The organism is Modestobacter sp. VKM Ac-2986 (assembly GCF_026967795.1).
Taxonomy (GTDB): Bacteria; Actinomycetota; Actinomycetes; order Mycobacteriales; family Geodermatophilaceae; genus Modestobacter.
This window is the reverse complement of the sequence record NZ_JAPVBH010000004.1, coordinates 398,999-498,516: the sequence shown is the minus strand read 5'-3', so window position 1 is coordinate 498,516 and position 99,518 is coordinate 398,999. Positions and strand designations below refer to the sequence as shown.

The following is a 99,518-nucleotide window of genomic DNA, read 5'->3' as shown; positions in this document are numbered from 1 at the left end:
CCCGGGGCCTGGCCGCCGGCGCCGACGCCTACCTCCCCAAGCCGTTCACCGTCGCCGGCCTCGTCGCCCAGGTGCGGGTCGGGCCGGCCCTCTCGTGTGTCTGCGGCGGGGGAGTGTCCCGCCGGGTGAGCTCAGACCCCGGCGGCGATGGGAGCGGGCTCGGCGGCGATCAGCCGGGTGCGCTCCTCCTCGCTCATGCCGCCCCACACCCCGTAGGGCTCGCGGACGGAGAGGGCGTGCTTGAGGCAGGACTCCAGCACCGGGCACCGGCCACAGACGGCCTTGGCGGCGGCCTGGCGACGCGCACGGGCAGGGCCACGCTCACCGTCGGGGTGGAAGAACAGGGACGTGCTCTCGCCCCGGCAGGCGCCGTGGAGCTGCCAGTCCCACACCTCGGCGACGGGGTTGGGCAGGCGACGGATGTCGGCCATCGGTTCTCCTCGGCTCGTGGCGCACCGGGGGGTCGGCCCGGTCACTTCCACGCCGATGCCCGCCGCCGATCGGCCCCAAACACCTCTGTCCGCGTTCGTCGTGCGGGATCGGCCGACCTGTGCTTCCCGGTCACCCCGCTGCCGTAGGTGAGCGACCGGGTGCTCCTCGGCCCTCACCCGCGGGGGTGATCGCGCCTGTTGTCCGGGGACTCTGCGGATCAAGGTGGTCACAGGGAGTGCCGACCACCGGTGTGGGGGACACCCCGACACCCGTCCGGGAGACCGGCGGTGCCGGCACCCCGGAGCGGGGTCCACCCGTTCCAGGCACCCGCCCGGGCACGTCCCGGTCGGTAGGCCGCCGGCCTCCGGGACGGCGCAGACGGGAGCATCCGGTGATCGAGGACAGGGCGCGTGGCAACGGCAGCAGTGGGGCCGTGGTCTGGGTGTTCGACGAGCGCCGCCGGGTCCGTGACGAGGTCGCGGGCCGGCTGCTCGCGCTGCCGTTCGTCGCCCGGGTCGAGGCCGTGGGCGACCCGGCCTCGCTGATGGCGCGGCTGGACAACCGGCTGCCCGACGTCCTGCTCGTGGGCACCCAGCGGGCCACCGACAGCGGCCTGTCGGTCGCCACCCAGGTGCTGCGCACGCACCCCCGGCTGTCGGTCCTCATGCTCGGCGCCCCCGACGACGCCGACACCGTCCGGGCCGCGGTGTCCCTCGGTGCCCGCGGCTTCCTGCGCTGGGACGCCAGTCCGCTCGAGCTGGGTCTGGGCATGTCCCGCACCGGCCTGCGTCCCGAGGCCCCGCGTCCGGCCGGGCAGCTCGCCCCGGCGCCGCGCAACCCGCAGCACGCGGTCGCCATGCCCGGCGCCCCGGCGGGCGGTCCTTCGGGCCCGGCGCCGTGGGGTGGGGCGAGCCCGCTCGCCGGCCTGGCGCCGACCACCGTCCGCTCCACCGTGCCGGCCGCGCCGCAGGTCGCGCTGTCGATGCGGGAGATGCAGGTGCTCACCGGCATGAGCCAGGGCAAGAGCAACGCCCAGATCGGCCGGGAGCTCTACCTCTCCGAGGACACCATCAAGACCCACGCCCGCCGGCTGTTCCGCAAGCTCGCGGTCAAGGACCGTGCCGAGGCCGTGGCCACCGGCTTTCGCCGCGGCATGATGACCTGACCCCCAGCACCTGACACACGACAGCGCGGTGACCGGTCCAGGTCACCGCGCTGTCGTCGTCCTCGGCCCCCTCGCAGGTCCCACGCCGAGCGTGCGAGGCGTGGGGAGCGAGGGGTACTCCCTCAGTCCTCGCGGGCGTGCCGGCCGCCGGTGCCGTGGCGGCCCGTCGGCTCCTCGCGCTCGGCCAGGGCGGCCACCCCGTCGGCGTAACCGCTGGCGTAGTCCCAGCTGACGTAGTCGTCGGGGTCGGGGTCGAAGGGCGGCTCGTGCCGGCCGGTCTGCCCCTCGTCGAGCAGCTGGCGCAGATTGGCCTGCATCAGCGCCCAGTCGACGTGGTGCTCCTCCTCGCAGTCCGGGCAGTCCACGACGATGCCCTTGACCCCGGTGGGCTCCAGCAGTGTGCGGAACACCTCGAGCTCGGCGAGGTCGTCGAGGACCCCGGCGCGCTCCTCGATCGTCAGCGGGGGCTGACCGGAGTGGTCGCCCGGGCCCAGGTCGCCCCCGAACTCCGGGTCGCGATCCGAGGATGCGCCGAATGCGTCGTCCCACGCGTCCACGTGTCCTCCTCGCCGGCACCGGGCCGGCCTGTCAGGGCGCTGCCGGCGGACCGGCAGGTGGTCGGGCTGGCCCGTCCACCGGACCACGGTAACGGGGGGAGGGGCCCCTGGTGGCCTCCGCCTAGCATGGAGTGGGTTCCCGTGCGCCCCGGAGGCGCTCCCACCAACCACACACGAGAGGTGGCGGCACGTGCAGCCCGACGAGCGCACCCCCGAACTGCCGGCGAAGTTCGCCCCCCTGGGGCTGACCTACGACGACGTCCTGCTCATCCCCGGCGCGTCGGACATCGTCCCCACCGAGGTCGACACCAGCACCCGGCTGACCCGGGAGATCCGGCTGGCCATCCCGCTGCTGTCCTCGGCGATGGACACCGTCACCGAGGCGCGGATGGCGATCGCCATGGCCCGCGCCGGTGGCGTGGGCGTGCTGCACCGCAACCTCGCCGCCGAGGACCAGGCCGGCCAGGTCGACCTCGTGAAGCGCTCCGAGTCCGGCATGGTCACCAACCCGGTCACCTGCTCCCCGGACAACACCCTGGCCGAGGTCGACGCGCTCAGCGCTCGCTACCGCATCTCCGGGGCCCCCGTGGTCGACGCCGACGGCGTGCTCGTCGGCATCATCACCAACCGCGACATGCGGTTCGAGACCGACCAGGACCGCCTGGTCCGCGACGTCATGACGCCGATGCCGCTGGTCACCGCCCCGGTCGGGGTCGACCCGGACACCGCGCTCTCCCTGCTGCGCGCCCGCAAGATCGAGAAGCTGCCGCTGGTCGACGAGGCCGGCCGGCTGCGCGGGCTGATCACCGTCAAGGACTACGTCAAGCGCGACCAGTACCCCCACGCCACCAAGGACGCCGACGGCCGGCTGCTCGTGGCCGCCGCCCTCGGGGTCGGCGAGGACGCCTACAAGCGCGCCGGGCTGCTCGTGGACGCCGGTGTCGACGTGCTCGTCGTCGACACCGCCCACGGTCACCAGCGCGCGGTGCTGGACATGGTCGGCCGGGTCAAGGCCGACTTCCCCGTCCAGGTCATCGGCGGGAACGTCGCCACCCGCGCCGGCGCCCAGGCCCTGGTCGACGCCGGTGCCGACGCGGTCAAGGTCGGTGTCGGACCGGGCTCGATCTGCACCACCCGCGTGGTCGCCGGGGTCGGCGTCCCGCAGGTCACCGCCATCTACGAGGCGAGCCTGGCCTGCCGCCCGGCCGGCGTGCCGGTCATCGGCGACGGCGGGCTGCAGTACTCCGGCGACATCGCCAAGGCCATCGTCGCGGGTGCGGACAGCGTGATGCTGGGCAGCCTGTTCGCCGGCGTCGACGAGTCGCCGGGCGAGCTGGTCTTCACCAACGGCAAGCAGTACAAGTCCTACCGCGGCATGGGCTCCCTCGGCGCGATGCAGAAGCGCGGGGGCAGCCAGTCCTTCAGCCGCGACCGCTACTTCGCCGACGACGTCCTGTCCGACGACAAGCTCGTGCCCGAGGGCATCGAGGGCCAGGTGCCCTACCGGGGCCCGCTGGCCGGGGTCGCCCACCAGCTCGTCGGCGGCCTGCGCGCCGGCATGGGCTACGCAGGAGCGGCGACGATCGCCGACCTGCAGGAGCGCGGCCAGCTGACCCGGATCACCTCCGCCGGGCTCACCGAGAGCCACCCGCACGACGTCCAGGTGACCACCGAAGCCCCCAACTACCGAGGCCGCTGACCCATGCCAGTTCGTGACAACGTCGAGATCGGTCTCAACCGGTTCGCCCGCCGGGGCTACGACCTCGACGAGGTGTCGATCGTCCCCTCCCGCCGCACCCGTGACCACGACGACGTCTCCACCGCCTGGCAGATCGACGCCTTCCGGTTCGACATCCCGCTGGTCACCAGCCCCAGCGACGCCGTGGTCAGCCCGGCCACCGCGGTCGCCGTCGGGCAGGCCGGTGGCCTGGGCGTGCTCAACGCCGAGGGCCTGTGGGCCCGCTACGACGACCCGACCGACGTGCTGCGCCGGCTGCGTGAGGCCGCCGGCCCCGACAGCGGTCCGCCGGTGGCGCTGCTGCAGGAGGTCTACGCCGAGCCGGTGAAGCCCGACCTGATCGCCGCCCGGATCAAGGAGATCAGCTCCGCCGGCGTGACGACGGCGGTGCGGATCTCCCCGCAGCACACCCTGGCGCTCGCGCCCACGGTGCTCGCGGCCGGGGTCGACCTGCTGGTCATCCAGGGCACGATCGTCTCCGCGGAGCACGTCTCCTCGGGCGAGGACGCGCTGAACCTCAAGGAGTTCATCGCCGACCTCGACGTGCCGGTGATCGTCGGCGGGGCGGCGGACTACCAGACCGCGCTGCACCTGATGCGCACCGGCGCGGCCGGCGTGATCGTGGGCGTGGGCGCCGACAGCTGGTCCACCGCCGACGCCGTCATGGGCATCCGGGTGCCGCTGGCCAGCGCCATCGCCGACGCCGCCGCCGCGCGCCGCGACTACCTGGACGAGACCGGTGGCCGCTACGTGCACGTCATCGCCAACGGCCGCATCGAGACCAGCGGCGCCATCGCCCGGGCCCTGGCCTGCGGTGCCGACGCCGTCCAGCTCGGCGAGCCGCTGCGCGTGGCCGCCGAGGCCCCCGGCGGCGGGGTGTGGTGGGACTCCGTGGCCGCCCACCCGCGGCTGCCCCGGGGCGGGACGTCGGCCCCGGTCGCGCCGCGCGGGTCGCTCGCCGACGTGCTCAACGGCTCGGCCGAGTCCGCCGACGGGCGCACCAACCTCTTCGGCGCCCTCCGCCGCACGATGGCCAAGACCGGCTACCAGAACCTCAAGGAGTTCCAGCGGGTCGACCTGGTCCTGGGCGGGAACGGCGCAGCCGTCGCCGGCCCGGGCCACCTGGTGGGCTGAGCACCATGACCGAGGCGACCACGAGCAGCCCCGCGCACATGGACTTCCCGACCGTGCTGGTCGTCGACTTCGGCGCCCAGTACGCGCAGCTGATCGCCCGGCGGATCCGGGAGGCCGGCGTCTACTCCGAGCTCGTCGGCTCCGACGTCCCGGTCGCGGAGCTGCTCGCCCGCAAGCCGGCGGCGATCGTGCTCTCCGGTGGTCCCTCCAGCGTCTACGCCGAGGGTGCGCCGCAGGTCGACCCGGCGGTGTTCGAGTCCGGCGTCCCGGCGTTCGGGATCTGCTACGGCTTCCAGGCCATGGCGCAGAGCCTCGGCGGCACCGTCGCGCACACCGGCGACCGCGAGTACGGCGGCACCCCGCTGACCGTCACCACGCAGTCGCGGATGTTCGGCGACCTGCCGGACGAGCAGTCGGTCTGGATGAGCCACGGGGACGCCGTCAGCGCGGCCCCGCCCGGGTTCACCGTCACCGCCACCTCGACGGGCGCCCCGGTCGCGGCCTTCGAGGACGTCGACCGGCGGCTGGCCGGTGTGCAGTTCCACCCCGAGGTGAAGAACACCCCGCACGGGCAGACGGTGCTCGAGCACTTCCTGTTCGACATCGCGGGCCTGCAGCCGACCTGGACGATGGCCGACGTGGTCACCGAGCAGGTCGTGCTCATCCGCGAGCAGATCGGCGACCGGCGGGCCATCTGCGGGCTGTCCGGTGGCGTCGACTCCGCGGTGGCCGCAGCACTCGTGCAGCAGGCCATCGGCGACAGGCTCACCTGCGTGTACGTCGACCACGGGCTGATGCGCGAGGGCGAGACCGAGCAGATCGAGCGGGACTTCGTCGCCGTCACCGGCGCCGACCTGCGGGTCGTCGACGCCAGCGAGCAGTTCCTCACCGCACTGGCCGGGGTCACCGACCCGGAGACCAAGCGGAAGATCATCGGCCGCGAGTTCATCCGGGTCTTCGAGCAGGCCGCCCTCGACGTGATCGCCGACGCCGCGGAGCACGGCGAGAGCGTCGACTTCCTCGTGCAGGGCACGCTCTACCCCGACGTCGTCGAGTCCGGCGGCGGCACCGGGACGGCGAACATCAAGAGCCACCACAACGTCGGCGGGCTGCCCGAGGACCTGACCTTCACCCTGGTCGAGCCGCTGCGCACCCTGTTCAAGGACGAGGTGCGCGAGGTGGGCCGCCAGCTCGGCCTGCCCGACACCCTCGTGCAGCGCCAGCCCTTCCCCGGCCCGGGCCTGGGCATCCGGATCATCGGCGAGGTGACCCGCGAGCGGCTCGACGTCCTCCGCCAGGCCGACGCGATCGCCCGCGAGGAGCTCACGCTCGCGAAGCTGGACACCGAAATCTGGCAGTGCCCGGTCGTGCTGCTGGCCGACGTCCGCTCCGTCGGCGTCCAGGGCGACGGCCGCACCTACGGCCACCCGGTCGTGCTGCGCCCGGTGTCGAGTGAGGACGCGATGACCGCGGACTGGACCCGGCTGCCCTACGACGTGCTGGCGAAGATCTCGACCCGGATCACCAACGAGGTGGCCGAGGTCAACCGGGTCGTCCTCGACGTCACCAGCAAGCCGCCGGGCACCATCGAGTGGGAGTGAGGACCCCGTCCTCCCCACCACGAGCAAGCTCGCGGCGGGGCCCGGAAGAGGGCCCGACCGCTCCTCGCTGGCGCTCGTCACGGGCACGAGTGCCGGGTACGGCTGCGGGACGACGTCGCGTCTCCTCCTGTCGTCCCGCAGCGGTCCTGGTCAACGGCGGCGGCGGTACTTCCTGAGCTCGTTGACCAGGAGGGCCACGCCGGCGGCGACCAGGACGAGCCAGCCCAGGTCGTGGTCGAACCAGTCGGCGGGCAGGTCGACGCCGGCCATCAGCAGGACGGCGAGCACGATGAACACGGTGCCGGCGACCAGGGCGCCGACGTCGAGGCGGCGGCGGGGCGGCGGGGGTTCCTTGGTGAACAGGTCGTCGGGGAGGACCTCGGTCTCCTGACGGCCGGTGGGCTCAGCCACGGGACACCTCCACGTCACCCAGGCCGGACTCGATGGTGAGGACGAACTCGGGCTGGTCGTCGCCGGACCACGCCGCCCGGCCGCTGCCCGGGAAGAAGCCGCCGTCGGAGCGGTCCTGGCCGAACAGCTCGGCCTCGCCGATGCCGTTGTCGACGGTCACCTCGACGTCGGCGGAGATGGGCACGAGCACGTCCACGTCGCCCACGCCGGACTCGATCGCGATGGCGACCGGGCCGGACAGGTCGGACAGGTCGACGTCGGTCAGGTCCAGGGTGAGGTCGCCGAGCCCGATCTCGTACCGCGGCTGCACGGTGTCGGCGGTGAGCGGGCGGTAGGTGCGGTCGCCGACGTCCCCGGAGGGCACCTGGACGGTGGAGGCCAGCGCCAGCGCCGCCGTCAGCAGCACGCCCAGCGTGACCAGGCCGATCTTCGCGCCGCGGCCGACGCCGGTCAGCGCACCGACCACCAGGCCGATGCCGACGACCAGCAGCGCGCTGCCGAGGTAGCCGCGCGGGCCGAGGTCGGCGCCGGTCAGCTGGTCGACGAGCACCACGACGCCGAGCACGATCAGCAGGACGGCGAGGGTCACCCCGGGCACCGGTGAGCGCGGTCCGCGGGGCTCCTTCTCGACCACGGCGCCGGGCGGGCCGGCCGGGGCGCTGGGCATCAGCAGCCACAGCAGCGCGTAGACGACGACGCCGCTGCCGGCGACCACGGTCAGCGCGATCGCGCCGACCCGCCACAGCAGGGCGTCGACCCCGGTGTACTCGGCGAGCCCGCCGGCCACGCCGCCGATCACCCGGTCGTCGCGGCTGCGCCGCAGCTGCCCGCGTGGGGCCGGGGCGGTCGGCGGCGGGGGCGGCCACGAGCTCGGCGGGGACTGGGCGCCCGGGGGCTCGGCGGCCGGGGGAGGGGCGGACGGTGGGAACGCTGTGGTCATGCCCCGAGCCTGCCGAGCGCCGGCCGTCGGCGGTATCGGGGAACCACCTGACCCGACCCTGATCCTCGGGGAGTCCCAGCGCGTCACTGCCGGGCGTCGGGACACCATGCGGACGCCGAACGGGGACGGACGCCGTCGTGGCGTCCGTCCCCGGGGGTGGTCGAGGGTCAGCGGGCCGGTGCGTCCTCGGCGGGCATCAGCACCCAGAGCAGGCCGTAGAGCAGGGCCCCGGTGCCGGCGCCGAGCACGGTCAGGGTGAGGAACAGCAGCCGCCACAAGACCGGGTCGATGCCGGTGTGCGCGCCGAGCCCGCCGGAGACGCCGGAGACCATCCTCTCGGTGCGGCTGCGGACCAGCCGCGGACGGGCCGGGACGCCCCAGGTGGGGCCGGTGGAGGAGGTGGTCGCGTACTCGGTCGAGGTCATGCCACCACGCTGCCCCGCCGACCGGCGTCCGGGCATCGGGGGACCACCGGAACCGACCCTGGACCCCGACGGCGTCCGCACTCGGGGTGATCACCGATGTGCCGGTGCCCCGCGCGGTGACACCATCGTCCGGTGACCACCAGCACCGCGCCGGCCCCGGGACCCCCGGCGGCGCCCGCCCCGCGGCGCCCGGCCCGGCCGCCGCTGGCTCGACCGCGCGGCGGCCGCCTCCTCGCCGGGGTCGCCAGCGGGACGGCGGCGCACCTGCGGGTCGACCCGGTCGTGGTGCGGGTCGTCTTTCTGGCGCTGTCGGTCACCGGCGTCGGCGTGGTGGCCTACGCCCTGCTGTGGCTGACCATGCCGGTGGCCGCCGCCGACGGCGAGCCCCACGACCCGGCCCAGGTGCCCGCCCGGCCCAGCCGGCGGCAGCTGCTCGGCCTCGGCCTGCTGGCGGTGGTGTCGGCTGCCGCGGTGTCGGAGCTGGCGAGCTCCGGCGGGTTCTCCGTGATCCTGCCGCTGGTGCTGGCCGGGGCCGGGCTCGCGGTGATCTGGCGCCAGCTGGACGCCGGTGGCGACCTCGACCGCGGCACCGCCCGCTGGGGGCTGGTCGGCGGCGCCGTGCTCGGCGCGGCCGGGCTGGTGCTGCTGCTGGCGACCACCGGCCAGCTGGCCAACGCCCGCAACGGCTTCACCGGCACCGTCGTCATCCTGGTCGGCCTGACGCTGGCCACCGCGCCGCTGTGGCGCCGGCTGCTGGACTCCCGGGCCGCCGAGCGCGCCGCCCGGATCCGGTCGGAGGAGCGCGCCGCGGTCGCCGCCCACCTGCACGACTCGGTGCTGCAGACCCTGGCGCTGATCCAGCGGCACGCCGCCGACCCCACCGTCGTCGGGCGGCTGGCGCGCAGCCAGGAACGGGAGCTGCGCGCCTGGCTCTACGAGCCGACCATCGTCACCGGTGGCACCTGGGCCGGTCTGGTCGCCCGGCTGGTCGCCGAGGTCGAGGCCGACCACGCCGTCACCGTCGACCCGGTCGTCGTCGGCGACCTGCCGGTGGACGAGGCCGTGGCCACCCTCGGGCAGGCGGCCAAGGAGGCGGTGGTCAACGCCGCCAAGCACTCCGGCGCGCCCAGCGTCTCCCTCTACAGCGAGATCGGCCCGGCGACGGTCACCGTGTACGTGCGCGACCGGGGCACCGGCTTCGACCCGGCCTCGGTCCCCGGTGACCGCCGCGGCCTGCGTGACTCCGTCGTCGGCCGGCTCACCCGGATCGGCGGCACGGCGACGGTGCGTTCGGCACCAGGAGAGGGGACCGAGGTGGAGCTGTGCCTCCCACGGGACGCGGAGGTGCCGGCGTGAGCGGGCCCCGGGTGTACCTGGTGGACGACCACGCGATGGTGCGGGCCGGCGTCCGCGCCGAGCTCGGGGACGACGTCCAGGTGGTGGGCGAGGCCGCGGACGTCGCAGGGGCGGTGGCCGGCATCCGGGCCACCACGCCGGACGTCGTGCTGCTCGACGTGCACCTGCCCGACGGCGGCGGCCGCGCCGTCCTGGAGACGCTGCGCGCCGAGCTGCCCGCGACCCGCTGGCTGGCGCTCTCGGTCTCCGACGCCGCGGAGGACGTCATCGCCGTCATCCGGGCCGGGGCGCGCGGCTACGTCACCAAGACCATCTCCGGGGCCGACCTGCGGGACGCCGTCCGGCGGGTGGCCGAGGGCGACGTCGTGTTCAGCCCGCGGCTGGCCGGCTTCGTGCTCGACGCGTTCGCCGCGACTGCTGCCCCCGCCGCACCGGCGGAGGACCCCGCCGTGGACCCAGGCCTGGACCTGCTGTCGGCCCGTGAGCGGGAGGTGATGCAGTTGCTGGCCCGCGGCTACACCTACCGCGAGATCGGCGGCCGGCTGTTCATCTCGGTCAAGACCGTGGAGTCCCACGCCTCGAACGTGCTGCGCAAGCTGCAGCTGTCCAACCGCAACGAGCTCACCCGCTGGGCGGCGACCAACCGCCTGCTGTGAGCCCTCCTCCCCGGCACGTGCGTGCCGGGGAGGAGGGCTCACCTCAGCTGAAGTGGCTCTTGGGGATGACCCCGTGGACGCCGACCGTGCGGTCGACGACCTGGGAGACCTCGAAGTCCGCCGCCGCCGAGAGGTAGGCATAGGCCACCTGCCGGTCCATGCCGAGGTCGGTCTCCAGGAAGTCCAGCGCGTTGACCACGGCCCGCCGGCTGGCGGTGTCCAGGTCGCTGCCCTGCCCGTTGCGCGACCCGTCGGGGTCCGAGAGCCCGATCGGCACCCACGCGTCCGGCGTCTCCCCGAACGGGTACCGGAAGGCCACCGACGGTGCGTCGCCCGACCCCGGACGGCAGACGGTGAGCCGGTAGGTGATCCGCAGCGACCCCTCCATCGCGGTCAGGGCCACCTCGCCGTTGCCCATCGACATGTGCGGGTCACCGGTGGAGAACAGCGCCCCCTCGGCGACCACCGGCACGTAGAAGGCCGAGCCGACGTTGAGGTGCTTCACGTCGATGTTGCCGCCGCCGAGCGTCGGCGGGATCGAGTTGACCAGCGGGTCGTTCAGCTTCGTCGCGTCGCCCACGGTGGCGACCGCCATCAGACCGGCGAAGGGGTCCAGCGGCCAGGCGACCTCACCGCTGGTGCCCACGGGCAGGTGCGCGGTGGGCACCCCGCCCCGGGCACGCCGGACGGGGGTGAAGACGGAGACGTTGCCGTACCGCAGCGGGTCCTTGGTGCCCCGGCCGTCCGGCGTCCGCGGCATCGCCTCGGCCTTGCTGATGCCGGCGTCGGGGGAGAACTGGACGGCCAGCGCCCCCTTGCCGTGCCGGCTGGAGATGACCCCGTAGGGGACCCGGGGCATCGCCGACAGCGGCTCGATCTTCAGCACGTCACCGGGGCGGGCGCCCTCGACGTGCACCGGTCCGGTGATGACGTGCGGCCCGTCGGCGTCGAAGTCGCGCTGGTGCCGGGCGTACCCGGCGGCGATGGCGACGGCGTCGTCGAGCACCTGGTCGCGCGGCACGCCCTTGCCGGCGAACCACGCGGCGGGGTCCCGGCCCTGGTCCTCCAGCAGCCCCTCGTGGCTCACCGTGTCGATGGTGATGGTCTGCCCGGAGCGCATCCGGGCGACCGGTCTGTCCGTGGTGCGCGGCAGGTACCCCCACAGCACCTCCTCGGGCCGGGAGGGCAGGTAGACGTCGCCGTCGATCGGGCCGGTGCCCGGCTGGAGGACCTGCCCCGGCAGCCGGGTCCGGGGCCTGGGGGTGGCCGCGGCCGGTGACGCGGTGGCGACACCGGCCGCCACGACGGCGCCGGTGGCCAGGGCGGCCCGGACGAAGGCGCGCCGGCCCAGCCCCTGCTCGAGCACGCCGGCTGCGGTGGCCGGGTCGGGCTGGTCGGTGGACAGGTGGTGCGAGCGGTCGGTCAACGTCTCTCCCGGTGCCTGGTCCTGGCGGTCGGGACGATGTCTACGGATGCTCTGTTGCCGCTGTGCGTCGGTGACGATACGTTCCGTCACACGGACGTCGCGCTGTGTGTCAGCCGGTGTAGACGACCTGGAAGGCCTCGGCCAGGCGGCCCTCGGGCAGGCCGTGCTCCTTCGCGGTCTGCCGCATCCAGCCGCCGACGAACTCCTGCAGCTGGCCCTCGGGCAGGTGGCTGACCTGGGTGACGTGCGACATCAGCGCGGCCCACTTGCGCTCGACGACGTCGGTGACGTCGACGACGTGGTCCGGACGCGGGCCGCCACCGAGCCACACCTCGCTCACCGTCCACGCCTCCAGGCCCTCGTCGGCCAGCAGCTCGGGGTGGGCGAAGGGGTTGCGGGCGTCGGGGTAGACCGCGCGCAGCGTCGACTCACCGGCGGTCATGTGGTCGGGGTGGCTGGCGCCGATCCGCTCGTAGAACCGCTCCGGGGAGCTGGTGAGCACCCGCTGCGGGCGCACCTGCCGGATGACCCGGCTGATGTCGCGGCGCAGCTCGAGCGTGGGCTCCAGCCGGCCGTCGGGGTAGCCGAGCCAGTGCAGGTCGGTCACGCCCACGGCGGCGGCCGCGGCGGTCTGCTCGGCCCGGCGCAGCACCGGCATCTGGTCGCGCGGGGTCTCGTCGAACCCGCCGGCGTCCCCGTCGGTGACGATGCAGTAGCTGACCTGGGTGCCGGCCGCCGTCCACTGCGCGACGGTGCCGGCGCTGCCGAAGTCGACGTCGTCGGGGTGGGCGAGCACGCACAGCGCCCGCTCGACGTGTTCGGCAGGGGCGGTCGGCAGCGGCATCACGCCGGGCAGCTTATGGCCACCGCTCCGGGACCCGTGCCGAGCCTGCGAGGTGTGGTCCCTCGTCAGAGGCGGCCGCGGCCCAGGCGCAGCAGCATCATCCCCAGCGAGACGCCGTCCGGGCCCAGCGCGGTGCGGAAGCGGTCCAGCACCCGCTGCTCGCGCGAGAGCGACAGCCGGGTGCCGCCGCTGGCCGAGCGCAGGGCGCCGATCTGCTGGGAGACGGCCAGCCGGCGCTGCACGAGCTCGATGATCTGGGCGTCGCAGGTGTCGATCTCGCCGCGCAGCGCGTCGATCTGGGCGGCCGGGTCGGTGCTGGTGGTCATCAGGTCCTCCGGGGCGGTGGGTGGCCGTCGACCCCAGGAGACGAGGAACGCCCCGGGGCCGTCGGCCCGGGGCGTCGTGTGCGGTGGCTTCTCAGCCAGCGGGTACGGACACCGGGGACCGGTGGCCGTAGGAAAAGCTCCGCTGATCGAGCACGTCGGGAGTCTGGCACGGACGGCGTCCGGCGCGCCACCGGTCACGCCTGTCGCACCCGTTCCGCGGGGGCGGGGAACGTCGGCCCCGCGGCTTACAGTGGCGGTGTCATGAACTCACCCCACGAAGACGCTCCGCTGGCGCTCCACGTCCTCGCGGGGGCCCCGAGATGAGCAGCTCGCAGATCTCCCTCCCCGGCACCGAAGCGATCTCCCGCCAGGCGACCGGCCAGGTCGGCCGCGAGCTGGACCGGATGCTCGCCGGACTCAACGGCCCGCAGCGGCAGGCGACCGTGCACGAGGGCAGCCCGCTGCTCATCGTCGCCGGCGCCGGCTCGGGCAAGACCCGGGTGCTGACCCACCGGATCGCCTACCTGCTGGGCGCCCGCGGGGTGCAGCCCGGGGAGATCATGGCGATCACCTTCACCAACAAGGCCGCTGGTGAGATGAAGGAGCGCGTCGCCTCCCTCGTCGGCCCGCGCGCCCGGGCGATGTGGGTGTCGACGTTCCACTCGATGTGCGTGCGGATCCTGCGCGCCGAGGCCGCCAAGCTCGGCATGAAGACCTCGTTCACCATCTACGACCAGGGCGACTCGGTCCGGCTGATGACGATGGTGGCCCGCGACCTGGACCTGGACAGCAAGCGCTATCCCGGTCGCAGCCTGGCCAACCAGGTGTCGAACCTGAAGAACGAGCTGGTCGACGAGGAGTCCTACGCCCCGGAGACCGCGCCGGAGAAGGTGCTCAAGGAGGCGTACACCCTCTACCAGCGCCGTCTCCGCGAGGCCCACGCGATGGACTTCGACGACCTGATCATGACCACGGTCCACCTGCTGCAGGCCTTCCCCGACGTCGCCGAGCACTACCGGCGCCGGTTCCGGCACGTGCTGGTCGACGAGTACCAGGACACCAACCACGCCCAGTACGTGCTGGTCCGCGAGCTGGTCGGCACCGCCGGCGGCCCGGTGCCGCCGGCCGAGCTGTGCGTCGTCGGTGACGCCGACCAGTCGATCTACGCCTTCCGCGGCGCGACGATCCGCAACATCGACGAGTTCGAGCGCGACTACCCCGAGGCCACCACGATCGTGCTGGAGCAGAACTACCGCTCCACGCAGCGGATCCTGCGCGCGGCCAACCAGGTCATCGCCCGCAACACCGCCCGGCGGCCGAAGAACCTGTGGTCGGAGGCCGGTGACGGCGAGCTGATCGAGGGCTACGTCTCCGACAACGAGCACGACGAGGCCGCCTGGGTCGCCGAGCAGATCGACGCCCTCACCGACGAGGGCCTCGCGCAACCCAAGGACATCGCGGTCTTCTACCGCACCAACAACGCCTCCCGCGTCTTCGAGGAGGTGTTCATCCGGGTCGGCATGCCCTACAAGGTCGTCGGCGGGGTGCGCTTCTACGAGCGCCGCGAGGTCCGGGACGCCGTCGCCTACCTCAAGGTGGTCGCCAACCCGGCCGACGTCGTGAGCCTGCGCCGGGTGCTCAACACCCCCAAGCGCGGCATCGGTGAGCGGGCCGAGTCCGCCGTCGAGCGGTTCGCCGACCGCGAGCGCATCCCCTTCGCCTCCGCGTTGCGCCGGGTGTCGGAGATCGGCGAGCTGGCGACCCGCTCGTCCAAGGCGATCAGTGAGTTCGTGGCGCTGCTGGAGGAGTTCGAGCAGCTCGTCGAGACAGGCTCCGGGCCGGCCGCGCTGCTGGAGAGCATCCTCGACCGCACCGGCTACCTGACCGAGCTCTCGGCCAGCACCGACCCGCAGGACGAGGGGCGGGTCGACAACCTCAACGAGCTGGTCTCGGTGGCCGCGGAGTTCGAGGCGGCCAACCCCGACGGCACCGTCACCGACTTCCTCGAGCAGGTCTCCCTGGTGGCCGACGCCGACCAGATCCCGGTCACCGGCGACGAGGCCGGGGTCGTCACGCTGATGACGCTGCACACCGCCAAGGGCCTGGAGTTCCCGGTCGTCTTCCTCACCGGCCTCGAGGACGGCGTCTTCCCGCACCTGCGCGCGCTCGGTGACCCGCGGGAGCTGGAGGAGGAGCGCCGGCTGGCCTACGTGGGCATCACCCGCGCCCGCCAGCGGCTGTTCCTGTCCCGGGCCACGGTGCGCACCAACTGGGGGCAGCCGGCCTACAACCCGCCGTCCCGGTTCCTCGACGAGCTGCCCACCGACGCCGTCCACTGGTCGGGCTCGCAGCCGGTGAGCTCCTCGCCGATGAGCTCGGCGCAGTCCCGGGTGGCGGCGACCGGGCTGTCCACCGGCGGTCTGCGCGGCGGCGCGGGCAACCGCCCGGTGATCAACGTCGAGATCGGCGACCGGGTCAGCCACGACGCGTTCGGGCTGGGCACCGTGGTCGAGATCAACGGCGTCGGCGACAAGGCACAGGCCACGGTCGACTTCGGCTCCGGGGGCACCAAGCGGCTCGTGCTGCGCTACGCCCCGCTCGTCAAGCTGTAACCGGCCCCGCTGCAGGGCCCCGGGCCGCGCGGAGCGTGGCGTGGGGGGCAGCGGTGTCCTTCTTCACTCCTCGCCCTCGAAGCCGATGAGCCAGTGGACGCCGAAGCGGTCGACCACCTGGCCGTCGGAGGCGCCCCACGGGCGGCGCTCCAGGTCCGCCACGACCCGCCCGCCGGCCGCGAGGCCGGTGAACCAGCCGCGCAGGGTGGCCGGGTCCGCGGTGCCCAGCAGCGCCCACATCAGGCCCGCGGAGGTGAACACCGGTTCGTCACCGGCCACGTCGGCGGCGAACAGCGCGACCGGCCCGTCGACCAGGTACCCGTGGCCCACCGCGTCGGCCGGGCCGTCCGTGCGCCCGAGGTCGGCGAAGGTGTGCACCGTGGACCCGCAGCCGAAGACCTCCGCGTAGGAGGCCAGCGCTGCGCGCGCGGTGCCGGGCAGGTGCAGGTACGGCGTCGGGGCGCTCATGCACCCGCAGCGTAGGGGCGCGGGCGCCGCCTCAGCTGACGGTGAGGCCCCGCTCGCCCAGCCACTCCTGCGGGTCGATCGGCTTGCCGTTCATCCCGCCGCTGTGGATCTCGTAGTGCAGGTGCGGGCCGGTCGACTGGCCCTGGTTGCCGACCTTGGCGATCTGCTGCCCGGCGGAGACGACGTCCCCGGCCTCGACGCTGTAGTAGCGCATGTGGCCGTAGATGTGCACGTTGCCGTCGGCGTCCTGGACGTAGACGGCGTTGCCGTAGCCCGAGGCCGCACCGGCCCGCAGCACCACGCCGTCGGCGGCGGAGAAGATCGGCGTGCCCAGCGGGGCGGCGAGGTCCAGACCCCAGTGCATGGTGCCCCAGCGCTGGCAGAAGCAGGTGGTGAGCCGGCCGTCGGTGGGGACGACGAAGTCGGGCTCCCGGGCCGCACGGGAGGCGGCGATCTCGCTGAGCCGGGCCTGGGCCTCGGCCTGGCTGATCTCCCCGCGGGCGCCCTCGACGTCCACGCCACCGGCGAAGCTGGAGTCGGCCAGGCCCAGCCCGTAGTCCTGGCCGGAGGCCACCGACACCGGCGCCGCAGGACCACTGCCCAGCAGCGCCGCGGCTATGGCGCCCACGACGGCGGCGGCCAGCAGGAACGGGGCCCGGCGGGCCGGCGGGCGCCCTGCCCGGCGAGCGGTGGCGCCGGCGGCGACGGCTGCCATCGCGGCGGGGGCGGTGGCCGGGCCGGCGACCGGTGCGGGAGCCGGGGCCGGGACCGCCGCGGGGGCCGGGGGGAGCGGAGCGGGCGACTCGGTGGTCGCCGGTGCGGCGGTGGGAGCGGCCGCAGTGGCCGGACCTGCGGTGGCCGGGGCCTGGACGTCAGGGGCGTGGGTGGCGGGGGCCTGCGTGTCGTCGGGGGTCCCGGTGGCGCCCTGGGTCGCGGCCCACTCGCCGTCCCAGTCGACGTCGGCGACCAGGGCCTCGGCCCAGCCGGTGCCGGCCGGGTCGACGGGCAGGACGGCATCGAGGCCGTCCTCGGGCCGCGTGCGGCCGACGAGCTCACGGAGACGGGACAACAGGCACCTTCCCGGGGACGCCACGGGGGGAGCCGTGGGCCTGACGTGCACCAGACGGTCAAGTGATCGGCAGGTGCGCGGAGCAGTGGGACCACCTGGTGGCAGATCCCGCTGCTGACGTCCACGGACGCTACGGAGAGCGACGGAGGGCGACCACCACCTCACGGGGCGTGTCGCTGCTCTCAGCGCACAGTGACCACATCCGTCCCACCAGCCCCCTCGGCAGTCACACCGACCACAGCGGACGCAGGCTGCTCAGGCGGCGGGCAGCCGCTCCGCCGCCGCCCGGGGTGTGGCGAGGGTGGCGGCGATCTCGTCCAGCACGGAGCGGTGGATCGGCAGCGACATGTGCCCCACCCCGCGCACCAGCACGTTGCGCACCTCCAGGTCCGGGTGCTCGCACCGCCCGGACGCCGAGGGCACGACCATCTGGTCCAGGTCGCTGTAGACCGCGGTCACCCGGGTGCGGCAGCCCGGCGCCGGGGCCGCCAGCTCCTGCAGGAGCGGCGAGCCCGGCCGCAGCTGCCGGACCAGCGGGGTGGGCAGCACGTGCGCCCAGCGGCTGCCGCCGTGCGGCGTCCCCAGGGTGACCAGGGAATCGACCCGGGCGTCGCCGCCCAGCCGCTGCACCAGGTAGCGGGCCACCAGCCCACCCAGGCTGTGCCCGACCACGTGGACCCGCTCGTGCCCGGTGTCCTGGCAGACCCGCTCCAGGTGGCGGCCCAGCGCCACCGCGGCGGTCTCCACGTCGCGCAGCAGCGGGCTGTAGTTCCAGGAGCAGACCTGGGTGAACCCGCGGCGGCGCAGCGCGCGCCGGGTCACCGAGAACACCGACCGGTTGTCGACCAGCCCGTGCACCAGGACGACGGGGACGCGGGCGGCCAGCGGGTCGTCGGCGAACAGCGCGCGGACGGCCGGCGGCTGGTCGGCCGGGCGGTGGCCGGGATCGGGCCGCAGCCGTTCGGCCCGGGCGCCGAGCGGGTAGAGCAGTGCGTGCGCACCCATCCAGGCGAGCTCGGTGAGCGTGCCGGCGAGGGCCACCGGGGAGACCACCGCGCGCAGCCCGCCACGGGTCGGACCTCCCGGGGCTGCCGGGTCGCTCCCGGCTCCGGCGCCCGGGGCGTGCCACGCTGGGGAGGAGGGGTGGTCGGTCGAGTGCACGCCGGTCCCCCTCCCTGTCCGCTCCGGCACCGCGCCGGGCGGTGCCGCGCACGTGCTGCGTCGGCCTCGGGGGACCGTAGTGCCCCCTTGTGCCAGGCGTCACACACCGTCGTCCGACACGCGCCCGCGTCCTGACCGCCGACCCCGAGGAGCCGACCAGTGCCCGCCCGTGACCGCGTTCCCGCCCGCCCCGGCAAGGGGGGTGCGTCGGCGTCCGGCCGCTCCGGTGCCGCTCGCCGGACCACCTCGGGCCCGGGCGGCACCGGCGCGCCGGCGTCCGACTCGCTGGTCGTCGGCACCGTCCCGCTGCTCGCCCGGGTCGCCGGGGCGCTCCTGCTGCTCGCCGGCCTGGTCGGCGCCGTCGCCGTCTTCCCCACCTACCTCGTCGTCGGCGGGCAGGCCGTCGGCCCGGTCACCGGGCCGGTGTCCGCGCTCGTCGCGCTCGTGGCGCCGCTCGCCGCCGTCGTCGTGGGCGCCGGGCTGGCGCTCGGCCGGGTGCCGCGGCTGGGCCTGGCCTACGCCTCGGTCAGCGGCGCCCTGGCGGTGGGCCGGCTGCTCATCGAGGTCTACCAGGGCCGCGGGTCCACGACCCGCCCGGCCGTCGAGGTGCTGGCCGGCGAGCGGGTGGTCACCAGCTCCGTCGACCTCGGCGCCGGCTGGGTGCTCGGGGTGGTCGCCCTGGCGCTGACCGTCCTGTCCGGGCTGGTCGCGCTGGTCGCCTGGGGACGCACGGTCATGGAGGACGGCGGCTCGCTGGACCCGCTGCGGCCGGTGCTCGCCGGCGCCTCGGTGCTGCTGGGGGTCGGCGCGGTGCTGTGCCTGGCGCTGCCGGCCGCCGACGTCCCGGACCGGGTGGTGGTCGACCCGGCCACGGGCCTGGAGACGGTCGTCACCGCCCAGGGGCCGCCGGCGCTGCTGGAGCGTCCCGGCCTCGCCCTGCTCGGTGGGCTGCTGCTGGCCGGCGCGCTGCTGCTGTGCGCGGTCACCGCGCCGTCGCTGCGGCCGCGGCTGGGCGCCGTCGGCGGGCTGCTGGGGGTCGCCGTCTTCGTGCTGGCGGCCGGGCTCGGCGGCCTGCGGGACGCCCTGCACGGCCCGGACCTGGACTGGACGGTGACCGGGGCGGGGCTGCTGGTGCTCGGGCTGGGGCTGGTCGCGCTGACCGTGCTGGCCTGGCGCGCGCACACGGCCGCCGCGGTGACCGACGCCGAGCGGTTCGGCAGCACCTCCGAGGACTGACCCGCCGCGGCCACCCGGTGCCGTGGGAGCGCTGACACGGGCCGGTCCCGGAGCCGCGTGACGCGGACCGGCGCCGGGCGGGCTACGGTCCCTGTTCGTGGATCTCTTCGAGTACCAGGCCCGTGACCTGTTGGCCGCGCACGGTGTGCCCGTGCTGCCCGGCGGCGTAGCCGAGACACCCGAACAGGCGGAGGCGATCGCGCGCGAGATCGCCGCGCAGGTCGTGGTGAAGGCCCAGGTGAAGGTGGGTGGCCGGGGCAAGGCCGGCGGCGTCAAGCTCGCCGAGGACCCCGAGACCGCCCGCGCCCGCGCCGAGGACATCCTCGGCCTGGACATCAAGGGGCACGTGACCCGCAAGGTCATGGTCGCCCAGGCCAGCGACATCGCCGAGGAGTACTACTTCTCCTACCTGCTCGACCGGTCCAACCGCACCTTCCTGGCCATGGCCAGCAAGGAGGGCGGCATGGAGATCGAGCAGCTCGCCGTCGAGCGCCCCGAGGCCCTCGCCCGCATCCCCGTCGACGCCTCCGTCGGTGTGGACGCGGCCAAGGCCGCCGAGATCGTCGACGCGGCCGGTTTCCCCGCCGAGGTCCGCGACCAGGTCATCGCCATCGCCGTGCAGCTGTGGGACGTCTTCACCAAGGAGGACGCCACGCTGGTCGAGATCAACCCGCTGGCCAAGGACCCCTCCGGCAAGGTCCTCGCCCTGGACGCCAAGGTCACCCTCGACGAGAACGCCGGCTTCCGGCACGCCGAGCACGCCGCCCTCGAGGACGCCGACGCCGCCGACCCGCTCGAGGCCGCGGCCAAGGCCAAGGACCTCAACTACGTCAAGCTGCAGGGCCAGGTCGGGATCATCGGCAACGGTGCGGGCCTGGTCATGAGCACCCTGGACGTCGTCGCCTACGCCGGTGAGGAGTTCGGCGGCGTCCGCCCGGCCAACTTCCTCGACATCGGTGGCGGCGCCTCGGCCGAGGTCATGGCCAACGGCCTGGGCATCATCCTGTCCGACCCCGACGTGAAGAGCGTCTTCGTCAACGTCTTCGGTGGCATCACCGCCTGCGACGAGGTCGCCAAGGGCATCGTGGCCGCACTCGGCCAGCTCGGCGACGAGGCCACCAAGCCGCTGGTCGTCCGGCTTGACGGCAACAACGTGGAGGAGGGCCGGCGAATCCTCGCCGAGGCCGCCCACCCCCTGGTGACCGTGGTCGACACCATGGACGGCGCCGCCCGCCGCGCCGCCGAGCTCGCCTCCACCGCCGCCTGAACGCCCGAGCCGAGACAGGACTACTGAGATGTCGATCTTCCTCACCGAGAACAGCAAGGTCATCGTCCAGGGCATCACCGGTTCCGAGGGGCGCAAGCACACCGCGCGCATGCTCGCCTCCGGCACCGCCGTGGTCGGTGGCGTCAACCCGAGCAAGGCCGGCCAGACCGTGGACTTCGACGGCACGTCCGTCCCGGTCTACGGCTCGGTCGCCGAGGCGATGAAGGAGACCGGGGCCGACGTCACCGTCGTCTTCGTGCCGCCGAAGTTCGCCAAGGACGCCGTCATCGAGGCCGTCGACGCCCACATCGGGCTCGCCGTGGTCATCACCGAGGGCATCCCGGTGCACGACTCGACCTACTTCTGGGCCCACGCCCAGGGCGGCGCCACCCGGATCATCGGCCCGAACTGCCCCGGCCTGATCAGCCCCGGGCGCTCCAACGCCGGCATCATCCCGGCCAACATCACCCAGGCCGGCAAGATCGGGCTGGTCAGCAAGTCCGGCACGCTGACCTACCAGATGATGTACGAGCTGCGCGACATCGGCTTCTCCACCGCCGTCGGCATCGGCGGCGACCCGGTCATCGGGACGACGCACATCGACTGCCTCAAGGCCTTCCAGGACGACCCGGAGACCGAGGCCATCGTGATGATCGGTGAGATCGGCGGGGACGCCGAGGAGCGGGCCGCGGACTTCATCAAGGCCAACGTCACCAAGCCCGTCGTCGGCTACGTCGCCGGCTTCACCGCCCCCGAGGGCAAGACGATGGGCCACGCCGGCGCCATCGTCTCCGGCTCCGCCGGCACCGCCGCCGCCAAGCAGGAGGCCCTCGAGGCCGCCGGCGTGCGCGTGGGCAAGACCCCCTCGGAGGCCGCGCGCCTCATGCGGGAGATCGTCGGCGCCTGACGAAGGACCCCCTCGCCCCCCACCACTCGCGAGCTCGCGGCGGGACCCTGCGAGGGGGCCTGACCCTCGCCCCCCACCGCTCGTTCCTGGCGGCGGGGCCCTGCGAGGGGGCCTGACCCTCGCCCCCCACCGCTCGTTCCTAGCGGCGGGATCCTGCGAGGGGGCCTGACCCGGCACCACCGCTGCCCGGCACACTCCACGGAGGTGCCGGGCAGCGGCGTCCCGGGGGACGGGCGGGCGCGGGAGACTGTGCCCGGGAACCGCCAGCGGAGGGGAGCGCCCGATGACGTCCACGGCACCCGACCCGGCCGGGGTCGACCCCGGGCCGCGCCGGTCCGGGCAGTCCGGTCCCGGGCAGCCCGGTCAGGGACAGCAGGGGACCGGGCAGTCGGGTCCCGGCGTCCCCGGACGTCCCCGGCGGGTGCGGCCGGGCCGGCTGCACCTGGCCGACGTCCTGGTCACCGCCGGCACCGTGCTGTTCGCGCTCCTCCTGCTCGCCCCGTGGTTCCGCACCGAGGCCCACGACCTCGGCTTCGGCCACCGGGTCGAGGCCGCCACCGCCGACGGCCTGGACTCCGGCCTGCTCGTCACCGCGCTGGTGCTGCTCGTGCTGGCCAGCGCCTGGACGCTGCTCCCGGCGCTCGCCGACGTCCGCCCGCCGTTCCCGCGCGGGCTGGTCACCGCCGGGCTCACCGCCCTGGCGTTCCTGCTGACGCTGGTGGAGTGGCTCACCACCCTCGACATCGGCGTCAGCGTGCCCGGGCTGCTGGCCGTGCTGACCGCGGCCGCCGTGGCCGCCGTCGCCGTCCGGGCGCTGGTCCCGCAGGCGCGGGCGTGGGTCGAGGCCGAGCGCACCCCGGACGTGACGTGAACCGCCCCGGCGCGTGCACCGCGTCCTCGGCGGCGGGCCTTGGGACAGTGGGGGAGTGACCTCCCTGCTCGCCCGCCTGCCCTCGCTGGGGCCCGGCGACGGGGAGCCGCGCCGCTCCACCACCACGTGGCTGGCCGCCGGCGCTGCCCTCGCCGTCCAGGTGCTGGGCCTGCTCGGGGTGGGCCTGGCGCTCGTCGTCGTGCAGACCCTCGACCCCGACGGCGGCATGCCCGTGGGCTCCTCGGCCCGGCTGGCCACCCAGCTGTGGCTGCTCGCCCAGGGCGCGCAGCTCGAGCTGGCCTCCGGTCCGCTGCGGGTGGCGCCGCTGCTGCTCACCCTGCTCATCGCCTGGGGCCTGAGCCGCGCGGCCGGGTCGGTGGCCTCGGTGCGCGCCGTGCAGACGGCGGGCGGGGCGGCCCGGGTGCTCGCCGTGGTGGTGGTCGTCCACGTCGCCGCGACCGCCGGCCTGGCGCTGCTGGCCGACGGCCCGTCGGCGTCGGTCGACCCGCTCCGGCCGGTGCTGGGCAGCCTGGTGCTCGCCCTCGTCGCCGGTGGCCTCGGCGTGCTGCGCGACTCCGGCCTCAGCGCCGTGGTCGCCGACCGCTTCCCCGGCCCCGGCCGGGCGCTCTGGCAGGCTGTCGCCGCCGGCACGCTCGTCCTCGCCGCCTGCTGCACCGCCGTCGTCGCCGTCGCGCTGGTCGACGACGTCGCCGGGGTGGGCCGGCTGGCCACCGGCCTCGGCGGGGCCAGCGCCGGCGCCGCCGGTCAGGTCGGGCTCAGCGTGTTGCTGCTGCCCAACGCGACCGCCGCGGTGATGGGGCTGGCCGCGGGCCCGGGCTTCCTCGTCGGCGCGGGCACCCTCGTCTCCGCCGGCGGGGTCAGCCTGGCCGCGGTGCCGGCGCTGCCGCTGATGGCCGCGCTGCCCGACACCCAGGCCGTGCCGCTGCTGGCGTTCCTCTCCCAGGCGCTGCCCGCCGTCGCCGGGCTGGCTGCCGGGGTGGTGCTCGGCCGGCGGCTGGGCGACGACGACGGCGGCAGCGTCACCGCCGCGCTGTGGGGCGTGGTGGCCGGCGTGGGCGTCGGCGTCACCTCCGGGCTGGTCGTGCTCGTGGCCGGCGCTCAGCTGGGCGACGGCGCCCTGGCCCAGGTGGGTGCCCCAGCGCTGGCCACCGGCCTGGCGATCGCGGCCCAGGCAGGCATCGCCGCCACGCTGTCGGCGCCGGTGAGCCGCTGGCGCTCCCGGGGCTGACGGAGGACCCCTCACACCGGCCTCCCTGCGGGGGGCAGGGAGGTCCTCCTGCCACCCGGCTAGGGTCTGTCCGTGCCCGCCGCTGCGCCCGCTGCACCGCGGTCCCGGGTCGTCGTCCTCCTCTCGGGGGCCGGCACCCTGTGCGCCGCGCTGCTGGCCGCCACCGACGACGCCGGCTACCCGGCCGAGGTGGTCGCCGTCGGCTCCGACCGCCCGGACGCCGCCGGGCTGGCCGCTGCCCGTGACCGCGGGCTCGACACCTTCGTCACCCCGCTGCGCGACCACCCCGACCGGGCGGCCTGGGACCGGGCACTGACCGCGGAGCTCGCCGCCCGGCGTCCGGACTGGGTGGTCTGCGCGGGGTTCATGAAGCTGCTCGGCCCCGCCGTCCTGGACGCCTTCGGCGGCCGGGTCCTCAACACCCACCCGGCGCTGCTGCCGGCGTTCCCCGGCGCGCACGCCGTCCGGGACGCCCTGGCCGCCGGGGTGGCCACGACCGGTGCCACCGTCCACCTCGTCGACGCCGGCCTCGACACCGGACCGGTGCTCGCCCAGCGCGCCGTGCCGGTGCTGCCCGGGGACGACGAGGCGCGGCTGCACGAACGGATCAAGACCGTGGAGCGCGAGCTCCTGGTGCACACCCTGGCCGACCTGGTGACCCAGGTGCCGGCCGACACGACCCACGACCGACCTCAGGAGAGCACCCGATGAGCGACCGCATCCCCGTCCGCCGCGCACTGCTCGGGGTCTACGACAAGAACGGCGTCGAGGAGCTCGCCCGCGGGCTCGTCGCGGCCGGCGTCGAGCTGGTCAGCACCGGCGCGACCGCCGCCCGCATCGCCGACGCCGGCCTGCCGGTCACCCCCGTCGAGCAGGTCACCGGCTTCCCCGAGACCCTCGACGGGCGGGTCAAGACCCTGCACCCGGCCGTGCACGCCGGCATCCTGGCCGACCGCCGCAAGCCCGAGCACGTCGCGCAGCTCGAGGCGCTGGGCATCGCCGCCTTCGACCTGGTCGTGGTGAACCTCTACCCGTTCAGCGACACGGTGGCCTCCGGCGCGACCCCGGACGAGTGCATCGAGCAGATCGACATCGGCGGCCCGGCGATGGTGCGCGCGGCCGCGAAGAACCACCCCTCGGTCGCGGTGGTGGTCGACCCGGGCCGCTACGACGAGGTCGTCGAGGCCGTCACCGCCGGCGGCTTCACCCTCGCCCAGCGGCAGGGTCTGGCCGCCGAGGCGTTCCGGCACACCGCGGCCTACGACGTCGCCGTCGCCTCCTGGATGGGCAACGTGCTCGCCCCCGACGACGAGAGCGGCTTCCCGGCCTGGGTCGGTGGCAGCTGGGAGCGCGCCGACGTCCTGCGGTACGGGGAGAACCCGCACCAGGGCGCCGCGCTGTACCGCAGCGGCCAGCCCGGGCTCGCCGACGCCGAGCAGCTGCACGGCAAGCAGATGTCCTACAACAACTACGTCGACACCGACGCCGCCTGGCGGGCCGCCCACGACCACACCGACCCCTGCGTGGCGATCATCAAGCACGCCAACCCGTGCGGGATCGCCGTCGGCGCCGACATCGCCGCCGCGCACCGCAAGGCGCACGCCTGCGACCCGGTGTCGGCCTTCGGCGGGGTGATCGCCGCCAACCGCGAGGTCGACCTGACCCTGGCCGAGCAGATCTCCGAGGTGTTCACCGAGGTGGTCGTGGCCCCCTCGTACACCGAGGACGCCCTCGGCGTGCTGACCCAGAAGAAGAACATCCGGCTGCTGCAGATGCCCGAGGCGCCGCGGCTGTCGATCGAGCTGCGCCCGGTCAGCGGTGGGCTGCTGCTGCAGACCGCCGACCGGATCGACGCCCCCGGCGACGACCCGACCAGCTGGACCCTGGCCACCGGCACCCCGCTGGACGCCGCCGGGCTCGACGACCTGGTCTTCGCCTGGCGGGCGGTGCGCGCGGTCAAGAGCAACGCCATCCTGCTCGCCGCCGACAAGGCCACCGTCGGCGTCGGCATGGGCCAGGTCAACCGGGTCGACTCCGCCCGGCTCGCGGTCACCCGGGCCGGCGAGCGGGCCACCGGCTCGGTCGCGGCCTCCGACGCGTTCTTCCCCTTCGCCGACGGCCTGCAGGTGCTGCTCGACGCGGGCGTGAAGGCCGTCGTCCAGCCGGGCGGGTCGGTGCGCGACGCCGAGGTGGTCGCGGCGGCCGAGGCCGCGGGCGTGACGCTGTACCTGACCGGCACCCGCCACTTCGCCCACTGACAGGACCCTGCTGCCCCCCACGCCACGCTCCGCGCGGCGCGGGCCCCTGCAGCAGGGCCGAGGAGCTCACGATGAGACGCAGTGTCGAGCCGCCGGAGGCGGGGGCGGTCTGGGAGGACGAGGACCTCGCCCGGGTCGACTGGGACTCCGCCGTCCTGGAGCAGGTCACGTTCCTCGACTGCCGGTTCGACGACGCCCAGCTGGCCGAGCTGGTGACCCGGCGCTGCGTGTTCGAGCGCTGCGTGCTCACCGGGGTCAACCTGTCGGGCTCCCGGCACGAGGGGACGGCGTTCCTCTCCTGCCGGTTCGACCGGGCGAAGCTCTTCGACGTCTCCTGGACCGGCTGCAAGCTCACCGGTTCCTCGTTCCCCAACGTCACGATGCGGCCGATGACGACGGTCGAGTCCGACTGGTCCTACGCCTCGCTGCGGGGCGCGGACCTCTCGGGCACCGACTTCTCCGGGCAGCGGCTGACCGAGGCCGACCTCACCGACGCCGACCTGCGCGAGTCCGACCTGCGCCAGGCCGACCTGCGGCACGCCCGCGTGCAGACCACGCAGCTGCGCGGGGCGGACCTGCGCGGCGCCGTCACCGAGGGGGTCAACTGGCAGGCCCTGGACCTCACCGGGGTGCGGGTCGACCTGAGCCAGGCGGTGCAGTTCACCACCGCCCACGGCGCCCGCGTCGACTGACCGACGTCCGCGGGGTGCAGCCGCCGGGTCGGGCAGCGGCTCGGCGGTCGGCGGGGCGGCCGGAGCCCCGACCACGGCGGCGGGGGAGCGCACCGGGCGGACGTCGGTCGTCGGGCAGACTGCACCCGTGGCAGCGACGACTCTCGACGGCAAGGCGACCGCAGCGGCGATCCGGGGTGAGCTCACCGAGCGCGTGGCCGCCCTGGCCGCCCAGGGACGGCGCCCCGGGCTGGGCACCCTGCTGGTCGGTGACGACCCGGGCAGCCGCTGGTACGTCAACGCCAAGCACTCCGACTGCGCGCAGGTCGGCATCGCCAGCATCCAGCGCGAGCTGCCCGCCACGGCGAGCCTGGAGGAGGTGCTGGCCGTCGTCGACGAGCTCAACGCCGACCCGGCCTGCACCGGCTACATCGTGCAGCTGCCGCTGCCGAAGGGCGTCGACGAGAGCGCCGTCCTGGAGCGGATCGACCCGGCCAAGGACGCCGACGGGCTGCACCCGGTGAACCTGGGCCGGCTGGTGCTGGGCGTCCCCGGCGCCCTGCCCTGCACCCCGCTGGGCATCGTCGAGCTGCTGCGCCGGTACGACGTCCCGCTGGCCGGTTCCGAGGTCGTCGTCGTCGGCCGCGGCATCACCGTGGGCCGCCCGCTGGGCCTGCTGCTCACCCGGCGCACCGAGAACGCCACCGTGACCCTCTGCCACACCGGCACCCGCGACCTGGCCGCGCACACCCGCACCGCCGACGTCGTCGTGGCCGCGGCCGGGGTGCCCGGCCTGATCACCGCCGACATGGTCAAGCCCGGCGCCGCCGTCCTCGACGTCGGCGTCAGCCGGGTGGACGGGAAGATCGCCGGGGACGTCGCCGCCGACGTGCGCGACGTCGCCGGCCACGTGGCCCCCAACCCCGGCGGCGTCGGCCCGATGACCCGGGCGATGCTGCTGGCCAACGTCGTCCTGGCTGCGGAGCAGGCGGTCGCGGCCCAGGTGCTCGCGTCGTGACGGTCCTGCCGGCATGACCCGCCCCCGGCCCGCGACCCGCCCCGGCGCCCGGCCGCCGCTGTACCTGCGGCGTCCGCTGCTGGCCGGGTTCCTGCGGCAGTGGCCGCTGCTGGCCTGCATCCTGGTCGTCGCCGTCGGGCTGCTGCTGGTCGCGGCCGAGCGGTGGCGCGCCGGGTTGGTCCTGATGGGCCTGGCGCTGGTCCTGGCCGGCGTGCTCCGGCTGCTGCTGCCGGTGCGCCGGATCGGCTTCCTGGCCATCCGCAGCCGGCCCGTCGACATCGCGCTGATGCTGGGGGCCGGCGCCGTCCTGGTCCTCAGCGTGCTGACCATCCCGCCCACCTGACCGGGCCGCATGGCCACCCGACCGTGCCCCGGGCTAGGTTGGCGGGCATGGCGGATCGGGCCCGGAACGGCAAGGTGACCGTCGTCGGTGCCGGCTTCTACGGCTCGACGACCGCGCTGCGGCTGGCTGAGTACGACGTGTTCGACAGCGTCGTGCTCACCGACATCGTGGAGGGCCGCCCCGAGGGGCTCGCGCTCGACATCAACCAGTCGCGCGCCATCGAGGGCTTCGGCACCCGGGTCGTGGGCGTCGGCGGTGGGTCCTACGACGGCACGGAGGACTCCGACGTCGTCGTCATCACCGCCGGGCTGCCGCGCAAGCCGGGGATGAGCCGGATGGACCTCCTGGAGACCAACGCCGGCATCGTGCGCACGGTCGCCGAGAACGTCGCGCGCACCTCGCCCGACGCGGTGGTCATCGTGGTCTCCAACCCGCTGGACGAGATGACCGCGCTGGCCCAGCTGGCCACCGGCTTCCCGCGCGGCCGCGTGATGGGCCAGGCCGGGATGCTCGACACCGCCCGGTTCACCCACAACGTGGCCGAGGAGCTGGGGGTGCCGGTGAGCTCGGTGCGCACCCTGACGCTGGGCTCGCACGGCGACACGATGGTCCCCGTCCCCTCGCGCTGCACCGTCGACGGCCGCCCGCTGGCCGACGTGCTCAGCCCCGACCGGATCGCGCACCTGGTGGAGCGCACCCGCAACGGCGGCGCCGAGGTGGTCGCGCTGCTGAAGACCGGATCGGCCTACTTCGCCCCCTCTGCCGCTGCTGCCCGCATGGCGCGCGCGGTCATCGAGGACTCCGGTGCGGTCATGCCGGTGTGCGCGTGGGTCGACGGCGAGTACGGGATCTCCGGGGTCTACCTGGGGGTCGAGGCCGAGATCGGCCGCGAGGGTGTCCGGAGGGTCGTCGAGGGCGACCTGTCCGACAGTGAGCTGGCAGGCCTGCGCGAGGCGGCGGACGCCGTGCGCTCCAAGCAGGCCGACGTAGCCGACCTCTGAAGAAGGACCCCGCTGCCCCCACCGCTCGCAGGCTCGCGGCGGGACCCTGCAGCGGGGCCATGAGCGAAAAGGGAGAACCACGTGAGCAAGATCAAGGTCGAGGGCAAGGTCGTCGAGCTCGACGGCGACGAGATGACCCGCATCATCTGGCAGTTCATCAAGGACCAGCTGATCCTCCCGTACCTCGACGTCGACCTCGAGTACTACGACCTGGGCATGGAGAACCGCGACGCGACCGACGACCAGGTCACGATCGACGCCGCCAACGCCATCAAGCAGCACGGCGTGGGCGTCAAGTGCGCCACGATCACCCCGGACGAGGCGCGGGTCGAGGAGTTCGGCCTGAAGAAGATGTGGCGCTCCCCGAACGGGACGATCCGCAACATCCTCGGCGGCGTCATCTTCCGCGAGCCGATCATCATGTCCAACGTGCCGCGCCTGGTGCCGGGCTGGACCAAGCCGATCATCATCGGCCGCCACGCCTACGGCGACCAGTACCGCGCCACCGACTTCACGTTCCCCACCGCGGGCACGCTGAAGGTCGTCTTCACCCCCGAGGACGGCGGCGAGCCGATCGAGCGCGAGGTCTTCCAGGCCCCGGGCGCCGGTGTCTCGCTGTCGATGTACAACCTCGACGCGTCGATCTACGACTTCGCGCGGGCCTCGCTGAACTACGGGCTCAACCGTGGCCTGCCGGTCTACCTGTCCACGAAGAACACGATCCTCAAGGCCTACGACGGCCGGTTCAAGGACATCTTCGAGGAGGTCTTCCAGGCGGAGTTCAAGGAGCAGTTCGACGCCGCCGGGATCACCTACGAGCACCGGCTCATCGACGACATGGTCGCGGCCTCCCTCAAGTGGGACGGCGGCTACGTCTGGGCGTGCAAGAACTACGACGGTGACGTGCAGTCCGACACCGTGGCCCAGGGCTTCGGCTCCCTCGGCCTGATGACCTCGGTGCTGGCCACCCCGGACGGCAAGACCGTCGAGGCCGAGGCCGCGCACGGCACGGTCACCCGGCACTACCGCCAGCACCAGGCCGGCAAGGAGACCTCGACGAACCCGATCGCGTCGATCTTCGCCTGGACCCGGGGCCTGGCCCACCGTGGCGTGCTCGACGGCACCCCCGAGGTCACCCGGTTCGCCGAGACCCTCGAGCGGGTCTGCATCGAGACCGTCGAGAGCGGTCAGATGACCAAGGACCTCGCCCTGCTGATCAGCAAGGACGCCCCGTGGCTGACCACCCAGGACTTCCTGGCGGCCATCGACGCCAACCTGCAGAAGGCCATGGCGTAGGCCTCCTCACGCACAGCGGCCCCCTCGACCACCCGGTCGAGGGGGCCGCTCTGCGTCCGGGTCCGGTGACCACCTCGGGCTCCCGCTGACCGTCACCGTCCCGAGGTGGTCCCCGTGGGACGGGGCGTCAGACGCCGAAGAGCTGGGTCCACCAGGGGCCGCCGGCGCCGGTGGCCACGCCCAGGCCCATCGTCGAGTACGAGCACTCCAGGACGTTCTGCCGGTGGCCGGGGCTGTCCAGCCACGCGCGGACGACGGCGCCGGCGTCGGGCTGGCCGCGGGCGATGTTCTCCGCCCGCGCGTTGCCGACCCCCGCCTGCGCGGCGCGGTCGAACGGCGAGCGGCCCTCGGGGTCGGTGTGGGAGAAGTAGCCGCGGTCCCGCATGTCGGCGCTGTGCGCGCGGGCCACCCCGGCCAGCCCGCCGTCCGCGGTCACCGGACCGCACCCGGCGTCCGCGCGCGCGGCGTTGACCAGCGCGAGCACCTGCCCCTCGGGTCCGGGCGCGGCTGGTGCGGGCGCGGCCCGTGCGGGCGGCGGCGGGGGTGGCGGCGGCGGGGGTGGCGGGGGTGGCGGGGCCGGGGCCGGTGGCGGGGGAGGTGCGGGCGGGGTCGAGGTGGCCGGTGCCGGCGGGCGGCTGGTGCTCCGCGGCGCCGGGGTGGTCGAGGCCCGGGCGGTGGTCACCGGCGCGGCCGAGGTGGACGGCGGAGCAGCGGACGTCGCCGGGACGGCCGACGTCGCCGGAGCCGAGGACGGCGGGACGGCCGACGACGACGGCACGGGGGTGGGGGTGGCCGCGGCCGACGACGTGGGGGCCGGTGCGGCGGCAGGCCGGGGCGCCGCGTCGTCCCAGCCGGTCAGCAGGACCCCCAGCGCGACGGTGGCCACGGCGAGGGCGACGAGCAGGGGCAGCCACACCCGCCGGGGGAGCGCGGTCAGCAGGGTGCGCACGCTGTGGTCCTCGCCTCGGGCCGGTCGGTACGGGGCAAGGGTAGGCGGCCGGCGGGCCACGGTGGGCGGGGCCGGGAACACCCGGGCGGGTGCCCGCCGTTGAGGACCGAGGGCCGCGCACCGGCGCAGCCACTACCGTGGACCGGTCGGGGACGTCCCCGGCGCACCCCACCCTTGGAGGAGCACGCCGCTCGTGAGCGACGTCTGGCTCAACATCGTCATGGTCTTCGCCTTCGTGCTGATCGGTGGCGCCTTCTCCGGCGCCGAGATCGCCCTGGTGTCCCTCCGCGAGTCGCAGGTCCGCGCGCTGGCCGAGACCGGCCGCCGCGGACAGGCCCTCAACAAGCTGCTGGGTGACCCGAACCAGTTCCTCGCCGCCGTCCAGGTCGGCGTCACCCTGGCCGGGTTCTTCTCCGCCGCGTTCGGTGCGAGCACGCTGTCGGGCCCGCTGGCCGAGTTCCTGGTCGCCCGGGGCGTCGGCCCGGGCGTGGCCGACCCGCTGGCCTTCGTGCTGGTCACGATCGTCATCAGCTACCTGTCGCTGGTGGTCGGTGAGCTGACCCCCAAGCGGCTGGCGCTGCAGCGCGCCGAGGGCTTCTCGCTGGTCGTCGCCGCCCCGCTGAACGCGATCGCCAAGCTGTTCCGCCCGATCATCTGGTTCCTGTCCCGCTCCACCGACCTGCTCGTCCGGCTGCTGGGCGGGGACCCGAAGGCCAGCGGTGAGTCGATCAGCCAGGAGGAGCTGCGCGACCTGGTCGCCGCGCACGAGTCGCTGTCCAGCGACGAGCGCCGGCTGATCGACGAGGTCTTCCGCGCCGGTGACCGCGAGGTCCGCGAGGTGATGACCCCGCGCACGGAGGTCCACTTCCTGGACGCCTCGATGACCGCCAGCCGCGCGGCCAGGCAGGTCGCGGACTCCAGCTGGTCGCGGTACCCGGTCGCCGGGCGCAGCGAGGACGACGTGGTGGGCTTCGTGCACGTGCGCGACCTGTTCCTGCCCACCCACGCCGCCGGGCGCGCGGCGACCGTGGGCGACCTGGCGCGCGAGGTGAAGCGGCTGCCCGGCACCGTCGGGGTGCTCACCGCGCTGTCGGGGATGCGCCGGGAGAACCAGCACTTCGCGATCGTGGTCGACGAGTACGGCGGCACCGACGGCATCGTCACCCTCGAGGACCTCATCGAGGAGGTCATCGGCGACATCTACGACGAGTACGACGACGACGTCACCACCGACACCGACGAGCCGGCCGAGGGGCCGCACGAGGTCGACGGGCTGCTCAACCTCGACGACTTCGCCGGGGCCACCGGCGTGCAGCTGCCCGAGGGGCCCTACGAGACGGTGGCCGGGTTCGTGCTCGCCCGGTTGGGCCGGCTGCCCGTGGTCGGGGACGTCGTCACCGTCGAGGGCCGCACGCTCACCGTCCTGGAGCTCGACGGCCGGCGGATCGCCCGCATCTCCGTCGGTGCCGCCCCGCAGCCGGTCGACGAGGACGCCGCCACCGAGGTCGCGGCCGGCTAGCCCCGCCGCCCGGGCACGGCCCGGGCGGCGGGCTGGTTCAGCGGGACTGCACGAACGACCAGGCGTCGGAGACGATCTCGGTCAGGTCGGTGTGCTGCGGGACCCAGCCGAGGTCGGACCGGATCTTCGCCGAGCTGGCCACCAGGCGCGCGGGGTCACCGGCCCGGCGCTCGCCCATGACCACCGGCAGCTCGTGCCCGGTGACGGTGCGGACGGCGTCGACCATCTCCTGCACCGAGAACCCGGTGCCGCTGCCCAGGTTGTAGATGCGGTGCTCACCGGCCGCCGGTGCGGGCAGTGCCAGCAGGTGCGCGGCGGCGAGGTCGGTGACGTGCACGTAGTCGCGGATGCAGGTGCCGTCGGGCGTCGGGTAGTCCGACCCGTAGACGGTGAGCGACTCGCGGGTGCCCGCGGCGACCTGCAGGGCGATCGGGATGAGGTGGGTCTCGGTGGCGTGCCGCTCGCCGACGCCGTAGGCCGCGCCGCCGACGTTGAAGTACCGCAGGCTCACCGCGGCGAAGTCGTAGGCGGTGGCGTAGGAGGTCAGCATCGCGTCGACGGCGAGCTTGCTGGCGCCGTAGGTGTTGGTCGGCCGGGTCGGCGCGGTCTCCAGGATCGGCACCTCCTCGGGCTCGCCGTAGGTGGCCGCGGTGGAGGAGAAGACGATGCGGCGGCAGTCGGCGGCGCGCATGGCCTCCAGCAGCGCCAGGGAGCCCCCGACGTTGTTCTGCCAGTACAGCTCCGGGGCGACCTGGCTCTCCCCGACGAGGCTCTTGGCGGCGAAGTGCAGCACCGCCTCGGGCCGCACCTCGGCCAGCACCGGCGCCGAGTCGTGCAGGGAGGCCTGCACGAGGCGGGCACCGGCGGGGACGGCGTCCTCGTGCCCGGTGGACAGGTCGTCGAGGACGGTGACCTCGTGGCCGGACTCCAGCAGGGCAGCGGTGACTACGCTGCCGATGTACCCGGCTCCGCCGGTGACGAGAACGCGCATGGTGCGAGCCTAGACAGCACCCCGCCCGGGATGCGGCTCACCGCGCGCAGGAGGAGCCCCTCGTGGTCAGCGCACGTCCCGCAGTGGCCGCGATGCCGGCCTACCGGCCCGGCCGCAACGCCGCCGACCTGGCCCGCGAGATCGGTGTGCCCACGGCGGTGAAGCTGGCCAGCAACGAGCTGCCGTTCCCGCCGCTGCCCGCCGTCCTGGCCGCGATCGCCGCCACCGCCGCCGAGACCACCCGGTACCCCGACAACGGCGCCGCGGTGCTCACCCGCGCGCTGGCCGACCGCTACGACGTCGACCCGGGGCAGCTGGCCCTGGGCTGCGGTGCGGTGACGGTCTGCCAGCAGCTCACCCAGGCCTTCGTCGACCCGGGCACCGCCATCGCCTTCGGCTGGCGCTCCTTCGAGATGTACCCGCTGCTGGCCCAGGTCGCCGGCGGGCGCACCCAGCAGGTGCCGCTGGTCCCGGGCACCCCGGGCGGGACGGCGGACACCTTCGACCTCACCGCCCTGGCCGCCGCGGTCGACGAGACCACCCGGCTGGTGTTCGTCTGCAACCCGAACAACCCCACCGGGACGGCGGTGCGCCGCGCGGAGCTGGAGACGTTCCTGGACGCCGTGCCCGCCGACACCCTGGTCGTGCTGGACGAGGCCTACCGCGAGTTCGTCACCGACGCAGGAGTGCCCGACGGCGTCGAGCTGATGCGCGGGCGCCCCAACGTCGCCGTGCTGCGCACGTTCTCCAAGGCGTGGGGGCTGGCCGGGCTCCGGGTCGGCTACCTCATCGCCGAGGACCCGGCCGTGGCCGACGCCGTCCGCCGCACGCTGGTGCCCTTCAGCGTCTCCACCCTCGCCCAGGCCGCCGCGGTCGCCGCGCTGGCCAGCGAGGACGAGGTCCGCGAGCGCGTCGCCACGGTCACCACCGAGCGCACCCGGCTCACCGCGGAGCTGCGTGCGCGCGGGGTCGCCGTCGCCGACAGCCAGGCCAACTTCGTCTGGCTGCCGCTGGGCGAGCGCACCGTCGAGGTCGCCGCGGCCCTGGAGGCGCGCGCGGTGATCACCCGCCCGTTCCCCGGCGAGGGGCTGCGGGTCACCGTGGGCAGCAAGGGCGAGGACGACGTCTTCCTCGCCGCGCTGGACGAGGTCCTGACCAGCGCCTCGGCCGGTGTCGCCGGAGCCTGACCGGTGACCGCTGGGGCGCGTGGTTCGATGGTGGGCGTGCCTGCTCCCCGCGTGCTGTCCGGCATCCAGCCGACGGCTGACTCCTTCCACCTCGGCAACCTGCTCGGTGCGCTGCGGCAGTGGGTGGCGCTCCAGGACGACCACGAGGCCTTCTACTGCGTCGTGGACCTGCACGCGATCACCGTCGAGCAGGACCCGGCGGTGCTCCGCCGCCGCACGCTGGTCTCGGCCGCGCAGCTGCTGGCCCTGGGCGTCGACCCCGACCGCAGCGCGCTGTTCGTGCAGAGCCACGTGCCCGAGCACGCGCAGCTGGGCTGGGTCATGCAGTGCCTCACCGGGTTCGGCGAGGCCAGCCGGATGACCCAGTTCAAGGACAAGAGCACCCGCGAGGGCGCCGGGCCGACGTCGGTCGGGCTGTTCACCTACCCGGTCCTGCAGGCCGCCGACATCCTCCTGTACCAGGCGGCCCGGGTGCCGGTGGGCGAGGACCAGCGCCAGCACCTGGAGCTGACCCGCGACCTGGCGACCCGCTTCAACAGCCGGTACGGGCCGACCTTCACCCTGCCCGAGCCCTACATCCCGCAGGGGACGGCGAAGGTGCTGGACCTGCAGTCGCCGGGCAAGAAGATGAGCAAGAGCCTGCCCGACGCCGGCTGCATCAACCTGCTCGACGACGCCAAGGCCACCGCCAAGAAGATCCGGTCCGCGGTGACCGACACCGGCCGCAAGGTCGTCGCCGACCCGGTGGGCAAGCCCGGCGTCACCAACCTGCTGACCATCCACTCCGCCTTCTCCGGGCAGAGCGTCGCCGAGCTCGAGGAGCACTTCGCCGGCTCCGGCTACGGCGACCTCAAGAAGGAGGTCGCCGCGGTCGTCACCGAGGCGCTCGCCCCGGTGCAGGCGCGCACCGCCGAGCTGCTGGCCGACACCGCCGAGCTGGAGCGGGTGCTGGCCGCCGGTGCCGCCCGGGCCCGGGAGGTCGCCGCCCCGACGCTGGCCACCGTGTACGAGCGGGTCGGCTTCCTGCCGCCACTGGGCGGGGTACCACGGTGACCGGACGACCGTTGCGCGCGGACGACACCTTCGTGCACCGGCCGGGCACCGCGATCTCGGCCGGCACCTCCGTGCTGGGGGTGGTCGTGTCGCTGCCCGAGCCGCTGGCCCAGCTGATGATCGAGTGGCGCGGCAAGTGCGGCGACCCGCAGGCCAGCCTGGTGCCCCCGCACGTCACGCTGCTGCCGCCCACCGAGGTGCCGATCGGTGAGCGCCCGGCCATCCGGATGCACCTGGAGCAGGTCGCGGCGACCCACCCGCCCTTCGACATCCACCTGACCGGCACCGGCACCTTCCGGCCGGTCTCCGAGGTCGTCTTCCTCACGGTCGCCCGGGGCGGGGTCGACTGCGAGCTGCTGGCCGCCGCGGTGCGCTCCGGCCCGCTGACCCGGTCGCTGAGCTTCCCGTACCACCCGCACGTCACCGTGGCCCACGACGTCCCGACGGAGATGCTGGACATGGCCGCCGAGGGGCTGGCCGACCTGCACACGGAGTTCCGGGTCGAGGCGTTCACCGAGTTCGAGCAGCTGCCCGACGGGGCCTGGGCCGTGGCCGCCGAGTACCGCCTCACCGGCACCCCCCGCTGACCCCTCCGGCGCGGTCCCGGCCGGGCGCCGGCCGGGTCCACCGGCCAGACTCGGCCCGGTGAGCAACCCGATCGGCCGCGTCGTCGGCGCCGCCAAGGGGCTGCTGCGGCGCCAGCGCGACCGCCGTCCGTGGCTGGACCACCTGGTGCACGCCGGCGGGCACTACAACCGGGCCCAGGGCGACGTCCTGGCCGCCGGGGTCACCTACTACGTGTTCCTGGCGCTCTTCCCGGTCCTGCTGCTGGTGGCCGCGGTGGCCGGCTTCGTGCTGCGCGGGGACCCGCTGCTGGAGGACCAGCTGGTGTCCGGCATCCGCGACGCGGTGCCCGGTGACACCGGCCGTCAGCTGGCCGACCAGGTCAACGGCGCGGTCGACAGCGCCGGCACCTTCGGGCTGGTCGGCCTGGCCGGCTTCCTGCTCGTCGGGCTGGGCGCGATGGACAAGCTGCGGGTCGGCATGGACGTCGTCTGGCGCGGCCGACCCGACCCGCCCGACTTCCTGGGCGACCGGCTCAAGGACCTCGGCGCCCTGCTCGGTCTCGGTGCGGCCGGGGCGCTGAGCATCGCGCTGACCGCCGGCGCCACCGCCGCGTCGTCCCGGGTGCTGGACCTGCTGGGCCTGGCCGAGCAGCCCGGCTCCTCCCTGCTCACCGGTGGCCTGGCGATCGGGCTGGCGCTGGTGGGGGACACCCTGGTCTTCCTCTGGGTGCTCAAGGGCGTGCCCGACAACCCCTTCGGCGTCCGGCAGCTGCTGCCCGGGGCGGTCTTCGGGGCGGTCGGGTTCGAGGTGCTCAAGCTGGTCGGCAACTGGTATCTGGGCCGGATCGGGCAGAACGTGACCGCGCAGACCCTCGGCAGCTTCGTCGGGCTGGTCGTGTGGATCAACGTCGTCGCGCGGTTCGCCTTCTTCACCGCCTCGTGGACGGCGACCATCCGCTCGATCGAGCACGCCTCCACCCTCGTCCCGTCCGGGCCGGCCGGGCCGACCCCGCTGCCGGAGGTGGCGCGGGTCGACGAGCGCGGCCCCGGCCCGTCACCGGTGCGGCTGGCGCTGGGCCTGCTGGGCGCCGGCGTGGTGGCGGGGGCGGTGGGCAGCCGGCTGGCCCCCCGGCTGGCCGGCCGGCGGGCGGTCAGCGCGGGTCGCCGGCACCCGTCGGAGGACGCCTGACCGCACCACCGGGTGCCGGCACCGGCCGCCGCCGCGCCCGGTGCCGCCCCACCAACGTGGCGGTCACGACCGCGAGTGCCCCGACGGCGAGACCGACCGGCACCAGCGGGCTCTCCACGGACCGGGTCGCGACCTGGGGAGCCGTCACCGGGGGAGGGGTCGGCGCCGCGGCCACCGCGCTCGGGGCGGCGCGGGTCGGGGTCGGGCTCGGCGGCGGGGCGGTGAGCCGTGCGGCCTCCGCGGGGTCGACCAGCCGGCCCACCCCGCCCGCCGCCGCCGGGGTGGCGAAGCCCCAGTCCAGCAGCCGCTCCGCCTGCTCCAGCTCGTGCACCGGACGGCGCTCGGCCTGCATCAGGCTGACCACCAGTCGCCGGCCGTCCCGCTCGACCGCGGCGACGAAGGTGTGCCGGGCGGCGTCGGTGAACCCGGTCTTGCCGCCCAGCGTGCCGGGGTAGTCGGCGAGCAGGGTGTCCTGGTTCTGGATCTGGTAGCCCAGGGCCCTCCCGGGCACGCCGGGGATGTCGGCGACCCGGGTCTGCAGCACGTCGCGGGCGTAGGGGTCCTCGACCAGCCGGCGCATGATCAGCGCCAGGTCGTAGGGCGAGGAGGACTGCCCGGCGACGTCGAGCCCGGACGGCGTGCCCGCGACGGTGTCGAAGGCGCCCAGCTCGGCGGCCGTGCGGTTCATCGCGGCGAGCGTGGCCGGCACCCCGCCGGCGGTGCGGGCCAGGGCGTTGGCCGCGTCGTTGCCCGACTGCATCACCAGCGCCCGGAACAGCAGGTCGACCGGGTACCGGCCGCCGCGCACCAGCCCGACCCGGCTGCCCTCCATCGCCTCGTCCTCGGTGGTGCCCTCGACGACCTGCCCCCGGTCGAGCACCGGCGCCAGGGTGAGCAGGGTGAGGGTCTTCAGCGTGCTCGCCGGGTAGTAGCGCCCGTGCGGGTCGCGCGCGCCGAGCACCTGGCCGGTACCGGCGTCGGCGACCAGCCAGCCGCGGGCGTCGATGCCCTCGGGCAGCGGCGGGGCGCCGGGCACGGTCACCAGGTCGCGGGTGGCCAGCGCGGCCCCGCCCACGGTGCTGCCGTCGGGGGCGGCCCCCTGCGGCGGGGGACCGGCGAAGGGGGCGGTCGGCGTGGGGGCCGACGGGTCGACCGCCAGCCCGGCGCCCTGGGCGGCGGCGGGGCCGGCCGGGCCGAGCGTCACGGCCCCGGCCACGAGCAGCACGGCGGCTCGTCGGCGCAGCGGCGGGGACAGGCGCATGACCGGACGCTAACCCGCCGCGCGCGGGAGGGCCCGGACGGACCGGTCCGCCCACCAGGTGTGCGCCCCGTCTCACGCATCGGCGTCCGGTGTGTCCGTGGTGTCGCCCGTTGGCAACGATCGGGTCTCTATCCGTTCTCCGGGGGGTCATGTCGACCGGGGCCGCAGTTAGCGTGCCTGGGTCGCCGTCGCCACGGCGCACCGCTCGACCAGCGGTACGCCGACGGCGGGGAGCTGCACCACACACCGCACCGGGGCGCGGCCGACGACCGTCGGGCGCGCCCTCTGAGAGAGGAGAGCGTCTTGCGCCGAGCGCGTGGGATGAAGGCCGCAGCACTGCTGCTGGCCGGTGGCATGGCCCTGTCGGCCTGTGCCAGTGACGAGACCAGCGGCGGCACCGCCAGCAGCGGCAGCGCCGGCGGCAGCGCCAGTGGCGCCGCCCTGAAGGTCGGCCTGGCCTACGACACCGGCGGCCGCGGCGACAACTCGTTCAACGACTCCGCCTTCGCGGGCATGGAGAACGCGGTCAACGAGCTCGGCGGCGAGCTGCGCGACCTCACCCCCAACGAGGACGCCTCCAACCGGCCCGAGCTGCTCTCGCAGCTGGCCGAGCAGGGCTTCAACCCGGTCATCGCGGTCGGGTTCGCCTACGGCGACATCATCGGCGACATCGCCAGCGAGTTCCCGGACACGACCTTCGCGATCGTCGACTCCAGCGGCGTCGGCCCCGACGGCCAGCCGCTGGGCGCCGGCAACGTGACCGGCCTGCAGTTCGCCTCCGAGCAGGGCTCGTTCCTCGCCGGAGCCGCCGCGGCGCTGAAGTCCACCGCGAACCACGTGGGCTTCGTCGGTGGCGTGGAGACCCCGCTGATCCAGACCTTCCAGGCCGGCTTCGCGGCCGGTGCCGAGGCCGCCAAGCCGGGCATCCAGGTCGACGTCCAGTACATCTCCCCGGCCGGTGACTTCTCCGGTTTCGCCGACCCCGCACGCGGCCAGATCGTGGCCCAGGGCATCTTCGACGCCGGCGCCGACATCATCTACCACGCCGCCGGCGCCTCCGGTGGTGGTGTCTTCACCGCCGCCGCCGCCTCCGGCAAGCGTGCGATCGGTGTCGACTCCGACCAGTACGAGACCGTCGACGACCCGGCCCAGAAGGCCGTGATCATGACCTCGATGCTCAAGCGGGTCGACAACGCCGTGCAGGGGTTCATCACCGACTTCAGCGAGGGCTCGATCACCGGCGGCAGCGACATCGTCAACGACCTCTCCACCGAGGGCGTCGGCCTGTCGACCACCGGCGGGTTCATCGACGACATCAAGCCCCAGATCGACGAGTACGCCGCGCAGATCACCGCCGGCACGATCACGGTCCCCACGGCTCCCTGATCGACGCACGCTGATCGCTGCGGAGGCGGCGGGTCGGGTGGCGGTACACGCCAGCCGGCCCGCCGTTTTCCGTGTGTACCGTCTGCGCGTCGGACGACGTCCGGTCCGCTCACGGCCGGAGGACGTCCCGCGCCCGTCCTCCGCGACCGCCCCTGGTCCCGCGGACACCCCGGCACCCTGGAGAACCTGTTGAACACCTCGGCACCGCTGGCGGTCGAGCTGCGCGGCATCACCAAGCGCTTCCCCGGCGTGGTGGCGAACAAGGACATCGAGCTGCGGGTGGCCCGCGGCGAGGTGCACGCGATCGTCGGGGAGAACGGCGCCGGCAAGTCGACGCTGATGAAGACCCTCTACGGCATGCACCGCCCCGACGAGGGCGAGATCCTCATCGACGGCCGCCCGGTCACCTTCCGCAGCCCGGCCGACGCCATCGCCGCCGGCATCGGCATGGTGCACCAGCACTTCATGCTCGCCGACAACTTCACCGTGCTGGAGAACGTCGTGCTCGGCAGCGAGCCGACGAAGGGCGGGCGGCTGGACCGGGCCGAGGGCCGCCGCCGCATCCGCGAGATCTCCGACCGGTACTCCCTCGGGCTCGACCCCGACACCCTGGTCGAGGACCTCGGCGTCGGCGACCGCCAGCGCGTGGAGATCGCCAAGGTCCTCTACCGCGGCGCGACCACGCTGATCCTCGACGAGCCGACCGCCGTCCTGGTCCCGCAGGAGGTCGACGAGCTGTTCGGCAACCTCGCCGAGCTCAAGCGCGAGGGCCTCACCGTCATCTTCATCTCGCACAAGCTGGACGAGGTGCGCAAGGTCGCCGACTCCATCACCGTCATCCGCCGCGGCACCACCGTGGGCACCGCGGACCCGGCGACGACGTCGGCCAAGCAGCTCGCCGAGCTGATGGTGGGTGCGGAGCTGCCCACGCCGCAGACCCGCACCTCGACCGTCCGCGACGTCCCCGTGCTGCAGCTGCGGGGCGTGACCGTCTCCGCCCCCGGCGGCCGGGCGCTGGTGGACGACGTCTCGCTCACCGTGCGGGAGGGCGAGGTCGTCGGCATCGCCGGCGTCGAGGGCAACGGCCAGGCCGAGCTGGTCGACGCGGTCATGGGCCTGCGCCCGCTGGCCGCCGGCAGCATCGTGCTGGGCGCCGACGACATCGCCGCCTGGTCGACCCGTCGTCGCCGCGAGCAGGGCCTGGGCTTCATCCCCGAGGACCGGCACCGCCAGGGGATGCTGCTGGACGCACCGCTGTGGGAGAACCGCATCCTGGGCCACCAGACCCGCCCGCCGGCGGTCAAGGGCGCCTTCATCGACCGCAAGGGCGCCCGGGCCGACACCGCCCGGATCATGCGCGAGTACGACGTCCGGGCCCCCAGCCCCGACACCGCGGCCGTGGCGCTGTCCGGTGGCAACCAGCAGAAGCTGATCGTCGGGCGGGAGATGAGCGCCTCGCCGCGGCTGCTCATCGCCGCCCACCCGACCCGCGGCGTCGACGTCGGCGCCCAGTCGGTCATCTGGGAACTGCTCAAGGACGCCCGCGCTGAGGGGATGGGGATCGTGCTGGTCTCGGCGGACCTCGACGAGCTGATCGGCCTGTCGGACACGCTGCACGTCATGCTCCGCGGGGCGCTGGTCGCCACCCTGGACCCGGCCTCGCTGACGCCGGAGGAGCTCGGTTCGCACATGACCGGCGCCGGCTCGACGGCGGGTGCGGCGTGAACGCCCTGCGCAGGATCGGCCTGGCGCTGTTCGCGCCGGTGCTGGCCATCCTCGTCGCCCTGGTCATCTCCGGCGTCGTCATCTCCCTGATCGGGGAGGACCCGTTCGCCGCCGTCCGGGTCATGTTCGACTTCGGCGACACCCCGAGCCAGCAGACGCAGGCGATCGTGGTGGTCCTCAACCGGGCCGTGCCGCTGTTCCTCGCCGGCCTCGCGGTGTCGGTGGCCTTCCGGATGGGCCTGTTCAACATCGGCGTCGAGGGCCAGTACCGGCTCGCCACGATCATGGCCGCCGCGGTGGGTGCGGCCGTCGCGCTGCCCGGCCCGCTGCATCTGCTCCTGATCATCGTGGTCGCCATGGCGGTGGGCGCGATCTGGGCCGGCATCGTCGCGGTGCTGAAGGTGACCCGCGGCGTGAGCGAGGTGATCAGCTCGATCATGCTGAACTTCATCGCCCTCGGCATCGCCTCGTTCCTGCTCACCGGCCCGCTGCGCGGCAGCCCCGAGGGCGCGCAGATCATCACCACCACGCCCATCCCGGAGTCGGGCTGGTTCCCCGGCCTCAACGGGCTGCTCGGCGCCCTCGGCCTGGCCCAGCCGCGCACCGAGCTGTACGGCTTCCTGCTGGTCGCGGTGGTGGCCGGCATCGTGGTCTCGGTGCTGATCAAGCGCACCCGCTTCGGCTTCGACCTGCGGGCCAGCGGACTGTCGCCCTCGGCGGCCACCGCCAGCGGCGTCGACGCCCGCGGCATGGTGGTCAAGACGATGCTGATCTCCGGCGCCATCGCCGGGCTGATCGGCCTGCCGGACCTGCTGGGCGACCAGCGCAGCTACGGCACCGAGTTCACCGCCGGCCTGGGCTTCCTGGGCATCGCGGTCGCCCTGCTGGGCCGCAACTCCCCGCTCGGGATCGCCCTCGGCGCGCTGCTGTTCGGCTTCCTGGACCGCGCGGCCATCCCGCTGCAGTTCGCCGACATCCCGGCCTCGGTGGTCACGATCATCCAGGGCACGATCGTGCTGTCGGTCGTCGTGGCCAACGAGGTCTCCCGCCGGCTCACCCGCCGCTCGGCCGAGCGCGGCAACGCCGTCGCCCCGCCGACCGCCGGCGACGGCAGCACCGGCGGCGGCCAGGGTCCCGACGGCGGACCCCCGCCGGACGACGGCCCGGGCTCGGGCACCGGACCGGGGCTGCGCACCGCCACCGGTCAGGGCGGCCGCAGCGACCAGCGAGAGGGAGCAGGGGCATGAGCACCGCGATGAAGACGCCGGCGACCAGTGGTCGCGGGACGTTGACCGACCGGGTGTTCGGCGGCTCCCGCTCGCGCAAGCTGGCCTACCTGCTGGTCGGCCTGGTCGTGCTGGTCTCCGCCGTGCGCGTGATCTCCGGCGAGCAGGCGCTGACGTCGTCCTCGACGTTCTCCGCCGCGCTGCTGCTCGCCGTCCCGCTGGTGCTGGTGGCGCTGGGCGGGCTGTTCTCCGAGCGCGCGGGCGTGGTCAACATCGGCCTCGAGGGCATGATGGTGCTGGGCACCTGGGGCGCGGGCTACGCCGGTTACCAGTGGGGCTGGGGCGGCGCGCTGATCGGCGGAGCCGTCTTCGGGGCCGCCGGTGGGCTGCTGCACGCGATCGCCACGGTGACCTTCGGCGTCGACCACGTGGTCTCCGGCGTCGCGATCAACATCCTGGCCGACGGCGTCGTCCGCTTCCTCTCCGAGCTGGTCTACACCGACAACCCCGCCGGCGGTGGCGTCACCCAGTCGCCGTCGCTGTCGTCCTCACCACCGAGCTTCTCGTTGCCGGTGCTGTCGTCGGGACCGGACCTGCTGGGCGACCTGGAGAACCGGCACTGGTTCCTGCTGTCGGACCTGGCGGGCCTGCTGCGCGGGTTCACCAGCGGCGTCGGCGTGCTCACCGTGCTCGCCGTGGCGCTCGTGCCGGCGGTGTACCTGCTGCTGTGGCGCACGGCCTTCGGCCTGCGGCTGCGCTCGTGCGGTGAGAACCCGGCCGCGGCCGACTCCCTGGGCGTGCCCGTCTACCGGCTCAAGTACATCGCCGTCATCATCTCCGGCGCGCTGGCCGGCCTGGGCGGTGTCTTCCTGGTCTTCATCGCCACGATCTACCGCGAGGGCCAGACCGGTGGCCGTGGCTTCATCGGCCTCGCCGCGCTGATCTTCGGCAACTGGCGGCCGGGCGGGCTGGCCGCGGGCGCGGGCCTGTTCGGCTTCTCCGACGCCCTGCAGCTGCGCAGCCGCACCGCCGTCGTCGCGCTGTTCCTGCTCATCGCCGTCCTGCTGCTGGGCGTGGCGATCTGGCAGGGGATCCGGCGCAAGACCACCCAGGCCGTGGTGGCCGCGGTGTTCGCGGTGGCGGCGCTGGTCGGCTACCTGACCATCGACGAGCTGCCCGAGGGCCTGGTCTCCTTCACCCCGCACCTGATCACGCTGCTGGTGCTGTCGCTGGCCTCCCAGCGGCTGCGCCCACCGAAGGCCGACGGCCTGGTCTACCGACGAGGAGAGCACTAGTGGCCGACATCGACTGGGACGCCCTGCGCGGTGCCGCCCGCGAGGCGATGGGGCACGCCTACGCGCCCTACTCGCAGTTCCCCGTGGGCGTGGCCGGGCTGGTCGACGACGGCCGGGTGGTCACCGGCTGCAACGTCGAGAACGCCTCCTACGGCCTGGGGCTGTGCGCCGAGTGCGGCATGGTCTCCGACCTGGCCCGCACCGGCGGCGGCCGGCTGGTCGCCGTGGCCTGCGTGGGCGGCGACGGCCGGCCGCTGATGCCCTGCGGCCGCTGCCGGCAGCTGCTGTGGGAGCACGGCGGCCGCGACATGCTGATCGAGACCGTCTCGCTGGGCATCGTGCCGATGAGCCAGGTGCTGCCCGACGCCTTCGGCCCCGACGACCTGGTCGCCGCCGCGGAGCGTCAGGCGTGACCGCCCCGTTCGACGCCATCGACGTCATCCGGGCCAAGCGGGACGGCGTGGGCCTGAGCGCCGAGCAGATCCGCTGGGTCATCGGCGCCTACACCGCGGGGCAGGTGCCCGACGAGCAGATGAGCGCGCTGCTCATGGCGGTCTTCTTCCGCGGCATGTCGCCCGACGAGCTGGCCGTGTGGACGCAGTCGATGATCGACTCCGGCGTCCGCAAGGACCTCACCTCGCTGGGCCGCCCCACCGCCGACAAGCACTCCACCGGCGGCGTGGGCGACAAGATCACCCTGCCCCTGGCGCCGCTGGTCGCCGCCTGCGGGGTGGCCGTGCCGCAGCTGTCCGGCCGCGGGCTGGGCCACACCGGCGGCACGCTGGACAAGCTCGAGGCGATCAGCGGCTGGCGGGCCGACGTGCACGAGGAGGCCTACCTGGCGCAGCTGCGCGAGGTGGGCGCGGTGATCTGCGCCGCCGGCAACGACCTCGCCCCGGCCGACAAGCTGCTCTACGCGCTGCGCGACGTCACCGGCACCGTCGAGTCGATCCCGCTGATCGCCAGCTCGATCATGAGCAAGAAGATCGCCGAGGGCGCCGACGCGCTGGTCCTGGACGTCAAGACCGGCTCCGGGGCCTTCATGCGCGACGCCGACGACGCCCGCACCCTGGCCCGCACGATGGTCGGGCTGGGCGAGGCGGCCGGGGTGCGCACCGTGGCCCTCGTGACCGCGATGGACCGCCCGCTGGGCCGCAGCGCCGGCAACGCCGTCGAGGTGGCCGAGTCGCTGGAGGTGCTGGCCGGTGGCGGCCCCGCCGACGTCGTCGAGCTGACCCTGGCGCTGGCCCGGGAGATGCTGGCCGGGGTCGGGCGCACCGACGTCGACCCCGCCGACGCCCTGGCCGACGGCCGCGCGATGGACGTCTGGCGCGCGATGATCAGCGCCCAGGGCGGGGACCCCGACGCGCCGCTGCCGCAGCCGGCCGAGCGGCACGTGGTCACCGCACCGACGACCGGCACGCTCACGAAGCTCGACGCCTACGCCCTGGGCGTGGCCGCCTGGCGGCTGGGCGCGGGCCGGGCGCGCAAGGAGGACCCGGTGTCGGCCGCGGCCGGTGTCGTGTGGACCGCCGGCGTGGGGGAGCAGGTCACCGCCGGGCAGCCCCTGCTGGAGCTGCAGACCGACGACCCGGCCCGCATCGCCCGTGCCCTGGAGGCGCTGGAGGGCGCGATCGGCGTCGACACCGATGACGTCCCCCTGCCCCTGGTCCTGGACCGCATCACCGCCTGATGGTGGAAGGGCCCCCTCGCCCCCCGCCACTCGCAGGCTCGCGGTGGGACCCTGCGAGGGGGCCACAGAAACCTGGAGGACACTGACGCCCCGTGACCCGAACGCCCGCTGCGACCGTCCCCGGCGCGGTGCACCCGAGCACGCCGCTGGACCCGGACGCCGCGATCTCGGTGCGCGGCCTGGTCCGCCGCTACGGCGACCGCAACGCCGTCGACGGCGTGGACCTCGACATCCGGCGCGGGGAGATCTTCGCGCTGCTGGGCCCCAACGGTGCCGGCAAGACCACCACCGTGGAGATCCTGGAGGGCCACCGCCGACGCGACGGCGGTGAGGTGCGGGTGCTCGGCGTCGACCCGGCCACCGGTGACCGGCGCTGGAAGTCCGACATCGGGATCGTGCTGCAGTCCGGCGCCGGGGACAGCCAGCTGAGCTGCCTGGAGCTGCTGCGCGCGCAGGCCGCCTACTTCCCCGACCCGCGCGACCCCGCCGAGGTGCTGGACCTGGTCGGGCTGACCGAGAAGGCCGGGGCCCGGGGCCGCACGCTCTCCGGTGGCCAGCGCCGTCGGCTCGACGTCGCCCTCGGCATCGTCGGCCGCCCTCGGCTGCTCTTCCTGGACGAGCCGACCACCGGCTTCGACCCCGAGGCGCGCCGGCAGTTCTGGTCGCTGATCCGCTCCCTGCGCGAGCTCGGGACGACGATGCTGCTCACCACCCACTACCTGGACGAGGCCGAGGAGCTGGCCGACCGGGTCGGGGTCATCACCCGCGGCCGGCTGGTCGAGGTCGCCGTCCCGGCCGAGCTCGGTGGGCGCGGCACGGCCCCGGCGGTCGTGCACTGGACCGAGGACGGCGCCCGGCGGTCGGCCGAGACCGCCACCCCGACCGCGTTCGTCGCGGAGCTCGCCGCCCGGTTCCCCGGCGAGGTGCCCGACCTGGCCGTGGCCCGCCCGACGCTCGAGGACGTGTACCTGCGCATGATCGGCGAACCCGAATGACCACCGTGGAACGGCCGCTGCCCTCGCTGTTCAGCGTCGTCCGCACCCGGGCCGGGGTCGAGCTCAAGGAGTTCTTCCGGCAGCGCGAGTCCGTCGTCTTCACGCTGTTCTTCCCGGTCATCCTGCTGCTGGCCCTGGGCGCGATCCTCGACTACGACCTGGGCTCCGGGGTCGACTTCCCGCAGTACTTCATGGCCGGGATCATCGCCGTGGGCATCTTCGGCGCGAGCCTGCAGAACATGGCGATCCACATCGCCGGTGAGCGCTCCGACGGCACGCTGAAGAGCCTGTCCGGCACCCCGATGCCCAAGAGCGCGTACTTCATCGGCAAGGTCGTGCAGGTGCTCGCGGTCGCCGTCGCGACGATCGTGATCCTGCTGCTCATCGGCGTCTTCGTGTACGGCATCACCCTGCCGTCCGGGCGCGACTGGCTGACCTTCGCCTGGGTCGCCGCGCTGGGTGCCGCGGCCTGCACGCTGCTGGGCATCACCGTCTCCACCCTGGCCCGCAACAGCCGCTCGGCGTCGGCGACGGTAACCCCGATCGCGCTGGTGCTGGAGTTCATCTCCGGGGTCTTCCTGCCCTTCGACCAGGTGCCGACCTGGCTGCAGACGATCGCCTCGCTGTTCCCGCTCAAGTGGATGGCCCAGGGGCTGCGCTCGGTCTTCCTGCCCGACGAACTCGCGCTGCGCGAGCCGGCCGGCTCCTTCGAGCTGGGTCGGGTCGCGCTCGTGCTGGGCCTGTGGTGCGTCGTGGGCCTGGTGCTGTGCGTGCGCACCTTCCGCTGGCAGGAGCGCGGCGAGGACTGACCGCCCGTGGGCGCGCCCGCACAGGTGGTCAGTACGGTTCCGGCATGGCACTCCCGCTCACCGCCGAGACCCTCGCCCGCGCGCCCAAGGTGCTGCTGCACGACCACCTGGACGGCGGGCTGCGGCCGCAGACGGTGCTCGAGCTGGCCGACGAGGCCGGCTACCGGGAGCTGCCCGCCGACTCGCCCGAGGCGCTGGGCCGCTGGTTCCGAGAGTCCGCCGACTCCGGCTCGCTGCCCCGCTACCTGGAGACGTTCGCGCACACCGTCGCGGTGATGCAGCGGCCCGAGGCGGTGCAGCGGGTGGCCCGCGAGTGCGCGCTGGACCTCGCCGCCGACGGCGTGGTCTACGCCGAGGTCCGGATGGCGCCGGAGCTGCTCACCGCCGGCGGGATGAGCCTGGACGAGGTCGTCGAGGCCATGCTCGACGGGTACGCGCAGGGCAGCCGGGAGGCCGCCGAGGCCGGGCACCCGATCGTCGTCGGCACGCTGCTGTGCGCCATGCGGCAGGCCGACCGCTGGGTCGAGGTCGCCGAGCAGGTCGTGCGGCGCCGCGGCGAGGGCGTGGTCGGGTTCGACCTGGCCGGGCCCGAGGACGGCTTCCCGCCGGACCGCATCCCGGAGGCCATCGCCGTCCTCGACCGCGCCGACGCGCACCGCACGATCCACGCCGGGGAGGCCGCCGGCATCGACTCGATCGTCGCCGCGCTGGACGGCGCCCGGGCCGAGCGGCTGGGCCACGGCGTCCGGATCGCCGACCAGGTGCCCGTCGACGGCCCGCTGGGCCCGGTGGCGGAGCGGGTGCGCGACGAGCAGGTCACCCTCGAGGTCGCCCCGTCGTCGAACGTGCAGACCGGTGCCTACCCCTCGCTGGCCGACCACCCGGTCGACCGGCTGCACCGGGCCGGCTTCGCCGTCACGCTGAACACCGACAACCGGCTGATGAGCGGGGTCTCGGTGACCAGCGAGCTCACCGACGTGGTGGCCACGTTCGGCTGGGGCTGGGACGAGGTGCAGACCGTGGCCGAGCGGGCGCTGCGCGCCGGGTTCGCCGACGACGCCACGCGGGCCCGGATCGCCACCGAGGTGCTCCGGCCGGGCTTCGACGCACTGCGTGGGTGACCCGGGCGAGCAGCGTCACCCTCGCTCGGGAATCTTCTGGGGCCCGGCGCTGCTAACCTGATCGTGCCGGCGCGTGCCGGTCATCCTCCCGGGCGGTCCTGCCCGGGCACAGCGCATCCGTGCAGATCACGCGTCATCGAAGACGGCCGCGATCACCAGTGTGGACGCCGGGTCACCCGGCGGTCAGCATCACCACGGGACGCGCACCGATCTGTATCGGAGTCCCCGCTTGTCCTCGTTCGACTCTGTCGACGCCCAGAACGCCCCCCAGAACGACACGATCGCCGCTGAGGCCGTCGTGGAGGCCCCTGCCTCCGAGATCTCGGCCCCCGAGGCCGAGGTCGCCCCCGAGCCCACCGGCCCGACCTTCGCCCAGCTGGGCCTGCCCCAGCCGCTGGTCACCGCGCTCGAGCGCAAGGGCATCCGCCACCCGTTCGCCATCCAGACCTCCGCGCTGCCCGACGCCCTCGCCGGGCGCGACGTGCTCGGCAAGGCCGCCACCGGTTCGGGCAAGACGCTGGCCTTCGGCCTGCCGCTGCTGTCCCGCCTGGGTGCGGAGCCGGGTCAGGGTCGCCGCGCACCGCGCGGGCTGATCCTGGTCCCGACCCGCGAGTTGGCCCAGCAGGTGCACGACAACCTGGCCCCCCTCGGCCAGTCGATCGGCGTGCAGCTGGCCGCGGTCTACGGCGGCGCCTCGATGTACCGCCAGATCCAGCAGCTGCGCCGCGGCGTGGACGTCCTCATCGCCACCCCCGGTCGCCTGCAGGACCTGATCAACCAGGGCGAGACCACGCTGTCCGAGGTCGTCGTCTCGGTCATCGACGAGGCCGACTTCATGTCCGACCTCGGCTTCCTGCCCGTGGTCAAGGAGCTGCTCGACCAGACCCGCACCGACGGCCAGCGGCTGCTGTTCTCCGCGACGCTGGACGGCGAGGTCGACACCCTGGTCCGCCGCTACCTCAAGGACCCGGCCCGCCACGAGGTCGTCAAGGCCGAGGACAACGGCCCCAAGGCCGAGCACCTGGCCTACAGCGTGTCCTTCCCGGACAAGCTGAAGGTCACCGAGGCGATGGCCGCCCGCCCGGGCCGCATCATCATCTTCGTGCGCACCCAGCACGGTGCCGACCGGCTGGCCGAGAACCTGCAGCACGTCGGCATCAACGCCGAGCCCATCCACGGTGGTCTGCCGCAGGCAGCCCGTCGCCGGGCGCTGGAGGCCTTCACCGACGCCCGCAGCCCGGTGCTGGTCGCCACCGACGTCGCCGCCCGCGGCATCCACGTCGACGACGTGTCGCTGGTCCTGCACTACGACCCGCCGGCAGACCACAAGACCTACCTGCACCGCTCCGGCCGCACCGCGCGCGCCGGTGCCGCGGGTGTCGTGGTCTCCCTGCTGCTGCCCGACCAGGTGGGCCAGGCCAAGCGCCGGTTCCGCCAGGCCAAGCTCGACCCGCCCGTGTCGCGGATCCGTCCGGGCGACGCCCCGATCGCGGAGCTCGTGGCCGGCGGCACGTTCGTCGAGCCGATCGTCCGTCCGGCGCGCTCCTCGAGCCGTCCGGCCGGTTCCTCCGGTGGGCGTCGTCCCTCCGGTGACCGTCCGGGTGGGTACCGCTCCGGTGGTGCCCCCCGTCGTCCCGCCGGCGACCGCGATCGCTCGTACGGAGACCGCCCCTCGGGCGAGCGCTCCTACGGCGACCGGGATCGCTCGGCCGGCGCCCCCTCGGGGGACCGCCCCTCCGGTGACCGCGATCGTTCGTACGGAGGCCGCCCCTCGGGCGAGCGCTCCTACGGCGACCGGGATCGCCCGGCAGGCGGCGACCGCCGTCCCGGTGGGTACCGCGGCTCGGCCGAGGGGCAGCGCTCCTCCGGTCGGCCCGCCCGCCCGGCGCGCTCCTACTGACGGAGGGCCCTGCGCCTCACCCGCACACGTGCGGGTGAGGGCGCGGGGCTGACCGTCCCGCTCACGCGGGACGGGGACGAGCACGAACGGCGACGGCCGGCTCCCGCACTGCGGGGGCCGGCCGTCGTCGTCCGTCCGGGGGGACCCACTGCCGGGGCAGCGGGGTCCGCCGTCAGCGCCGGACGTCGCTCCGCGAGACCAGGGTGGTGGCCACGTCGGCGACCACGTCGTCCCAGGCGGCGGCCAGGGCCGGGGTCTCCTCCGCCGACAGCGGCGCGGTCGGCTCCGCGTCGCCGCGGGCCACCGCCCGGCCCAGCGGGGAGCCGGCGGACAGCAGCTGTTGGACCCGGGGGAGGCCCGCGTACTCGGCGAGGTCCAGGGCGCCCTCGGCCGGCTGCACCAGCACCGCGTGCGTGACCAGACCGCCGGCGCCGGAGGCGACCTCGGCGAGCACCTCGGTCAGCTCGGTGAGGTCGTAGCGGTCCTCGTCGGCCGGCAGCGGCATGACGTCGGTGTCGGCCACCTCGGGCCAGGAGGCGATGTCGCTGAGGTCGTGCCGCTCGTCGCCGGCGCAGAAGCGGGCGAGGTCGACGGGGGAGGGGAAGACGAACACCTGCCCGTCGCGGCCGAGGAAGCGCGCCCGGTCCTCGACGTAGCAGCGCAGGGTCACGCCACTGACGGCCGGGGTGACCAGCTCGACCGGGAGGATGCCCACGGCCTCCCAGAACTCCTGGGCGGCGGCGACGGCCGCCGGGCTGGCGGTCAGGCCGCTGCCGCTGCGGATCGTGCGGATCCCCGCGGTGGCCGCCTCCGCCGGGGCGGCCGCGGTCGAGCCGGCAGCCGGGCGGGCCGCGGGGGCGACGTCGTCCCGGTCGTCGTCGTCCTCGTCCTCGTCGTCCAGGTCGGCGGGCTGGGCGGTGCGGGACTCGGCCTCCTCGGCCGCGGTCGGGTAGTCGTCGACGGAGACGGTGCCGGCCCCGGACCAGTCGAGGTGGTCGTCGAGGTCCTCCAGGACGTCCTCCCAGAGCTCGTCGATCGCGGTGCCCAGCCGGCTCCAGCTCTGCTCGCCGTCGCGGCCGACGTACGCGTCGATGCCCAGCCCCAGGGCCGCGGCCTCGGGGCGGGAGACGAGGTCGGCGACGGCCTCGAAGCCGGTCTCGTCCTCGTCGTCCTCGTCGTCGTCCCCGGTGGCGGCGTCACAGCACTCGGCCAGCCGGCCGACCACGTCCAGCACCGCGGCCAGCTCGTCGACGGCCCAGCGGTCGGGGTTCTCCGCGACGATGTCGTAGACGCCGTCGAGGTCGTAGCGGTGCTCCTCGTCGGGGGTGAGGTCAGCGGCGCCCAGCGTGGAGACGACCGGCCACACCGGGTGGTCGGCCAGGTCGTGGTCGGTGCTGGTGCGGCAGAACGCGGCCAGCGCGGCCGGTGAGGGGAACAGGTGCACCACTGCGGTCGGCCCGGCCTCGGGGTCGTCGTCCGGGCCGGGGTCGACGGTGCTGCCGAGGAAGGCCTGCCACTCCTCGCCGTCCTCCTCCCACGGGGGAGCCCACAGGGTGTAGCCCGTGCGGTCGTCGAGCGTCAGGGCGATGGGGACGATGCTGGGCCTGGCCACCCGCCCATCCTGCCGGGTGACCCTGTGCCGTGCCCACACGGACCCCGGGCCCCGGTGCCAGTGGGCACCGGGGTCCTCCTTCACAGTCCGATCGGGTGCCAGACGCTCTTGGTCTCCAGGAACGGCCGCAGCCGGGACAGGCCCGGGTCGCCCGACCAGTCCGGCTCCTCGGCCGGGGCGCGCAGCACCCGCTTGACCGTGCCGGCGGCCGAGCGCTCCAGCTCCATGGCCAGCGGACCGGCGGTGCCGGCCAGGTCGACCGCGTCGACGTCGGCGTGCTCGGCCAGCCACGGGCCGATCTCCGCGGCGTCCCCGGTGAGCAGGTTGACGACCCCACCGGGGACGTCGGAGGTGGCCAGCACCTCGCCGAGGGTGATCGCCGGCAGCGGCCGGCCCTTGGAGCTGACGACGACGGCGGTGTTGCCGCCGGCGAGCACCGGGGCGAGCACGCTGACCAGGCCCAGCAGGCTGGACCGCTGGGGCGCCAGGACCGCGACGACGCCGGTGGGCTCGGGCATCGAGAACCCGAAGTACGGGCCGGCGACCGGGTTGGTGCTGCCGAGCACGGCGGCGAGCTTGTCGGTCCAGCCGGCGTACCAGACCCAGCGGTCGATGGCGGCGTCCACCTCGGCGCGGGCCTTGGACGACGACAGCCCCTCGCCGGCGGCGACCTCCTCGGCGAACTGGGCGGCGCGGCCCTCCATCACCTCGGCGACCCGGTAGAGCACCTGGCCGCGGTTGTAGGCGGTGGCCGCGGACCACTTCGCGAACGCTCCGCGGGCGGCGACGACGGCGTCCCGGGCGTCCTTGCGGGAGGCCCAGGCGGCGTTGGCCAGGAAGTGGCCGCGGGCGTCGGTCACCTCGTAGGTGCGGCCGGACTCCGAGCGGGGGAAGGCCCCGTTCACGTACAGCTTGTAGGTCTTGCGCACGGTGAGCCGGTCGGACATCAGGCGTCGCCCCTCAGGTACGCGGCCAGGCCCTGCCGGCCGCCCTCGCGGCCGTAGCCGGACTGCTTGTAGCCGCCGAACGGCGAGGTCGGGTCGAACTCGTTGAAGGTGTTGGCCCACACGACGCCGGCCCGCAGCTTCGAGGTGATGGACAGGATCCGGGAGCCCTTCTCCGACCAGACGCCGGCCGACAGCCCGTAGGTGGAGTTGTTCGCCTTGGCCACCGCCTCGTCGGGGGTGCGGAAGGTGAGCACGCTGAGCACCGGGCCGAACACCTCGTCGCGGGCGATCCGGTGGGCGGAGGAGACGCCGGTGAAGACGGTCGGCTTGAACCAGTACCCGCGGGCCGGCAGGTCGCCCTCGGGCTGCCAGCAGGTGGCCCCCTCCGTCTCGCCGAACGCGGTCAGCTCACGGATCCGCGCCAGCTGCTCGGCGGAGTTGATCGCGCCCAGGTCGGTGTTCTTGTCCAGCGGGTCGCCCACGCGCAGGGTGCCGATCCGGCGCTGCAGCGCGGCGACCACCTCGTCGTGCACCGACTCCTGCACCAGCAGCCGGGAGCCGGCGCAGCAGACGTGGCCCTGGTTGAAGAAGATGCCGCGCACGATGCCCTCGACGGCCTGGTCGACCGGGGCGTCGTCGAAGACGATGTTGGCGGCCTTGCCGCCCAGCTCCAGGGTCAGCCGCTTGTGGGTGCCGGCGACCGTGCGGGCGATCGAGCGGCCGACCTCGGTCGAGCCGGTGAAGGCGACCTTGTCCACGTCCGGGTGGCTGATCACCGCCCGCCCGGTCTCCCCGGCGCCGGTGACGATGTTGACCACGCCCGGGGGCAGGTCGGCCTGCTGGCAGACCTCGGCGAACAGCAGCGCCGTCAGCGGCGTGGTCTCCGCGGGCTTGAGGACGACGGTGTTGCCGGTCGCCAGCGCCGGGGCGATCTTCCAGGCCAGCATCATCAGCGGGAAGTTCCACGGGATGACCTGACCGGCCACGCCGAGCGGCCGCGGGGCCGGGCCGAGCCCCGCGTGCTCGAGCTTGTCGGCCCATCCTGCGTGGTAGAAGAAGTGCGCCGCGGCCAGCGGGACGTCGACGTCCCGGCTCTCCCGGATCGGCTTGCCGTTGTCCAGGGTCTCCAGGACGGCGAACTCCCGCGCCCGCTCCTGCAGCAGCCGGGCGATGCGGAACAGGTACTTGCCGCGGTCGGCCGGGCGCATCGGCCCCCAGGTCTTGACGAAGGCCCGGCGGGCGGCGCGCACCGCGCGGTCGACGTCGGCGTCGGAGGCCGTGGCGACCTCGCTGAGCACCTCCTCGGTGGCCGGGTTCAGGGTCGTGAAGGGGGTGCCGGTGCCCTCGGTGAACTCGCCGTCGACGAAGAGCCCGTAGCTGGGGCGCAGGTCGACGATGGAGCGGGACTCCAGGGCCGGGGCGTACTCGAACAGGCTGGTCATGTCAGTCCACGCTCACGTGGTCAGGGCCGCTGTAGTGGCCGGTGCGGAGCTTCTGGCGCTGCAGGAGCAGGTCGTTGAGCAGGCTGGAGGCGCCGAGCCGGAACCAGTCGGGGGACAGCCAGTCCTCGCCGACGGTCTCGTTGATCAGCACCAGGTGCTTGACGGCGTCCTTGGTGGTCTTGATCCCGCCGGCGGGCTTGACGCCGACCTGGCGGCCGGTGGCGGCGCGGAAGTCGCGCACGGCCTCCAGCATCACCAGGCAGACCGGCAGGGTCGCTGCGGGGGAGATCTTGCCGGTGGAGGTCTTGATGAAGTCGCCACCGGCCAGCATCGCCAGCCAGGAGGCGCGGCGGGCGTTGTCCAGGGTGACCAGCTCGCCGGTCTCCAGGATGACCTTCAGGTGCGCCGGCCCGCAGGCCTCCTTGACGGCCACGATCTCCTCGTAGACGTCGAGGTAGCGGCCGGCCAGGAACGCACCGCGGTCGATGACCATGTCGATCTCGTCGGCGCCGTTCGCGACCGCGTCCCGGACGTCGGCGAGCTTGACCGCGCGGCTGGCCCGCCCGCTGGGGAAGGCGGTGGCCACGGCGGCGACCTTGATGCCGGTGCCGGCCAGGGCCTCCTTGGCGACGCCGGCGAGGTCGCCGTAGACGCAGACCGCAGCGACCGCCGGGCAGGCCGGGTCCTCGGGGTCGGGGCGGCGGGCCTTGGCGGCCAGGCTGCGCACCTTGCCCGGGGTGTCCGAGCCCTCCAGCGTGGTCAGGTCGACCATCGAGATGGCGGTGTCAATCGCCCACGCCTTGGCCGTGGTCTTGATCGACCGGGTGCCCAGCACCGCCGTGCGCTGCTGCGCGCCGACGGCGTCGACGCCGGGCAGCCCGTGCAGGAAGGCGCGGAAGGCGGCGTCGGAGCGGGTGACGTCGGCGAAGGGGTCCGGCGGTGTGCCGGCCGGGCCGCCGACCGGGGCCTCACCACCGGCCAGGGCGTCGGGGTCCAGCACGTAGGTCATGCGGGCATTCTCCACCGTTCCGGACCCGGGTCCGGCGCCCACCCGGGTCACGGTCCGGTCGGCGTCCCGTCCCCGGGTGTCGCGGCCGGCCGGGTGACGGCCAGCTCGTCGACCAGCAGGCGGTCGCGGCGCACGTGGCGGCGCCGGTAGGCGATCCGGCTGACCAGGTGCGCGCTGACCGGGGCGGTGAGGAGCTGGAAGAGCGCGACCAGCAGCAGCATCCAGGTCACCGACGACCCCTCCAGCCGGATCGCGGCGCCGGTCATGATCAGCAGCACCCCGACCGCCTGCGGCTTGGTGCCGGCGTGCATCCGGGACAGCACGTCCCGGAAGCGCAGCAGGCCGACCCCGGCGGTGAGGCAGAGGAACGCGCCCAGCAGCAGGCAGGCCATCGCGACGACGTCGGCCACGGAGTCCACGTCGTTCACGGCCGCACCTCCTCGGCGGGGGCGTCGCCGGCCGTCGTGGCCCCCGGCGTGCCGGGGTCGTCGGCCGGCTCGGGCAGCATGCCGCCGACGTAGCGGGCCACCGAGATCGTGCCGACGAAGCCCAGCAGGGCCACCACGACCAGCACCGGGACGACGGTCCGGTCGCGGGTGAGCGCGGCGTAGACGGCCAGCCCGGCGGAGATGATCACCAGCAGCGCGTCGGTGGCGACCACCCGGTCCAGCAAGGAGGGGCCGAGGGCCAGGCGCACGAGCGCGAACAGCACGCCGGTGCCCAGCATCGCGAAGACGAGCACGGAGACGACGGTCATGACGTGGTCCTCTCGTCGAGGGCGGGGGCGGGTGCTGTCGTGGCCGGCGCGGGGGAGTCGAGGGCGGCGATGTCCTCGGCCCGCCCGAACGCGCGCACGACGCGCTCCTCGACGGCGAGCACCGAGGCGCGCTGCCGTTCGACCGCGGCCAGGTCGCGCACCGCCAGCAGGTGCAGCGCGACGGTGCGCTGCTCGCGGTCGAGGTCGATGACGAGCGAGCCGGGCACCAGCGACAGCGACTCGGTGACCAGGGTCAGCAGCAGGTCGGAGTCGGTGCGCAGCGCCACGATGATGATCGCGCCGTCCTCCTGCCGGCCCGGGCGGAGCGCGCCCCAGGCGACCTGGGCGCTGGAGGTGACCAGGTCGAGCACGAAGTGGGCGAGGTAGCGCAGCACCGCGGCCGGGTGGAACGCCGCACCGCCGGTAACCGGGGGCAGCGGGAGCAGCCAGGTGACGGCGATCGCGATGACGGTCCCGGAGATCAGGTTCGCCCAGGACCAGGTGCCCCACAGCAGGTTCCAGACCAGCACCAGGGCCACCAGCAGCGGCACCTGGTCCCGCAGCCGCCGCAGCGCGACGTCGGGGGCGGTCATCGGACCGTCTCCCCGCCGAACACCGACTCCAGGTAGGGCGTGCGGTCGAGCAGGTCCCCGGCGGCGCGGTCGGTGTAGCCGTAGAGCGGGCCGGCGACCACCGTGAGCGCCACGGTCAGCGCCACCATCGCCGAGGCGGCGCCGAGCATCACGCCCGGCAGCGGCCGGTCCGGTCCGGGCCGGGGGTCCAGGTGCCGGTCGCCGAAGCCGTCCTGCGACGGCCCGGTGTCGGTGGCGACGGCGGTGTGCCGGGCCCAGGCCCGGGCCCGGGCCACCGTCCGGGGACGCCGCCTCGTGGCGGTGCTGCCGCCGGGAGCCGGGGCCGGGGTGCCGGCGGTGACCGCGACCGGCTCGGGGGTGGTCTCCGGGCCGGCGTCGGCGGCTGCCGCCGCGGCGGTGTCGGCGCCGGGTGCCTGCACCGCGGGCCGCCAGAAGGCCCGGGTCCAGACCCGGGCGATGGCGACCAGGGTGAGCAGGCTGGTGACGACGGCGCCGCCGACCAGCACCATCGCCGGCCAGCTGCCGTCGGCGACCCCGGCCTCCAGCAGCCCGAGCTTGCCGATGAAGCCCGACAGCGGCGGGATGCCGGCCAGGTTCATCGCCGGCACGAAGAACAGCAGCGCCAGCAGCGGGGAGGAGCGGGCCAGGCCACCGAGCCGGTCGACCGACGTCGACCCGCCTTGGCGCTCGACCAGCCCGGCGACCAGGAACAGCGTGGTCTGGATGGCGATGTGGTGGGCGACGTAGAAGACCGCCCCGGCCAGGCCGGCACTCGTCCCGAGGGCGATGCCGAAGACCATGTAGCCGATGTGGCTGACCAGGGTGAAGGACAGGATCCGGCGGATGTCGGTCTGCGCGACCGCGCCCAGGATGCCGATCACCATGGTGGCCAGCGCCGCCCACATCAGCACGTCGTCCAGCGCCCCGCCGGGGAACAGCAGGGTCTGGGTGCGGATGACGGCGTAGACGCCGACCTTGGTGAGCAGCCCGGCGAAGACGGCGGTGACCGGGGCCGGCGCGGTGGGGTAGCTGTCGGGCAGCCACGCCGACAGCGGGAAGACCGCCGCCTTGATGCAGAAGGCCACGAGCAGCATCGACTGCAGCAGCAGCTGCGTGCCCTCGGGCAGCTCGGCCAGCCGGACGGCGAGCTGGGCCATGTTGACCGTGCCGGTCGCGGCGTAGACGAGCGCGATGGCGGCCAGGAACAGCAGCGAGCTGAGCAGGCTGACCACGATGTAGGTGATGCCGGCCCGGATCCGCGGCGCGGAGCCGCCCAGGGTCAGCAGCACGTAGCTGGCGGTCAGCAGGATCTCGAAGCCGACGTAGAGGTTGAACAGGTCGCCGGCCAGGAAGGCGTTGCTCACGCCGGCGATCAACACCAGGAACGTCGGGTGGAAGATCGACAGCGGCGTCTCCTCGTCGCCGTCGGCCGAGCCCTGGCCCACGGCGAAGACCAGGACGGCGAGGGCCACCGTGCTGGCCACGACCAGCATCAGCGCCGAGAGCCGGTCGACCACCAGCACGACGCCCAGCGGCACCGGCCAGCCGCCGACCGACACCGCGTGCGCGCCGCTCTCGTCGGCCAGCACCAGCAGGGCCACCGACACGGCCAGCACGGCGCTGAGCACCAGGGTGCTGAGCGTCCGCTGGGTCCGCGGGTGCCGGCCGACCAGCAGCGCGCCGGCCGCCCCGAGCAGCGGCAGCAGCACCGGCAGAGGGGTCAGGACGCTGATCACGAGCGGCTCCGCGTCGTCGCGGGCAGGTCCACGTCGTCCGAGGCCGCGACGGGCAGGCTGTCGGCGTGCGCCGCCGGCCGGTCGTCGGGGTCCAGGTCGTCGGGGTCGAGGTCGTCGGCGTCCATCGCCTCGCGGGCGGCGACCCGGCGGTCCTCCTCGTCGACGCCGACCACCTCCTGGCGGACCAGCCGCCAGGAGCGGTAGATCACCGCCAGCAGGAAGGCGGTGATGCCGAAGGTGATGACGACCGCGGTGAGCGCGAAGGCCTGGGGGAGCGGGTCGCTCATCTCCTCGGGTTCGGAGACACCCAGGATCGGCGCCAGGCCGGCCGGGCCTCCGCTGGACAGCAGCAGCAGGTTGGTCGCGTTGCCCAGCAGCAGGAAGCCCAGCAGCACCCGGGTGAGGCTGCGGTCCATCAGCAGGTAGACACCGGCGGCGTACAGGCCGCCGATCACCACGGGCAGGACGACGGTGGGGGTCATCGGACGATCACCTCCTCGGGGGTGGAGTCGACGGGGTCGTCCTCGTCGACCTGGCGGTCCAGCTCTGCACCCAGGCTGCGGAGGACGTCGAGCACGAGGCCCAGCACGATCAGGTAGACGCCGATGTCGAAGAAGAGGCTGGTCACGAGCTTGACGTCGCCCAGCACCGGCAGTGTGGTCTGCAGGATCGCCGTCTGGAGCACCTCGGCGCCCAGGGCGAGCCCGACCACTCCGGTGCCGCCGGCGAACAGCAGCCCGGCGCCCATCAGCAGGCCCGGGTCGACCGGAGCGGCCTCACCGAGCTCGTAGCGGCCGCCGGCCAGGTACCGCAGCACGAGCGCCAGCCCGGCCACCAGTCCGCCGGCGAAGCCGCCGCCGGGCTCGTTGTGCCCGGTGAACAGCAGGTACAGGGAGAACACGACGATCGTGTGGAACAGCACCCGGGTGACCACCTCGAGCACCACCGACCGGCGCTGCGGGGGCAGCGTCGCGCTGGCGGCGAGCCAGCGGTTGCGGGGGGCCCAGCGGGCCGGGGGCGCGGCCGGGGCCTGGCCGGGTGCGCGCTCGACGGTCCCGGTGCGCCGACGCAGGAACACCAGGCTGGCCACGCCGGTGGCGGCCACGACCAGCAGGGAGATCTCACCGAGGGTGTCCCAGGCGCGGATGTCGACCAGGGTGACGTTGACGATGTTCTCCCCGCCACCGAAGGAGTAGGCCTCCGCCGGGTAGTCGACCGACACCGGCGCGGCGGTGCGGGCGGCCAGCGCCACCGCACCCACGGCGGCCATGAAGGCGCCGACGCAGACGGCGATCACGCCGCGGAAGGCGCGCTCACGGGGCCGGTGCCGCTCGGTGATGTCCTTGGGCAGCTTGCGCAGCACCAGCACGAAGGTGACCAGGGACAGCGTCTCGACCAGGAACTGGGTCAGGGCCAGGTCGGGTGCCCCCTGCAGCACGAACAGCACGGCCAGGGCGTAGCCGGTCACGCCGACGACCAGCACCGCCGACAGCCGCTGCCGGATCCGCACGGCCAGCACCGCGGCGACCAGCGCGGTGGCGCCGACCAGGGCCTGGACGGGGGAGTCCCACGCCCGCCACTCGTCGGGCCACGGCGCGCGGAACACCAGCACGCTGCCGGGCAGCGCCAGGACGACGACCAGGATCGTGCCGAGGTAGGCCGGCAGGGAGCCGCGCTGGGTGGTGCCGGTGACCAGCACCGCGAGGCGGTCCAGGCCCTGCATCGTGTTCCAGTAGCCCTCGTCGGCCGACGCCCCGACGGCCAGCCGCTGCTGCAGCCGGGTGACCCGGGCGCGCACGGCGAACAGGGCGGCACCACCGATGACGGTCACCGCGGACAGCGCCAGCGCCGGCTGCAGGCCGTGCCAGAGCGCCAGGTGCTCGGCCTCGGGGGCGATCAGCGGCAGGGCGGCGGCGTGCCCGGTGACCAGCCGGTCGAGCAGCGGGCTGGCCGGTCCGAGCGCGAGCCCGCACAGCGCGAGGACGGCGGGGGCGGTGAGGAACAGCGCGGCCGGCGGGTGGACCAGCTCGGCGGGCTCGGTCGCGGCCAGCCCGGGCTTGCGGGCGAACGCCCCCCAGACGAAGCGGGCCGAGTACGCCACGGTCAGCACCGAGCCGAGCACGAGGCCGGTCAGCACCACGAGCGCCGTCGTCCGGTCGGGGAGCCCGCCGTCGAGCAGGGCGGTGAAGGCCGCCTCCTTGCCGACGAAGCCCAGCATCGGCGGGAGGCCGGCCATGGAGGCCGCGGCCAGCGTGCCGATGACGGCCACCACCGGCAGCCGCCGGCCCAGGCCGGACAGCCGGCGCAGGTCGCGGACGCCGGTGGCGTGGTCGATCACCCCGACGGTGAGGAAGAGGGTGGACTTGAACAGCGCGTGCGCGACGGTCATCACCAGTCCCGCGGCGGCCAGCTCGGCGCTGCCGGCGCCGACCAGGACCATCAGGAAGCCCAGTTGGCTGACGGTGCCGAAGGCGAGCAGGAGCTTGAGGTCGTGCTGGCGCAGGGCGCGGTAGCCGCCCACGAGCATCGTGGCCAGGCCCAGACCCAGCACGATCGGCCGCCAGCCGGGGACCTCGGCCAGGCCGGGGGCCAACCGGGCGACCAGGTAGATGCCGCCCTTCACCATGGCCGCGGCGTGCAGGTAGGCGCTGACCGGTGTGGGTGCCTCCATGGCCGCGGGCAGCCAGAAGTGGAAGGGCACCATCGCCGACTTCGTGATCGCCCCGACGAGCACCAGCACCGTGCCGGCGACCAGGAGCGGGCCGCTGCCCGGGTCGGCGACGACCTCCGAGAGCAGGAAGCTGCCGCTGGCCGAGCCCAGCAGGATCAGCCCGACGAGCATCGCCAGCCCGCCGGCGGTGGTGAGCACCAGCGCCTGGCTGGCGGCGCGCCGCCCGGCCAGCCGGCCGCCCGAGCCGCCGATCAGCAGGAACGAGAAGACGGTCGTGAGCTCCCAGAACACGTAGAGCAGGAGCATGTCGTCGGCCAGGACGAGGCCGAGCATGGAGCCGGCGAAGGCGGTGAGCGTGCCGGCGAACCGGCCCAGGCCCTCGTCGTCGGCCTCGAAGTAGCGCGAGCAGTAGACGAGCACGAGCGCGCCGACCCCGGTGACCAGGGCGGCGATGGTGAGCGAGAGCTGGTCCAGGCGCAGCGTGATCGCCAGGTCCAGGGTGGGGATCCACGAGGTGGTCTCGGTGACCGCGCGGCCGTCGGTGACCGCGGACAACTGCGCCAGCACCCAGACGAAGGCCGCGCCGGGGACCAGGGCCAGCGCCAGGTAGGCCGGCCGGCCCCACCAGCGGACGAGGAGCGGGGCGGCCAGGGCGGCCACCAGGTGCAGGGCGAGCAGTGCGGTCATGCGTCTCCCGGGTAGGACGGGCGGCGGTGAGGCCAGCCTAACAGGGGCTTTCGATTTGTTCGACTTGAGCGATCTGAGCGGCCTATGCTCTCCGCGTGCACTCCGCAGCCGCTGCCGAACACACGGTCGACCCGCCGGCCGACCCCGCCGTCACCGCGCAGCTGACCGAGCTGCTCGCGGCCCTGCCCGCAGGCGTCTCCTGGTCGGCCGGTCCCGGTGGCGGCGACCGGCGGCCGCTGCCGGCCGAGCTGGTCGAGGTGCTGCAGCTCGCCGCGGCCGCCTTGGCCGAGGGGCGGCCGGTCACCCTGTCCTGCCACGAGCCGGTGCTGTCGACCCAGCAGGCCGCGGTGCTGCTGGGCGTCAGCCGGCCCACGCTGGTCCGGCTGCTGGACTCCGGCGTCATCCCCTACGACCAGCCCCGGCGCCACCGCCGGGTGCGGCTGGCCGACCTGCTCGCCTACCAGGACCGCTGCCACCACGCCGAGCGCGCCGCCGGGACCCCGCCGGCATGAGGCAGGGTCCCCGTCGGGGGCCGGGCTCGGCGGTGGGGCCCCTGCAGCGGGGCCGGGACGGCGCGTCGCCAGGGCCGTTACGGTGTGCGGCGTGCAGCTGACCGTCGTCGACCACCCGCTCGCCCGTGCCCGCCTGTCGAAGATGCGGGACGAGCGCAGCGACAACGCCACCTTCCGCGCCGCGCTGCGGGACCTGACGACGTTCCTGGTCTACGAGGCCACCCGCGACCTCGGCGTGGCCGAGGACCAGATCACCACCCCGGTCACCACCACCACCGGCTACCGGCTGGCCAGCCCGCCGCTGATCGTCCCGGTGCTGCGCGCGGGCCTGGGCATGGCCGAGACCGCGCACAGCATGCTGCCGGAGTCGCAGATGGGCTTCGTCGGCCTGGCCCGCAACGAGGTCACCTTCGAGCCCGAGCCCTACATGGCCTCGCTGCCGGCCACGCTGGTCGACCGGCACGTCTTCGTCCTGGACCCGATGCTGGCCACCGGCGGCTCACTGGTGAACTGCTGCACCCTGCTCACCGACCGCGGCGCCACCGACATCACCGTGCTCTGCGCCCTCGCCGCCCCCGAGGGGCTGCAGCGGCTGGAGGAGTCCGGGTTGCCGCTGCGGGTGTTCACCGCCAGCGTCGACGAGCGGCTCAACGAGAACGCCTACATCGTCCCGGGCCTCGGCGACGCCGGCGACCGCCAGTTCGGCGCGGTCTGAACACGACGCAGTGAGCCTCGCAGCGAGCACGAGCATGACCGTGGGTGGACCCGAGAAGGGAGTCTGAGGTGCGCTTCGGCGTCCTGGGCACCGGCTTCTGGGCCCGCACCGTGCACGCGGCGTCGCTGGCCGGGCACCCCGGCGCCGAGCTCGCCGGCATCTGGGGCCGCGACCTGACCAAGGCCCAGGAGGCCGGCGCGGAGTTCGACGTCCCTGGCACCGACGACCTCGACGCGCTGCTGGCCGACGTCGACGCGGTCAGCATCTCGCTGCCGCCGGACGTGCAGGCCCCGCTCGCCGAGCGCGCCGCCGCCGCCGGCAAGCACCTGCTGCTGGAGAAGCCGGTGGCCCTGTCGGTCGCTGCCGCCGACCGGGTGGTCGCCGCCGCCGAGGAGGCCGGCGTGGCCTCGGTCGTCTTCTTCACCAACCGCTACCGGACGGCGACCTCCACCTGGCTGGAGCAGGCCGCCCGGACGACGCTGACCGGCGGCTCGGTCACCTGGCTGGGCTCGCTGGCCGGCACCCCGTTCGACGCCTCGCCGTGGCGGCACGAGCACGGCGCACTGTGGGACGTCGGCCCGCACGCGCTGTCGCTGCTGGTGCCCGCGCTGGGCCCGGTCACCGCGGTCTCCGCCGGCGCCGGGCTGGGCGACCTGGTGCACCTGGTGCTCACCCACACCGAGGGCCGCACGAGCACGGTCACCCTCAGCTCGACCGCGGCCCCGCTGGCGGCCGGCATCGAGTCGTGGGTGCACGGCGACGCCGGCCGGCTGGTGCTGCTGCCGGAGTCCGACACCGCCGTCGACGCCCACCGGGTGGCCGTCGACGAGCTGCAGGCCGCGGCGCTAACCGGGGGTGCGCACCCCTGCGACGCGGCCTTCGGCCGGGACGTCGTCCGGGTGCTGGAGGCCGCGCAGCGGTCGCTGGCCAGCGGCTGCCGGGAGACCGTGGCGGCGTGACCGGCCAGGACGCCTGCCCGCCCCGGACCCCGGCCGCGGGGACACTGGGCGCGTGAGCATCTGGGAGTGGTACGTGCGCCGGGGGCGGATCGACCGGCGCACCTGGTGGCTGCAGTACGCCCTGCCGGTGGCGGCGCTCAGCGTGCTGGCCCTGTTCGCCGACCTGGCGCTGGGCAACACCGACCTGCAGCGGATGGTGGAGACCGGGGTGCCGGACTACGGGCCCTTCGTGCAGGTCGTCGGGCTGCTGACGCTGCCGGCCTCGATCTCCGGTGCGGTCACCCGGCTGCACGACCGCGGGCTGCCGGCCTGGCTGATGCTGATCGTGTTCGTCCCGCTGTTCGGCCAGCTCGCGCTGCTGGGCCTCACCGGCTTCGTCCGGGGCGAGGCCGGCCCCAACCGGTACGGTCCGCCGCCGGGGAGGCCGCCGGCCGGTGCCAGCGAGCACCTGTACGTGCCGCCGACCTGGACCTGACCCGCCCTCGCCCGGGGCCGGCGGTCACCAGCCGGTGAGCTCCTGCAGCCTCGGTGCCAACAGCGGGGCCGTGGAGCGCATGTAGGTCGCCGTCACGTGCTGGCGGTCGAGGAACACCCGGACGTTGCCGACCACGACCGGGCAGGTGTCGTCGGCGCAGAAGAACGACCGGGTGTCCAGCAGGTCCACGCCCGCGGGCAGGCCCGGCGCGACGGTCTCCAGCAGGCCCTCGGTGTAGACCGCGGACGGCGCGATGTCACAGGCGGTCGAGTCCGTGCCCGCCGCGGCCGTGCAGTCCGGCACGTCGTCGGGGTGGCGCGGGCTGTCCCGCATGCCGACCACCCGCAGCCCGGCGTCCGACAGCTGCTGCCATGCGGCGACGAACCCCGGCGGCACGGTCTCCTCGCCGGGGGCGTAGCCGGTGCGGGTGCCCAGGGCGACGACGAGGTCGGGGGCTAGGGAGACGATCGTGGGGACGAGCCCGGCCCGCCAGGTCACGCACTCCTCGTAGCCGGGCCACCCCTCCTCGATGAACTCGGACTCGGTGGACAGGTTGCACCCGCCCCGCACGATCGAGACCACCTGCCACGAGCGGTCCTCGGCCAGGGCGGCGAGCGGCGGGATCCACTGCGCGGCGTGGGAGTCGCCGACCACCACGATGCGCCGCTCGCTGTCGTCGCCGCCGAGCACGCACAGCTCGGTCTCCCCGGGGGCGGTCGGGTCCTCCTGGACGGTGCAGTCCTGGCTGGCCAGGCGCGGCCAGTCGTCCCGGACCACCGACGGTGGCGGCAGGGGGTCCCGCACGGGCACGCCGGCGGCGGCGCTGAGCAACGCGGCGGCGCCGGGGTAGGCCGGGTCGGCGGCCGCAGCGGCGACCCGGGCGGTCTCGCGGTCCAGCCAGGCGACCGTGCCCAGGCCCGAGCCCAGCAGGGGCAGGGTGCACGCCAGCACCACACCGAGCGCGGCGACCGGACGCAGGCGGCGCAGGCCCCGGGTCGAGGGCTGCTCGACCAGCCGGGTGGTGAGGGCCGCCAGCACGCACGACAGCGCGATGACGGCGACGGCGCCGTGGGCCGAGGGGGACTCGCGGCCGGTGTGCACCAGGTAGAGGACCAGCACCGGCCAGTGCCACAGGTACAGGGAGAAGGAGATCCGGCCGAGGTCGCCCAGCAAGGGCAGGGACAGCAGCCGGTGCACGCCCCATCGGCCACCGCCGTCGCCGGCGAGCAGGACCGCCACCGCGCAGGCCACCGGCCAGGCCGCCTGCCACCCGGGGAAGAGCCGCGCGCCGTCGACCAGCGTCCCGCATGCGACGAGGGCGACCACACCACCCCAGCCCAGCGCCGCCGCCAGCCGTGGGCCGGGCCGCGCGTCGGCCAGCAGCAACGCGACCAGCGCCCCCGCGCCGAGCTCCCACAGCCGGGGGAGGGTGGAGAAGTAGGCGACCTGCTGGTCGGCCGCCGTGCTCACCAGCGACCAGGCGAACGAGGCGCCGGTCACCGCGGCCACCCCGGCGACGGCGGCCTGCCGGCCTGTGACCCGCCCGGTCCTGCCGCGGAGCAGGGCGGCCGCGGCCGCGACCACCACAGGGCTGACGACCATGACCTGGAGCTGGATCGACAGCGACCAGAAGTGCTGGAAGGGGCTGGCCGCGGCGTTGCTGGCGCTGTAGTCGACCGCCTCCTGCACGAGGCGGTGGTTCTCCCGGAAGGTCGTCGAGGCGAGCAGGTGCAGGGCGATCTCCCGCCAGCGCGACTGCGGCACCACCAGTGCGCTCACCACGAGCGTGGTGGCCAGCACCAGCAGCGACACCGGCAGCAGCCGGGTCAGCGTCCGGGAGACCGTGGCCAGCACGCCCACCCGTCCGGTGCGGCGGAGCTGGCCCTGCAGGGTGAGGACGAGGAAGAAGCCGCTGAGGACGAGGAAGACGTCGACGCCACCGGACACCCGCCCGCTGAACACGTGGTACCCGACGACGAGGGCCACGGCGAGCGCGCGCAGCCCCTCGATCTCCGTGCGGTGGCGGCGCGTGAGGACCGGCGCCGGCGGGGACTTCTGGTCGAGCAAGGACAAGAGGGACCCTTCGGTGGTGCCGTGCCGTGCTGGTCTGAGAGGGCGGGCCAGAGGCCGGCCCGCGCCCTCAGAGTCCCAGAGCGGTGGACATCTCCGTGCGCAGCCGGTCCAGCTCGTCGGCGCCGCGCCCGCGTGCCGCGGCCACGCCGGCCCGGTCCACCACCGGGACGACGGTCTCCAGGTAGGCCTTGAGCTTGGGCTCGGTCCCGCTGGGCCGCACGATCACCCGCACGCCCTCGCCCCGCAGCCGGACCGCGTCCACCGGGGGCTGGGCGTCCGCGAGGTCGGTGACCTCGACGTCCCGGCCGAGCAGCTGCGCCGGGGGAGCGGCCCGCAGCCGGGCCATCGCGTCGGAGATGCGGGTGAGGTCCTCGACCCGCACCGACAGCTGGCCGGTGGCGTGCAGCCCGTGCTCGACGGCCAGCTCGTCGAGCCGGTCGGTGAGCGTGCGGCCGTCGGCGGCGAGCTCGGCGGCCAGCAGGGCGACGGCGAGGGCCGCGGAGACGCCGTCCTTGTCGTGGGCGACCGAGGGGGTGACCGCGTAGCCCAGCGCCTCCTCGTAGCCGAACACCAGCGGCGCCTGCGCCGAACCGGCCCGGATGATCCACTTGAAGCCGGTCGGGGTCTCCTCGGCCGGCACGCCGTGCGCCCGGGCCAGCTCGCCCAGCAGCGAGCCGCTGACCAGCGACCGGGCGTAGGTGCCGCGCACCCCGCGGCGCAGCAGCCAGTCGGCCAGCAGCACGCCGACCTCGTCGCCGGTCAGCTGCCGGTCGTCGCAGACCACCGAGCAGCGGTCGGCGTCGGGGTCCTCGGCGATGGCCACGTGGGCGTCCACCTGGACGGCCAGGTCGACCAGCAGGTCGACCGCGCCGGGCTCCTCCGGGTTCGGGAAGGCCACGGTCGGGAAGGTCGGGTCGGGCCGGTCCTGCTGGGGGACGGCGTGCAGCGGGGCGAAGCCGGCGGCGTCGAACACCCGGCGGGTGGTCGCCGAGCCGACGCCGTGCATCGCCGTGTAGGCCACGCGCAGCCGCTGCCGGTCGGCCAGCGGCACCCGGCCGGGCTGCAGGGCGTCGACCACGGCCGCGACGTAGTCGGCCTCGACGTCGTCGCCCAGGGTGTGCCAGTCGTCGGAGAGCGGCACCTCGCGGGCCGGGCCGACCGCGGCGATCGCGGCCTCGATCTCCCGGTCGGCCGGCGGCACCAGCTGGGCGCCGTCGCCGAGGTAGACCTTGTAGCCGTTGTCCTGGGGCGGGTTGTGGCTGGCGGTCACCATCACCCCGGCGACGCAGCCCAGGTGCCGGACGGCGAAGGACAGCACCGGCGTCGGCAGCGGCCGGGGCAGCACCTGCACGGCGAAGCCGGCGCCGGCGAGCACCGCGGCGGAGGCGTGCGCGAACTCGTCGGAGCGGTGCCGGGCGTCGTACCCCAGGACGACCCCGCCGCCGGCGTGCCCCTGCGCGGTCAGCCAGGCGCCCAGTCCGGCGGCGGCGCGGGTGACCACGGCGGCGTTCATGCCCGCGGGCCCGGCGCGCAGCGGTCCGCGCAGCCCCGCGGTGCCGAAGGTCAGCGGCCCGGTGAACCGGCGGGCCAGCTCGGGAAGGTCCCCGGCGGCGACCAGCGCCTCGACCTCGGCCCGGTCACCGGCGTGCGCGTCGTCCGCGGCCCAGGCGCGTGCCTGGCCCAGGACGTCGTCCGGCCCGGTCACGGCAGCCGGCTGATCAGCTGGACCAGGAACTGACCGAGCCGGCCGGCGGCCTCCTTGCCCGCGGCGAGGACCTCGCCGTGGTCCAGCGCCTCGCCGGTGATGCCGGCCGCGGCGTTGGTGACCATCGACAGGCCGAAGACCTCGACGCCGGCGGCGCGGGCCGCGATCGCCTCGAGCGCGGTGGACATGCCGACCAGGTCCGCGCCCATCGTGCGCAGCATCCGGATCTCGGCCGGGGTCTCGAAGTGCGGGCCGGGGAGGGCGGCGTAGACGCCCTCGACCAGGCTCGGGTCGATCTCCTGCGCCAGCGCGCGCAGCCGGGCCGAGTACAGGTCGGTGAGGTCGATGAACGTGGCGCCGACCAGCGGCGAGGTCGCGGTCAGGTTCAGGTGGTCGCTGATCAGCACCGCCTGGCCCACGCGGTGGTCGGGTGAGAGCCCGCCGGCGGCGTTGGTGAGCAGCACGGTGCGCACCCCGGCGGCGGCCGCGGTGCGGATGCCGTGCACGACCGGCTGCACGCCGCGGCCCTCGTAGAGGTGGGTGCGGCCCAGGAACAGCAGTACCTTCCGGTCCCCGACGGACACCGAGCGCACCTCGCCGCCGTGCCCGCTGACGGTGGGGGCGGAGAAGCCGGGCAGCTCCCCGATCGGCACGCTGGCCAGCGTCCCCCCGAAGGCGTCGGCCGCGGGCGCCCAGCCCGAGCCCATCACCACGGCGACGTCGTGCCGGCCGCCGAGTGCGGCGGTGAGGTCCTCGGCGGCGCGGGCGGCCAGGACGGTGGGGTCGGCGGGGGAGGGGTTCGGCGAGCTCACGGACCGACGCTAACGCAGGGGGCGGCGCCGTCCCAGCCGTGCCGTCCCGGCAGGTGGTCACTCGGGCGGTGACCTGCGCTTGCGCTGCCTAGACTCCCAGCGTGCAGATCCCCTTCAACGCGTCCGAGCGCACCAGCCTGGGGGTCGAGTGGGAGCTCCAGCTGATCGACCGGGAGACGCGCGCGCTGACCTCGGGCGCGACCGAGATCCTCGCCGAGCTCACGCCCGAGGGCCTCGAGGAGCACCCCAAGGCCAAGCACGAGCTGCTGCAGTCGACGGTGGAGATCATCACCGGCATCTGCACCACGGTCGCCGAGGCCAAGGCCGACCTGGCCGGCACGCTGGCCGAGGTGGTCGAGGCCGCCGACCGCCGTGGCCTGGGCGTGATGTGCGCCGGCAGCCACCCGTTCACGCACTGGAACAGCCAGGAGATCTCGCCCAAGGAGCGCTACGCGCAGCTGGTCGAGCGGATGCAGTGGGTCGTCCGGCGGATGCAGATCTTCGGGGTGCACGTGCACGTCGGCGTCCGCGGGCAGGAGAAGGCGATCCCGATCGTCAACGCCCTCACCACCTACGTGCCGCACTTCCTCGCGCTGTCGGCGTCCTCGCCCTACTGGGGCGGCATCGACACCGGGCTGGCGTCCTCCCGTGCGCTGGTGTTCGAGGGCATGCCGACCGCGGGCCTGCCCCACCAGCTGGCCGGTTGGGCGGAGTTCGAGCAGTACATGGCCACGCTCATCGCCAGTGGTTCGGTGGAGAGCGTCCGTGAGGTGTGGTGGGACATCCGCCCGCACCCGGACTTCGGCACCGTCGAGCTGCGCATCTGCGACGGCCTGACCAACCTCGACGAGATCGGTGCGGTCGCCGCGCTGGCCCAGTGCCTGGTCGAGCGCTTCGACCGCCAGCTCGACCGCGGCGAGACCCTGCCCGTGCCGGCCGGGTGGGTGGCGCGGGAGAACAAGTGGCGTGCCTCCCGGTTCGGTCTGGACGCCTCGATCGTCGTCGACGACGCAGGCACCGTGCGGCCGGTGCGCGAGGCCCTGGACGAGCTGGTCGAGGAGCTGCTGCCCATCGCCGGCGAGCTGGGCTGCGCGGCCGAGCTGGCCGACGTGCGGCGCATCGTGGCCACCGGTGGGTCCGCCGCGCGGCAGCGCGCCGTCGCCGCGGCGCACGGCGGCGCCCTGGAGCCGGTGGTGGACAGCCTGCTGACCGAGCTGCGTGACGGCCTGGCGCCGGTCGAGGGCACGCCGCAGGCGACGGCGGAGTGAGCGGGGACGACGTGCGGACGGCGGGAGCGGACGGCACCGGCCGCCCGGGCGAGGACGCGCGGAGCACGGCGGTCGACGGCTGGTCGCGGGCGCACCAGGCCGAGCTGGTCGCCGTCCGGCGGCACCTGCACGCCCATCCCGAGCTGGGGTTCGCCGAGCACGAGACCACCGGCTTCCTGGAGTCCCGGCTGACCCGGGCCGGGCTGCAGCCGCGCCGGCTCAAGGGCGGCACCGGGCTGGTGTGCGACGTCGGCGGGGACCCGGGCGCAGGCCCCGTGGTGGTGCTGCGCGCCGACATCGACGCGCTGCCGCTGACCGACCTCAAGGACGTCCCGTACGCCTCCACCCGGCACGGGCTCGCCCACGCCTGCGGCCACGACGTGCACACCACGGTGCTGCTCGGCGTCGCCCTGGCGCTGGCCTCGCTCGACGAGCTGCCCGGCACGGTGCGCTGCGTGTTCCAGCCGGCCGAGGAGCAGGTGCCCGGCGGTGGGCTGCAGGTCCTCCAGGAGGGCGTGCTGGCCGGGGCGACCCGGGCGTTCGCGCTGCACTGCGACCCCTCGCTGGACGTCGGGAAGGTGGGCCTGCGCACCGGCGCGATCACCGCCGCCTGCGACCGGGTCGAGGTCACCCTGACCGGTCCTGGCGGGCACACCGCGCGCCCGCAGCTGACCGTCGACCTGGTGCACGCCATGGGCCGGGTGGTCACCGAGGTGCCGGGGCTGCTGTCCCGGCTGGTCGACCCCCGCTCCGCGCTGTCCCTGGTCTGGGGCGCGCTGAGCGCCGGCGTCGCGGCCAACACCATCCCCGAGACCGGCCAGCTGCGCGGCACGCTGCGGGTGCTGGACCGCTCGGTGTGGAGCCAGGCCGAAGAGCTCGTGCGCCGGCTGGTCACCGAGGTCGCCGAGGCCTCCGGCGCGGGCGTGCAGATCGAGTACGTGCGCGGGGTGCCGCCGGTGGTCAACGACCCGCGCAGCGTCGCGCTGCTGCGCACCGCGGCCCTGGAGACGGTGGGCAGCGAGGGCGTGGCGCTGTCGCCGCAGAGCATGGGCGGGGAGGACTTCGGCTGGTTCGCCGAGGCGATGCCGATCGCGCTGGCCCGGCTGGGCACCCACGGCGGTGGCCAGCCGCTCGACCTGCACCGCGGCACCTTCGACGTCGACGAGCGGGCGATCGGGGTCGGGGTGCGGCTGATGGCCCGCACGGCGCTGCACGCGCTGTCCGCCGACGCCGCCGTGGTCGCCGCCGACCACCGGTAGCGTCTGCTCCCTCGCGACCGGAGAGGCAGCACCCACCGATGAGCACCCCCGACCGGCCGGCCCCCGACCACGGTGAGGTGGCCGCCCCCGCGAGCCTGAGCGCGGATGAGCCGACCCACGTGCCGGCCCCGCCGGCGCCGCCCGAGGAGCTCGTGCTGGCCGGTGACTTCCCGGCCGCCACCCGCGCGCAGTGGCGCGACCTGGTGGCCGGGGTGCTGCACAAGTCCGGCCGCGACGTCGACCCGGCCGCGGTCGAGGACGCGCTGCGGCACCCGGTCGCCACGGGGGTGACCGTGGGCCCGCTCTACACCGCCGAGGACGCCGGCGACCTGCCCGCGCTGGCCGGGGTGCCCGGGCAGCCGCCGTTCGTCCGCGGCGCGCGGGCCGGTCGCACCGGCGCCGACACCCCCGCCGGCTGGGATGTCCGCCAGCGGCACGCCGACCCCGACGTCGCCCGCACCACGGAGGCGGTGCTCGCCGACCTGGAGAACGGCGTCTCCTCGCTGTGGCTGGTGCTGGGCGAGGGCGCGGTGCCGGTCGACGCGCTCGGGCAGGTCCTCGCCGACGTCCTGCTGGACCTGGCGCCGGTGACCGTGCAGGGCGGCGTCGCCGCGGCCGAGGCGTTCCTCGACCTGGTCGAGGGGCGCACCGACCTGGCCGCGGGCGGCTGCCTGGGCCTGGACCCGCTGGGCGTGCAGGCCGCGACCGGGCAGCCGCAGGACCTCGGCGCGCTGGCCGCGCTGGCCCGGCGCGCGCAGGCGCACCCGGGCCTGCGGGCGGTCGTCGCCGACGGGACGGTGTTCGCGGCCGCCGGCGGTTCCGTGGTGGAGGAGCTGGGCTGTGCGACCGCCGCCGGGGTGGCCTACCTGCGGACACTGACCGAGGGCGGGTTCACCGTCGACGAGGCGTTCGGGCAGCTGGAGTTCCGGCTGTCGGCCGGCGCCGACCAGTTCACGACCATCGCCGCGCTGCGCGCCGCGCGCCGGCTGTGGGACCGGGTGGGCGAGGCCAGCGGGGCGTCCCCGGCGGCCCGGGCACAGCGCCAGCACGCGGTGACCTCCGACGTGATGGTCACCCGGCACGACCCGTGGGTGAACATGCTGCGCACGACGGTGGCCTGCTTCGCCGCCGGCGTGGGCGGCGCCGACGTCGTCACCGTGCAGCCCTTCGACGCAGCCCTCGGCCTGCCCGACGCCTTCGCCCGGCGGATCGCCCGCAACACCTCCAGCCTGCTGGTCGAGGAGGGGTCGCTGGCCCGCGTGCTCGACCCGGCCGGCGGCTCCTGGTACGTCGAGTCGCTCACCGCCGCGCTGGCCGAGGCGGCCTGGGCGTGGTTCACCGAGATCGAGCGCGCCGGCGGGCTGGCCGCCGCGCTGTCCAGTGGCCTGGTCGCCGAGCGGCTCGCCGCCGCCTGGGCGCAGCGGGCCGACCGGGTCGCACACCGCACCGACGCGATCACCGGGGTGAGCGAGTTCCCCGACCCCGCCGGGGTGCTGCCCGTGCGCCGTCCCGCCGCGGTGCCGCCGTCCGGGGGGCTGCCCCGGGTGCGCGCCGCGGCCGCGTTCGAGGACCTGCGCGACCGGGTCGAGGCGCTCGAGCCCCGCCCGGCGGTGTACCTGGCGACGATCGGTCCGGCCGCCCGGCACACCGCCCGCGCGGGCTTCGCCGCCAACCTGTTCGCCGCCGGCGGCCTGGCGACCCCGACCGGCGACGGCGCGAGCGGTCTCACCGGCACGACGGTGGCCTGCATCTGCGGCACCGACCGCGACTACGCGACCTCGGCCGCGGACCTGGCCGCCGAGCTGCGCGCCGCCGGCGCCACCCAGGTCTGGCTGGCCGGCACCGCCGAGGTCGACGGCGTCGACGGCCACCTGCACACCGGCTGCGACGCCCTGACGGTCCTGACCACTGTGGTCGACCACCTCCGAGGGGCGGAAGTGGCCACTTCCGCCCCTCGGGGACGCGAGGAGGAGCGATGAGCGCGATCCCCGACTTCGGCGGGCTGGAGCTGGGCACCCCGGCGCCCGGCGTCGCGGACTGGGCCGCCGAGTACGAGCGGGTGACCGGCCACCCCGCGGCCGAGGCGACCTGGCGGACGCCGGAGGGGATCGACGTCCCGCCGCTGGCGACCGCGGCCGACCTGGCCGGCGCCGACTTCCTCGACACGCTCCCGGGCGTCCCGCCGTTCCTGCGCGGGCCCTACCCGACGATGTACACGACCCAGCCCTGGACGGTGCGGCAGTACGCCGGGTTCTCCACCGCCGCGGCCTCCAACGCCTTCTACCGGCGCAACCTCGCCGCCGGGCAGAAGGGGCTCTCGGTCGCCTTCGACCTGCCCACCCACCGCGGCTACGACTCCGACCACCCGCGCGTGGTCGGCGACGTCGGCATGGCCGGGGTGGCGATCGACTCGATCCTGGACATGCGGCAGCTCTTCGACGGCATCCCGCTGGACCGGATGAGCGTGTCGATGACGATGAACGGCGCCGTCCTGCCGGTGCTCGCGCTCTACGTGGTCGCCGCGGAGGAGCAGGGGGTGGCACCGGAGCAGCTCACGGGGACGATCCAGAACGACATCCTCAAGGAGTTCATGGTCCGCAACACCTACATCTACCCGCCGGGCCCCTCGATGCAGGTGATCAGCGACATCTTCGCGTTCACCTCGGCCCGGATGCCCCGGTACAACTCGATCTCCATCTCCGGCTACCACATCCAGGAGGCCGGGGCGACGGCCGACCTGGAGCTGGCCTACACCCTCGCCGACGGCGTCGAGTACCTGTCCGCCGGCCGGGGCGCGGGGCTGGACGTCGACGCGTTCGCCCCGCGGCTGAGCTTCTTCTTCGGCATCGGCATGGACTTCTTCATGGAGGTCGCCAAGCTGCGGGCCGGGCGGCTGCTGTGGGCCCGGCTGGTGCGCGAGGCCGGCGGCACCACCGCGAAGTCGATGTCGCTGCGCACCCACTGCCAGACCTCGGGCTGGTCGCTGACCGCGCAGGACGTCTACAACAACGTCGTCCGCACCTGCCTGGAGGCGATGGCCGCCACCCAGGGCGGCACGCAGTCGCTGCACACCAACGCCCTGGACGAGGCGCTCGCGCTGCCCACCGACGCCTCGGCCCGGATCGCCCGCAACACCCAGCTGCTGCTGCAGCAGGAGTCCGGGACGACGCGGGTCATCGACCCGTGGGGCGGCTCGGCGCACGTCGAGCGGCTCACCCGCGACCTGGCCCGGCGCGCCTGGGGGCACATCGAGGAGGTCGCCGCGCACGGCGGCATGGCCCGGGCCATCGACGACGGCATCCCGAAGCTGCGCATCGAGGAGGCCGCCGCGCGCACCCAGGCGCGGATCGACTCCGGCCGGCAGCCGGTGATCGGGGTCAACCGCTACCGGGTGGAGACCGACGAGCCGGTCGAGGTGCTGCGGGTCGACAACGCCGACGTGCTGGCCCAGCAGCGGGCGCGGCTGGCCGAGCTGCGGGCCACCCGCGACCCCCGGGCCGTGGAGGACACCCTGCGCCGGCTCACCGACGCCGCCCGCGCCGCCGCCGAGGGCCGCCGCGGGCCGGGCCTGGCGCAGAACCTGCTGGCGCTCGCCGTCGACGCGGCCCGGGCGAAGGCCACGGTGGGGGAGATCTCCGACGCGCTGGAGGCCGTCTACGGGCGGCACGCCGGCCAGGTGCGCACCATCTCCGGTGTGTACCGCGACGAGGCAGGCAGCGACGGCGCGGTGGCCGAGACCCGGGCCCGGGCGGCCGCGTTCGCCGAGGCCGAGGGCCGGCGGCCGCGGATCCTGGTGGCCAAGATGGGCCAGGACGGCCACGACCGCGGGCAGAAGGTCATCGCCACCGCCTTCGCCGACCTCGGCTTCGACGTCGACGTGGGCCCGCTGTTCTCCACGCCGGAGGAGGTCGCCCGCCAGGCCGTCGAGGCCGACGTGCACGTCGTCGGCGTCTCCTCGCTGGCCGCCGGGCACCTGACGCTGGTGCCCGCGCTGCGCACCGCGCTGGCCGAGCTCGGCGCCGACGACGTCCTGGTCGTGGTCGGCGGCGTCATCCCGCCCGACGACGTCCCGACGCTGAGGGAGATGGGCGCGGCCGCGGTCTTCCCGCCCGGCACCGTCATCGCCGACGCCGCGCAGGAGCTGCTGACCACCCTGTCCGCGCGCCTGGGCCACTGAGGGGCGAGAGTGGCCACTTCCGCCCCCGGGGGGGCGCCGGTCGACGTGCCGGCGCTGGTCGACGGGGTGCTCGCCGGGGACCGGCGGGCGACGGCGCGGGCGATCACGCTGGTGGAGTCCACCCGCGGCGACCACCGGGACGCCGCCCAGGAGCTGCTCGGCGCGCTGCTGCCGCACGCCGGGCGAGCGCGGCGGGTGGGCATCAGCGGCGTTCCCGGGGTGGGCAAGTCCACCTTCATCGACACCCTCGGGACGACGCTGACCGCGGCCGGCTCCCGGGTGGCGGTGCTGGCCGTCGACCCGTCGTCCACCCGCTCCGGCGGCTCGATCCTCGGCGACAAGACCCGGATGTCGCGGCTGGCGGTCGACCCGCGCGCCTTCATCCGGCCCGCGCCCACCGCCGGCACGCTCGGCGGGGTCGCGCAGGCCACCCGGGAGTCGATGGTGGTCGTGGAGGCCGCCGGCCACGACGTCGTCCTGGTCGAGACCGTGGGCGTCGGGCAGTCGGAGGTGACCGTCGCGGAGATGGTCGACACCTTCCTGTTCCTCACCCTGGCCCGCACGGGCGACCAGCTGCAGGGCATCAAGCGCGGCATCCTCGAGATCGCCGACGTCATCGCGGTCAACAAGGCCGACGGGCCGGGGGAGGCCGACGCCCGCCGGGCCGCCCGGGAGCTGGCCGGTGCGGTGCGGATGCTGCGCGGGGCCACCGACTCTGTGCCGGTGCTCACCTGTGCCGGGCTCACCGGCGCGGGCGTGCCCGAGGTGTGGGCCGCGCTGGTGGACCACGCCGACCGGCTGCGCGGGTCCGGGGCGCTGGACCGGCGGCGCGAGGAGCAGCAGGTGCGGTGGATGTGGCAGCTCGTGCGCGACGAGCTGGACCACCGGCTGCGCACCCACCCGGCCGTGGCGGCGCTGGTGCCCGAGCTCGAGGCCGGCGTGCTCGACGGGGGGCTGCCCCCGGCCCGGGCCGCTGCGCGGCTGGTGGCCGCCTTCACCGCGGGCCTGTCCGGGGAGCGTGACCGGGCTCCGTAAGGTCGCTGCGACCAGGAGCGCCGAGCTCCTCACCGGAGTGGAGATCAACAGCGTGCGTGTCCTGGTCGTGTCCCCGACGTACGACGAGATCGACAACATCGGGACGCACGTCACCGCCGTCCTCGCCCGGCCCTCGGCGCCGGACGTGCTGGTCGTCGACGACGGGTCACCCGACGGCACCGGGGCCGCCGTCCGCGAGCTGGCCGCCGCCCACCCCGGCCGGGTCCACCTCATCGAGCGGTCCGGGAAGCTCGGGCTGGGCTCGGCCTACGTCGCCGGGTTCGGCTGGGCGCTGGCGCAGGACCGGTTCGACGTCGTGGTGCAGATGGACGTCGACGGCTCCCACGACCCGGCCTCGGTCGACGACCTGCTGGCCCGCACCGCCGACGCCGACCTGGTGCTGGGCTCGCGCTACGTGCCCGGCGGCGCGGTGGCCGACTGGCCGTGGCACCGACGAGCGCTGTCCTCGTTCGGCAACCTCTACGCCCGCACCGTGCTCGGACTGCAGGTCCAGGACCTCACCGGCGGGTTCAAGGCGTGGCGGACCGCCCTGCTCGCCCGGCTCGACCTCGACGTCGCCACCTCGGAGGGCTACGCCTTCCAGATCGAGACGACGTCCCGCGCGCTCGCGCTGGGTGCGGTCGTGACCGAGGTGCCGATCGTCTTCCGCGACCGGCAGTTCGGGGAGTCCAAGATGGCCCCGGCGATCGCCGTCGAGGCGGTCACCGCGGTCTGGCAGATCCGCCGGCGGCGCACCCGGGTCTGAACGTCGCGGGCCCGCGCCGGCTCAGCCGGTGACGGACCGGCAGTCGCGGTGGCGCAGCTCGGTCAGGTAGTCGTCCGGGGCGCCGGCGGCCTCGGCGGCGTCGGCGATCGCACCCAGGTACCGCGCCGAGGGCAGCCCGCCCTCGAAGGCGTCCAGGGCGTAGGCGTAGGCCACCACGTCACCGGCCAGGGTGTGCACCCGCAGCCGCACCTTGCGGTACAACCCGTGGTCGGCGCCCTCCCAGGCGTCCAACGCCGTCTCGTCGGCGGCGGTGAGGTCGTAGAGCGCGACGAACACCCCTGGCGCCCCCTCGTCGGGCACCAGGGTCGCGAGCGCACCCTCCCAGCCGACGTCCTCGGCCCCGAAGGTCAGCCGCCAGCCGGGGATCCAGCCGGTGCCGGAGAACGGTGAGGACGGGCAGCGCTGCAGCATCTGAGCGGGGTCCATGTTCGACCCGTACGCGGCGTAGAGGCCCATCCTCGGGAGCCTAGCCAGCGCCTCCACGGCCGGTCCGCGTCGGTGGCCGACAGGTGCGCGGAACCGGGGGACAATGGCCGGGCAACCCCTCGTCCCCGTTCGGAGAAGGAACCATGACCCGCATCGTGATCATCGGCGGTGGCCCGGCCGGCTACGAGGCCGCGCTCGTCGCCGCCTCCCTGGGTGCGGACGTCACCGTGGTCGAACGCGACGGCATCGGCGGGGCCAGCGTGCTCACCGACTGCGTCCCATCGAAGACCTTCATCGCCTCCGCCGGCGCGATGACCTCGGTCCGCGACTCCGCCGTCCTGGGGCTGCGCGGCACCGACCTGGACACCGTCAGCATCGACCTGGCCGCGGTCAACCAGCGGATCAAGGGCCTGGCGGTGGCGCAGTCCGCCGACATCCACGCCCGGCTTGAGTCCGAGGGCGTCCGCGTCGTCCTCGGGCAGGCCCGGCTCGCCGACCAGGAGCCGGGGCTGGCCGCCCACCGGGTGCAGGTCCTCGACGCCGACGGCGGCGTGGCCGAGGAGGTCGCCGGCGACGTCGTGCTGCTGGCCACCGGCGCCGACCCCCGCGTGCTGCCCGGCGCCGAGCCCGACGGCGAGCGGATCCTGTCCTGGCGCGACGTCTACGACCTCGACGAGATGCCCGACCACCTGGTGGTCGTCGGCTCCGGCGTCACCGGTGCCGAGTTCGCCTCCGGCTACCTGGAGGCCGGCGTCCCGGTGACCCTGGTCTCCTCCCGCGACCAGGTCCTGCCCGGCGAGGACGCCGACGCCGCCGCCGTGGTGGAGAAGGTGTTCCAGTCCCGTGGTGGGCGGATCGCCGAGCGCGGCCGGGCCGAGAAGGTCGAGCGCACCGAGAAGGGCGTGCGGGTCGAGCTCACCGACGGCCGCGTCGTCGAGGGCTCGCACGCGCTGATGACCGTGGGCACCGTGCCGAACACCGAGGGCCTGAACCTGGAGGCCGCCGGGGTCGCCGTCACCCGGTCCGGGCACATCGTCGTCGACCGGGTCTCCCGCACGTCGGTGCCGGGCATCTACGCCGCCGGCGACGTGACGGGTGTGTTCCAGCTGGCCTCGGTCGCGGCCATGCAGGGCCGGATCGCCATGTGGCACGCCCTGGGCGAGGCCGTCGCGCCGATCCGGCTGAAGACGGTCGCGGCCAACGTGTTCACGCACCCGGAGATCGCCACCGTGGGCGTGCAGGAGGAGTCGCTCACCGAGGGCGCCGACGTCGAGGTGATCCGGCTGCCGCTGGCCACCAACGCGCGGGCCAAGATGGGCGACCTGCACGACGGGTTCATCAAGCTCTACGCCCGCCGCTCCACCGACGTCGTCATCGGCGGCGTCGTGGTGTCCCCGGGGGCCTCGGAGCTCATCCTGCCCATCGCGCTGGCGGTCACCAAGGGGCTCACCGCCGGCGACCTGGCGCAGACCTTCGCCATCTACCCGTCGCTGTCGGGCTCCATCACCGAGGCCGGCCGCCGGCTGATGGGGATCGAGGACGAGCACAGCTGAGCCGGGGTCCGGCCACCCAGGTGGGTGAGCGGACTCCACTCCGGACCCACTCCGGTCGATGGAGACGGTGACCGCCTGACCTGCCCGGCCCCTCGGGCACGGTCGGCGGCCTACCGAGGAGTACGCCCGTGCCGCTGCCCGTGCCCCGCACCAGGTCCCTGCTGTCGCTCGCCCTGGCCGGTGCGCTGACGTTCCCGCTGCTCGCGGTCGCGCCCGCGAGCGCCGAGGAGGGCCCCGCGCCGTCCTCGGCCGCTCCGGCGTCCCCGTCGGACGGCGAGCTGACGGCGGTGAGCGCCATCGTGGTCACCGCCGACTCCGCCGAGGTCGTCACCCGGGAGGTGCCGGCCGAGGACGTCGCGGCGGTCACGGCCGAGCTGAACGCCCAGCCGGGCGTCGTCGACGTCTCGGTGGACACCCCGGTCGAGATCGCCGGGACCGACGACCTCTACCGGTACGAGCAGTGGGCGCTCGCCGACCTGGGCCTGGACAGCCTGCCGGTGAACGCGCCCGACGGGTCCGACCAGCTCGTCGCGGTGCTGGACACCGGTGTCCTCGCCGCCCACGAGGACCTGCAGGGGCGGGTCCGGTGCGACCTCGGTGCCGACTTCGCCTCGGACGCCGCGACCGTGGACCCGGCCGGGACGGGCTGCGTCGACCCCGACGGGCACGGCACCCACGTGGCCGGCCAGATCTCGGCGGTGTCCGGGAACGGTCTCGGGATCGCCGGGGCGAGCGCGGCCGAGGTCATGCCCGTCCGGGTGCTCAACGCGTCCGGTCAGGGCACGTCCGCCAGCGTGGCGAGCGGCATCTTCCACGCCGTCGACCACGGCGCCGACGTGATCAACATGAGCCTCGCCGGGCCGTACAACTCCAAGTACGACACCGCGGTGAGGTACGCCGTGGACCGCGGCGTGGTGGTGGTGGCCGCCGCGGGGAACAACCGCGACGAGGGCAACCTGGTCAACTACCCGGCCGCCTCCCCGGGCGCCATCGCAGTGGCGGCGACCGACCAGATGCGCGAGTCCGCCTACTTCTCCTACTCGGGACCGACCAACCTCATCGCAGCCCCTGGGTGGAGCGTCCTCTCCACCGACCCCTGGTACGACTACACCTACCGCAGCGGCACCTCCATGGCCGCGCCGCACGTCGCCGCCGTCCTGGCCCGGTACCGGCAGGCCCACCCGACCGCCACGCCGGCGGACGTCCGGGCGGCGGTCGTCGCCACGGCCATCGACCTCGAGGTGCCCGGCTTCGACGACAACACCGGGTACGGGCTGATCGACGGGTACGAGCTGCTGACGGGGCAGGAGGCGCCGCCGGCCGCCGGGGCGCCGACGGCACCGGCCGGGATCTCGACCGTGCCGGGCGACCGCCGGGTGGAGGTGTCGTGGTCGGCCGCCGACCCGAACGGCAGTCCGGTCACCGGCTACACGGTCACGGCCACACCGGGCGGTGCCACCGTCCGGACGGACGGGGCGACGACGGCGACGCTGACCGGGCTGACCAACGGCACGACCTACACGGTCGAGGTGACCGCCACCAACGCGGTGGGCACCGGCCCCGCAGCCGCCTCGGGCACGTTCGTGCCCCGGGCCGCCAGCCCGATCGACCAGGCGTGGGCGTTCCACGGTGGCCCCTCCGGGCTGCTCGGCGACGTCGCGGGCACCGAGGTCTGCGGGCTGCGTGACGCCGGCTGCTTCCGTGCCTTCCAGCGCGGCAGCATCTACTGGTCGGTCGGGACGGGTGCCCGGGTGGTGCTCGCCGGCGCGGTGGCCGACCGGTGGGCCCGGGCGGGCTGGGAGAACGGCGCGCTGGGCTGGCCGGTGTCGGACACGACCTGCGGGCTGCCGGCGAGCGGCTGCTTCCAGCAGTTCCAGGGCGGGTCGGTGTACGTGAGCTCCGGGTCGCCGGCCACGGTGGTGACCGGTGCGCTGCGTGACCGGTGGAGTGCTGCGGGCTGGGAGCGCGGGCCGCTGGGCTACCCGACCGCCGACCAGGTGTGCGGGCTGCGGGACGGTGGCTGCTTCCAGCGGTTCCAGCACGGCGCGCTCTACGGGTCCAACGCCACCGGTGCCCGGCTCGTGCTGGCCGGGCCGGTCGCGGACCGGTGGGCCCGGGCGGGCTGGGAGAACGGCGTCCTGGGCTACCCGACGGCCGACCAGGTGTGCGGCCTGCCGGCGGGCGGCTGCTTCCAGCAGTTCCAGGGCGGGTCGGTGTACGCGAGCTCCGGGTCGCCGGCCACGGTGGTGACCGGTGCGCTGCGTGACCGGTGGGGTGCTGCGGGCTGGGAGCGTGGGCCGCTGGGCTACCCGACCGCCGACCAGGTGTGCGGGCTGCGGGACGGCGGATGCTTCCAGCGGTTCCAGCACGGATCGGTCTACCGGTCCAACGCCACGGCGGCCCGGGTGGTCCTCGACGGCGCGGTCCGCGACCGGTGGGGCGCGACGGGCTGGGAGAACGGCGTCCTGGGCTACCCGACGGCCGAGCAGGTCTGCGGGCTGCCGGCGGGCGGCTGCTTCCAGCACTTCCAGGGCGGCTCGGTCTACGTCAGCTCCGGGTCCCCGGCCACGGTGGTCACCGGCGTCCTGCGCGACCGGTGGGGCGCCTCGGGCTGGGAGCGCGGGCCGCTGGGCTACCCGACGGCGGCCCAGGTGTGCGGGCTGCGCGCCGGCGGCTGCTTCCAGCAGTTCCAGGGCGGGTCGGTCTACTGGTCCCCGGCCACCGGGGCGCACCCGGTCCAGGGCGACCTCCGCACCCGCTGGGGGCAGCTGGGCTGGGAGAACGGCCAGCTCGGCTACCCGGTCGCCGGGGTCGTGGTGCTGTCCAACGGCGACACCTCGCAGCGCTTCCAGGGCGGGACGCTCCACCGCACGGCCGGCACCGGGGTGGTCCGGGTCCTCTGAGACCCGGACGCGGGTCCCGGGGGCAGGGGTGCCCCGGGACCGGTGAGGGCCGCCACGTCCGACTCCGGGGTCGTGGTGCCGATGCAGGACACGGTCCCCTTCCCCCAGGAGTCGTCGTGCGCGTCCTTCACCGTCCGTGGTCCCGACGGGGCACCCTCACCGGTGCCGCCGTCCTGCTCGCCGCAGCCCTGCCGCTCGCCGTCGCACCACCGGCGTCGGCAGTGGACGGCCCGGTCGCGGCAGGCAGCACCGTCGTGGGGGAGCTGGTGCAGGGCTACGCCGACCCCGGTCCGGAGGAGCACCACGAGGCGGGCGGGGACGACGCGCACGGCGGGCTGCTGAGCTGGGTGCAGACCGGTGCCACCGCAGCCGTGCGGGTGCCCACCGACGACGTGGCCGCGCTCGATGCCGGCGACACCGTGCGGGTCACCCTGGGCGGGCAGGTGCGCGACGAGGGCGTCACCGAGGCCGGTCTCGCACCGGCGCGGGACGTGCTGTCCGCCGCCGTGGTCGCCCCGGCGGAGCCCGGCGTGACGGCGTCCGCGGTCGGCCAGCAGGTGACGGTGGTGATGCTGCAGCCCGCCGGGAGCAGCAGCCAGCGGGCCGCGGACCCCACCACGCTCGCCGACGTGGTGGCTGCGGTGAACGGCCCGGTCGGCGACTTCTGGGCCCGGCAGAGCGGTGGCGCGGTGCGGTTCGCCGTCACCGCCGCCCACGACTGGACGACGACCGACGCCACCTGCAGCGCGCCCTTCGCGCTGTGGGACGCAGCCGCCCAGGTGTCCGGGTGGACCCCCGGGCCCGGCCGGCACCTGCTGGTGTACGTCCCGGCCGGCGCGCCGGGCTGCGCCTACGGCATGGGCACCGTGGGCATCTCGCTGGACGACGGCGGACTGGCCTACGTGCGGTCGACCGCCACCTCGGTGATCGCCCACGAGTTCGGCCACAACCTGGGGCTGGGGCACTCCTCGGCGGTCCAGTGCGACGGCGCCGTCGAGTCCGGTGAGTGCCTGGTCGCCGCCTACGGTGACCACTACGACGTCATGGGCGTCTCCTGGGGCCCGGTCGGCAGCCTGAACCGGGTCCAGGCGGCGCTGCTGGGCCTGCTGGACGGCGCCGGCGTCGCCGAGGTGAGCGCGCCCACGGAGGTGACCCTGACCCCCGTCTCGGCGGGCTCGGGTGTCCGCGCGGCCCGCTACGCCGACCCGGTGAGCGGGGAGGTCTACTGGCTGGAGTACCGGGCAGCGAGCGGCCAGGACGCCTGGCTCGACGACGCCACCGCGAACTGGCTGCGGCTGCAGGCCGGGGTGACCGCCCGGGTCGAGAACAGCGGGGACGACACGTCGCTGCTGCTGGACGCCACCCCCTCGCCCCGGTCGGGCTGGACTGAGGACCGCACCACGGTCCTCCCCGTCGGCGTGTCCGTGCCGGTGGGCGGGGAGGGACTGCGGGTGACCGTCCTGCGGCAGACCGCGACGGCCGCCGTCGTCCGGGTGGCCGCCGAGGTGTCGCCGATCGAGCAGGTGCACCGGGCCAGCGGTGGGGCAGCGGGGCCGCTGGGCGCAGCGACCGCGGTCGAGCGGTGCGGTCTGCGCGACGGCGGCTGCCTCCGGACGTACGAGCGCGGCAGCATCTACTGGTCGCCGGCCACGGGCGCCCGGGTGGTGCTGGCCGGGCCGGTCGCGGACCGGTGGGCCCGGGCCGGTTGGGAGAACGGCGCGCTGGGCTGGCCGGTGGCCGACGCCACCTGCGGGCTGCGCGACGGCGGGTGCTTCCAGCACTTCCAGGGCGGCTCGGTCTACGTCAGCGCCGGGACCCCGGCCACGGTGGTCACCGGCGCGCTGCGCGACCGGTGGGCCGCGTCGGGCTGGGAGAACGGCCCGCTGGGCTACCCCACGGCCGACCAGGTGTGCGGGCTGCGCGACAACGGCTGCCTCCAGCGTTTCCAACAGGGTGCGCTGTACTCCTCGCCGGCCACGGGTGCCCGGGTGGTGCTCGCCGGGGCCGTGGCCGACCGGTGGGCCCGGGCGGGCTGGGAGAACGGTGTCCTGGGCTGGCCGGTGTCGGACACGACCTGCGGGCTGCCGGCGAGCGGTTGCTTCCAGCACTTCCAGGGCGGCTCGGTGTACGTGAGCTCGGGGTCCCCGGCCACGGTGGTCACCGGTGCGCTGCGCGACCGCTGGGGCGTCTCGGGCTGGGAGCGCGGGCCGCTGGGCTACCCGACGGCCGACCAGGTGTGCGGCCTGCGGGACGGCGGCTGCTTCCAGCAGTTCCAGAAGGGCGCGGTCTACCGGTCCACCGCCACCGGTGCCCGCCTCGTGCTGGCCGGGCCGGTCGCGGACCGGTGGGCCCGGGCCGGCTGGGAGAACGGCGCCCTGGGCTACCCGACGGCCGACGCCACCTGCGGGCTGCGCGACGGCGGGTGCTTCCAGCACTTCCAGGGCGGCTCGGTCTACGTCAGCGCCGCGACCCCGGCGACCGTGGTCACCGGCGTGCTGCGCGACCGGTGGGTCGCCTCGGGCTGGGAGAACGGCTCGCTGGGCTACCCGACCGCCGACCAGGTGTGCGGGCTGCGCGACGGCGGCTGCTTCCAGCAGTTCCAGGGCGGGTCGGTCTACTGGTCACCGGCCACCGGGGCGCACCCCGTGGAGGGCGACATCCGCACCAGGTGGGGTCAGCTGGGCTGGGAGAACGGCCAGCTCGGCTACCCGTCGGCCGGGGTGGTGGCGGCGTCCAACGGCGACACCACGCAGCGCTTCCAGGGCGGCACGCTGCACCGCTCGGCGAGCACCCGGGTCGTCCGCGTCCTCTGAGCCGACCCGGGCGGGACGACGACGTCGTCCCGCCCGGGGGTCAGCCGGCGTCGGTGATGCTGCAGAGGACGGCGCCGCTGGTGACGGCGGCACCGACCTCGGCGGACAGGCCGGAGACGACACCGGCCTTGTGCGCGGTGATGGGCTGCTCCATCTTCATCGCCTCGAGCACCACGACCAGGTCACCGGCGGCCACGGTCGCACCATCGGCCACCGCCACCTTCACGATCGTGCCCTGCATCGGCGCGGTCAGGGAGTCCCCCGACGCGGCCGCGCCCCCCGAGCCGCCGGAGCGCCGGCGCGGCTTGGGCCCGGCGGCGGCAGCGGGGGCGCCGGCGGCCAGCCCGGCCGGCAGCGACACCTCCAGCCGGCGGCCACCGACCTCGACCACGACGGTCTGCCGGGCCTCGGCCTCGTCGGTGGCGACGGGCGCCGCGGCGTACGGCGGCACCTGGTTGTCCCACTCGGTCTCGATCCAGCGGGTGTGCACGCTGAACGGCTCGCTGGTGAAGGCGGCGTCGCGCACCACCGCCCGGTGGAACGGGACGACGGTCGGCATGCCCTCCACGACCAGCTCGTCCAGGGCGCGGGCCGCCCGCTGCAGGGCCTCGGCTCGGGTGGCGCCGGTGACGATCAGCTTGGCCAGCATCGAGTCGAACGCGCCGGCCACCTCGCCGCCTGCCTCCACGCCGGAGTCCCAGCGCACGCCGGGGCCCTGCGGGACGACGAGCCGGGTGACCGGGCCGGGGGCGGGCATGAAGTTGCGGCCGGCGTCCTCGGCGTTGATCCGGAACTCGATGCTGTGCCCGCGCGGCGTCGGGTCCTCGGTGAGCTCCAGCGGCAGGCCCTCGGCGATCCGGAACTGCTGGCGCACCAGGTCGATGCCGGCGGTCTCCTCGCTGACCGGGTGCTCGACCTGCAGCCGGGTGTTGACCTCCAGGAAGGAGATCGACCCGTCGGTGCCCACCAGGTACTCGACGGTGCCCGCGCCCACGTAGCCCGCGGCCAGGCAGATCGCCTTGGCCGAGGAGTGGATGCGCTCGCGCTGCTCGTCGGTGAGGAACGGCGCGGGGGCCTCCTCGACCAGCTTCTGGTTGCGGCGCTGCAGCGAGCAGTCGCGGGTGCCCACCACGATCACGGTGCCGTGGGTGTCGGCGAGCACCTGGGCCTCGACGTGGCGCGGCTTGTCCAGGAACCGCTCCACGAAGCACTCGCCGCGACCGAACGCCGACACGGCCTCGCGCACGGCGGAGTCGAACAGCTCGGGGATCTCCTCGATCGTGCGGGCGACCTTGAGCCCGCGACCACCGCCGCCGAACGCGGCCTTGATCGCCACCGGCAGACCGTGCTCCCGGGCGAAGGCGACGACCTCGTCGGCGTCCGCCACCGGGTCCTTGGTGCCGGGCACCAGCGGGGCACCGGCGCGCATGGCGATGTGCCGCGCGGCGACCTTGTCGCCGAGGTCGATGATCGCCTGCGGGGACGGCCCGATCCAGGTCAGCCCGGCGTCCAGCACGGCCTGGGCGAAGTCCGCGTTCTCGGACAGGAACCCGTACCCGGGGTGCACGGCGTCGGCGCCGGACCGCCGGGCGGCGTCGATGACCTTGTCGATGACCAGGTAGGAGTCGCCCGGCGTGGTGCCGCCGAGGGCGAAGGCCTCATCGGCGGTGCGCACGTGCAGGGCGTCGCGGTCGGGCTCGGCGTACACCGCGACGCTGGTCAGCCCGGCGTCCCGGCACGCACGTGCCACCCGCACCGCGATCTCGCCGCGGTTGGCGATCAGGACCTTCTGCACGTCTGCTCTCCCTCGACGACGACGCTCGGACTGTAGTCAGCGGGGGCGGTGGGTCGACGTGGTGGGCGGCAGCGTCCTGGCCCGGCAGCGCCACGCCGGTCGGGGTGCCGCGCGCCGCCAGTCGGTCGATCGGCCGGATCTGGCCTAGGTTCTGCCCATGGCCGTCGACGGGGACCAGGTGGCGGCGCAGGTGGCCCAGGGGCAGGGGCGTGCCCTGAACGGCAGCTTCGACGACGACCCCGAGTCCTACGACGACCTGCGGGCGGCCGGGCACATGGCGCGGCGGCGGGTGGCCTTCTTCAGCACGGCGGTCCACCGCACGCCCGGACCGGTGGTCGAGCTGGGCTGTGGCACCGGCACGCTGCTGCGCCAGCTGGCGGCCGCCCATCCCGACCGGGACTTCCTCGGCGTCGAGCCGCTGGCCAACTACGTCGAGTTCGCCCGGCGGGAGGCGGCGGCCCTGGGGCTGTCCAACGTCCGGTTCGAGGCGGCGACGGGGGAGGTGCTGGGCACGGTCGTCCCGCCGGGCTCGGCCGGGCTGGTCATCAGCGTCGACGCGCTGCACCACGTCCAGGACCTCGACCGGGTCGTCGACGAGGTCTTCACCGCCACCCGGCGCTGCGGCCGCTGGGTGGCCATGGAGCCCGACCGGCTGCACCCCTACGTGCTGGCCTACCACGTGCTGACCGAGGGGGAGCGCACCTTCCCGGCCCGCGACTTCCTGCGGCGCGCCCGCTCCCGGGGCTGGGAGCTCGTCCGCCGGCGGCGGCTGTTCACCTACCCCAGCGGCGTGGCCCGGGTCCCCGGCTGGGCCGCGCGCCTGGAGCGGCGCTGGGAGCACCGTCCGTTCCTCGCCGGGGCGATCGTGCACGACCTCGTGCGCCCCTGAGCTGTCGGCTCAGCGCTGCCAGAGGTCGGTGATCGGCACGCCGAGACGGCCCAGCTGGGTGCGCAGCAGCGGCAGGGACAGGCCGACGACCCCGGACGGGTCGCCCTCGACCCGGCGGACGAACGGCGCGCCAAGCCCGTCGAGGGTGAAGGCCCCGGCGACGTGCAGCGGCTCCCCGGAGCCCAGGTAGGCCTCCAGCTCCTCGGGCGTGGGGGTGGCGAAGTGCACGACGGTGGAGGAGACCGCGACGTCGCGGGCGGCGATGACCCCGTCGCGGACGTCCAGCACCGCCTGGCCGGTGTGCAGCGTGCCGGAGCGGCCGCCCATCCGCAGCCAGCGCAGCCGCGCCTCGGCAGCGTCGGCCGGCTTGCCCAGCGGCTCGCCGCGGAACTCCAGCAGCGAGTCCGCCCCGATGACCAGTGCGTCGTCGGTCTGCTCGGCGACGGTGCGGGCCTTGGCGGTGGCCAGCAGCGCCACCAGCTCGGGCACCCGCGGCGCGGTGACCGCCGACTCGTCCACGCCGCTGACGACGACCTCGGGCGCGAGCCCGGCCTGGCGCAGCAGGGCCAGCCGGGCCGGGGACTGGGAGGCCAGCACCAGGCGCCGGCTCATGCCGGGCCCCCGGCCGCGCGCCAGCCACCGGGACCGGCCTGCAGCGGGCGGCGCAGCAGGCCGGCGCGCGCCGACCAGCCCCCGACCGGCAGCGGACGGTGGCGCGCGGGACGGCGCTGGGACAGCGCGGCCACGACGACGGTGAGCGCGGCCAGCTCCTCGGCCGAGGGGGCGCCCTTGAGGACGCTGAGCACCGGGGCCTCGCTCACAGCGGGATGTTCCCGTGCTTCTTGGGCGGCAGCGTCTGGCGCTTGTTGGCCAGCAGCCGCAGCGCCCGGACGACGTGGATGCGGGTGTGCGAGGGCGGGATCACCGCGTCGACGTACCCGCGGTCGGCGGCGATCCAGGGGTTGGCCAGCGTGTCCTCGTACTCGGTGACCAGCTCGGCGCGCAGCGCCTCGGGGTCGTCGGCGGCGGCCAGCGTGCGGCGGTGCAGCAGCCCGACCGCGCCCTGGGCGCCCATGACCGCGATCTGCGCCGTCGGCCAGGCCAGGTTCACGTCGGCGCCCAGGTGCTTGGAGCCCATCACGTCGTAGGCGCCGCCGTAGGCCTTGCGGGTGATGACGGTGATCAGCGGGACGGTCGCCTCGGCGTAGGCGTAGAGCAGCTTGGCCCCGCGCCGGATGATCCCGTTCCACTCCTGCGACGTCCCGGGCAGGAAGCCGGGGACGTCGACGAAGGTGAGCACCGGGATGTTGAAGGCGTCGCAGGTGCGCACGAAGCGGGCGGCCTTCTCGCTGGCGTCGATGTCCAGCGTGCCGGCCAGCTGGGTCGGCTGGTTGGCCACGACGCCCACCGGGCGGCCCTCGACCCGGCCGAACCCGACGATGATGTTCGGCGCGAACAGCGGCTGGACCTCGAGGAAGTCCTCGTCGTCGAGCACGTGGGTGAGCACCGTGTGCATGTCGTAGGGGGTGTTGGCGGAGTCCGGGACGAACGTGTCCAGCTCCAGGTCGGCCTCGGTGAGCCCCTCGGGCAGGGCCACGTCGACCGGGGCGACCTCCACCACCGGCAGCGGGTCGAGGTTGTTGCTGGGCAGGTGGGACAGCAGCGCCTTGACGTAGTCCAGCGCGTCGGCCTCGTCGGTGGCCAGGTGGTGGGCGACCCCGGAGCGGGTGTTGTGCGTGCGCGCCCCGCCCAGCTCCTCCAGCGTCACGTCCTCACCGGTCACCGTCTTCACCACGTCCGGGCCGGTGATGAACATCTGGCTCGTCCCGTCGACCATGACGATGAAGTCGGTGAGCGCGGGGGAGTAGACGTGCCCGCCGGCCGCCGCGCCCAGCACCAGGGAGATCTGCGGGACGACGCCGGAGGCGTGCACGTTGCGCCGGAAGATCTCCGCGTAGAGGCCGAGGGAGACCACGCCCTCCTGGATGCGCGCGCCGCCGCCCTCGTTGATGCCGATGACCGGGCAGCCGGTGCGCACCGCGAGGTCGAGCACCTTGACGATCTTCTCGCCGTAGACCTCGCCGAGGCTGCCGCCGAAGACGGTGACGTCCTGGGAGAACACGCACACCTGGCGGCCGTCGATCGTGCCGTACCCGGTGACCACGCCGTCCCCGTGCGGACGGCGCTCATCCATGCCGAAGTTGGTGGAGCGGTGCCGGGCGAACTCGTCGAGCTCGGTGAACGAGCCCGGGTCCAGCAGGGCGTCGATCCGCTCACGCGCGGTCATCTTCCCCGCGGCGTGCTGCTTGGCCACCGCGCGCTCGGAGCCGGCGTGCGTGGCCGCCTCCACCCGCCGCTGCAGCTCGGCCAGCTTGCCGGCGGTCGTGTGCGGGTCGGGACCGGGTGCTCCCGCGTTCTCCGGTTCGGCGGCACTCACAGCGCCGTAGCGTAGGTGACGTGTCCGACGGCCCTCCCCCCGCTGCTCCCGCCCCCGCCCGCCCGCCCCTGGACGCTGCCGCGCTGACCGCTGCGCTCACCGGGTCCAGCGACCTGTGGCGGGCCGTCGAGGTCGTCGAGGAGATCGGCTCCACCAACGCCGAGCTGGTCGCCCGCGCCGCCTCCGGTGAGCCGGGCGGGCTGGTGCTGGTCGCCGAGCACCAGGTCACCGGCCGGGGCCGCCTCGACCGCACCTGGACCTCCCCGCCCCGGGCCGGGCTCACCGTCTCGGTGCTGGTGCGCCCCGACGTCCCGGCGGCCCGGCGGGCCTGGCTGTCGCTGCTCACCGGGGTCGCGCTGGCCGAGGCGGTGGCCGAGGTGACCGCCGTCCGCACGTCGCTGAAGTGGCCCAACGACCTGCTCGCCGCCGACGGAGCCAAGCTGGCCGGCATCCTGGCCGAGAGCTCGGGGCAGGCGGTCGTCATCGGCACCGGGGTCAACGTCTCCACCCGCGCCGACGAGCTGCCCGACACCGGCACGTCGCTGGAGCTGGCCGCCGGTGCCCCGGTGGACCGGGCCGCGCTGCTGCTGGCCTGGCTGCGGGCCTTCGAGACCCGCTACACCCGCTGGGTCGAGGTACTCGGCGACCCGGTGGGCTCGGGCCTGGCGCGGGAGTACCTCGCCTGGTGCTCCACCGTGGGCACCACGGTCACCGTGACCCTGCCCGACGGCTCGACCCTCGACGGCGTCGCCGAGGCCGTCGACTGGGACGGCCGGCTCGTGGTGCGCACCGAGGGCGGCACCATCGAGCTGGCCTCGGGCGACGTGCGACACGTCCGGCCGGTCCGCCGGGAGGGATGACGCCGCCCGCCGGGTCGGTCATCCTCGTCGGGTGCCCTATCCCGACAAGGTCCTCGGCGAGGACGAAGAGGTCGTCCGCCACCTGCACCCGCACTGGCTGACCGTCCTGCGGCCCGTCGTGCTCTTCCTCGTGCTGGTCGGGGCGACGTCCTTCGGCGCCGCGCTGGTGCCCGCCGGGGCGGACCAGGGGACCTGGCGGCTGGTCCTGGTCGCCGCGGCGCTGCTCCTCGGCCTGGTGTTCGTCGCCGTCCCGCTGCTGCGCTGGCGGACCACGCACTACGTCTTCACCACCCACCGGCTGCTGTTCCGCACCGGGGTGCTGGCCCGGCACGGCCGGGACATCGGGCTGTCCCGGATCACCGACGTCTCGTTCCGGCAGAGCCTGTGGGACCGGGTGGTGGACTCCGGCACCGTCTCGATCGAGACCGCGGGGGAGGGCGGGCCCACGGTGTTCTCCGCGATCCCCGACAGCGAGGGTGTGCAGCAGCTGCTCAACCAGCTGGTCGAGGAGGACGCCGACCGGCGTGCCGCCCGCGGCGGCCACCCGGCCGGCCCGTACGACCAGTACGACCCCTCCGACGCGCAGCACCCCACCGAGCGGTTCTGACCCCGGACCCGGCGTCGGACGGCGGGCCGCGTCCGGTCCTGTCGGAGGGGCGACCTACCGTGCGGGGCATGCGGCTGCTGCACACCTCCGACTGGCACGTCGGCCGTTCCCTGCACGGCACCGACCTGCTCGCCGAGCAGGAGGCGGTGCTCGGTGCCCTCGCCGACGTGGTGGCCGCCGAGGGCGTCGACGTGGTCCTGGTCGCCGGTGACGTCTACGACCGCGCGGTGCCCTCGGCCGACGCGACCGGCGTGTTCAGCCGGGTCGTCCACCGCCTCCTGCGGGCCGGCGCCCAGGTCGTGCTGACCCCGGGCAACCACGACTCCGCCCGCCGACTCGGCACCCTGTCGGAGGTGCTCGCCGCCGGTGGGCTGCACGTCCGCGCCGACACCCCGCGGCTCGGTGAGCCGGTGCTGTTCACCGACGAGCACGGCGAGGTGGCCGTGTACGGGCTGCCCTACCTGGAGCCGGAGATCGCCCGCCACGAGCTGGGCCTGCCCGACGCGCGCTCGCACGAGGCGGTGCTGGCCGAGGCGATGCGGCGGGTGCGCGCCGACCTGGCGGGACGGCCCGGGACGCGGTCGGTCGTGCTGGCGCACGCCTTCGTCGGGGGCGGCCAGCCCAGCGAGAGCGAGCGCGACATCGCCGTCGGCGGGGTCGACCTGGTGCCCGCCGGGGTCTTCGACGGCGTCGATTACGTCGCGCTGGGCCACCTGCACCGGCCGCAGTCGCTCAGCGACCGGGTGCGCTACAGCGGCTCGCCGCTGGCCTACTCCTTCGGCGAGGCCGGGCAGCAGAAGCAGGCATGGCTCCTCGACCTCGACGCCGGTGGCCTGGCCGGGGTGCGGGCCGTGCCGCTGCCCACCCCGCGCCGGCTCACCGTCCTGCGCGGTGAGCTGCCCGAGCTGCTCGCCGACCCGGACCTCGTGCCGGTCGAGGAGCACTTCGTGTCCGTCCAGCTCACCGACCCGGTCCGCCCGGTCGACCCGATGCGCCAGCTGCAGGGCCGGTTCCCGCACTGCGTGCACCTGGAGTGGACGGGCTCAGGTCCGGGCACCGACACCCGCTCCTACACCGAGCGGCTCTCCGGCCGCAGCGACCTCGAGGTCGCCGGCGAGTTCGTCACCCACGTCCGCGGCGGTGTCGAGGCCAGCGCCGCCGAGCGGGAGCTGCTGGGCCGCGCGCTCGCCGCCGCGGCGCGCGCCGAGGCGGCGCTGTGAGGGTGCACCGGCTGGAGCTGACCGCGTTCGGCCCGTTCGCCGACACGGTCGCCGTCGACTTGGACGAGGTGGGCCGCGACGGGCTGTTCCTGCTCTGGGGCCCCACCGGCGCGGGCAAGACCACCTTGCTCGACGCGGTCGTCTACGCCCTCTACGGCACCGTCCCCGGGGCGCGCGGGCAGGAGCGCAGGCTGCGCAGCGACCACGCCGGCCCCGGGGTGCGCACCGAGGTGCAGTGCGAGGTCACCCTGGGCGGCGAGCGGCTGCTGGTGGTCCGCCGGCCCGAGCAGCAGCGGCCCAAGCTCAAGGGCACCGGCGTCACCAAGGAGCAGGCGAAGCTCACCGTCCAGCGGTGGACCGGGGCCGACTGGGAGCCGGTGAGCACCCGCATCGACGAGGGCTCCGAGCACCTGCGCACCCGGCTGGGGCTGTCGGCCGAGCAGTTCTGCCAGGTCGTGCTGCTGCCCCAGGGCGACTTCGCCCGGTTCCTGCGGGCCGAGCCCGAGGAGCGCGGCAAGCTGCTCCAGACCCTCTTCGACGTCAGCCGGTTCGGTCAGGTCGAGGGGTGGCTGGACGAGCAGCGCCGCGCGGCCGAGGGCGAGCTGCGGGCGGTCGTGGGGCAGGCCGGCACGGTCCTGGCCCGCGTCGCCCAGGTCGCCGACGTCGAGGTGCCCGAGGAGCTCGCGCCCGACCTCGTCGGCGCCCCCTCGTCGGCCCGGGCCGGCGCCTGGGTGAACCAGGTGCGGGCCGGGGCCGCCGAGCACCTGCGCGAGCAGGAGCGGTCGGCCGCCGAGGCGGCGGCCGAGGTGGTCCGGGTCGACGCCGTGCTGGCCGAGGCCCGGGCCGAGGTCGACCGGCACGTCCGCCGCGACCGCGCACGGGCCGAACGGGACCGGCTGGCCGCCGAGGCCGACGAGCTGGAGCCGCTGCGCGACCTGCTGGACGCCGGCACCCGGGCCGAGCCGGTCCGCGACGTGCTGGAGGCCGCCGGGCGCGCCGCGCTGGACGCCGAGCACGCCGCCGGGCAGCTGGCCGGGGCCCAGCGCTCCTGGGCCGCCGTCGCGGCCGGTCGTCCTGCCGACACGGTGCTGGCCCGCGCGCTGCGGGACGAGGCCGCCTCCCTGCGGGCCCTGCTGCCGGAGGTCGAACGGGCCGCCGCGCTCACCACCGAGGTGGGCCGCGGTGTCCGCCGGGTCGAGGACCTGGAACGCCGCAGCGCCGCCGACGACGCCGCGGCCGAGGCGTGGCCGGCCCGCGTGACCGCCCAGGAGCTGGTGGTCGAGGCAGCCGCCGAGGCCGCCGCCCGGCTGCCGGGGCTGACCGAGGCCCTGGAGCGCGGCCGGGCCGCGGTGCAGGCCGCCGCCGCGGTGCTCACCCTGACCGCCGAGTCGCAGGAGCAGCACGACCGGGCCACCGCGGCCCGGGAGACCTGGCTGGACGCCCGCGAGCGCTGGACCGACCTGCGGGCCCAGCGGCTGGAGGGCATGGCGGCCGAGCTGGCCGCCGGCCTCGTCGACGGCGCCGACTGCCCGGTGTGCGGCGCACTTGAGCACCCCCGGCTGGCCGTGCACACCGGCCCCGTCGTCACCCAGGCCGACGAGGACGCCGCCCGCGCCACCACCGACCGGCTCGAGGCCGCGCACCGGGCCGTCCAGCAGCAGGCCGAGCAGACCGAGCGCGAGCTCGCCGCACTGCGCGCCCGGGCCGGCAGCACGCCGCTCGCCGAGCAGGAGGCCGCGCTGGCGGCCGCGGTCGAGGAGGAGCGGGCGGTCCGCGACCGGGCCGGCGCACTCGACGGCGCCCGCCGGGAGCTCGCCGCGCTCGTCGCCGAGCGGGACGCCGCGGTCACCGCCCGGGCTGCCACCCGCGAGGAGCTCGCCCTGGCCCGCGCCGAGCTGACCGCCACCCGCGACCAGCTCGCCGACGTCGAGCAGCGGCTCACCGCGGCCCGGGGCGAGGACGCCGGCATCGCCGAGCGGGTCCGGCGCCTCACCGGCGAGGCCGAGTGCTGCGAGGCGCTCCTGGACGCCGAGGGCGCCGAGCTGCGGTCCCGCGCCGCGGCCGACGCCGCGCAGCGGCTGGCCGGGGAACGGGTGGTCGAGGCGGGCTTCCCCGACCTGCTGGCCGCCAGCGACGCCCTGCTCGACCGCGGGCGCGCCGCCACGATCGGCGCCCGCGTGGCCGGGCACGACCAGCAGTGGCAGGTCGTCACCGCCACCCTGGCCGAGCCCGAGCTGGCCGACCTCGCCCCGCGGCCCGACGTCGAGGCGCTCACCGCCACCTGCCGTACCGCCACCAGCGCCCGCGAGGACGCCGTCGCCGCGCTGGCCCAGGCCCGGGCGCGCACCACGGCGCTCGACGGGCTGGCCGCCGACCTGACCGCCGTGGAGGTCGAGCTCGACGAGCGGCGGGCCGTCGCCGAGCAGGTGACCGCGCTCGCCGACCTGGTCAACGGGCGGGGGGCGAACACCCTGCGGATGCGGCTGCAGTCCTTCGTGCTCGCCGCGCGGCTGGAACAGGTGGCCGAGGTGGCCAGCCGGCGGCTGCGGGACATGTCCGGCGGGCGCTACACCTTCCTGCACAGCGACGCCCAGGGCCGGCACGGTGCCCGCGGCGGGCTCGGCCTGGACGTGCTCGACGAGTACACCGGCGTGCGCCGGCCCACCAAGACGCTCTCCGGTGGCGAGAGCTTCATGGCCTCCCTCGCCCTGGCCCTCGGCCTCGCCGACGTGGTCACCGCCGAGAGCGGCGGCGTGCAGATCGACACCCTGTTCGTCGACGAGGGCTTCGGCACCCTGGACCCGCAGTCGCTGGACGCGGTGATGACCGTGCTCGACGAGCTCCGCCGCGGCGGGCGCACCGTCGGGGTGATCAGCCACGTCGAGGAGCTGCGGACCCGGATCACCAGCCGGCTGGAGGTCGTCAGCGGCCGCGAGGGCTCCCGGCTGGCGAGCTGACCCGACCTGCCTGGTCGGCGTGGGACGCCCCGGTGACGCTGCCCCCGCAGGACGTCGAGGGCCGTGACAATGGCGGGGTGCACCCCGGACCCGGAGCAGTCGCCCGCTGGTGGGCCGTCCCGACCTCGGTGGCCGCCGTCCTCGTCCTGGGCGGCTGCGCCGCCGAGGAAGCGACGAGTGGTGGCGCCGGTGCGCCGGCCGCGGTGACGGGGTCCTCCGCCGGTTCCTCGGCGGGCTCCGCCCCGGCGCCGGCTCCCGGCGAGGTCACCTTCGTGACGGTCGGGGACTCGCTCACCGCCTGGGCGCCCTCGGCGCAGGACATCGGCATCGCCGGCGCGGGCTCCTGGGTGCAGGCGGCCTCGGTCGCGCCGGCCCGGTTCGGTGGCGGCTGGGCCGTCTCCGGCGCCCGGACCGCCGACATGCTCGCCCACGTCACGCCGTACCAGGGCGACGTCCTCCTCCTGCTCGCCGGGACCAACGACGTGACGGCCGGGGTCACCTGGACCGAGAGCGAGGACAACCTCCGCGGGATCGTGGCCGCCGCGGGGGTCCCGGACGTCGTCGTGTCCGCGATCCCGCCGAGCGACCCCCGCCCGGACGCCACGGCCGACTACAACCGCCGGCTCGCCGCACTCGCCGCGCAGGAGGGGTGGCGCTTCGTCGACCCCTGGACCGACGTCACAGTCGACGGGACCTTCCGCCCTAGCGCCACCGTGGACGGCGTGCACCCGACCGTCACCGCCGCCGACCAGGCCGGGGTGCTCCTGCGCGCGGCGCTGCTGGACGCCGCGGCCGACCAGTCGGACCAGCCCGACCGGTAGCCCAACGTGCCTCCGGTGTGCGGGCCCCGCGACAGCCTCGCGCGTCCGCGCCGTGCCGCTCGAGGCGGTCGGCACGGCCTGGAGCTGCGCACCCTGGATCACTGCCGGCGGGGGTCGTCAGCGGCCGGGAGGGCCGCTGGTTGGCGAGCCGACTCCAGAGGACGCTGCCGGGCCCGGGTGTGCCCGCGCGGAGGCCCGGCCGGACCTGTGGCGATGGCGGTCACCGGGCTTCGAGCCGCCGTCGGGCGAGTGCGGCGACCGGCTCGGGGAGCAACCTGCCTCACTCGCCACAGGGGTCGCAGGCGAGCCGAGAAGTCGTCGGACGTCACCTACTGTGGAGGGATGACGCAGGCTCCTCGCTTCCAGATCGGCAACCGGACTGTCGGTGGGGGGGAACGCCCGCTGGTGATCGCCGAGTTGGGCATCAATCACGACGGTGACCTCGACCGGATGCACCGGATGATCGACGACGCAGCCGCTGCGGGCGTTGAGTGCGTCAAGTTCCAGTCGCACGTCGTTGAGGACGAGATGATCCCCAACGACGTCGTTCCCGGGAACGCTGACGAATCGATCTACACGATGATGCAGCGCTGCGCGCTCTCCGCAGAGGAGGAGCGGGACTGCTTCGAGCACGCCCACGAGCGCGGCCTCCTCGCCATCTCCACGCCCTTCAGCCGCGCGGCAGCGGACCGGCTTGCCGAGATCGACGTGCCCGCGTTCAAGATCGGTTCCGGCGAGTGCAACAACTACCCGCTGGTGAAGCACGTCGCGTCCTTCGGCAAGCCGGTCGTCCTGAGCACCGGGATGAACGACATCAGCACGATCCGCCCCTCGGTGGAGCTGCTCCGGGCCTCCGGCGTCCCCTTTGCGTTGATGCAGTGCACGAGCGTGTACCCGACCCCCGCCCACCAAGTCCGGCTGGGTGGCATCGCCGATCTCGGTGAGGCGTTCCCCGACGCGGTGCTCGGCCTCTCGGACCACACCACGTCGATCTTTGCGTGTCTCGGAGCGGTGGCCGTCGGCGCCGACGTCCTCGAGCGGCACTTCACCTCTGACATGTCCTGGCCGGGTCCGGACATCCCGATCTCGAGCACGCCCACCGAGTTCGCCGAGCTGATCCGCGGTGCTGACGTGCTGGCGCTGTCACGTGGTGGGCACAAGACCGTGCTGCCCGATGAGCAGCCGACCATCGACTTCGCCTACGCAAGCATCGTGTCGATCCGCCCCGTGGCAGAGGGGGAGGACTTCACCGTGGACAACCTCTGGGTCAAGCGGCCCGGCACCGGTGCGCTGCTCGCCGCCGACTACGACCGCGTGTTGGGTCGGCGAGCGACCCGGGCGCTCCCGGCCGATGTGCAGCTGTCCGCGGCCGACATCGACGGATGGACGACGGCAGCGCGGTGACCGCCAGACGCATCGTCGGCATCACCGGGACGCGCGCGGACTTCGGCAAGATGCGGGACGTCTTCCTGGGGCTGCAGGACGCGCCCGACGTCGAGTTCTCCCTGGTCGTCACAGGCATGCACCTGCTCCACGGCTACGGCTACACGGTGCACGAGATCGAGCAGGTCGGGCTGCGCCGGCTGCACCACGTGCCCAACCAGGTGGCCGACGAGCCGATGGCCTTGGTGCTGGCCAATAGCATCAACTCCATCGCGCGGCTCCTGCTCTCGGAGTCCGCCGACTTGGTGCTGGTGCACGGC

General features: G+C 74.9%; 87 protein-coding genes (1 of these 87 cut by a window edge). 55 read left to right on the top strand and 32 right to left on the bottom strand.

All coding sequences use genetic code 11. From position 1 onward, the window contains the following. Positions 1-131: 131 nt before the first annotated feature. Entirely contained in the window at positions 132-431 is a 300-nt protein-coding gene (locus O2W14_RS13440) for a WhiB family transcriptional regulator (protein ID WP_163612656.1), read from the bottom strand. Positions 432-823: 392 nt separating this feature from the next. On the opposite strand from O2W14_RS13440, the gene O2W14_RS13435 reads away from it, so the two are divergent. After that, a complete protein-coding gene (locus O2W14_RS13435) occupies positions 824-1,597 on the top strand; it encodes a response regulator transcription factor (RefSeq protein ID WP_269176602.1) in 774 nt (257 codons plus the stop codon). A gap of 122 nt (positions 1,598-1,719) precedes the next feature. Here the strand turns inward: O2W14_RS13435 and O2W14_RS13430 are convergent, their stop codons facing one another. After that, positions 1,720-2,154, bottom strand: coding sequence for a DUF5319 family protein (locus tag O2W14_RS13430; RefSeq protein ID WP_269176601.1), 435 nt, complete (start codon positions 2,152-2,154; stop codon positions 1,720-1,722). 190 nt (positions 2,155-2,344) lie between these two features. Between O2W14_RS13430 and guaB the strand changes: the two genes are divergently transcribed. The 3 genes from guaB to guaA are packed head-to-tail and all read left to right on the top strand — an operon-like array spanning position 2,345 to position 6,627. Further along, positions 2,345-3,853, top strand: coding sequence for an IMP dehydrogenase (guaB, locus tag O2W14_RS13425; protein WP_269176600.1), 1,509 nt, complete (start codon positions 2,345-2,347; stop codon positions 3,851-3,853). Between the two features lie 3 nt (positions 3,854-3,856). Then, a complete protein-coding gene (locus tag O2W14_RS13420) occupies positions 3,857-5,026 on the top strand; it encodes a GuaB3 family IMP dehydrogenase-related protein (protein WP_269176599.1) in 1,170 nt (389 codons plus the stop codon). Positions 5,027-5,031: 5 nt separating this feature from the next. After that, complete coding sequence (gene guaA / locus O2W14_RS13415) at positions 5,032-6,627, top strand: glutamine-hydrolyzing GMP synthase (protein ID WP_269176598.1); 1,596 nt, start codon at positions 5,032-5,034, stop codon at positions 6,625-6,627. Between the two features lie 150 nt (positions 6,628-6,777). On the opposite strand, the gene O2W14_RS13410 is transcribed toward guaA, so the two are convergent. The 3 genes from O2W14_RS13410 to O2W14_RS13400 all read right to left on the bottom strand — a co-directional run bounded on the left by O2W14_RS13410 (position 6,778) and on the right by O2W14_RS13400 (position 8,403). Beyond that, positions 6,778-7,038 (bottom strand): hypothetical protein, encoded by a 261-nt coding sequence (locus O2W14_RS13410; protein WP_269176597.1) that lies wholly within the window; start codon positions 7,036-7,038, stop codon positions 6,778-6,780. After that, a complete protein-coding gene (locus O2W14_RS13405; protein ID WP_269176596.1) occupies positions 7,031-7,978 on the bottom strand; it encodes a PspC domain-containing protein in 948 nt (315 codons plus the stop codon). Before O2W14_RS13405 ends, O2W14_RS13410 begins: the two co-directional genes overlap by 8 nt. A 167-nt stretch (positions 7,979-8,145) precedes the next feature. Continuing rightward, positions 8,146-8,403, bottom strand: a complete 258-nt coding sequence (locus O2W14_RS13400) for a PspC domain-containing protein (RefSeq protein WP_269176595.1) — start codon at positions 8,401-8,403, stop codon at positions 8,146-8,148. Positions 8,404-8,535: 132 nt separating this feature from the next. Between O2W14_RS13400 and O2W14_RS13395 the strand changes: the two genes are divergently transcribed. Both O2W14_RS13395 and O2W14_RS13390 read left to right on the top strand, forming a co-directional pair. Next, positions 8,536-9,759 (top strand): ATP-binding protein, encoded by a 1,224-nt coding sequence (locus tag O2W14_RS13395; RefSeq protein ID WP_269176594.1) that lies wholly within the window; start codon positions 8,536-8,538, stop codon positions 9,757-9,759. After that, entirely contained in the window at positions 9,756-10,415 is a 660-nt protein-coding gene (locus tag O2W14_RS13390) for a response regulator (protein ID WP_269176593.1), read from the top strand. Before O2W14_RS13395 ends, O2W14_RS13390 begins: the two co-directional genes overlap by 4 nt. A gap of 43 nt (positions 10,416-10,458) precedes the next feature. Here O2W14_RS13390 and O2W14_RS13385 read toward each other — a convergent pair whose 3' ends face one another. The 3 genes from O2W14_RS13385 to O2W14_RS13375 all read right to left on the bottom strand — a co-directional run bounded on the left by O2W14_RS13385 (position 10,459) and on the right by O2W14_RS13375 (position 13,011). Beyond that, the gene (locus O2W14_RS13385) at positions 10,459-11,841 is read right to left on the bottom strand and encodes an acetamidase/formamidase family protein (protein WP_269176592.1); all 1,383 of its coding nucleotides are present in this window, start codon (positions 11,839-11,841) and stop codon (positions 10,459-10,461) included. A 109-nt stretch (positions 11,842-11,950) separates the two neighbouring features. After that, positions 11,951-12,685 carry a PIG-L deacetylase family protein gene (locus tag O2W14_RS13380; RefSeq protein ID WP_269176611.1) on the bottom strand — a complete coding sequence of 245 codons (735 nt, stop codon included), beginning with the start codon at positions 12,683-12,685 and terminating at the stop codon, positions 11,951-11,953. Between the two features lie 65 nt (positions 12,686-12,750). Next, positions 12,751-13,011: a chorismate mutase gene (locus O2W14_RS13375; RefSeq protein WP_269176591.1), complete on the bottom strand. Its 261-nt coding sequence runs from the start codon at positions 13,009-13,011 to the stop codon at positions 12,751-12,753. Between the two features lie 320 nt (positions 13,012-13,331). Here O2W14_RS13375 and pcrA point away from each other — a divergent pair, with 320 nt between their 5' ends. Next, positions 13,332-15,623 carry a DNA helicase PcrA gene (gene pcrA / locus O2W14_RS13370; RefSeq protein ID WP_269176590.1) on the top strand — a complete coding sequence of 764 codons (2,292 nt, stop codon included), beginning with the start codon at positions 13,332-13,334 and terminating at the stop codon, positions 15,621-15,623. Between the two features lie 63 nt (positions 15,624-15,686). On the opposite strand, the gene O2W14_RS13365 is transcribed toward pcrA, so the two are convergent. From O2W14_RS13365 to O2W14_RS13355, 3 genes are all read right to left on the bottom strand, one after another. Then, a complete protein-coding gene (locus tag O2W14_RS13365; protein ID WP_269176589.1) occupies positions 15,687-16,091 on the bottom strand; it encodes a VOC family protein in 405 nt (134 codons plus the stop codon). A gap of 31 nt (positions 16,092-16,122) precedes the next feature. After that, positions 16,123-17,160, bottom strand: coding sequence for a M23 family metallopeptidase (locus O2W14_RS13360; RefSeq protein ID WP_269176588.1), 1,038 nt, complete (start codon positions 17,158-17,160; stop codon positions 16,123-16,125). A 255-nt stretch (positions 17,161-17,415) separates the two neighbouring features. Then, positions 17,416-18,213, bottom strand: coding sequence for an esterase/lipase family protein (locus O2W14_RS13355; protein WP_269176587.1), 798 nt, complete (start codon positions 18,211-18,213; stop codon positions 17,416-17,418). Between the two features lie 267 nt (positions 18,214-18,480). Here O2W14_RS13355 and O2W14_RS13350 point away from each other — a divergent pair, with 267 nt between their 5' ends. From O2W14_RS13350 to O2W14_RS13295, 12 genes are all read left to right on the top strand, one after another. After that, complete coding sequence (locus O2W14_RS13350; RefSeq protein WP_269176586.1) at positions 18,481-19,557, top strand: hypothetical protein; 1,077 nt, start codon at positions 18,481-18,483, stop codon at positions 19,555-19,557. A gap of 97 nt (positions 19,558-19,654) precedes the next feature. Next, positions 19,655-20,824: an ADP-forming succinate--CoA ligase subunit beta gene (gene sucC / locus O2W14_RS13345; RefSeq protein ID WP_269176585.1), complete on the top strand. Its 1,170-nt coding sequence runs from the start codon at positions 19,655-19,657 to the stop codon at positions 20,822-20,824. A 28-nt stretch (positions 20,825-20,852) separates the two neighbouring features. After that, complete coding sequence (gene sucD, locus O2W14_RS13340) at positions 20,853-21,731, top strand: succinate--CoA ligase subunit alpha (RefSeq protein ID WP_269176584.1); 879 nt, start codon at positions 20,853-20,855, stop codon at positions 21,729-21,731. Between the two features lie 283 nt (positions 21,732-22,014). Then, the gene (locus O2W14_RS13335) at positions 22,015-22,602 is read left to right on the top strand and encodes a hypothetical protein (protein ID WP_269176583.1); all 588 of its coding nucleotides are present in this window, start codon (positions 22,015-22,017) and stop codon (positions 22,600-22,602) included. A 55-nt stretch (positions 22,603-22,657) separates the two neighbouring features. Continuing rightward, a complete protein-coding gene (locus O2W14_RS13330; RefSeq protein ID WP_269176582.1) occupies positions 22,658-23,851 on the top strand; it encodes a cell division protein PerM in 1,194 nt (397 codons plus the stop codon). Positions 23,852-23,923: 72 nt separating this feature from the next. Further along, positions 23,924-24,562 carry a phosphoribosylglycinamide formyltransferase gene (gene purN / locus O2W14_RS13325; RefSeq protein WP_269176581.1) on the top strand — a complete coding sequence of 213 codons (639 nt, stop codon included), beginning with the start codon at positions 23,924-23,926 and terminating at the stop codon, positions 24,560-24,562. Further along, positions 24,559-26,109, top strand: coding sequence for a bifunctional phosphoribosylaminoimidazolecarboxamide formyltransferase/IMP cyclohydrolase (gene purH, locus O2W14_RS13320; protein ID WP_269176580.1), 1,551 nt, complete (start codon positions 24,559-24,561; stop codon positions 26,107-26,109). Before purN ends, purH begins: the two co-directional genes overlap by 4 nt. 71 nt (positions 26,110-26,180) lie before the next feature. After that, the gene (locus O2W14_RS13315; protein ID WP_269176579.1) at positions 26,181-26,801 is read left to right on the top strand and encodes a pentapeptide repeat-containing protein; all 621 of its coding nucleotides are present in this window, start codon (positions 26,181-26,183) and stop codon (positions 26,799-26,801) included. A 127-nt stretch (positions 26,802-26,928) separates the two neighbouring features. Beyond that, on the top strand, positions 26,929-27,798 hold the full coding sequence (locus O2W14_RS13310) for a bifunctional methylenetetrahydrofolate dehydrogenase/methenyltetrahydrofolate cyclohydrolase (protein ID WP_269176578.1): 870 nt from the start codon (positions 26,929-26,931) through the stop codon (positions 27,796-27,798). Positions 27,799-27,811: 13 nt separating this feature from the next. Beyond that, positions 27,812-28,141 carry a DUF3017 domain-containing protein gene (locus O2W14_RS13305; protein WP_269176577.1) on the top strand — a complete coding sequence of 110 codons (330 nt, stop codon included), beginning with the start codon at positions 27,812-27,814 and terminating at the stop codon, positions 28,139-28,141. A gap of 47 nt (positions 28,142-28,188) precedes the next feature. Further along, positions 28,189-29,142 (top strand): malate dehydrogenase, encoded by a 954-nt coding sequence (gene mdh / locus O2W14_RS13300; RefSeq protein WP_269176576.1) that lies wholly within the window; start codon positions 28,189-28,191, stop codon positions 29,140-29,142. A gap of 81 nt (positions 29,143-29,223) precedes the next feature. Beyond that, positions 29,224-30,438 (top strand): NADP-dependent isocitrate dehydrogenase, encoded by a 1,215-nt coding sequence (locus tag O2W14_RS13295; RefSeq protein ID WP_269176575.1) that lies wholly within the window; start codon positions 29,224-29,226, stop codon positions 30,436-30,438. A 127-nt stretch (positions 30,439-30,565) separates the two neighbouring features. Here the strand turns inward: O2W14_RS13295 and O2W14_RS13290 are convergent, their stop codons facing one another. Then, entirely contained in the window at positions 30,566-31,387 is an 822-nt protein-coding gene (locus O2W14_RS13290) for a CAP domain-containing protein (RefSeq protein ID WP_269176574.1), read from the bottom strand. A 193-nt stretch (positions 31,388-31,580) separates the two neighbouring features. Between O2W14_RS13290 and O2W14_RS13285 the strand changes: the two genes are divergently transcribed. Then, a complete protein-coding gene (locus O2W14_RS13285; RefSeq protein WP_269176573.1) occupies positions 31,581-32,906 on the top strand; it encodes a hemolysin family protein in 1,326 nt (441 codons plus the stop codon). Between the two features lie 37 nt (positions 32,907-32,943). On the opposite strand, the gene galE is transcribed toward O2W14_RS13285, so the two are convergent. Beyond that, the gene (galE, locus tag O2W14_RS13280) at positions 32,944-33,897 is read right to left on the bottom strand and encodes a UDP-glucose 4-epimerase GalE (protein WP_269176572.1); all 954 of its coding nucleotides are present in this window, start codon (positions 33,895-33,897) and stop codon (positions 32,944-32,946) included. A gap of 62 nt (positions 33,898-33,959) precedes the next feature. On the opposite strand from galE, the gene hisC reads away from it, so the two are divergent. The 4 genes from hisC to O2W14_RS13260 are packed head-to-tail and all read left to right on the top strand — an operon-like array spanning position 33,960 to position 37,892. Further along, positions 33,960-35,084 (top strand): histidinol-phosphate transaminase, encoded by a 1,125-nt coding sequence (gene hisC, locus O2W14_RS13275; protein ID WP_269176571.1) that lies wholly within the window; start codon positions 33,960-33,962, stop codon positions 35,082-35,084. A gap of 27 nt (positions 35,085-35,111) precedes the next feature. After that, positions 35,112-36,137, top strand: coding sequence for a tryptophan--tRNA ligase (gene trpS, locus O2W14_RS13270; RefSeq protein WP_442928839.1), 1,026 nt, complete (start codon positions 35,112-35,114; stop codon positions 36,135-36,137). Then, positions 36,134-36,724: a 2'-5' RNA ligase family protein gene (locus O2W14_RS13265; RefSeq protein ID WP_269176569.1), complete on the top strand. Its 591-nt coding sequence runs from the start codon at positions 36,134-36,136 to the stop codon at positions 36,722-36,724. The genes trpS and O2W14_RS13265 overlap by 4 nt, the downstream gene beginning before the upstream one ends. Positions 36,725-36,782: 58 nt before the next feature. After that, positions 36,783-37,892 (top strand): YihY/virulence factor BrkB family protein, encoded by a 1,110-nt coding sequence (locus O2W14_RS13260; protein ID WP_269176568.1) that lies wholly within the window; start codon positions 36,783-36,785, stop codon positions 37,890-37,892. On the opposite strand, the gene O2W14_RS13255 is transcribed toward O2W14_RS13260, so the two are convergent. Further along, positions 37,855-39,153 carry a D-alanyl-D-alanine carboxypeptidase family protein gene (locus tag O2W14_RS13255; protein ID WP_269176567.1) on the bottom strand — a complete coding sequence of 433 codons (1,299 nt, stop codon included), beginning with the start codon at positions 39,151-39,153 and terminating at the stop codon, positions 37,855-37,857. The genes O2W14_RS13260 and O2W14_RS13255 overlap by 38 nt on opposite strands. Before the next feature lie 303 nt (positions 39,154-39,456). Here O2W14_RS13255 and O2W14_RS13250 point away from each other — a divergent pair, with 303 nt between their 5' ends. The 10 genes from O2W14_RS13250 to O2W14_RS13205 all read left to right on the top strand — a co-directional run bounded on the left by O2W14_RS13250 (position 39,457) and on the right by O2W14_RS13205 (position 51,303). Then, the gene (locus O2W14_RS13250) at positions 39,457-40,539 is read left to right on the top strand and encodes a BMP family lipoprotein (RefSeq protein ID WP_269176566.1); all 1,083 of its coding nucleotides are present in this window, start codon (positions 39,457-39,459) and stop codon (positions 40,537-40,539) included. 189 nt (positions 40,540-40,728) lie between these two features. Beyond that, positions 40,729-42,264, top strand: a complete 1,536-nt coding sequence (locus O2W14_RS13245) for an ABC transporter ATP-binding protein (protein WP_269176565.1) — start codon at positions 40,729-40,731, stop codon at positions 42,262-42,264. Then, positions 42,261-43,511: an ABC transporter permease gene (locus O2W14_RS13240; RefSeq protein ID WP_269176564.1), complete on the top strand. Its 1,251-nt coding sequence runs from the start codon at positions 42,261-42,263 to the stop codon at positions 43,509-43,511. The genes O2W14_RS13245 and O2W14_RS13240 overlap by 4 nt, the downstream gene beginning before the upstream one ends. After that, positions 43,508-44,785: an ABC transporter permease gene (locus O2W14_RS13235; protein WP_269176563.1), complete on the top strand. Its 1,278-nt coding sequence runs from the start codon at positions 43,508-43,510 to the stop codon at positions 44,783-44,785. Before O2W14_RS13240 ends, O2W14_RS13235 begins: the two co-directional genes overlap by 4 nt. Beyond that, entirely contained in the window at positions 44,785-45,198 is a 414-nt protein-coding gene (locus tag O2W14_RS13230; protein WP_269176562.1) for a cytidine deaminase, read from the top strand. Before O2W14_RS13235 ends, O2W14_RS13230 begins: the two co-directional genes overlap by 1 nt. Beyond that, positions 45,195-46,478 carry a thymidine phosphorylase gene (locus O2W14_RS13225; protein WP_269176561.1) on the top strand — a complete coding sequence of 428 codons (1,284 nt, stop codon included), beginning with the start codon at positions 45,195-45,197 and terminating at the stop codon, positions 46,476-46,478. Before O2W14_RS13230 ends, O2W14_RS13225 begins: the two co-directional genes overlap by 4 nt. A 92-nt stretch (positions 46,479-46,570) precedes the next feature. Continuing rightward, complete coding sequence (locus tag O2W14_RS13220; protein ID WP_269176560.1) at positions 46,571-47,473, top strand: ABC transporter ATP-binding protein; 903 nt, start codon at positions 46,571-46,573, stop codon at positions 47,471-47,473. Beyond that, positions 47,470-48,282 (top strand): ABC transporter permease, encoded by an 813-nt coding sequence (locus tag O2W14_RS13215; protein ID WP_269176559.1) that lies wholly within the window; start codon positions 47,470-47,472, stop codon positions 48,280-48,282. The genes O2W14_RS13220 and O2W14_RS13215 overlap by 4 nt, the downstream gene beginning before the upstream one ends. A 44-nt stretch (positions 48,283-48,326) precedes the next feature. Beyond that, a complete protein-coding gene (locus O2W14_RS13210; RefSeq protein ID WP_269176558.1) occupies positions 48,327-49,403 on the top strand; it encodes an adenosine deaminase in 1,077 nt (358 codons plus the stop codon). 229 nt (positions 49,404-49,632) lie between these two features. Then, positions 49,633-51,303 (top strand): DEAD/DEAH box helicase, encoded by a 1,671-nt coding sequence (locus O2W14_RS13205; RefSeq protein ID WP_269176557.1) that lies wholly within the window; start codon positions 49,633-49,635, stop codon positions 51,301-51,303. A gap of 172 nt (positions 51,304-51,475) precedes the next feature. On the opposite strand, the gene O2W14_RS13200 is transcribed toward O2W14_RS13205, so the two are convergent. The 10 genes from O2W14_RS13200 to O2W14_RS13155 form a co-directional block, all read right to left on the bottom strand. Beyond that, on the bottom strand, positions 51,476-52,915 hold the full coding sequence (locus tag O2W14_RS13200) for a hypothetical protein (protein ID WP_269176556.1): 1,440 nt from the start codon (positions 52,913-52,915) through the stop codon (positions 51,476-51,478). An 80-nt stretch (positions 52,916-52,995) separates the two neighbouring features. Continuing rightward, complete coding sequence (locus O2W14_RS13195) at positions 52,996-53,862, bottom strand: aldehyde dehydrogenase family protein (RefSeq protein WP_269176555.1); 867 nt, start codon at positions 53,860-53,862, stop codon at positions 52,996-52,998. After that, complete coding sequence (locus O2W14_RS13190; protein WP_269176554.1) at positions 53,862-55,304, bottom strand: aldehyde dehydrogenase family protein; 1,443 nt, start codon at positions 55,302-55,304, stop codon at positions 53,862-53,864. The genes O2W14_RS13195 and O2W14_RS13190 overlap by 1 nt, the downstream gene beginning before the upstream one ends. Position 55,305: 1 nt before the next feature. Further along, positions 55,306-56,313, bottom strand: coding sequence for a deoxyribose-phosphate aldolase (deoC, locus tag O2W14_RS13185; RefSeq protein WP_269176553.1), 1,008 nt, complete (start codon positions 56,311-56,313; stop codon positions 55,306-55,308). A 47-nt stretch (positions 56,314-56,360) separates the two neighbouring features. Next, entirely contained in the window at positions 56,361-56,741 is a 381-nt protein-coding gene (mnhG, locus tag O2W14_RS13180) for a monovalent cation/H(+) antiporter subunit G (RefSeq protein WP_269176552.1), read from the bottom strand. Continuing rightward, positions 56,738-57,070: a monovalent cation/H+ antiporter complex subunit F gene (locus O2W14_RS13175; protein WP_269176551.1), complete on the bottom strand. Its 333-nt coding sequence runs from the start codon at positions 57,068-57,070 to the stop codon at positions 56,738-56,740. The genes mnhG and O2W14_RS13175 overlap by 4 nt, the downstream gene beginning before the upstream one ends. Then, the gene (locus O2W14_RS13170) at positions 57,067-57,663 is read right to left on the bottom strand and encodes a Na+/H+ antiporter subunit E (protein WP_269176550.1); all 597 of its coding nucleotides are present in this window, start codon (positions 57,661-57,663) and stop codon (positions 57,067-57,069) included. Before O2W14_RS13170 ends, O2W14_RS13175 begins: the two co-directional genes overlap by 4 nt. Further along, positions 57,660-59,399: a Na+/H+ antiporter subunit D gene (locus O2W14_RS13165; protein ID WP_269176549.1), complete on the bottom strand. Its 1,740-nt coding sequence runs from the start codon at positions 59,397-59,399 to the stop codon at positions 57,660-57,662. Before O2W14_RS13165 ends, O2W14_RS13170 begins: the two co-directional genes overlap by 4 nt. Beyond that, the gene (locus tag O2W14_RS13160; protein WP_269176548.1) at positions 59,396-59,881 is read right to left on the bottom strand and encodes a Na(+)/H(+) antiporter subunit C; all 486 of its coding nucleotides are present in this window, start codon (positions 59,879-59,881) and stop codon (positions 59,396-59,398) included. Before O2W14_RS13160 ends, O2W14_RS13165 begins: the two co-directional genes overlap by 4 nt. Then, the gene (locus O2W14_RS13155; RefSeq protein WP_269176547.1) at positions 59,878-62,757 is read right to left on the bottom strand and encodes a Na+/H+ antiporter subunit A; all 2,880 of its coding nucleotides are present in this window, start codon (positions 62,755-62,757) and stop codon (positions 59,878-59,880) included. Before O2W14_RS13155 ends, O2W14_RS13160 begins: the two co-directional genes overlap by 4 nt. Before the next feature lie 95 nt (positions 62,758-62,852). Here O2W14_RS13155 and O2W14_RS13150 point away from each other — a divergent pair, with 95 nt between their 5' ends. From O2W14_RS13150 to O2W14_RS13135, 4 genes are all read left to right on the top strand, one after another. After that, the gene (locus O2W14_RS13150) at positions 62,853-63,269 is read left to right on the top strand and encodes a helix-turn-helix domain-containing protein (RefSeq protein WP_269176546.1); all 417 of its coding nucleotides are present in this window, start codon (positions 62,853-62,855) and stop codon (positions 63,267-63,269) included. A 91-nt stretch (positions 63,270-63,360) separates the two neighbouring features. Continuing rightward, complete coding sequence (upp, locus tag O2W14_RS13145) at positions 63,361-63,984, top strand: uracil phosphoribosyltransferase (protein WP_269176545.1); 624 nt, start codon at positions 63,361-63,363, stop codon at positions 63,982-63,984. A gap of 68 nt (positions 63,985-64,052) precedes the next feature. After that, entirely contained in the window at positions 64,053-64,943 is an 891-nt protein-coding gene (locus O2W14_RS13140) for a Gfo/Idh/MocA family protein (protein WP_269176544.1), read from the top strand. Positions 64,944-64,995: 52 nt separating this feature from the next. After that, on the top strand, positions 64,996-65,418 hold the full coding sequence (locus O2W14_RS13135; RefSeq protein ID WP_269176543.1) for a DUF805 domain-containing protein: 423 nt from the start codon (positions 64,996-64,998) through the stop codon (positions 65,416-65,418). A 24-nt stretch (positions 65,419-65,442) separates the two neighbouring features. On the opposite strand, the gene O2W14_RS13130 is transcribed toward O2W14_RS13135, so the two are convergent. From O2W14_RS13130 to O2W14_RS13120, 3 genes are all read right to left on the bottom strand, one after another. Further along, positions 65,443-67,491: an acyltransferase family protein gene (locus O2W14_RS13130; RefSeq protein WP_269176542.1), complete on the bottom strand. Its 2,049-nt coding sequence runs from the start codon at positions 67,489-67,491 to the stop codon at positions 65,443-65,445. Between the two features lie 67 nt (positions 67,492-67,558). Further along, positions 67,559-69,196: a phospho-sugar mutase gene (locus O2W14_RS13125; RefSeq protein WP_269176541.1), complete on the bottom strand. Its 1,638-nt coding sequence runs from the start codon at positions 69,194-69,196 to the stop codon at positions 67,559-67,561. Then, positions 69,193-70,008, bottom strand: coding sequence for a purine-nucleoside phosphorylase (locus tag O2W14_RS13120; RefSeq protein ID WP_269176540.1), 816 nt, complete (start codon positions 70,006-70,008; stop codon positions 69,193-69,195). Before O2W14_RS13120 ends, O2W14_RS13125 begins: the two co-directional genes overlap by 4 nt. A 101-nt stretch (positions 70,009-70,109) precedes the next feature. Here O2W14_RS13120 and O2W14_RS13115 point away from each other — a divergent pair, with 101 nt between their 5' ends. From O2W14_RS13115 to O2W14_RS13090, 6 genes are read left to right on the top strand one after another with little or no spacing between them, the layout of a single operon-like run. After that, the gene (locus tag O2W14_RS13115) at positions 70,110-71,276 is read left to right on the top strand and encodes a glutamate--cysteine ligase (protein WP_269176539.1); all 1,167 of its coding nucleotides are present in this window, start codon (positions 70,110-70,112) and stop codon (positions 71,274-71,276) included. Then, complete coding sequence (locus tag O2W14_RS13110; protein WP_269176538.1) at positions 71,273-72,535, top strand: amidohydrolase; 1,263 nt, start codon at positions 71,273-71,275, stop codon at positions 72,533-72,535. Before O2W14_RS13115 ends, O2W14_RS13110 begins: the two co-directional genes overlap by 4 nt. 38 nt (positions 72,536-72,573) lie before the next feature. Continuing rightward, the gene (locus O2W14_RS13105; protein ID WP_269176537.1) at positions 72,574-74,514 is read left to right on the top strand and encodes a methylmalonyl-CoA mutase subunit beta; all 1,941 of its coding nucleotides are present in this window, start codon (positions 72,574-72,576) and stop codon (positions 74,512-74,514) included. Beyond that, a complete protein-coding gene (scpA, locus tag O2W14_RS13100) occupies positions 74,511-76,712 on the top strand; it encodes a methylmalonyl-CoA mutase (RefSeq protein ID WP_269176536.1) in 2,202 nt (733 codons plus the stop codon). Before O2W14_RS13105 ends, scpA begins: the two co-directional genes overlap by 4 nt. 9 nt (positions 76,713-76,721) lie before the next feature. Beyond that, complete coding sequence (meaB, locus tag O2W14_RS13095) at positions 76,722-77,747, top strand: methylmalonyl Co-A mutase-associated GTPase MeaB (RefSeq protein ID WP_269176535.1); 1,026 nt, start codon at positions 76,722-76,724, stop codon at positions 77,745-77,747. Then, positions 77,731-78,513: a polyprenol monophosphomannose synthase gene (locus tag O2W14_RS13090; protein ID WP_269176534.1), complete on the top strand. Its 783-nt coding sequence runs from the start codon at positions 77,731-77,733 to the stop codon at positions 78,511-78,513. The genes meaB and O2W14_RS13090 overlap by 17 nt, the downstream gene beginning before the upstream one ends. Before the next feature lie 21 nt (positions 78,514-78,534). Here O2W14_RS13090 and O2W14_RS13085 read toward each other — a convergent pair whose 3' ends face one another. Further along, entirely contained in the window at positions 78,535-78,990 is a 456-nt protein-coding gene (locus tag O2W14_RS13085) for a gamma-glutamylcyclotransferase family protein (RefSeq protein ID WP_269176533.1), read from the bottom strand. 113 nt (positions 78,991-79,103) lie between these two features. On the opposite strand from O2W14_RS13085, the gene O2W14_RS13080 reads away from it, so the two are divergent. The 3 genes from O2W14_RS13080 to O2W14_RS13070 all read left to right on the top strand — a co-directional run bounded on the left by O2W14_RS13080 (position 79,104) and on the right by O2W14_RS13070 (position 86,229). Beyond that, positions 79,104-80,513 (top strand): NAD(P)H-quinone dehydrogenase, encoded by a 1,410-nt coding sequence (locus O2W14_RS13080; RefSeq protein WP_269176532.1) that lies wholly within the window; start codon positions 79,104-79,106, stop codon positions 80,511-80,513. A 128-nt stretch (positions 80,514-80,641) separates the two neighbouring features. Further along, the gene (locus O2W14_RS13075; protein ID WP_269176531.1) at positions 80,642-83,416 is read left to right on the top strand and encodes a S8 family serine peptidase; all 2,775 of its coding nucleotides are present in this window, start codon (positions 80,642-80,644) and stop codon (positions 83,414-83,416) included. A 116-nt stretch (positions 83,417-83,532) separates the two neighbouring features. After that, positions 83,533-86,229, top strand: coding sequence for a reprolysin-like metallopeptidase (locus O2W14_RS13070; RefSeq protein ID WP_269176530.1), 2,697 nt, complete (start codon positions 83,533-83,535; stop codon positions 86,227-86,229). Between the two features lie 40 nt (positions 86,230-86,269). Here O2W14_RS13070 and O2W14_RS13065 read toward each other — a convergent pair whose 3' ends face one another. Continuing rightward, positions 86,270-88,024, bottom strand: a complete 1,755-nt coding sequence (locus O2W14_RS13065) for an acetyl/propionyl/methylcrotonyl-CoA carboxylase subunit alpha (RefSeq protein WP_269176529.1) — start codon at positions 88,022-88,024, stop codon at positions 86,270-86,272. 157 nt (positions 88,025-88,181) lie between these two features. Here O2W14_RS13065 and O2W14_RS13060 point away from each other — a divergent pair, with 157 nt between their 5' ends. Beyond that, positions 88,182-88,913 carry a class I SAM-dependent methyltransferase gene (locus tag O2W14_RS13060; protein WP_269176528.1) on the top strand — a complete coding sequence of 244 codons (732 nt, stop codon included), beginning with the start codon at positions 88,182-88,184 and terminating at the stop codon, positions 88,911-88,913. Between the two features lie 9 nt (positions 88,914-88,922). On the opposite strand, the gene O2W14_RS13055 is transcribed toward O2W14_RS13060, so the two are convergent. Genes O2W14_RS13055 through O2W14_RS13045 form a run of 3 tightly spaced genes read right to left on the bottom strand, consistent with a single transcriptional unit; the run spans position 88,923 to position 91,350 of the window. Then, positions 88,923-89,525, bottom strand: coding sequence for a Maf family protein (locus O2W14_RS13055; protein WP_269176527.1), 603 nt, complete (start codon positions 89,523-89,525; stop codon positions 88,923-88,925). Further along, positions 89,522-89,734, bottom strand: coding sequence for an acyl-CoA carboxylase subunit epsilon (locus O2W14_RS13050; RefSeq protein ID WP_269176526.1), 213 nt, complete (start codon positions 89,732-89,734; stop codon positions 89,522-89,524). The genes O2W14_RS13055 and O2W14_RS13050 overlap by 4 nt, the downstream gene beginning before the upstream one ends. Beyond that, on the bottom strand, positions 89,731-91,350 hold the full coding sequence (locus O2W14_RS13045; RefSeq protein ID WP_269176525.1) for an acyl-CoA carboxylase subunit beta: 1,620 nt from the start codon (positions 91,348-91,350) through the stop codon (positions 89,731-89,733). The genes O2W14_RS13050 and O2W14_RS13045 overlap by 4 nt, the downstream gene beginning before the upstream one ends. Positions 91,351-91,370: 20 nt before the next feature. On the opposite strand from O2W14_RS13045, the gene O2W14_RS13040 reads away from it, so the two are divergent. The 7 genes from O2W14_RS13040 to neuC form a co-directional block, all read left to right on the top strand. After that, a complete protein-coding gene (locus tag O2W14_RS13040; RefSeq protein ID WP_269176524.1) occupies positions 91,371-92,210 on the top strand; it encodes a biotin--[acetyl-CoA-carboxylase] ligase in 840 nt (279 codons plus the stop codon). A gap of 31 nt (positions 92,211-92,241) precedes the next feature. Next, entirely contained in the window at positions 92,242-92,817 is a 576-nt protein-coding gene (locus tag O2W14_RS13035; RefSeq protein ID WP_269176523.1) for a PH domain-containing protein, read from the top strand. A 68-nt stretch (positions 92,818-92,885) separates the two neighbouring features. Continuing rightward, a complete protein-coding gene (locus O2W14_RS13030) occupies positions 92,886-94,037 on the top strand; it encodes an exonuclease SbcCD subunit D (protein WP_269176522.1) in 1,152 nt (383 codons plus the stop codon). After that, the gene (locus O2W14_RS13025; RefSeq protein ID WP_269176521.1) at positions 94,034-96,994 is read left to right on the top strand and encodes an AAA family ATPase; all 2,961 of its coding nucleotides are present in this window, start codon (positions 94,034-94,036) and stop codon (positions 96,992-96,994) included. Before O2W14_RS13030 ends, O2W14_RS13025 begins: the two co-directional genes overlap by 4 nt. 77 nt (positions 96,995-97,071) lie before the next feature. After that, entirely contained in the window at positions 97,072-97,815 is a 744-nt protein-coding gene (locus O2W14_RS13020) for an SGNH/GDSL hydrolase family protein (protein ID WP_269176520.1), read from the top strand. A gap of 342 nt (positions 97,816-98,157) precedes the next feature. Then, the gene (locus O2W14_RS13015; RefSeq protein ID WP_269176519.1) at positions 98,158-99,219 is read left to right on the top strand and encodes an N-acetylneuraminate synthase family protein; all 1,062 of its coding nucleotides are present in this window, start codon (positions 98,158-98,160) and stop codon (positions 99,217-99,219) included. After that, positions 99,216-99,518: the 5' portion of a UDP-N-acetylglucosamine 2-epimerase gene (gene neuC / locus O2W14_RS13010; protein WP_269176518.1), read on the top strand. Its footprint extends 828 nt past the window's final position; 303 of the gene's 1,131 nt are visible here — the first part of the coding sequence; the start codon lies at positions 99,216-99,218; the stop codon falls past the right edge of the window. Before O2W14_RS13015 ends, neuC begins: the two co-directional genes overlap by 4 nt.

Bases quoted from the DNA above. Each gene is read 5' to 3' on its own strand.
- O2W14_RS13440 (WP_163612656.1), bottom strand. From the start codon at position 431: ATGGCCGACATCCGTCGCCTGCCCAACCCCGTCGCCGAGGTGTGGGAC.
- O2W14_RS13420 (WP_269176599.1), top strand. From the start codon at position 3,857: ATGCCAGTTCGTGACAACGTCGAGATCGGTCTCAACCGGTTCGCCCGC.
- guaA (WP_269176598.1), top strand. From the start codon at position 5,032: ATGACCGAGGCGACCACGAGCAGCCCCGCGCACATGGACTTCCCGACC.
- O2W14_RS13405 (WP_269176596.1), bottom strand. From the start codon at position 7,978: ATGACCACAGCGTTCCCACCGTCCGCCCCTCCCCCGGCCGCCGAGCCC.
- O2W14_RS13400 (WP_269176595.1), bottom strand. From the start codon at position 8,403: ATGACCTCGACCGAGTACGCGACCACCTCCTCCACCGGCCCCACCTGG.
- O2W14_RS13380 (WP_269176611.1), bottom strand. From the start codon at position 12,685: ATGCCGCTGCCGACCGCCCCTGCCGAACACGTCGAGCGGGCGCTGTGC.
- O2W14_RS13375 (WP_269176591.1), bottom strand. From the start codon at position 13,011: ATGACCACCAGCACCGACCCGGCCGCCCAGATCGACGCGCTGCGCGGC.
- pcrA (WP_269176590.1), top strand. From the start codon at position 13,332: ATGAGCAGCTCGCAGATCTCCCTCCCCGGCACCGAAGCGATCTCCCGC.
- O2W14_RS13365 (WP_269176589.1), bottom strand. From the start codon at position 16,091: ATGAGCGCCCCGACGCCGTACCTGCACCTGCCCGGCACCGCGCGCGCA.
- sucD (WP_269176584.1), top strand. From the start codon at position 20,853: ATGTCGATCTTCCTCACCGAGAACAGCAAGGTCATCGTCCAGGGCATC.
- O2W14_RS13335 (WP_269176583.1), top strand. From the start codon at position 22,015: ATGACGTCCACGGCACCCGACCCGGCCGGGGTCGACCCCGGGCCGCGC.
- purH (WP_269176580.1), top strand. From the start codon at position 24,559: ATGAGCGACCGCATCCCCGTCCGCCGCGCACTGCTCGGGGTCTACGAC.
- O2W14_RS13315 (WP_269176579.1), top strand. From the start codon at position 26,181: ATGAGACGCAGTGTCGAGCCGCCGGAGGCGGGGGCGGTCTGGGAGGAC.
- O2W14_RS13305 (WP_269176577.1), top strand. From the start codon at position 27,812: ATGACCCGCCCCCGGCCCGCGACCCGCCCCGGCGCCCGGCCGCCGCTG.
- mdh (WP_269176576.1), top strand. From the start codon at position 28,189: ATGGCGGATCGGGCCCGGAACGGCAAGGTGACCGTCGTCGGTGCCGGC.
- galE (WP_269176572.1), bottom strand. From the start codon at position 33,897: ATGCGCGTTCTCGTCACCGGCGGAGCCGGGTACATCGGCAGCGTAGTC.
- trpS (WP_442928839.1), top strand. From the start codon at position 35,112: ATGGTGGGCGTGCCTGCTCCCCGCGTGCTGTCCGGCATCCAGCCGACG.
- O2W14_RS13255 (WP_269176567.1), bottom strand. From the start codon at position 39,153: ATGCGCCTGTCCCCGCCGCTGCGCCGACGAGCCGCCGTGCTGCTCGTG.
- O2W14_RS13235 (WP_269176563.1), top strand. From the start codon at position 43,508: ATGAGCACCGCGATGAAGACGCCGGCGACCAGTGGTCGCGGGACGTTG.
- O2W14_RS13215 (WP_269176559.1), top strand. From the start codon at position 47,470: ATGACCACCGTGGAACGGCCGCTGCCCTCGCTGTTCAGCGTCGTCCGC.
- O2W14_RS13210 (WP_269176558.1), top strand. From the start codon at position 48,327: ATGGCACTCCCGCTCACCGCCGAGACCCTCGCCCGCGCGCCCAAGGTG.
- O2W14_RS13195 (WP_269176555.1), bottom strand. From the start codon at position 53,862: ATGTCCGACCGGCTCACCGTGCGCAAGACCTACAAGCTGTACGTGAAC.
- O2W14_RS13190 (WP_269176554.1), bottom strand. From the start codon at position 55,304: ATGACCAGCCTGTTCGAGTACGCCCCGGCCCTGGAGTCCCGCTCCATC.
- deoC (WP_269176553.1), bottom strand. From the start codon at position 56,313: ATGACCTACGTGCTGGACCCCGACGCCCTGGCCGGTGGTGAGGCCCCG.
- O2W14_RS13175 (WP_269176551.1), bottom strand. From the start codon at position 57,070: ATGACCGTCGTCTCCGTGCTCGTCTTCGCGATGCTGGGCACCGGCGTG.
- O2W14_RS13170 (WP_269176550.1), bottom strand. From the start codon at position 57,663: ATGACCGCCCCCGACGTCGCGCTGCGGCGGCTGCGGGACCAGGTGCCG.
- O2W14_RS13160 (WP_269176548.1), bottom strand. From the start codon at position 59,881: ATGACCCCCACCGTCGTCCTGCCCGTGGTGATCGGCGGCCTGTACGCC.
- O2W14_RS13155 (WP_269176547.1), bottom strand. From the start codon at position 62,757: ATGACCGCACTGCTCGCCCTGCACCTGGTGGCCGCCCTGGCCGCCCCG.
- O2W14_RS13105 (WP_269176537.1), top strand. From the start codon at position 72,574: ATGAGCACCCCCGACCGGCCGGCCCCCGACCACGGTGAGGTGGCCGCC.
- scpA (WP_269176536.1), top strand. From the start codon at position 74,511: ATGAGCGCGATCCCCGACTTCGGCGGGCTGGAGCTGGGCACCCCGGCG.
- O2W14_RS13085 (WP_269176533.1), bottom strand. From the start codon at position 78,990: ATGGGCCTCTACGCCGCGTACGGGTCGAACATGGACCCCGCTCAGATG.
- O2W14_RS13080 (WP_269176532.1), top strand. From the start codon at position 79,104: ATGACCCGCATCGTGATCATCGGCGGTGGCCCGGCCGGCTACGAGGCC.
- O2W14_RS13060 (WP_269176528.1), top strand. From the start codon at position 88,182: ATGGCCGTCGACGGGGACCAGGTGGCGGCGCAGGTGGCCCAGGGGCAG.
- O2W14_RS13055 (WP_269176527.1), bottom strand. From the start codon at position 89,525: ATGAGCCGGCGCCTGGTGCTGGCCTCCCAGTCCCCGGCCCGGCTGGCC.
- O2W14_RS13030 (WP_269176522.1), top strand. From the start codon at position 92,886: ATGCGGCTGCTGCACACCTCCGACTGGCACGTCGGCCGTTCCCTGCAC.
- O2W14_RS13015 (WP_269176519.1), top strand. From the start codon at position 98,158: ATGACGCAGGCTCCTCGCTTCCAGATCGGCAACCGGACTGTCGGTGGG.